This is a genomic window from Polaromonas sp. P1_F8 (genome assembly GCF_056405635.1).
The window spans coordinates 170,270-280,352 of record NZ_JBFUBS010000004.1; the positions used below are offsets into that span (position 1 = coordinate 170,270).

Genomic DNA, 110,083 nt, shown 5'->3' on the forward strand with positions numbered 1-110,083 from the left:
CCATTTCCCTGGTCATGGCAGGCGGCCTGCTGGGCGCCGTCGCCGGGCCCAACCTGGCGGCCTCTACGCGGGGGCTGACCGACGTGCCCTTTGCAGGCGCCTACCTGGCGCTGGCCGGCGTGGCGCTGCTGTCGATGGCGCTGCTGGCATTCATCCGGTTTCCGCCGCCGCCCGAGGCGCATGCCAGCCGCGGTGGCCGGCCACTTCGCGAAATCATGCGGCAGCCGATCTTCATCGTGGCCGCCGCAGCCGGTGCCCTGGGCTTTGGCGTGATGAACCTGCTGATGGCGGCCACGCCAATTGCCATGCAGGTTTGCGGCCTGCCGTTTTCCAGCGTCGCGCTGGTGCTGGAGTGGCACGTGATCGGCATGTTCGCACCCGGTTTTTTCACCGGTCACCTGATCCGGCGCTTCGGCACTTTGCCCATCATGGCGGTGGGTCTGGCGCTCAACGTGGTGTGCGTGCTGATCGCGCTCTCGGGCGTGGAGCTCAAGGAATTTCTGGCGGCGCTCTTTTTGCTGGGTCTGGGCTGGAATTTTCTTTTCACCGGCAGCACCACCCTGGCGCTTGAGACCTATCGGCCGGAAGAAAAAGACAAGGCGCAGGGCGCGCTCAATTTCTGTATTTTTGCCGTGCTGGCGGTTTCCTCGCTGGCCTCCGGCGTGCTGGTGACCACCCAAGGCTGGGCGCTGTTGAACCTGGGGTCACTGCTGCCGCTGGGGCTCACCGCCGCCGCGCTGGCCTGGCTTGCACTCGGCCAACGCAAGGGACAGAAGGCCTGAGAACCTGGTTACGCCTCGCACCGTGTCAGACATTGCGGTCAGGCTGGGCATGGAACCCGGTGATGTCGCCAGTTACTGCTATTGTTTTTATAGCTGTTTGCGCCCGTTCTTATTGGGCTGAAGCCGAATTTCTCTTGAGATTTTCTTAACCGCTAGAAGCGGGCGTCCAGCCAGGCCTTGAGCGTGTCAAACACCGGCTCCGACTCGACTTCATTGAATATCTCGTGATAGAGGCCCTCAAAGCACCGCGACGTCACCGTACCGGCGGTCACGGCCGGTGAGTGGGCCGCGTTTTCCGAGAAAGCGCGGCTGCCGGCCGGATTGACCAGCCGGTCCGCACCCGCATACATCAGCAGCGTAGGCGTGCGCCATTGGGCGGCGGCCGCCACCGTCGCGGGACCCGCTGTCGCGATGAATTTGCCCAGGCGTGGCGAGATTCTGTCGTGCACCAGCCGGTCGGTGAAGTATTTTTTGACCACCTCTTCATCGTGCGAGATGTAGCGCGCGTCCAGGCCGTTGCCCACACACAGGTCGGGTGCCAGCCTCGGCATAAAGGCCAGCAGCAGCTTTTGCAAGACGTTGAGCCCCGGCTCCAGCGCGGGAGAAGACATCACGAGGCCATCCACGGGGCGAATGCCCAGTGCGACAAACCGGCTCACCACCAGACCGCCCATGCTGTGGCCAAGCAGAACCAGGGGAAGATGCGCAGGCGGCTGCGGGCTTCGTCCGTCCGCGTTGACCTCCTCCAGAAGGCGCACGCAACGCAGGCGCGTGTCGTCGACTATTTCGGCCAGGTCGTCCAGCAGTGCAGTCTCATTGGGCAGCACACCACGGACCCCGCCCGATTCGCCATGGCCGCGCTGGTCGTAGGCACGCACGGCAAAACCCCAGTCGAGCAATTGGCTGGCGACATGGTCGTAGCGGCTGGCGTGCTCGCCCAAGCCATGGACCAGCAGCACCATGGCGCGCGGCGGCAACGCATGTTGACCCCCTTCGATGGCCAAAGCATCCAGTGGCCACTCATAGAGAGCCAGGTTCTCGCCGTCGCGGGCGGTGAAAGGCGCTAGGACGGTGGAATGCATGCGGCAGCAAAAGCCTGGCTTGAAACAAGCGCTGCCGGCAAACCGCGGCGCAAAGAAGGGTAGCTCACCCGCATCAACCGGGAACACGGGCCATCACATGCGCGACCGCGGCGGTCAGCTTCTTCGCATAGGGCACGTTCAGGAACTCGTTAGGGCCGTGCGCATTGCTCTTGGGGCCGAGCACACCGCAAACCATCATCTGCGCCTTGGGGAAGCCCTTGCTCAGCATGTTCATCAGCGGAATGGTTCCGCCCTGGCCTATGGTGCCGCAGGGCGCGCCGAAGAAGCTTTGCGACGCATCGTTGAGCGCGTTCTCAAACCAGGGTACGGTGCTGGGCGCATTCCAGCCGGTGGCGCCGCCGTTGCTTTCAAACGTGACTTTGGCCTGGTAAGGCGCATTGTCTTCCAGCAGTGTCTTGAGTTCCTGCACCGCGGCGCCGGCGTCGATCAGCGGCGGAAAACGCAGCGAGAGCTTGAAAGCGGTGTAGGGGCGCAGCACATTGCCTGCATCCTTGAGGGCCGGAAAACCTTCGGCACCCGTCACGCTCAGCGTCGGCCGCCAGGTGCGGTTGAGCAGGGCTTCCACCGGGTCGGTCGTGGTGGGCAAGGCAAATGCGCTGGAGCCTTCGCAGTCGTAGTGCGCCCAGGGAAAGCGCTTGTAGATTTCTTCGCCGAGGATTTTGGCGGTGGCCTGCGCCTGCGCCAGCCGGTCGGCCGGAACCTCACAGTGAAAGCTCTGCGGCAGCAGACGACCGGTCTTGCTGTCTTCCAGGCGGTCCAGCACCTGGCGCATGATGCGAAAGCTCGACGGCACCAAGCCGCTGGCGTCGCCGGAGTGCACGCCTTCGGTGAGGATTTCCACCTTGAGCACGCCCGCCGCGTTGCCGCGCAGGCTGGTGGTCAGCCACAGCTGGTCGTAGTTGCCCGCGCCGGAATCCAGGCACACCACCAGCGCGACGTCGCCCAGGCGCTCACGCAGCGCATTGACGTAAGGCAGCAAATCATAGGAGCCGCTTTCCTCGCAGGTTTCGATCAGGCCAACGATGCGCGGGTGCGGCACGTTCTGCGCTTTGAGCGCCTGCACCGCGGCAATGCTGGCGTAGACCGCATACCCATCGTCGGCGGCGCCACGGCCATAAAGCTTTCCATCTTCGTACTTGGCCATCCAGGGGCTCAAATCATTGCGCCAACCGGTGAACTCGGGCTGCTTGTCGAGGTGGCCGTACATCAACACGGTTTGCGTCGAATCGGCGCGCGTGGCCGGGATCTCAAAGAACAGCACCGGGGTGCGGCCTTCGAGGCGCACGATCTCCAGCTTGAGGCCTTCGACCTTCTGCGCCTCGACCCAGGCCGCCGCATTGCGCATGACGGTGTCGATGAAGCCGTGCTGCGCCCAGTCGCTGTCAAACGTGGGGGACTTGGCTGGGATGGAGATGTAGTCGGTGATCTGTTTGACGATGTCGCCGTCCCATTGGGCCGTGACCTGAGACAGGGCCTGGGCGGCGTTGAGGATGCTGGCGGGAATTTCGCGGTGCAGTGGGGCGTTCATTGGAAAGGCTCCGGGAACAGGAATATCGGCTTTTTTAGGACAGCGTTTTGCTGCCGCACCTGCTACTGTACGCTTCCGACACAGACCGTGCCACCGGCCAAGGGAAGACCCGCAATTGGAGAACTCAACCTACAGCGCCTCGCAGGCGGCGTGGGCAAAGATAACTCCTCTAATTGGACGAGAAAGCAGACAAGTACGCCACGGAGCCGCCATGACACCAGCAAGCCGCGCACACGCGCCATCTTCCGCCGCCACGCCTTCCACGGCAGCCGATTCCCGCATCCGCGCTGGCGTGGGCGGCTGGACCTTTGAGCCCTGGCGCGACAACTTTTTCCCGGCCGGCCTGGCGCACAGCCGCGAACTCGAATACGCAAGCCGCCGGCTGAGCGCCATCGAGGTCAACGGCACCTACTACGGCACACTCAAGCCGGCCAGCTTCAGGAAATGGCACGACGAGACGCCGGACAACTTCATGTTTTCCCTCAAGGCCTCGCGCTACGCGACCAACCGCCGGGTGCTTGCCGAGGCGGGCGAGTCCATCCAGCGCTTCACTGAAAGCGGCATCAGCGAGCTGGGCGACAAGCTGGGCCCCGTCGTCTGGCAATTCATGCCCGGCAAGGTGTTTGAGGCAGGGGATTTCGAGGCGTTTCTGTCGCTGCTGCCCAAACAGGTGGACGGCCGGGCGCTGCGCCATGTCGTCGACGTTCGCCACGAGAGCTTTATGTCGCCCGATTACCTGGCCTTGGCGCGCCGTTACAAGGTCGCCACTGTATTTACCGACTCTGACAAATTTCCGTCTTTCGCCGACCTCACGGGTGACTTCGCCTATGCCCGCCTCATGATGAGCGAAGCAGGGCTGGAGACCGGCTACGAGGAAAGCGCGCTGAACGCGTGGGCTGAGCGCGCGCGGCAATGGGCTGACGGCTCCGCGCCGGCCGACCTGCCGACGCTGGAAGAAGCCCCGGCACAGGGCAAGGCGCGCGACGTGTTTGTGTATTTCATCAACGGTGCCAAGGAAAGGGCGCCGGCGGCGGCCATGGCGTTTTTAAACCGCCTGGGCTTCACGCCCTCTGCTTAACCATAGACCGCCATGGCTTCGCCGAGCCGTATTTCGCGGCCGGGCGCCCACTCGGCATTGAACTGCAGCGGCCCTTTGGGAAACAGCATGACGACTGTGGAGCCCAGCAGGAAGCGGCCCATTTCCTCGCCCTGCTTGAGGCGAATGGCGGAGGCTGGCTCGTCGGGGTAATCCCATTGCCGCACCACCTTGCCGCGCGGCGGGTTCACCACGCCGTGCCACACCGTGGCCATGCTGCCAACGATGGTCGCGCCGACCAGCACCAGCACAAAGGGCCCGCGCGCCGATTCGAAAACGCAGACCACGCGCTCATTGCGCGCGAACAGCCCCGGCACGCCGCGTGCGGTAACAGGATTGACGGAAAACAGGTCGCCCGGCACATAAATCATGCGTGTCAGCCGACCGCCTGCAGGCATGTGGATGCGGTGGTAGTCCCGGGGGCTCAGATAGAGCGTAGCGAAATGGCCGTCCTGGTAATGCGCCGCCAGCGCCGCATCCCCGCCCACCAACGCAGTGGTCGAATAACTGTGACCCTTGGCCTGAAAGATCTGGTCCTTCTCGATCGCACCGAACTGGCTTATTGCACCGTCCACCGGCGAAATCAGCTCGGCATTGGCCAGCGGCCGCGCGCCGGGCTTGAGCGCACGCGTGAAGAAGTCGTTGAAGGTGAGATAGCTCGCAATGTCGGAGTTGAGCGCCTCGTCCATGTTGACCTGGTACTTGGCGACAAAGCGGCGGATGATTTCGGTGGTGACCCAGCCACGCTCGCGCGAAGCTACAAAACCGGCAAAGTTGGTCAGCGCCTGCTTGGGAAACAGGTATTGGGGGAGGACGGCGAATCGGTCGGACACTAGGCGGCTTGAATGGAGGGAGGAAGGGCCATTCTATCGACGCCGAAACGTCTTTTCCGCCGGATATCGGCGTGCTACTGTGCGGGATAACCCGCCTCGGCCAGCGCAGCCGCCACGGCTTGCCGGCCTTGCGAAGATTGCACCACAACCTTTTTGCCGGGCAAGTCCACACTGACCTGCGCCGCTGCATCCAGCGATTTGATGGCCTGGGTGACGGCGCCAACGCAGTGGCCGCAGCTCATAGCGGGGATATTAAATTCCATAAAGACTCCTTGGAAGCTGTCTGAGAGATTGGTACAGGGATTACCCAGAAGTCTGAACCTTCCCATGGGGGCAGGGTCAAGCGTAGCCCGGCAAGTCCTGCCTCGATTCAGGGCTATTACACCAAGGCGCTTGACCCTCCCATGGTGGTAAGGTTGAGACTACAGGCATGAACACCCCATCCACGTTAAAAACATCTCCCGTCATGCCGGCGCTGACCGAGTGGCAGTTTCCCGTCCAGGGCATGAGCTGCGCGTCCTGCGTGGCGCGTGTGGAACGTTCGCTGGCCAACGTCCCGGGCGTTGAGGACGTGAGCGTCAATTTCGCGACCGAACAGGCCAGCGTCAAGGTGCGCGCCGGTGTCGGCATGGACGCCCTGAAGACCGCCGTCGCCAAAGCCGGCTATAGCGTGGCCGAACAATCCTTGCGGCTCAAAATAGACGGCATGACCTGCGCCTCCTGCGTGTCGCGCGTCGAGAAGGCGCTCAAGCAGGTACCCGGGGTGCTGTCGGCCAGTGTCAACCTGGCCGCTGAAACCGCGGAAGTCAGCGTGGCCGGCGACAGCGCCTTATTGCCTGCGCTGATGGCGGCAGTGGCCAAAGCGGGCTACCACGCGCGTGAAATCCCCGCTTCCGGCACTCCCGCGGACAAACCCGCCGCCGCCTGGTGGCCCATCGTGCTGGCGGCTGTCCTGTCTGCGCCGCTGGCGCTGCCCATGGTCGGGACGCTGTTCGGCAAGGACTGGATGCTGGGCGGCTGGTGGCAATGGCTGCTGGCCACGCCGGTGCAGTTCTGGCTGGGCGCACGCTTTTACCGCGCCGGCTGGAGCGCCTTGCGCGCTCGCACTGGCAATATGGATTTACTGGTCGCGTTAGGCACCTCAGCCGCCTACGGCCTGAGCATCTATCAATTGCTGCGGCATGGCGGCCATGGCATGGCTCACCTGTATTTTGAAGCCTCGGCAGTCGTCATCACACTGGTGTTGTTGGGCAAATGGATGGAAGCGCGCGCCAAACACCAAACGACCGCCGCCATCCGCGCGTTGCAGGCGCTGCGCCCCGACACCGCGCGCCGTCGGCGCGATGGAAGGGACGAAGACGTAGCCTTGCAAGACATACAGCTCGGCGACCTGGTGGTGGTGCGCCCTGGCGAACGCATCGCGGTCGACGGCGAGATCGCCGAGGGCTCCACGCAGGTGGACGAATCGCTGATCACCGGCGAAAGCCTGCCTGTTGCCAAGCATGCGGGCGACCACGTGACTGGCGGCGCGGTCAATGCCGAAGGCCTGATCGTGGTGCGCACCACGGCCATAGGCGCGGAGTCCACGCTGGCCCGCATCGTGCGCATGGTCGAATCGGCCCAAGCCAAAAAAGCACCGATACAGCGGCTGGTGGATCAGGTCAGCGCGGTGTTTGTGCCTGTGGTAATTGCCATTGCCCTGGTGACGCTGCTGGGCTGGGGCCTGGCCACGCAGGACTGGGAGGCGGCCATCCTCAATGCGGTCGCTGTGCTGGTGATTGCCTGCCCCTGCGCACTCGGTCTGGCCACGCCTACCGCCATCATGGTGGGCACCGGCGCCGCCGCTCGCCAGGGCATCCTGATCAAGGATGCGGAGGCGCTGGAAGTGGCGCACAGCGTCAAGGTAGTGGCTTTTGACAAAACCGGCACGCTGACCGAGGGCATGCCCGAACTGGTAGCGCTGGAGCCCAGCGCCATCGCTGCTGATGAGTTGCTGGCCTGGTCGGCCGCCATCCAGTCGGGCAGCGAACACCCGCTCGCCCGCGCGGTCACACGACGCGCGGCGGAGCAGCAGCTTGAGATTCCCGCGGCGACAGAGTTGCGCGCCGTCGCCGGCCGCGGCATGGCCGCCGTGGTGGCAGGCCGCGAACTGCGGCTCGGAAGCCCGCGCTTCATGCAGGAGCTGGGTCTGGACTTGAACAACCTCGCCGCACTGAACGCTCGCGCCAAAAAGCTCGAAGCCGAAGGCCGCACGGTGTCATGGCTGGCCGAAGTCACCGGAACACCGCGGCTTCTCGGGCTGATGGCGTTTGGCGACACGCTCAAAAGCAGCGCGGCGCCGGCGATTTCCCGCCTCCACGCATTGGGCATTCAAACTGCTTTGGTGACCGGCGACAACCGCGGCAGCGCCGAAGCCGTGGCGCAGCAACTCGGAATAGACCTTGTGCACAGCCAGGTATTGCCGCAAGACAAAGCCGCCATCATCGGCCAGCTCAAAGCTGGCGTGCAGGCGCAAAGCGGGCGTGTGGCCATGGTGGGCGACGGCATCAACGATGCGCCGGCCCTGGCCGCGGCCGATGTGGGCATCGCGATGTCCACCGGCACCGACGTGGCCATGCACGCAGCCGGCATCACGCTGATGCGCGGCAACCCGGCTCTGGTGGCGGACGCCATCGATATTTCGCGCCGCACCTACGCCAAGATCCGCCAGAACCTGTTCTGGGCCTTTATTTACAACGTGGTCGGCATTCCGCTGGCTGCGCTGGGGCTGCTCAGCCCCGTCATCGCCGGCGCCGCCATGGCGCTGAGCAGCGCCAGCGTAGTGATGAACGCCCTGCTGCTGCGCCGCTGGAAAGGAAGCACCCATGACTGACACCATTGATACAGGCCCGCTCAACATCGGCCAGGCCGCTGCGCGCTCAGGCGTGTCCGCCAAGATGATTCGCCACTACGAGTCGCTGGGCCTGCTGCCCACGGTGCACCGCACCGACGCGGGCTACCGCCAATACGGCGAAAAGGAAGTGCACACGCTGCGCTTCATACGCCGCGCCCGTACCTTGGGCTTCAGCATGGCCGAGATCACTGAGCTGCTCAAGCTGTGGCAGAACAAGCGCCGCGCCAGCGCAGACGTCAAACGCATCGCACTGGCCCATGTGGCCGACCTGGAGCGCCGCATCGAGGAGATGGAGGCGATGAAGCAGACCCTGGGGCACCTGGCGCATTGTTGCCAAGGCAACAGCCGGCCCGACTGCCCTATCCTGACCGAGTTGGCGGCTTGATCGCGGCTGAATGAAATGTCCGGTTCTGGCGAGCGGCAGCGAGCCGTCGGATTTATCCTGAGCTGTTGATGGACGCTCCATCGCCCTGACGGATTGCAGCATGCCACTTGTTTCTGAAGCACCTACCCTGTTGCCCGACCCAGTTGACGCCGGCGCTGGCCCGGATGACTGGGCGCACATCACAGCCACACTGAACCGCCACGGCAGCGCTGTGCTGCCACAGCTGCTGAGCGCGCAGGAATGCGAAACCGTGGCCGGGCTGTATGCCGATGCGTACCATTTTCGCAGTCGCGTGGTGATGCAGCGACACGGCTTCGGCCAGGGCGAATATCAGTACTTCAATTACCCGCTGCCGGACATCGTGGCGCGGCTGCGCACCGCGCTTTACCCGCAGTTGGTGGGCGTGGCCAATGCCTGGAACCAGGCCATGGGGATTGGCGTGCGCTATCCGCCGGTTCATGCCGATTTCCTCGCACGCTGCCACGCGGCAGGCCAGCAGCGGCCTACACCGCTGCTCTTGCAATATGGTCCTGGAGACTACAACTGCCTGCACCAGGACCTGTATGGCGAGCACGTGTTCCCGATCCAGGTCGCCGTACTGCTGTCGCGCCCGGGCGAAGATTTCACGGGCGGCGAGTTTGTGCTGACGGAGCAGCGCCCGCGCATGCAGTCGCGGCCCGAGGTGGTGCCGCTGCGACAGGGCGACGCCGTGGTATTTGCCGTGCATCACCGGCCGGTGCAGGGCAGCCGCGGCTTTTACCGGGTAAACATGCGGCACGGCGTCAGCAGGGTGCGCAGTGGCCACCGGCACACGCTGGGCATTATTTTTCATGATGCTGAGTAAAGGAGATGGTGTGACCTTGGGGCTTTTCGATGAGGTGCCGGCGCCATACACCGCGCCCGAGGTGATTGCACCGGGCGCCATGCTGCTGCGCGGCTTTGCCCTCGAGGTGGACGAAGTGTTGCTGCAAGCCGTGCAAGACGTCACCGCGGCCGCGCCGCTGCGCCACCTGGTCACGCCGGGCGGCTACACCATGTCGGTCGCGATGAGCAATTGCGGCGCGCTGGGCTGGGTGTCCGATCGCAGCGGTTACCGCTATGACGCGAAAGACCCGCTTTCAGGCCGACGCTGGCCGGCCATGCCGGCCAGCTTTGCCGAACTGGCACTGTGCGCCGCAGCGGAAGCGGGTTTCGGCAATTTTCGGCCGGACGCCTGCCTGATCAACCGCTATGAGCCCGGCGCGCGGCTTTCGCTGCACCAGGACAAGGACGAAGGCACCATGGAGGCGCCGATTGTGTCGGTGTCGCTGGGCTTGCCGGCGGTGTTTTTGTTCGGCGGCCTGAATCGCAGCGACCGCCCCGCGCGATACCGCCTGGTGCATGGCGACGTGGCGGTGTGGGGCGGCCCGTCACGGCTGGCTTATCACGGAGTGGCGCCGCTGGCCGAGGGCGAACATACGCGCCTGGGCAGGCAGCGCATCAATTTGACGTTTCGTTGCGCGCGGTGAATATTCCGAACGCGCTCAGGCGCGTTCGCGAAATTTTTTCAGCCAGCCCAGCCCGGCCGGAGTAGCGCCGGCTTCTGCGCCGCGCAGCGGTTTGTATTCACACCCTACCCAACCACTGTAGCCGAGCTCGTCGAGCAGCGCGAACAGATAGGGGTAGTTGATCTCACCGACATCCGGCTCATTGCGGCCGGGCGCGCCCGCAATCTGCAGATGGCCGACGTGGCCCGTGGGCAGGTATTTGCGCAGTTTCATGGCCAGGTCGCCTTCAACGATCTGGCAGTGGTACAGATCCATCTGCACCTTGACATTGGGCACACCGACTTCGCGGATGATTTCATGCGCATGGTCTTGCCGGTTCAAAAAGAAGCGCGGAATGTCGCGGGTGTTGATGGGCTCGATCAACAGGTCCACACCCACCTTGGCCGCCAGTGCGGCCGCCTCGCGCAGGTTGTTCACATAGGTCGGTTGCACCGCTTCGCGCTCCACCCCGGCGGGCAGTGTGCCCGCCATCACGTGAATGCGCGGGCAGCCCAGCGCCTGCGCATACTCCAGCGCAATCGCGATACCGGCACGGAACTCCGCCTCATAGCCCGGCAGGCAGGCCGTACCTTTTTGCGAGGAAGCCCAAGCCTTCTCGATGCTGGCCACATCCACACCACCCGGCGGGGCGTTGAACAGCACCAGCTGCTGGCCGTACTGCTGCAGGATGGCTTTGAGCGCCGCTGGTTCCCATGCATACGGCGAGAGGATCTCCACAGCCGTGAAGCCGTCACGCGCAGCAGCGGCAAAGCGTTCGGCCATGGGTAGCTCGGTGTACATCCAGCTGAGGTTGGCGGCAAATTGGGGCATGGGTTTCAGGGGCTAGGTGTGTCGGGGCCAGGCGCGGACTGGCATTCCCAGAATATCCGCGCGGTGCAGTGGCGGCAAATCTCCGGATCCAGCTTGTTGAAGATGGTGGCGATGGCGGTGAACTTGTCGGGGAACTGGTGCTCTGGCCCGAGCACGCTGGTAAAGCCGGTCTTGCGCCACATGCGGATCACCTCGGGCCGCGGCCGGTGAAAGTACAGATCGCCGCCCATGGCGCGGCGTGCGGCGAGTTCAGCCTCCCAGAGCTCGGCCCCAGCCAGGTCAATGAAGTTCATGCTCTTGCCCATGACAAGCAAGTGTTTTTGCGGCTGAGGCTGGGTGCGCAGCGCGTGCAGGATGTCGGCGACGTGCTGTGTCGCGCCAAAGTAGACCTCGCCCTCCATGCGCAACAGCTTAAGTTGTGGACATTCCGGCAAGGTCTGGGGCGTTGCTTCCATTGACGCGTCTGCCTTCTGTGGAGAAACGACATCAACCCCCGCATCAACGCTGTTGTCAACCACGACAAACTGCCGGTCCAAGCCACGGCTGTCAAAGCCCATGGTGCGCATCGCAGGCTTTGACGTGCGGTAGAGGAAGGACATCAGCGACAAAATCATGCCCAGCAAGATCGCGATCTCCAGCCGTATGGTGACGGTCGCCACCATGGTGGCCATCGCCACCCCAAAGTCGCTGCGGCTCAAGGTGAACAGCTGGCGCCAGCGCGCGAAGTCCAGCAGCGCGAACGCCACCAGCACCAGCAGCGCCGCCAGCGCGGCCATGGGGATTTGCGCGAGTAGCGGCGCGCTCACCGCCACCAGCGCCAGCAGCAACAATGCCGAAAACACCGAGGCCAGCGGCGTGCGCGCACCGGCCTCCAGGTTGGGCATGGAGCGGTTCATCGAGCCGCAGGAAACGTAGCTCGAGAAAAACCCGCCAACGATGTTGGACAGGCCCTGGCCGCGGAACTCGCGGTTGGCGTCTATGCGTTGGCCCGAGCGCAGCGCCACCGTCTTGGCGATCGAGATCGCCTGGCCCAGCGCGACGATGGTTAGCGCAAACGCCAGGCCGATAAGGTCGGCGGCCTGCGCCCAGCTGATGCGCGGCACTTCGAACCTCGGCCAGGGTATGGGGATCTGGCCCACAGTACGCAACGACGCGGAGGGTGCGGCACCGGGATGAAGAAGGCCGCTCCACACCCAGGCCAGCGCAGTGGCCACCGCCAATCCAATCAACATGTACGGCCAGTTGCGGCGCAGGTGGCGCAGCAGCAGCGCGACACCCAGGGTGATGGCCGCAACACCCAGCGCCATGGGCTGGGCGGAGGTGATTTGGGTGAGAACATGTCCCAGAACCGCCGCCGCGCTGTGTTCAGGCGCGGCCGCCAGGCCCAGCAGGTCGGGCAACGCATGCACGGCGATCAGCAGCGCCGCGCCCGAAGTAAAACCAAACAGCACCGCCGGTGAAATGAAGTTGGCCAGCACACCGAGGCGCAACGCGCCAATCAGCCACTGCATGACGCCCACCATCACGGTGACGGCCAGCGCCAGCTGAATGTAGAGCGGGCTAAAGGCCATGGCCAGCGGCGAGAGCATGGCGAACAGCGCCAGCGAGTTGGCGTTGGTGGGCCCCGACATGACATGCCGGCTGGAACCGAAAAGCGCGGCGATGATGCAGGGAATCACGGCGGTGTAAAGGCCGTAGGCCGGCGGCAGGCCGGCCAGCGTTGCGAAGGCAATGCCTTGTGGCAGCACCAGCACCGCGCCCAAGAGACCCGCCATCGCGTCGGCCCGCACAGTAGCAGGCGACACCTCGCGCACCCAGTCGCCAAAAAGGCGTTCCAGGAGAGGGGTCGATGACCGGGATTCGCTGGGGGCTGAGGGTTCCATCACGAGGGCCTGAGCATACCGCGCCCAGCCCCCGGTCATCCAGAGCGGCGATCAGGTCAGGTCGGACAAACGCAACAGCAAACCGGCAAGCGCCGACAAGCGCCGACAAGCGATCAAATCTGCTCTAGACGACGTTGCACAGCCAAAACCAGTGGCTGGATTGCGGAGTCCGGGAACGGCGCTACGCTGCTGACGTTAATCTCGCAAAGCACATAGTGCTCAGAGGCATCGACGAGAGGCTCGCCGAACATGAAATCGCAGTCCCACAAGAAGGGAAGCCGCTCGTGCGAGAGGCCGACGCGTGCACGAAGCAACTCGACCCACTCGGTCTCCAGTCGTTCCTTCAGGTACCGGAATTGCGGCAGGTCCGCGGCGTAGTACAGCCTCGGGCCGGATTGCGGCGCTGGCTGGCCAGGCGCGGCGGGGTAGAGCGCATTCACCGACTGGTGTCCGAACCCCTCGACCCGGTCCTCCACCAAATAGGCCCTAACCATGCCTTCCACCAACCGTGGTTGCCATGCCTGGTCGATCATGTGCCCGCCATTCGCCGGCTCGAAGTACGGAGCCATTCTTGCCAGCAGCGCCGGAAGCTCCATCAGCTCCTCGTCGCTGCCACGCTGGGCGTGGCGCACTCGCACACGCCCAGGTGCGGCCATGGGGTCAACCAGTTCCACGCGCCAAATACCGATGCCGCTGTGGCCCCGGTATTGCTTGAGCACTCGCGGCCCCCCGCGGAGCCGCTCCGGCAATTCCTCCTCAAGTTGCTTGAGGCTTTCGATTCGGCAAACGTCACTACCGAACGGGAGATCGCGCGTGTGGAAAAGGACGTCCTTGGTTCCCAGCTTCAGGATGGTCTCCGGGTGCGCGCTGACCACCACCCCCGCTTCGGCAACCCGACGCAACATGGTATCCAGGAGGTCCCGCCTTCGTCCACCCTCGATAGGGTTGCACCAAGCGAGCACCAGGCGGCAGTCGCGCAACTGCGCTTCCACTTCCTCAGCGAAGGCATCGTTGTACACAGCCGGGACGGCGGTCACTCCGGCGGCTGCAAACGCCTCGAACAGGGCAGCAAAACGGCTTTCAGCCGGATCTGCGCGATCCCGCATGGGGCGATCACCTGGATAGAGCAATGCGACGGAGGGTCTGGTCATGATCAGCTCCTTGACGGCTCACACATGCAACAAGCGCCGCGCATTCGCGCTGGCGATCAACTCCCGGTCGACTTCGCCAAGGCCACACTGATCAAACAGGCTGGCGAGCCGGGCCGGCAGATCCGTTTCAGTCACGACCGGCCAATCTGTGCCAGTGACGACATGGTCCGCTCCGACGAGGTCGATGGCTGCGCGTAGCATCACCGGGTGCATGCCCGTCGTGTCAATGTAGACGTTGCGGCGCGGTGACGCGTGTTTTCCGATCCGCGCTCCATCTGCCAGGCACTCGCCAACCATCAAGCCGCCGAGCGCGAGCGCCGTCACGACCACATTCAGATTGGGCATTTCTTCGAACATGCCAGCGTGCACCATGGCAAGCAGGGCGGCGCTGTTGATTGCGCTGCGGGAAAGCCGCTCGCTGAACTTCCCCGTGCGTCTGAACTTCTGGCGCAGGGCAGCATCCGGCACCGGGTGCAAGAACACGGGAACGCCGAGCTCCGACGCAGCAAGAAAGGTCGGCCGGGCCTCCGGTGCGTCGGGCAACAGATCGCCCTTCGCACTCTCGATGAATACACCCTTCAGGCCCAGTTCCCTGATCGCTCGCGTCAGCTCGCGGGCCGACTCCTCGCCACGGTAGGCGTCCACGGTGGCAAGCCCATGCAACACACCGCTGTGGCGGTGCGTGACCTCTGCGATCGAGTCGTTGACTCGGCGAACGGTGTCGAGGTTGGCTTCCTCACCCGGGGCCAAGACGAACTCGAGGGACATGTTGATGACGCGGCTCGTCACGCCTGCCGTCTGCAGCGACGCAAGCAATGCCGCCTCTTGCGTCAGCCGCCTGCTGACGCCGTCCCAGAATTCCTTCTGGGCTGGTGGATTGCCTCTGGACGCATCGACCGGAATGCCCATTCCGGCGAAGTGGCAGTGAAAGTCGATCACGTCCATGGATCACGCCTCAGGTTTGCTTTGCCACGAGCGGCCGGCCCGCGGCTTTCCAGCCGTCAATGCCGCCGCTCAGGAACCTGGCATCGACGCCTGCCGCACGCAGGCGCATGGTGGTGGATCGCCCGACTTCGTGCCCGTAAACGCAATAGACCATCACGGGTTTGTCCTTGGGCAACTGCGCCGACCAGGCGTTCACCTGGGCCGGGTCTCGCCACTGCGCACCGGGGATGAGGGCGTCTGCCTGGTCGAAGACCCCCGCCCGCCGGACATCCAGAACATGGGCGCCGGCGAGATCGTCCGCAGTGGCTGCGAACGGTTCGCTTGAAGCCTCCACCGCGGCCTGGTAGCGCTCGTACACGCGCATCCAGTTGATGTTCTCCATGAAAGCGTCGACATACTGGCCGGCGGCCGCGCCGAAATCCAGGTGGTAGGCGTGCTCGTACATGTCGAGCGCCAGGATGGGGATGCCACCCGCCACCGCGTGCGTGTGGTCCGCGGCCCACTGGTTCACAAGGGTTCCCTCGCGCGGCTGGAATACCAGCAACACCCAGCCGGATCCACCGGCCAGGGCCTTGCCCATGGCGACGAACTCCTCACGCCATCGTTCAACGCTGCCGAAGTTCGATTGCAGCGCGAGGACTGCGGCCGGTGTCAGCGGCTCGCCGGTGGCACCCAGACAGTCGAAGTACAGCTCGTGCAGCAGCATCGAATTGGTGGCGATCAGTTCTTCACGCTTGAGCCCGTTCAGGTCGAAGCCGGCTGCAGTCGCGAAAGGCATCTCTCGCAACCGGCCGCGGATGGCATTCAGCCGTTTGACGGCACCGCTGTAGTTGTTCTGGTGGTGGCTGCGCAGCAATTTCTCCGAAAGGCCGTTCATGCCGGCAGGGTCGAAGGAGAGGTCGTGAATTCGAGCGTCCATAGATGCACCTTTAAATAACGTTACTGAGCCGCAGCGCCAAACCGACGATGCCGGAGACCAGCACGACGGGAATGACACCAACCTTGAAGCGGAACAGCGCCACGGCGGCAGCTACTCCGATGACGGCTGAAGCCCACTCGAAACGGCCCGACAGGCCTTGCGGCCAGAGCACGTGGTAGGCAAAGAACACAGCGAGATTCAAGATCACGCCCACCACGGCGGCTGTGATGCCGGTCAGCGGCGCGGTGAACTTCAGGTTGCCGTGCGTGGACTCGATGAATGGCCCCCCGAGCAGGATGAAGAAGAACGACGGCAGAAAGGTGAAGAAGGTGACCACCGTCGCCGCGGCAGCACCGGCCAGGAACAACGACTCGGGGCCGAAAATAGCCTTGGTCCAGCCACCGACGAACGCGACAAACGCGACGACCATGATCAGCGGCCCGGGTGTGGTCTCGCCGAGCGCCAGGCCGTCAATCATCTGAGGACCGGTGAGCCATTGGTAGTGGTCCACTGCGCCTTGGTAGACGTAGGGCAGGACCGCATAGGCGCCGCCAAAGGTCAGCAGCGCAGCCTTGGTGAAGAACCACGCCATTTGTGTGAGCACCGCGTCCCACCCATACACGGCGGCAAGTGCCGCAATGACGGCCGCCCACAGGCCCAGGAAGACGACCAGCACTTGCCTGACGCGCTTCCAGGTGAAGAGCGCATGGGCGGGTGTAGGCGTGTGGTCATCGATGAGGGCCGGACCGAACTGCTTGGCGGACGCGCCGTGACCGCCGGTCTTGAACTTGTCGGGTGCGTACTTCCCGCCGAAGTAGCCGATGGTGCCCGCCGCGAGCACGATCAACGGGAACGGGATGTTGAATGCAAAGATGGAGATAAACGCCGCGGCCGCGATGCCCCATAACCAGCCGTTTTTGAGGGCGCGGGAGCCAACCCGGTGCGCGGCATGAACGACCAGTGCGGTGACTGCGGGCTTGATGCCATAGAACAGGCCCGCGATGGCCGGGACATGGCCGAAAGCCATGTAGACCCAGGACAGTGCAACCAGGAGGAACAGCGACGGCAGGACGAACAGCCCACCGGCGACAATGCCGCCCCACGTCCGGTGCATCAACCATCCGATGTAGGTCGCGAGCTGCTGCGCCTCTGGGCCGGGCAGCAGCATGCAGTAGTTCAGGGCGTGCAGAAAGCGGTTCTCGGAAATCCAGCGCCGGCGCTCCACGAGCTCCTCGTGCATGATGGCAATCTGCCCCGCGGGCCCGCCGAAGCTGATGAAGCCAAGTTTCAGCCAGAAGGAGAACGCTTCCCCGCGGGTGATGGGTTCGGGCACTGTCTGGTCGACGATAGGAGTGGTCATTTGGCGGCCTTCAGAGCGGCGTGCAGGGTGTCAAAAAAAGCGAACGCCGCTTCAAGCAGCCGGTCATCGTCATCGTGCTGCGCTTGCAAGCCGCGAACGATCATTTCTATGCCCGGTGCTTCGTCGAGCGGAACGCCCCCGACGTCGATGTAATGCACGAGCTGCCCGAGCCGCGCCAGGGCGGGCTTCTCGTCAAGGCCGAAACTTTTGGCGACGACCTCGAAGGTCACCAGTTCACCCACGTGCGTGAAAGCCGCTCCATCGAAGTCGTAGCCGAGAGCCTGTTTAGGGCACTTCTTCGGATCCGCCAGCCAGATGAAGTTCGGGGACTTGTCGATGAAGCGACGGACCAGCCAGGCCGTGGCCAGGCGGTCTACCCAGGGGCGCTTGCGGGTGGCCCAGGTGCGCCCCTGGTAGTCCTTGATGGAAAGCGCGGGGACAACGGCCCTGGTAGGCGACGGCTCGTCCGGCGAGAGGTGCAGTTCAATCTCACGCCGCAGAGCGGAGACAGCGTCGACACACCGCGCGCTCTCTTTGCCCGGGAAGAAATCGTTCGCCTGAATCTGCTGCAATTGCTGCTCGAGGCTGCGCAGTGTCTTGTGGAGTTCCGCCTCGCCGGCCGCCACTATGCCCTTGCGGGCGTCCTTCACCGCCTGCACGAGTTCTGCATAGTGCTCGGAGCGGTCGAACAGGGCGCGGAATGCCTGTTCCTGAGCGTCATCGCGCGCGCGCAATTCGAGCAAGTAGGCATCAGCGCCAGCGTCGACAATCGTCTTGGCGAGCTCCCGGAGCGCAACGGCGGAGGGCGCGGTGGCCGGAAGAACATAGACCCCTTCTCGAAGCGTCCCCGCACCCGTGGTCTTAAGCGCGCGCCACACACGGACCCGCAGACCACTTGGCGTGGTCGGCAGCGTCGCAGTAAGAATTAGCCAATCGGTCATGTAGCAAATATCTCATAAAGAGATAAATGCTACAAGAGAATTTGTCGGATTTGTGCTGAAAATGCCCTGTTGGTAGTTTTCGAACGCGTTGCAACATGCCCAAGCACTACTTATAGGCGCCGGCACGCTATCTCAGAATTTGCGGCCGTCCCATTCGGAATAGCGGGTCACGTCTGCTTTTGGCCGAAGCCGCCGGTCGTTTAGTTACCGTGTCTCCAGTGAACCAAGAACCCATCAAATTCGCCCAATGGATGGGCGCGTGGCTATGGCGCAAGGAGGAAGACTTAATCCAGGCACTCCAGCGCCAGCGCTACTCACGCTGGAACTTGAAAACCGCCCGGCTGGCGCGGGCATTCGGCCAAAAGCGGACTTCGCGGCCATCCTGCAAGCCGAAGGAGTCCAGGATCTGCAACTGGTTTTGCAGCGCAAGCGCTTCAAAATCCTGCAGCGTGCCGACACGGATGTTGGGCGTGTCATACCACTGGTAAGGCAACACCTTCGTTACCGGCATGCGGCCGCGCGCAACAGCCAGGCGGTTGGGCCAGTGGCCGAAGTTGGGAAACACGACGATGCCGGCGCGGCCCACGCGCGCGGTTTCACGCAGCATGGTTTCGGCGTTGTGCAGGTGTTGCAGCGTGTCGATCTGCAGCACCACGTCAAACGAGCGGTCGCCAAACAGCGCCAGGCCTGCTTCCAGGTTGAGCTGGATCACGTTGACACCGCGCGCCACGCAGGCCTGCACGTTGGCGTCGTTGATCTCGACGCCGTAGCCGGAGCATCCGCGTTCGCGGATCAGGTAGTCCAGCAACTCGCCGGTGCCGCAGCCCAGGTCAAGCACGCGGGAACCGTGCGGCACCAGCCGCGCGATGGACAGCAAATCAGCCGAGGGCTGCACATTGAGTTCGACAGGCAGGTTCATACAGCGGCCACCTTGCTCTGGAAATAGGAGCGCACCACGCCCAGGTAGCGATCGTCCTCCAGCAGAAACGCATCGTGGCCGTGCGGCGCGTCGATCTCGGCATAGCTCACGTCGCGCTGGTTGTCGAGCAGGGCCTTGACGATTTCACGGCTACGCGCGGGTGAAAAGCGCCAGTCGGTGGTGAAGCTCACGAGCAGGAACTTGGCTGTCACATGGGCCAGCGCCTGGGTGAGGTTGCCGCCATACGCCCGGGCCGGGTCGAAGTAGTCGAGCGCCCGCGTGATCAGCAAATAGGTATTGGCGTCGAAGTACTCGCTGAATTTGTCGCCCTGGTAGCGCAGGTAGCTTTCGATTTCAAACTCGATGTCCTGCGTCGTGTATTTGTAGGGGGCGTCGGCATTCACCGTCTCGGCTACCGCCTGCCGTAACTGACGGCCAAACTTCTCGTTCATCACATCGTCACTCAGATAGGTGATGTGGCCGATCATGCGGGCGATGCGCAAGCCGCGTTTGGGCAGCACGCCATGGCGGTAAAAGTGGCCGCCGTGAAAGTCAGGGTCGGTCACGATGGCGCGGCGGGCGACCTCATTGAAGGCAATGTTCTCGGCCGTGAGGTTGGGCGCGCTGGCCACCACCACGGCGTGGCGCACGCGGTCGGGGTATTGCAGCGTCCAGGCCAGCGCCTGCATGCCACCCAAGCTGCCGCCCATCACGGCAGCCAGCGTCTGGATCCCCAGGCGGTCCAGCAGGCGGGCCTGTGCGCTCACCCAGTCCTGCACCGTGACGACGGGAAAGTCGGCGCCGTAAAGCTCCTGCGTGTCGGGGTTGGGCTGCATGGGGCCGGTGGAGCCGAAGCAGGAGCCTAAATTGTTGACGCCAATGACGAAGAAGCGGTCAGTGTCGACCGGCTTGCCGGGGCCGATCATGGTGTCCCACCAGCCTTCGGATTTGGCTATCGGCTGGCCTTGCGCATCGAGGTAAACACCCGCCACATGGTGCGAGGCGTTGAGCGCGTGGCAGATCAGCACGGCGTTGGATTTGTCGGCGTTGAGTTCGCCGTAGGTTTCATAGCTCAGGTCGTAGGCGCGTATTGACGCACCGCTCTGCAGCGGCAGCGCCTCGACGAAATGCATGCTGAGCGGGGTGGCAATAAGAGTCAAAAAATCACCTGCAGAAAACAAAAAACCCGGCATCGCTAAAGCGAGTCCGGGTTTCTGGATGTCGTCTTTAGCTGTACTTTTTAAGCGCCCGCAAGCTGAGCAAATCGGCGCTGTGGACAGTATAGCAAGCCGGGATCACATCAAAAGCGCAGCCAGGCCCAGGCCCGCAAAGATGATCGCCGACACAATGTGCACAGCGCGCAGCGGCACGAGGCGCGTGACGCGCTCGCCGAGCCAGACGACAGGCGCATTGGCCAGCATCATGCCCAGCGTGGTGCCCGCCACTACGCTGACGATGGCGTCGTAGCGCGCGGCCAGCATCACGGTGGCGATCTGTGTCTTGTCGCCCATTTCCGCCAGGAAGAAGACCAGCACGGTGGTGAAGAACACGCCGTAGCGTGGCGGCTTTTCGTCTTCAGCCGCATCGAGCTTGTCGGGCACCAGCATCCACGCCGCCATGACCAGAAACGAAGCACCCAGAATCCAGCGCAGCATTTGCGGGCCGATCAGCGTGGTGACCCAGGCACCGGCGGCACCGGCAAGGGCGTGGTTGACCAAGGTTGCGACCAGGATGCCGGCAACGATGGGCCAGGGCTTCTTGAAGCGGGCAGCGAGGATAAGCGCGAGGAGTTGCGTCTTGTCGCCCATTTCGGCGAGGGCGACGATGCCCGTGGAGACGAGGAAAGCTTCCATTCAAAAAAACTCCGGCCGAAAACCCATGACTGCACGGCATCCCCGGCCTGAAGCGGAGGCTGTGCAGTCAAAGGTCTCGCGTGATCCGAAGACCGCTTGCGCCATGTCCGTGATGGACAAGTCTGTTGACGCAAGCCCCTTTCAGGATTGAAAGGCTGGCTACTCCCCAATGACAGCTTTCATTATATCGGCGGGTGTCCAAGCCCTTTAAGGCTGAAATGGTGCGCACAACTATTCGTCCGCACACTTGAGGCGCATTTCTTGCTTGTATTTGGTGCGATTACGGGAATTTCTCTGAGATCGCACCAATAAATAGCAATTTCATCTGAAGAGGGACTTATGGAAGCACTAAAACAGGGCTCAGATGCCTTGTTCATCCTGCTGGGCGGCATCATGGTGCTCGCCATGCACGCCGGTTTTGCCTTTCTGGAACTGGGCACGGTTCGCAAAAAGAACCAGGTCAACGCCCTGGTCAAGATTCTGGTGGACTTCTCGGTGTCCACCGTGGTGTATTTCATGGTGGGCTATGGCGTGGCCTACAGCACCCATTTCTTTGTCGGCGCAGAGCAGTTGGCGGCCAAAAACGGTTATGAGCTGGTCAAGTTCTTCTTCTTGCTGACCTTTGCCGCAGCCATTCCGGCGATTATTTCGGGCGGCATCGCCGAGCGGGCGCGCTTTTATCCGCAGCTCATCGCGACCGCCGTCATCGTCGGTTTCGTCTATCCCTTCTTCGAGGGCATCGTCTGGAACCAGCACTTCGGCGTGCAGGCCTGGATCAAATCGCTGACCGGTGCGGAGTTTCATGATTTCGCGGGCTCCATCGTGGTTCACGCGGTGGGCGGCTGGTTGGCCTTGCCGGCGGTGATTTTGCTGGGCGCGCGCAGCAACCGCTACCGCAAGGATGGCGCAGTGTCGGCCCATCCACCCTCGAACATTCCTTTTCTGGCCCTGGGGGCCTGGATCCTCACTGTGGGCTGGTTCGGCTTTAACGTGATGAGCGCACAGACCATCGACAAAATTTCCGGCCTGGTCGCCGTCAACTCCCTGATGGCCATGGTCGGCGGCACACTTGCCGCACTGGTGTTTGGCAAGAATGACCCGGGGTTTGTGCACAACGGGCCGCTCGCCGGTTTGGTGGCGGTATGCGCAGGCTCAGACCTGATGCATCCGCTGGGCGCGCTGGTGACGGGCGGCGTCGCCGGCGGCGTGTTCGTCGTGATGTTCACGCTGACGCAGAACAAATGGAAGATTGACGACGTACTGGGCGTCTGGCCACTGCATGGCCTGTGCGGCCTGTGGGGCGGCATCGCTGCCGGCATCTTCGGCAACCGGGCCCTGGGGGGGCTGGGCGGTGTGAGCTTTGGTGCCCAGTTGCTGGGCAGCGCCATGGGCGTGGCCTGGGCGCTGCTGGCGGGCTTTGCTGTCTATGGTGTCCTCAAGTCCGCGATGGGCCTCAGGCTGAGCCAGGAAGAAGAATTTGAGGGCGCGGATTTGTCTGTCCACCGCATTGGCGCCACACCTGACCGGGAAGTCAACTGGTAGCGGCGACGCAGGCGGCGCTTCTGCTACTTATTTGATAGCTGCTTGCGCCCATCCTTATTGGGCTTGGGCCCGTTTCTTTTAAAAATCGCGCCTGGGGCCATGGGCTTCTGGCGCCTTGGGCATAAATTTCGTCGCGTTCCGGCGCACAAGCGCCGCACCTGCCGCTAGACTTTCGCCATGCCTACTTTTGAAGAGCAGCTGGTTGAACACCGCGTCTATCTCCTTCGTTTTGCGCGCCTGCAGCTGCGCAACGATGAATGGGCCGAGGACGCCGTGTCGGAAACACTGCTGGCGGCTTTGTCCAAGCCGCAGTCTTTCGGCAACCGCTCGCAGCTCAAGACGTGGCTCGTCGGCATTCTCAAGCACAAGGTCATTGACCTGATCCGCAGCAATGCGCGCATCGTGGCGGTGCCGGACGCCCACGGCGACGAAGAGGGTGACGAGCTCGACCGGCTCTCTTTCCAGGCCGACGGGCATTTCACAGAGCCGCCCAATGACTGGGGCAATCCGGACCAGACCCTGCAGCAGGTTCAGTTCTTCCAGGTACTGGACGCATGCATGGAACGCCTGCCACCGGCATTGGGGCGGCTGTTCCTGATGCGTGAGTGGCTGGAGCTTTCCTCGCAGGAAGTCTGTAAGGAACTCTCGCTGACACCGACCAACCTGTATGTCCAGTTGCATCGGGCCCGCCTGCGCCTGCAGGAGTGTCTGAATATCCACTGGTTTGGCAAACTCAGCACCTGATACGGCCGGCCCTTAACGTGAAACCCAACATGACCCTGTTAAGACGCACCTGCCGCGAGGCTGCGGCATTGCTGATCGCGCGGGAAGACCGCGCGCTTCGTTTGCCCGACCACATCGCGCTCAAGCTGCATCTTCTAGCCTGCGATGCCTGCCCGAAGTTTGAGAACCAGATTCTGACCATGCGCGCCGCGATGAAGCAGTGGCGCAACTATTCGGATCTTGCAGAGGCTGGCTCCACCGAATTGCCGCCCGATATTCGTCCCAAATAACGCGCCGCCGAACGGGCGAAGGCGGTCGCCATCTCATCGAATAAATATGGATTCGGATTGAATCATTGCAATTTTTTGTAACTATTTTCCTTCCGCGCGCGCGTCAACTGTCCTGCTTATGGCTTTTAACGGACACATCCTCGCTTCCAACACCAGGGCTGTCCGGAGAGAACTTACGACTCTGATTTCTTCGCGCCGGTAGCCTCCATTCATTGGTAAACCCATAAACAGTAGGCGCTAACTTATTAAGCAGGGCCGTAAATTCGGGCCACTAATAGCGCTTTATTGTTAAACACCCGCGTAGCTGGGGTGAAAACCTCATCCCGGGCTTTTTGTTGTGCCATCTTCAATAGAAGTGCTTTGGGTTACCCTCCGCGGCCTTCAAGTCAGCGGGCTGGTCGATACAAAAATCGTAAACAAACCCGGGAAGCCCCTGTTTATGCGGGCTTGCGAGGCCCAGGCGGTAACGCCGGCTGGTTGTCTTTTTGATAACTGACGCATAATATGCCGGTGCGAGTGTCACTATTCGCACACGTTAGGTGATCGGTCAGTTTCGCGCGCTACAGCGGTACGTATCAAGATTTGTTGTGCTTTCGGGACCCCATCGCTTTTGTTTTTGTGTTTTAGAGGAGTCCCTTCATGGGCAACAAACTTTACGTCGGCAACCTGCCGTACTCGGTCCGCGACGAAGACCTGCAACAATCTTTTGGCCAATTCGGCGCTGTCACCAGCGCTAAAGTCATGATGGAACGCGACACCGGTCGCTCCAAAGGCTTTGGCTTTGTCGAAATGGGCAGCGATGCAGAAGCCCAGGCAGCTATCAACGGCATGAACGGCCAGCCTCTGGGCGGCCGTAGCGTTGTCGTGAACGAAGCACGTCCCATGGAGGCACGTCCTCCACGTAGCGGCGGCTTCGGCGGCGGTGGTGGTGGCGGCTACGGTGGTGGTGGCGGCGGCGATCGTTCCGGCGGTGGTGGCTACGGCGGTGGCGGCGGTGGTCGTTCCGGCGGCGGCGGTAGCGACGGCGGTTTCCGCAGCCCCTACGGCGGCGGCGGTAGCGGCGGTGGCCGTTCCGGTGGTGGCGGCGGCGGTGGACGCGGCGGCTACTAAGCCCTGCAGAACCCCCTCTTCAACCACTGGTTGAAGAGCGCTTTAAAAGGCTTCAAGACTTCGGTTTTGAAGCCTTTTTGCTTTGTAGCGCCCAACTCACGGGCGCGAGCAGCTCCTGTTTTGATAGCGCAACGCGCAAAAGCATCCGGCTCTCAGCTCTCGCCCTGGCGGTGCTTGCGTGCGCGGCCAGACAAAGCCTTGTCGAACACCGCATTAGGCAGCAGGCGCAACAGTTTGGCCACCACGCCCATTTGCCAGGGGATCACCCGGTAGCTGCATCCCGCCTGGATGGTGGCAAACGCTTTTTCGGCAAATACCTCGGCCTTCATCAGAAACGGCATGGCGTAGCGGTTTTCGCGGGTCAGCGGCGTGTCGATGTAGCCTGGGCAAATCGTCACCACCTTCACTCCACTGGGGCGCAGCTCCCCGCGCAGGCTTTCACAATAGTTGATGACTGCAGCCTTGCTCGCGCAGTAGGCGCCATGGCCAGGAAGGCCCCGTATGCCGGCCACGCTGCCAATACCAACCAGTGTTCCAGTGCCTCGCGAGACCATGCCGGCGATGAACGGGTGAAAGGTGGCCGCGACACCGATATTGTTGGTCGCAAAAGTCCGGGCCATGACCTCAAGGTCTGCACGCACGGCAGAGTCCATGCCAATGCTGATGCCGGCATTGGCAATCACCACATCGGGCACGCCCTGCGCGGCGATGCAAGCCTCGCCGGCGGACACAATGCTGTCGATGTCGGATACGTCTGCGCCGTAGACCTGGTAGCGGCTCGCACTGATGGCATGGGTCTCCGCCCAGGCCTGCACCTCGGCGGTTCTGCGAGCAGCCAGCGCCAGCCGATAGCCTGCAGAATAAAAACGCAGTGCCAATGCCTGCCCGATACCGCTGGAAGCACCGGTGATGAATACGAGTCTGGACATGGTGGGCAGTCGTTGATTAGAGAGTGTCGCGCTAGCGGGTCGCCGGTGCGTTGCTTGCCGGATTGACGGGTGGTGCAGGCGTGAGAATGGGCAAGGTACCAGCACCTGCAGCGCTGGCCGCGGAACGCGGAACGAGAATGCCGCGGACACGTCCTTTGAGGTCAGCCACCTGGTCGAGGTTGTCGTAGGCAAAGGTGTCACCGGTGAACTGGTCGGTGCCGCGAATCAGCAGCACCGGCTTGTGCGACTTCACGCGCTCATCATTCAGGAAGGCATGAAGAAACTCTCCGCGAAACTCCATGCGCGGCGTTTCCTTCCCGTTCGCATCCTGGCTCGCCTCCCTGACCACCACCGCGTTGCCCGTTAGCTGCACTTCCGATCCATCACCGTTGGTGTAGGCCCGGTTGGCGGTAGCCGTCGTGATGCGCTTTTCCACATTAATGCTGCGGATGCGCACCTGGTCAATTTCCAGGATGTCGGTGTCGGCGAAATGCCGGGCCTCTGTCCCATAAATTTCGCTCTTGAGCTGGCCCCCTTCGTCAAACGTCTTGACGGTGAACTTGCGCATGAAATAGTCCACGTCGTGGCTCGCCTCCTTGGCCACTTCCGGCGTGCTGAAGATCGGGGTGTTGCGCACAAGCCAGTAGGTACCCAGCGCCAGCACCCCCATCATCACCAGCGGCATGTAAATGGCCATGCTGTCCCAGACGCGCAGAAAGCGTCGCCACACGTTTTTCAGGGGCAGCAGGGTGCCGCCGCTCTTCACCATGGTGCTCACTGGCTGTACTCCTGAAGCAGCCCGGCATAACGTCCGCTGGCAACCAGCAGCACATCACAGAACTCGCGTGCGGCGCCATGGCCGCCAGGCGCTTGCGTCACGTGGTGGACCATCGCGCGAACCTCCGCGTGCGCGTTGATCGGCGCGCAGCTCAAGGCCACACGGGACAGCACAGGCAGGTCGGGCCAGTCGTCACCCATGGCTGCGGCAGCGCTCCAGTCCAGCCCCAGGGCCTGCAGCGTGAGCTCGGCGGCAGGGCGTTTGTCCTCCGTACCGAAATGGGCATGGGTGATGCCGAGCGCCTGCAGACGTGCGCGCAGCACATGGCTATCGCGCCCGGTGATGACGGCGGGAGTGATGCCGGCCCTCTGGAGCAGCTTGAGGCCATGGCCGTCCAGCGTGTTGAACCGTTTGACGATCTCGCCCGAAGCGCGATAACCACCGGACGCCACAGCCAGTTCATGGCCGTCGGGGTATTCGGAAAAATACAGGCCACCGTCCGTGAGTACACCGTCGACGTCAAAAAATGCCACCTTGATGCCTTGCGCGCGCAGCAGCAGTTCAGGCGGAAAGCTCAGTGTTGGAGTAAGCATCTATCGTTTCACCGCAAGCCAGATAAGGGGTGCGAGTGTCATATCACTTTTGCGCGCATCAGGTCGTTGGTATTCAGCGCCCCGCATAACACCCCTGCGTCGTCCACAACCAGCACGCTGGTGATGCGGTACTGCTCCATCAATGCCACAGCCTCGACAGCCAGCGAATCCGGCTGTATCGTGCGCGGATTGGCGCGCATCACGTCGCCCGCCTTGCTGCTGCGCAGGTCCACGCCTTTTTCGACCAGCCGGCGTAAATCGCCGTCGGTGAATATACCGAGTACTCGCCGGCTGCCGTCCACCACCGCAGAAGCCCCAAGTCCCTTGGCGCTCATTTCACGCATGAGATCGGTGAAACTGGTGTCAACCAGCACTTGCGGCACCGCATCGCCGCTGCGCATCACGTCACTGACATGCGTCAGCAGCTTCCGGCCGAGCGCACCGCCCGGGTGGGAGCGCGCAAAGTCTTCTTCCTTGAAACCGCGCGCATCCAGCAGGGCGACGGCCAGCGCGTCACCCAGGGCGAGCTGCGCGGTCGTGCTGGCAGTCGGCGCCAGATTGAGCGGACAGGCTTCCTGCGCCACGCTGCTGTCGAGCGTCACCCGTGCTTGCCGGGCAAGCGTGGACTGTGCGCCCCCGGTAATTGCCACCATCGGTACGCCCTGGCGGCTCAACACCGGCAGGATCATCGTCAACTCAGCGCTCTCGCCGCTGTTGGAAATTGCGAGCACCACGTCGATGGCCTTGATCATGCCCAGGTCGCCGTGGCTGGCTTCTGCCGGATGCACAAACATGGCAGGTGTTCCGGTGGAGGCGAGTGTGGCGGCAATCTTGCGGCCTATATGGCCGCTTTTTCCCATGCCCATGACAACCACGCGGCCGCGGCACTGCAGCATCAGCTCCACGGCTTGGGCAAACTCGTCGCCCAGCCGTCCCGCCAGGCCCAGCACAGCGGCGGCTTCTATTTCAAAAGTCTTCCTGGCTAGGCTCAGCACCTGTTCGGCATCAAAATTCACGGCGTCAAGGCTCATGGCTGCATTCTATAGAGGCGGGCAGGCCCCATCCCGCCGGCCAACCCCCGCGCGAATGGGCCTTTGCCGCCTGCAAATCGTCAAGGCCATGCAATATCCTCGGCTACCATCAACGCATGAGCGCGCTTGAACTGACCCTGCTGTACCTGCTGGCTGCTGTGCTGGGTGTGGTGGCATGCCGTTCGCTCAAGCTGCCGCCCATGCTGGGTTACCTGGCGGTCGGCGTGGTCATCGGGCCCAACGCGCTGGCGCTGGCGCAAAATTCCGACGGCGTCCGGCATTTGGGCGAGTTCGGCGTGGTGTTTCTGATGTTCGTGATCGGGCTTGAGTTCAACCTGCCCAAGCTGCGCTCCATGCGGCGTCACGTCTTTGGCCTGGGCCTGCTGCAGGTCACGCTGACCATCGTGCTGGCCACGGTGGGTTCGCTGTTCCTTGCCAGCATGGCCCCCGGTCTCTGGAAGATGGGCTGGCAGACCGCGCTGGCGCTGTCCGGTGCCATCGCCATGAGCAGCACCGCCATTGTGGTCAAGCTGCTGTCGGAGCGACTTGAACTCGAATCCGAACACGGCAAGCGTGTCATGGGCGTGCTGTTGTTCCAGGACTTGGCCGTTGTACCGTTGCTGGTGCTGATTCCCGCACTGGGGGCGCCCGCCGATGCGCTCCTGGCGGCGCTGGCGATCGCGGGGCTGAAGGCGGCCGTGCTGGTGGGGCTGCTGCTCACCGGCGGGCAACGCATCATGCGCTGGTGGCTCACCATCGTGGCACGGCGCAAAAGCGAAGAACTGTTCGTGCTCAACCTGCTGCTGGTCACGCTGGCGCTGGCCTGGCTGACCGAGCGCGCCGGGCTGAGCCTGGCGCTGGGCGCCTTTATTGCCGGCATGCTGATCTCCGAGACGGAATACAAGCACCAGGTCGAAACCGACATACGGCCCTTCCATGATGTTTTGCTGGGCCTTTTCTTCATCAGCATCGGCATGCTGCTGGACTGGCGGCTGGTGCTGGAACGATGGCCGCTGGTGCTGTTGCTGACGACGTTGCCTGTTCTCTTCAAGCTGGTGCTGGTTACCGCGCTGGCGCGCTCGCTGGGTGCAACAGCCGGCGTATCGCTGCGCACCGGCCTGTACCTTGCCCAGGCGGGCGAATTCGGCTTTGTGCTGCTCACGCTGGCCCAACAGAGCAACCTGGTGCCCCCCGCACTGTTAAACCCCATTTTGGCCAGCATGGTGCTGTCCATGCTGGCAACGCCTTTCATCATCATGTACAGCAACCGCATTGTGATGAAGCTGGTTTCCAGCGAGTGGCTGCAGCAATCGCTGCAAATGACCACCATTGCACGCAAGTCCATCAATGCCAACAAACACGTGATCATCTGCGGCTATGGCCGCTGCGGCCAGAACCTGGGTCACATGCTGGAGCGCGAAGGCATCCAGTACATGGCGCTTGACCTCGACCCTGACCGGGTACGGCAGGCCGCAGCCGCAGGCGATTCGGTGGTGTTCGGCGATGCGGTGCGGCTCCAGGCCCTGATGGCAGCCGGGCTGGCCCGGGCCAGCGCCGTGGTGGTAACTTATCTCGATACAGCCAGCGCCCTCAAGGTGCTGGCCAACACGCGCGCCCACGCGCCGACAGTGCCGGTGATTGTGCGGACGGTAGACGACCACGACCTGGAAAAACTCCAGGCAGCCGGCGCTACAGAGGTCGTACCAGAGGCCATCGAAGGCAGCCTGATGCTGGCCAGCCATGCGCTGGCGCTGGTGGGCGTGCCCATGCGCCGCGTGATCCGCGTCGTGCAGGATCAACGTGACGCCCGGTACAACCTGCTGCGAGGCTACTTTCGCGGCGCCGACGACGACACCGTCAACGAGCTTGAGCAGGAGCGCCTGTCCAACGTCACATTGCCGCTGGTCACGAGGTCTGCCGGAAAGCCTCTGGGTGCGGTGGCACTGGGCGCCGGCGGCGTGCGTGTGGTCAGCCTGCGCCGCAGCAATGGCAAGGCAGTGGCCGCGCATGACGAAACATTGCTGGAGGGCGGGGACACGCTGGTGCTGTCAGGCAAGCCCGAGGCATTGGCCATGGCCGAAGAGAAGCTCCTGCGCGGCCGTATCAACTGAGCAGCGGGCCGCCCGTCGCAAAGAGGGGCTTCCGGGGAAACATCTCACCGCTTTGTTCGCGCCTGCAGCAGGTCGTTGTTCGTTGGCACTGACGGCACAATATGGGCGCCACCCACCTTGGACACGCCATGCCTGACCTGCACAGCCTCACTCACCAGACCGTCGGCCAGTACCTGAAGAACCATATCCGCACCGTGCCCGACTGGCCGGCCCCCGGCGTGCAGTTTCGCGACATCACGCCGCTGCTGCAGAACCCCAAGGTCTTTCGCGTGCTGATCGACGCTTTTGTGCACCGCTACATGGACGGCAAGCTCCGTCCCGACATCGTGGCAGGGCTGGATGCGCGCGGGTTCATCCTCGGCGCCGTCATCGCTTATGAGTTGAATGTTGGCTTTGTGCCGATACGCAAAAAAGGCAAACTGCCCTTCACGACCGTGCAAGAAACCTATGAGCTCGAGTATGGAAGCGCCACCGTGGAGCTGCATACCGACGCGGTCAAATCCGGCGACCGGGTGCTGCTGATCGACGACCTGATCGCCACGGGCGGCACCATGATGGCCGGCAAGAAACTGCTGGAGAAGTTGGGCGCCACTGTCACCGAAGGTGCGGCGATTGTTGACCTGCCCGAACTCGGTGGGTCAGAAAAATTGCGGGCAGCAGGGCTGCCGCTGTTCACCTTGATCGACTTTTCGGGGCATTGAACCGCCGGATGCAGTTCTGGAAACTACCCGGAGGGAACGAGTTCAGCTATAAAAATTATAGCTGCTTGCGCCCGCCTTCATTGGGCCTGAAGCCGATTGGTCTTAGATCTGAAGCCGAATCGGTCTAGTTCAGATCGCCGTACTGCGTGCTGCTCAGCGCTGGTGACGTGCTGAATTCCGGCGGCATTTCGGTGTCTTCAAAGCCCGTCAGCAGGGTGTATGAACGTGAGCGCGGGCCGCTTTGCACTTTGACCCCTTTTTCCGGCGTGACTGCAGGGCCTTGCGCGGACGCAGCAACCAAAGCTTGCTTGAAAGCGGCAACCTCGTCGGCCTGGATAGGCTCATAGCGCGGGGCGGCGGGTTTGACGGGCGCCCGGGTTTCTACATTGGCTTCAGCGTGTGCTACTACGGGTGCATGTACAACGGGTGCTGGTACAACAGGTGTTTGCACTGCCTGTGGAGTCGTCGGGGCCTGTTTGACCACGACCGCCATTTCCTCCAGGCGCCAGTACACAGCGGGCACCAAGATCTCGAAGCGCGCTTTGGCGTGCTGCGTGATCGATGCCTCAATTCCACTCAATTGCTCGGACGTGCCGCCAAATGCTTTTGCCAGGTCCATCATGACCAGGAATTCATTGCCGCTCTGGTCGAGCGAAAGAACTTTGAATTTGTAGCTGGCCGAAAGCACGCCGGAGCGGGTCATGGCCTCACGAATTGCTACATACAGCTGCTCGCGGCGGGCGTGACGCTTAAGTTTGCCGGAATCGGCGGGAGCAGGGTGTTCCGGGGAGAGTCGCTGGGGTGTGGACGTCGCAAATTTGTCGCGTCCGGCGGACGCGCGTTTTTGTTCGTCATTCGCAGCCGAGCCAGCTTGCTGCGGTTTGTCGGAAAACCAATTTAAGAAAGACATGGGCAATGTTCTCGTGATGAATGTTGATTTTCCGTCAATGCACGGAGTGAATCTGTAAGCAATATCGCAAACGGTTCAGCTGTTGTTTAGCAGCAAATCCTGTTGCCGACTTTATCGAAACACCCATGCAACTGTCTGGTAAAAAATCACGCCCGTCACGTTTTTGAGAACGCCTGTGACGCCCGAAAGTATTACGGCAGGGAGTCAGTTGTCTGATGATGCCGGTGCACCCGAGAGAGGGGCGACGCTCAGGTCACGGCGACGCGCTTGGGACGGTTATAGAGTCGTTTGGCCATGACCGACCCCATTGCCATGGTCAGCTCCAACGCGATGGGGCTGTGGCGGTTTGCCAGCTCAAGGAACCGCATCGGGGTGAGGCACCATAGCTTGCAGGGCGTCGACGCATGCACCGTGGCACTACGCGGCATGTGCGAGAAAAATGCGCCCTCACCAAGCACGGTACCCGCACCCACCAGTGCCATTCGCACGCGGGCCTTTTCGTCTTCGTAATGAACGCTGAGCGTGCCGCTTTCCACAAAGTACAGCGTGCGGTCCAGCGCGCCCTGTTCCATCAGCACCTGGCCACTGTTGAGGGCGAAAGGCTGCATGTAGCTGGCCAGGATGTCCCAATGCGGCTGGTTGAATTGACAGCGCAATGCGTCACTGGCGTGGCAGTGAAGAATTGCCTGGGCAAGGCCCTGAATGTCAAAACGGATGGCGGCAGGTAGTGGAGCGTTCATAGTGGGACGGAAGATACCTTCGCACTACACGGCCCGCAAGAGATGTTAACGGCCCCTTACACCTGATACAGGAAAGCCGGAGTTGTAATTTCCCCTCGACAGAACGCCATTTTTGACTGTTTTGGTGCGTTTTTCGCGGCACGGCGCCGCTTGTCCCCAGACGGGGCCCGCCTGTCGCCGGTTTACTACTTTCCAATACAGAATCTGGAAAAAATTTCGCCCAACAAGTCGTCCGGCGTGAACGCACCGGTGATCTCGCTGAGGTGAAGTTGCGCCTGGCGCAAATCTTCAGCCAGCAGGTCCAGAGCAGGGTGCCCCGCGCGAATCTGTGCGTGAGCTCTCCCGAGTTGTTCGGCGACCTGCTGCAGGGCACGCACGTGGCGTTCGCGGGCCATGAACACGCCTTCAGGGGCGGATTGCCAGCCCACGACCTGCAACAGTTGCTTGCGCAGCGCCTGCAGGCCGTCGCCGGTTTTGGCGGAGATCAGAACGCCGCCGCTGATTGTGCCCAGCACGTCCGCGTCAGCCGCGTCCGACTTGTTCCAGACGTCGACGATGGGAGTGTTGCGCGGCAGCTCACGGCTCAATACTTCTGCGATGTGTGCGTCGGCGGCCAGGTAATCGGCGGCATGCCGGGTCAGGTCATGCAGGAAGAGCACCGCGTCGGCGCTGGCGATTTCAGCCCACGCGCGTTCGACGCCGATTTTTTCCACTTCGTCGAGTGCCTCGCGCAGGCCGGCTGTGTCCACCACATGCAGTGGCACGCCTTCAATCTGGATCAGCTGCGAAACCTTGTCGCGTGTGGTGCCGGCAATCGGCGTGACGATGGCGAGTTCAGCGCCGGCCAGCGCATTGAGCAGCGAACTTTTGCCGGCGTTCGGCTGGCCCGCGATCACCACCTTGATGCCTTCGCGCAGCAAGGCGCCCTGAACCGCGCGCTGCATCACGCCGGCCAGCGTCACCTGCAGGCGCTCGAGCTGTCCCTGCGCATCTGCCTTCTGCAGGAAGTCGATGTCTTCCTCGGGGAAGTCCAGCGTTGCTTCGACCAGCATGCGCAGATGAATCAGCTGCTCCAGCAGCGTGTTGACCGCCAGCGAGAATTCACCCGACATTGAACGCGCGGCCGATCGCGCGGCGGTCTCAGTGCTCGCGTCGATCAGGTCGGCAATCGCCTCGGCCTGCGCCAGGTCAATCTTGTCGTTGAGGAAGGCACGCTCGGTGAACTCGCCCGGTTGCGCCACACGCAGCCCCGGCACGGTTGCCGAGCCGGTTACCGGGTCGGGTGTCGCACCGGCCTCGAGGCATCGCGCCAGCAACAGTTGAAGCACAACAGGGCCGCCATGCGCTTGCAGCTCCAGCACATCTTCGCCGGTGTAGGAATGGGGCGCCGGGAAGTGCAGGGCGAGCCCCTGGTCGATGGCCACTCCTTGCGCATCCCTGAAGGGTAAGTAAGTTGCCTGGCGCGGTTGCAGCTGGCGGCCGCAAATCGCTTCGACAATGGGCGCGATGTGCTGGCCGGACACCCGCACAATGCCCACCGCACCGCGCCCGGGCGCAGTGGCAATGGCAACGATGGGGTCGTGGTGTCGGGCCAGCATGGTGGTAGATGTTAAGGGGCAAACCGGATATTGGCGCTATGGCGGAGAGCGCCGCAGCCAAAGCCAGTTTCCCAAGAAAAAGGGCCGCGAAGCGGCCCAATTTTTATTCCGTGTCCGCCTTATTTGAACTTCGGCAGGTTGAACTGCGGCGGCACGCCCATGCGCGTGTTGATCACCCATTGCTGCGCGATGGACAGGATATTGTTGGTAATCCAGTACAGCACCAGGCCAGCCGGGAAGAAGAAAAACATCACGCTGAAGATCAGCGGCATGAACCACATCAGCTTGGCCTGCATCGGATCCGGCGGAGCGGGATTGAGCGCCGTTTGCAGCATGGTCGTCAGGGTCATCAGCACCGGCAGGATGAAGAACGGATCCGGCGCCGAGAGGTCATGAATCCACAAGACCCAGGGTGCATTGCGCATCTCGACGCTGGACAGCAGCACCCAGTACAGCGCAATGAACACGGGGATCTGGATCATGATCGGGAAGCAGCCGCCCATCGGGTTGACTTTTTCTTCCTTGTAGATTTTCATCATCGCCTGCTGCATTTCCTGCGGCTTGTCTTTCAGGCGCTCACGCATTTCCATGATCTTCGGATTGATCGCCTTCATCTTGGCCATGCTGGCATACGCCTTGGCATTGAGCCAGTAGAACGCGATTTTCAGCAGCAGCACCAAAGCCACGATGGACCAGCCCCAGTTATGGAGGAAGCCGTGCAGCTTGTCGAGCAGCCAATACAGTGGCTTGGCCAGGATGGTCAACCAGCCGTAGTCCTTCACCAGCTCCAGGCCTGGTGCAATGGCTTCCAGTGTTTTTTCTTCCTGCGGGCCGACGAAAAATTTCGCCTCAACCGACTTGGTCGTGCCTGCCGCGATGGTGTCCAGCGGCGTGATCATGACGACGGAATACAGGTTGTTGGCGACCTTCTGGAACAACAGGTCGCGCTTGAGGCCATCCGGAAGAATCCAGGCGGTTGCAAAGTAGTGCTGGACCATGGCGATATAGCCATTGGTGGCCTGCTTTTCGACATCAACCTTGTTGTTTTCGATGTCCTTGAATTCCACCTTTTGGTATTTCTTGGCTTCGGTATAGATCGCCGGGCCGGTAAAGGTGGAATAAAAAGAAGACTCTCCGGGCGGCTTGTTGCCGTCACGCACAAGCTGCAGGTACAGCTGCGGCGACACCGCGGCTGTGCCGGTGTTGACGATGTCGTGGCGCACTGCGATGTCGTACGCGCCGCGTTTCAGGGTATAGGTCTTGACCAGCTTGACGCCGCCGACTTCCGCCGACTCAAACTTGATCTGCAGTTCGTCCTGGCCGTCTTTCAGAGCCCGTTCGCCTGGAACCACGGCCATTGGCGTTTTGTGGGTAGGAAAGCCCCCGGTAGTGCCGGGTGCCGTAACAAGGCCCGTCTGCGCCACATAAACACGGCTTGCGCTTTCGTCCATCAAGACAAAACCTTCGGCCGTATGCGCCTGGTCCTTGTACTTGACGAATGCCGAGTGCACCAGGGTGCCGCCTTCGCTGTCAAAGGTCAGCGTGAGCACATCGGTATTCACAACGAAGCGTTCTTTGGCGGTCGACGGGGCGATCGATGGAGCGCCTGCTGGCACGGCGCCGGGCGTTGCGTTGGCAGCCTGCGGTGCGGGCACGGAAGAAGCCGTGGTGCCGGCCGCTACAGGTGCAGAGGAACCAGCGGCCGGCGCCTTGGCGCTTTGCGTTGCTGACGGGAAAAAGGTCGCCTTGTGGCCGTTATATACCTGCCACTGGTCCCACAAAAGGACCATGGAAAAACCAAAAATCACCCACAGAATGGTGCGGCGGATGTCGTTCATGACGGCGTCTTTTTAGAAGGGGTGGAGGCCACGGGGGTGGCCAGGCGGGAAAAGAGGGGAACAGGCGGCACCGGGTCGTGCCCGCCATCGCACCAGGGATGGCAGCGTACCAGCCGGCGCAAAGTGAGGTAGCTGCCGACTGTCGCGCCGTGCTGCTGCAGGGCCTGCAGTGAATAGGCGGAACAGGTCGGCTCAAACCGGCAGGCTGAGCCCAGCCATGGGCTGAGCAACAAGCGGTAGCCTTTGACCAGGCCAATCAGCAGGGTTTGCGGCAAACGGAAAAGTGGTGCCAGCGCGGCAAAAGCGGAACTCATGGCGCCTTGGCTCCTGCCTGCATCAGCGCCAGCACTTCGGTGCGTACCGCCAGCTTGAGCTGCTCGGACGTCGCGCTGATGAATTCCTTGCGCGAAAAATCACGCCGCAAGCGGACCACAAAAGCAGCCTGAGGATACTGATGCGAAAAATCAGCGCTCACGGTGTAGATCTGTCGTTTGATGGCGTTACGTGTGACGGCGCGTTTGGCCCAGCGTTTGGGAACCATGGCCCCAAGCCAGACATCCTGTACGGGAAACAGCGGCTTTGCCGCGATCACATCAGCCAGCTTGCCTGGCTCAGCTTGCACGGGCTTTGCGTCCAGCGCATTGCGGTGCAATGCGAAGTGCGTTGTCTTTGCAACAATGGCGCCGGCAAGAACTGCCTGGAACTGGGGTCGGGTTTGAAGCCGTTGCACGAGCGCCAGGCGTCAGTTTAAAAAACTGCGAATGGCCAGCAGAAAACAGGCTTATACGGCCAGGCGCTTGCGGCCTTTGGCGCGGCGTGCAGCAATCACTGCGCGGCCGCCACGCGTTTTCATGCGGGTCAGGAAGCCGTGCGTACGAGCGCGTTTGACTTTGGATGGTTGGTATGTGCGTTTCATGATTGAGTCCTACTAGCCGGTCAGCTACAAAGCTTTCCCCTTTGCCGTTACCTTGCCTTAGTTATAAGACACACTGCTTTGGGCGATTCGAATGATCTTGGTGGCCGTACAACACAACCATCTCTGCAAGTCTTCAAGGCAGGCAAAACCCGCCGCGAATCAGGGAAACCCATGATTATCGCAGATTTCCTAACGCTGGCAACAAGTTAGCCTGCCCATTTGGGGTAAAGGCTGAGATGCGGCGAACCGGGTCGCTACATACCCCAAACCAGTGCCCAAAATAGGTTGAAACCCGGATCAATTATTTTGTGGATAACTCCCCGTCCGGACTACAATTGCCGGTGCTCAAAATTAACAATATCCACAAGCAGCTCACCGCTGCCGGGCGCCTCTTGCCAGGCCAGCAACCCAGTCAAAACCAGCCATGAGTGAGGCATCCGTCCAAAACCTGAACCAGGACTTGTGGCAAAGCTGCGTCGACCACCTGGCCCAGGAATTACCTGAACAACAGTTCAATACCTGGATCCGCCCCCTACTGGTCGAGGTCGCTCCCGACCTCACCAAAGTCACCGTTTTGGTGGGTAACCGGTTCAAATTGGACTGGGTTCGCGCCCAGTATGCCGGCCGCATTTCGGCCCTGCTCGAGAAGATTTCCGGGCAGAGCATTCCCCTTGAGTTAGCACTTGCTCCGCGCGAAGCGCCCGCCAAATCTTCTTCTTTGGTTCGCAGCTTTGAGGGCTCCGGTGTTCCTGAGCCCGTCGGCCTGGGTGTTCCCGAAGAAGCCGCCGGCGCGCCGTTCAAGAATCGGCTCAACAGCGCGCTGACCTTCGACACCCTGATTGAAGGCACGGCCAACCGCATGGGCCGGGCCGCGGCGCTGCATGTTTCCAGCAGCCTGGGCCAGCTTTACAACCCGCTTTTTATCTACGGCGGCGTCGGTTTGGGCAAGACCCATTTGATGCACGCCATCGGCAATAAATTGCTGTCGGACAACCCCGCCGCCAAAGTTCTCTACATCCACGCTGAACAATTTGTTTCAGATGTGGTTAAAGCTTACCAGCGCAAGACTTTTGATGAATTCAAGGAGCGTTATCACTCGCTCGATTTGCTGCTGATTGACGACGTCCAGTTCTTCGCCAACAAGGACCGCACCCAGGAAGAGTTTTTCAACGCTTTCGAGGCCTTGCTGACCAAAAAGTCGCACATCGTGATGACCAGCGACACTTATCCCAAGGGTCTGACGGATATCCACGAACGCCTGGTCTCGCGCTTTGATTCCGGCCTCACCGTCGCCATCGAGCCGCCTGAGCTCGAAATGCGCGTTGCCATCCTGATCCGCAAGGCCGAGGCCGAAGGCGCCTCCATGCCCGAAGAGGTCGCCTTCTTCGTCGCCAAGAACGTCCGTTCCAACGTGCGTGAGCTCGAAGGTGCCCTGCGCAAGATCCTGGCGTACTCACGCTTCAATCTCAAGGAAATCTCCATCCAGCTGGCCCGTGAGGCCCTGCGTGACCTGCTTTCCATCCAGAACCGGCAGATCAGCGTCGAGAACATCCAGAAGACAGTCGCCGACTATTACAAGATCAAAGTGGCCGACATGTATTCCAAGAAGCGGCCTGCCAGCATTGCGCGGCCGCGGCAGATTGCCATGTACCTGGCCAAGGAACTCACGCAAAAGAGCCTCCCGGAGATCGGTGAGCTCTTTGGCGGGCGTGACCACACCACCGTGCTGCACGCCGTGCGCAAGATGTCTGCAGAGCGCCAGCAAATGACAGAGCTCAACCAGCAGCTGCATGTGCTTGAACAGACCCTGAAAGGCTGAGGAACAGCCTCCATGCGTCCCATGAACCCCACGAACCCTCTAGCGCCCGGTTTTCACGGTGTTTTACAGAGCCCAGCCACCCTCACAATAACTTTGGGGACAACTTTTGAACAACCCATGGCTTATCCACAGAAGCAGATGACAATCGAAAGTTGTTCATATTCAGCAGTGCAGTTCAGGGGCGTCTGAACACATGGTTAAACAAACGCCAAGTGGTTGATCAAAAAGGGGAAAATGGCACTATCCACAGATGGGCGCCACCCTTATCTACTACTACTAATTTGAATTAAAGAATTAAAGATATATACAGAGGAAGTCATGATCGTTCTGAAAGCAACCCAGGATAAAGTTTTGTCGGTACTGCAGTCGGTGGCCGGTATCGTTGAGCGCAGGCACACCTTGCCCATCCTTGCCAACGTGCTGATCCGCAAAACTGGCGCCCAGCTGCAGCTCACCACGAGCGATCTTGAAATCCAGATCCGCACCACCGCCGAGCTCGACGGCGACGCCGGCAACTTCACCACCACCGTGGGTGCCCGCAAGCTCATCGACATCCTGCGTTCCATGCCCAGCGACCAGACCGTCTCGCTCGAGTCGTCGCAGAACAAGCTGATCCTCAAGGGCGGCAAAAGCCGCTTCACCCTGCAAACCCTGCCGGCCGAAGACTTCCCCCTGGTGCAGGAAGCCGCCAATTTCGGCCCCAGCTTCTCGGTGCCGCAAAAGGTTTTGAAAGAGCTGCTCAACCAGGTCTCGTTTGCCATGGCGGTGCACGACATCCGCTACTACCTCAACGGCATCCTCTTCGTCGCCGAAGGCAAGCAGCTGAGCCTGGTCGCCACCGACGGCCACCGCCTGGCCTTCTCCTCGGCCACGCTTGACGTTGAAGTGCCCAAGCAGGAAGTGATCCTTCCGCGCAAGACGGTTCTGGAAATGCAGCGCCTGCTCAGCGACAAAGAAGGCGCCATCGAAATGCAATTTGCCGGCAACCAGGCCAAGTTCAGTTTTGAAGGCATGGAATTCGTCACCAAGCTGGTCGAAGGCAAGTTCCCCGACTACAACCGCGTGATTCCCAAGAACCACAAAAACATCATCACCCTGGGCCGCGTGCCCCTGCTGGCCAGCCTGCAGCGCACCGCGATTTTGACCAGCGAAAAATTCAAGGGCGTGCGCCTGAACATCGAGCCCGGCACCCTGCGCGTGGCTTCCAACAATGCCGAGCAGGAAGAAGCCGTCGACGAGCTCGACATCGACTACGGCGGCGACGCCATTGAAATCGGCTTCAACGTCACCTACCTGATCGACGCGCTGGCCAACATGGACCAGGACATGGTGAAGATCGAACTGGCTGATTCCAACAGCTCCGCGCTGCTGACCATCCCCGACGATGCAGCCTTTAAATACGTGGTGATGCCGATGCGCATTTAACGCGCTGACCACACGCTAACCAACAACCAGACCCGCGACTCTCCGCGGGTTTGGTCATTCAAGAGATTGAAGAAATCGAAGCAATTCGAGAAAAGATCGGAAATAAAGCTGGCTATGACTGAAGAAAACACACCGAACGAAGCCGATCAGGTAAACGTCAACGACGGCGCCGCAGGCGAGGGAAGCTCCAATTTCCAGCCCAAGATCGACACCAACCAGGCCGGCGCGTCCGAAGCCTATGGTGAAGGATCCATCCAGATCCTGGAAGGCCTGGAGGCCGTGCGCAAGCGCCCCGGCATGTACATCGGCGATACGTCCGACGGCACCGGCCTGCACCACCTGGTGTTTGAGGTGGTCGACAACTCGATTGACGAAGCCCTGGCCGGCCATTGCGACGACATCGTTGTCACCATCCACACCGACAACTCCGTCAGCGTCACCGACAACGGCCGCGGCATCCCGACCGGCATCAAGATGGACGACAAGCACGAGCCCAAGCGCTCGGCCGCTGAAATCGCCCTGACCGAGCTGCACGCCGGCGGCAAGTTCAACCAGAACAGCTACAAGGTGTCAGGCGGCCTGCACGGTGTGGGCGTGAGCTGCGTGAACGCACTCAGCAAGATGCTGCGCCTGACGATTCGCCGTGACGGCAAAGTGCACGTGATGGAGTTCTCACGCGGCTTTGTGCAAAACCGCATCATCGAACAAGTCAACGGGGTTGATGTGTCGCCGATGAAAGTCATGGACGACACCGACAAGCGCGGTACTGAAGTTCACTTCCTGCCCGACACCGACATCTTCAAAGAGAACAACGATTTCCACTACGAAATCTTAAGCAAGCGGCTGCGCGAGCTGAGCTTCCTGAACAACGGCGTGCGCATTCGCCTCAAAGACGAGCGCAGCGGCAAGGAAGACGACTTTGCCGGCGCCGGCGGCGTGAAGGGCTTTGTTGAGTTCATCAACAAAGGCAAAACGGTTCTGCACCCCAACGTGTTTGCCGCCATGGGTGACCGCGCCAGCGACCAGGGCACCAACATCGGTGTTGAAGTTGCCATGCAGTGGAACAGCGGCTACAGCGAACAAGTCCTCTGCTTCACCAACAACATTCCCCAACGCGACGGCGGTACCCACCTGACGGGCCTGCGCGCCGCCATGACCCGCGTCATCAACAAATACATCGACGACAGCGAGCTGGCCAAGAAAGCCAAAGTTGAAGTTACCGGCGACGACATGCGCGAAGGCCTGTGCTGCGTGCTGAGCGTGAAAGTGCCTGAGCCAAAATTCTCCAGCCAGACCAAAGACAAACTCGTTTCCAGCGAAGTGCGCGGCCCGGTTGAAGACATCGTGAGCCGTCTGCTGCACGACTACCTGCAAGAGCGCCCCAACGACGCAAAAATCATTGTCGGCAAGATCATCGAAGCTGCCCGCGCCCGTGAAGCTGCCCGCAAGGCGCGCGACATGACGCGCCGCAAAGGCGTGCTCGACGGCATGGGTCTCCCCGGCAAGCTGGCTGACTGCCAGGAAAAAGACCCCGCCATGTGCGAGATCTACCTGGTCGAGGGTGACTCCGCCGGCGGCTCTGCCAAGCAGGGCCGCGACCGTAAATTCCAGGCCATCCTGCCCCTGCGCGGCAAGATCCTGAACGTGGAAAAAGCCCGCTACGAAAAGTTGCTGACCAGCAATGAAATTTTGACGCTGATCACCGCACTCGGTACGGGCATCGGCAAGGCCGGCGGCATTGGCGGCACGCCAGGCACTGATGACTTCAACGTCGCCAAGCTGCGCTACCACCGCATCATCATCATGACCGATGCCGACGTTGACGGCGCCCACATCCGCACGCTGCTGCTCACCTTCTTCTATCGCCAGATGCCTGAGCTTGTTGAGCGCGGCCACATCTACATTGCGCAGCCACCGCTGTACAAGGTCAAAGCCGGCAAGGAAGAGCAGTACCTCAAAGACACCGCAGCGCTAGACGGCTTCCTGCTGCGCATTGCGCTGAAAGACGCCTCTGTGCAAACCGGCGCTGAAGGCAGCACGGTATTAACGGGCGAGACGCTGGCCGAACTGGCCCGCAAGCACCAGCTGGCTGAATCCGTGATTGCCCGCCTGCGCGGCTTCATGGACGCAGAAGCCCTGCGCGCCATTGCCGACGGTGTGAGCCTGAACCTCGACACTGTGGCCGACGCTGAAGTGTCAGCCGTCACACTGCAGGCCAAGCTGCGCGAGCTCAACACCACCGGCGCCCCCGCCGAAGTGGCCGGCGAGTTTGACACCCGCACCGACAAACCCATCTTGCGCATCAGCCGCCGCCACCACGGCAACGTCAAGAGCAGCGTGCTGACCCAAGACTTTGTGCATGGCGCCGACTATTCCACCCTGGCCGACGCAGCTGCCACCTTCCGCGGTTTGATCAGCGAAGGCGCAAAAGTCATGCGCGGTGAGGGTGAACGCCAGAAGGAAGAAAAGATCGGCGACTTCCGCCAGGCCATGGCCTGGTTGATTGGCCAGGCTGAAAACGCCACCGCACGCCAACGCTATAAAGGCCTGGGCGAGATGAACCCCGCCCAGCTGTGGGAAACCACCATGGACCCGACCGTGCGCCGCCTGCTGCGTGTACAGATCGACGACGCCATCGAAGCCGATCACGTGTTCACCATGCTGATGGGCGACGAAGTGGAGCCACGCCGCGAGTTCATTGAACAGAACGCCCTGCGCGCCGCCAACATCGACGTCTAAGCGACCACCCAGTTCTTACTTGACACCATGACCGAAGAAACCAAAACAGCAGAACGCCCAGCGCTGCCCGACCACCTCTCGACCGACGAGCGCAGCCCGCATTTCGTCAGGGCCATCTTTGAGCACGACATCGGCATCCGCTTTAACGACAAAGAGCGCAACGACGTTGCCGAGTACTGCATCAGCGAAGGCTGGATCAAGGTGCCCGTCGGCAACAAGGTAGACCGCAAAGGCAACCCGCTGATGATCAAGCTCAAAGGACGCGTTGAGTCGTTTTATAAATAACTGAACAGGTGAACGCCGCTGGTTCAGTCAGTCTTCAACCCGGCATTGATCAACACCATGAAGCTTCAACCTCCCGCAGGTGAACTTCATGGTGTTTTTCATTGGGGCCGTCACATCATATAAATCATGACCCGCATCGCCGTCATCGACTTCGAAACCACAGGCCTCTCACCGGCCATGGGCGACCGCGCCACCGAAGTCGCCATCGTCATGGTCGAACACGGTCAGGTCGTCGGCAGGTTCCAAAGTCTCATGAACGCAGGCCGCTACATCCCGTCCTTCATCGAAAGCCTGACGGGCATCAGCAATGCCATGATCGCCGTTGCACCCGCGGCGGAGAAAGTCATGGCCGAAGCAAATCGCTTTGTCGGCAACGCACCCATGGTGGCGCACAACGCCTCTTTTGACCGCAGGTTCTGGGAGGCTGAGTTAAGCCGGGCAGGGGAGGCCGCGACCCAGCCCTTTGCCTGCACCATGCTGGTCGCCAGAAGGCTGTATCCCCAGGCACCCAGCCACAAGTTAGGCGTGTTGATTGATTACCACCGCTTGCCCAAAGCCGGCCGGGCCCACAGGGCCATGGCCGATGCGGAGATGGCGGCATCGTTGCTGGGCCAGATTCAGGACGACCTACGTAGTCGCCACCGCGTGACCCAGCCCGACCACGCCTTGCTGTTGGCGCTGCAGCGTTGCGCTAAGCCTGCTGTGCCGGCGCGCTGATGTCTAAGTACGCTAACGCGTGAGGATGGGGCTTGCGACAGCTTGTAGGCGGGGGGGTCTGGGATTACTATGCTTTAGTCGAGCAGTTGAGGTTCTCCCTTTGGGCGTGGAAAAACTTATTGTTCGATATCTCCGCTCCAATTCCTGCACTCTCTCGTGTCTCTGTGAGCAACGAGAGGTTCTAAGGGCATTCTGCTGATGAGCAAACTGAGTCAGTTTGAATTAATTTTGTGAGCAGGGCGCGTAGAGGCGTAATTTCTGGATGGGTCAAAGTGGTGATATTTCCATTGGAATAGTTCACCGATAGTTATAAAAGCTCGTCTTTAGACAGCTTAAGAGGAGGACTATGAGCGCAGTGATGGTCGGAGATCTTCGATATGAAGGATTGCTCCAAGCTGCGGCAGAGCCATCTCGCGTCAATAGTCTGACTCATGGGTTCTATAGGTATCCGGCTAGATTTGGTGAACGCTTTGTAAGAGAAGCCATCAGTAGTTTTTCTCGCCGTGGGGATCTTGTCTTTGATCCCTTCTGCGGTGGTGGAACAACCGTTGTTGAAGCCCTCTCCCAAGGGCGCATGGCTGTGGGGTCGGACCTAAGTGAACTAGCTCTATTTATTGCTGCGGCCAAAACTAGTCCGTTGAGTGAGAGTCAGCTGAATCGAGTGGCTGAATGGCTGGCGGTCACAACGACCGACATAGCTCCGTTGCTTTGCTCATCAACGGAAGCAGAAGGGAGTCTGAGAGGAGTACCAGGACTCCACAGAAATCTGATTGTGAACTTATGTTCTTTGATAGCGGGCTTGCCCAGAGGCGCCGTCCAGAGATTTGCTCGAACAATGCTGTTAAGAACAGCCCAATGGGCGCTAGATGGTAAGGAAGAGGTGCCCACGCCTACTCAATTTATTCAGCGAATGCAGCTCTCTTTTGAGGTCATGCGCCGAGGAATGATTGAGTACGTGGATCAATTGCAGGCGGTGGGCTGGGATAAATCAGAGACACGGAAAAATACACATCTTTTCTTAGCCGACGCAAGAACAATCTCAAGAAGTAGCCAAGGACTGGGTGGTAGAGCCGCCTCATTGGTGGTGACGTCGCCCCCGTATCTTGGTGTCCACGTTCTATACAACCGTTGGCAAGTGAGTGGACGGCGTGAAATAACGGCGCCTTTTTTCATCGCTCAAGTAAACGATTTGGGGGGAGCATCGGCTTACACGCTCGTTGATCGGAAATCGACCAATACCAAACAATACTTCGATGCAATTGAAAAAAGCTTTGCCAGCGTCGCGGGAGTTTTATCCGCTAAGGCTCATGTCATCCAGCTGGTGTCATTTGCGAATGCGAATGACGCGTTACCTAGATATCTAACTAGCATGAAAAATGCGGGTCTGGATTTATGTGATGTTTACGTATCGGATGCGCGGGAACTGAAATGGAGATCGGTTCCTAGTCGTCGCTGGTATGCCCGTGTTGGCGCAATTAATGATTCTTCTGCAGCAAATGAGGTCCTGTTAGTGCATCGCAAACGGAGGTGATCCTATGAGCGCGCTAGATACCCGCGATCTTTTTAATCGCTTGCTTCTGTGCCAGAAAAGCCAGGAAGTGGAGCAATTGTTAAGTGAGCTAGGAGATGGTGAGGGTATCGGTCTCGAGGAACCATTCGGACCTAATCAGCTTAAATGGACGGCATTCGGCGGGACGGCTTCCAACATTTCCACGGTTGGTATCGCAACGAAGCCCGGAAAAAGCCTTACTGAACGTTTGACAAACGCTATGGATGCTTTGCTTGAAGATCGAGCGGAAGCTGCAAACATCGGTGTATTACCAATGTCTCCTCGTGAGGCCGCACAGACCTGGTTCAAGCGTCCTATAACTGGACCGGACACCGGCCTCTTTCAGGCAACCAATTTAGGCATAGATAGAAAGATCGCTCTGGTGTTGTTGGAGAGTGGCGAGGAAGAGCGCCCAACAATTGACGTACTTGATCAAGGTGTGGGACTTCGGCCTGAACAACTGCGCACGACCATACTTAGTCTTCAAGGGCAAAACAAAATTAAGAAGCGGCATCAGATCGGCGCGTTTGGGCAAGGAGGAGCATCAACACTTGGCTTTGCTGACTATGTCTTCATTGCTTCTAGATATAGAGGAGATACGAGCCGAATAGGGTTCACAGTAATTCGAGTGTTGAGACTAGACACTACTTATAAAGAAGATTGCTATGCCTATTTGGTCACCAGTGATTCGTCTTCGTTAGAGACGAAGGCCGAAGCCAATGAAGAGCAGCTGGCTATTTACTCTCCACTTGTAGCTAATGCCCCGACTTTTAGCAAGGGGACGTTAATTCGCCATTTTGGTTACAGACTGTCTGGCGTTGCTAAGGCGCTTAGCCCGAGTCCGGGGAATCTCTACCATTACTTGCATTACAGCCTACTAGATCCTTTGCTGCCATTTCGAATTTGGGACATGAGAAATCCGGCGGCTCATAAAGAGGAGTATGTAGGCGGTAGTCGCAATAGGCTGATGAGACTAGTCAACTCCAAGAACCCTGAAGGTGAAGTTGGTGGTCGAGTCCAAGTGAGACACCATCGGCCGATGGAATTTATCGTGCCGTCAGGTGGAGATGTGCCGTGCATAGGTGTGGAGTATTGGGTTGTCTTTGCTTACCGGAAGAGAGACAAGGACGGCAGTGACGAGATATTGAGAGGAAATTCTGCAGAGCTCTTTGTTCATGCCCACTTTCCTATCATCGGGACCCTAAATGGTCAGACACAAGGCGAGTTGTCTGGCAGTATTTTTCGCGAACTTGGGCTTGTATTGTTGTCTCGCCATATCGTCGTACACATTGATGCATCTGAAGCTGATAGCGGTATACGAAGGCAATTGTTTTCTACGAGCCGCGAGGGCTTTAAAGAAGGGCCCGTGTTGGATTCGATAGTTGTGAATCTCCGCAGGATGTTGGAGGAAGATGTCGCGCTCGCTCAGGCGGAGCAAGAGCTGACAGAGCGATTGGTAAAACGAGAAACGGCCTCTACGAAAGAGGAGGTTAGACAACAAGTTACTAAACTGCTTAAAGAAGTTGGACTTGACATCAGTGAAAGCGCTAAGGCAGACGTGGCTGGGGATGGTGATCGCAAAGGCGTCGTGAAGGAAAGAAAACATGGTTATGTCAAACACGATCCATTGGAAACGTTACCTTTCCCGCAGGTTACTTTTCTGAGATTTGCCTCTCCTGATCAGCACCTAGAGGTATCGCTTCAAGACAGCCAGTTGGTTTTGCTTGAAACTGATGCCGATGCGGAGTTTGATCGACGTGGCTTACTCGCGATTAGAAGCAGCGACGACATCCTAGAAATAGAGAGCAAAGCCAGACTTGCAGGCGGCCGGGTTCGGTGGCGTCTAAGGCCCTCTAGTAAAGCGATAGTCGGACAGACAGGCGAAGTCACAGCGTCGATAACAAAACCAAATGGAGAGCAAATAACAGCATTGATTTCGTTCGAGGTTTTAGCGCCGAAAGAGCGCCCAGTGAAGACTGGGAAAACCTCGGTACCTCCGTTTGAAATTAAAGCGATTAGCCCGTTGGATGAAGAGGATTGGGAGCGCTTGTGGCCAGAGGACATGGGAAACAATGAAAAGCAGATTCAACATGCGTATAAGGCCATTGAAGCAGGGGGGAAAACATGGGTCTACTACTCAACTGTTTTTCCGGCGTACAGCCATGCGATGGAAAAGCTGAAGACCAATAAATCAGAATTAGTCCACGCTTATGGGACCTCGTACGAAGTTTGGATCGCGTATCACGCTATTTTGCAGAAGCAAGCAGAGGCCAAGCCCGAGTATCACAGTGAAGATTCCGAGAAACTAATCTCGATACTTGATATGGAGAGGGCTGTGGTAGCTACGATGCAAGTTAAGCAAGCGCTTCAATTTGCAGAGACGTGGAAAAAAGGGTTAACAGCTGGTCATAGCTCTTGAATGAAGCGAAGCTACACAACTTCTGAGGTCCATATGGTGAAGAAAAACGATTTGCAAGGTTGGGTGGTTGAAGTGTTAACGGCCAAAGGCGGCAGCGCGACGCTCGTTAGTGTTGCAAGGGAAATTTGGATCAATTACGAAGGGGCGCTCCGTCTCTCAGGCGATCTTTTCTATACATGGCAATACGATATGAGATGGGCCGCGACACAGTTACGTGAAAAAGGGGTGCTTAAAGCTGCAGCCCTTTCGCCCGCTGGGGTGTGGGAGTTGCAGCGCTAGTTCCGCGACGCATCAATAGGCTTCGCAGAACTGAGGGCTTCATTGCCAGAGGCGATCTGGCTGGTTAAGCTTTTTTTTCTCAATCAACAAGGATCAAGCCCATGCCCAACACCCCCTCCCTGCCCGAAAGCATCATGTCCCACGTCTCCATCGGCACCAACGATTTCCCACGTGCCAAGGCGTTCTATGCCGCTGTGTTGGGCGCGATGGAGATCAAGGTGATCATGGAGCACCCCGGTGCCGTGGCATTCGGGCGGGCGTATCCAGAGTTCTGGGTCGGCGTGCCGCACGACGGCGGCAAGGCGCATGTGGGCAACGGCTCGCACTTTGGCTTCCTTGCCGTGTCGAAGGCGCAGGTGGATGCGTTTTATGCCAGGGCGCTGGAGATGGGTGGGCAGGGTGATGGTGCGCCGGGCCCGCGGCCTATGTATGGGCCGCAGTATTACGGTTGCTTTGTACGGGACCTGGATGGCCACAAGATTGAGGCGCAGTTTTCGGATACCTCTGCGGGTTGATGTAACGCCAGCCTTAAGCCAAATGGGCCGTTGGGACAAGCGGAACGTGCGCGAGCAGCTATTTAATTCATAGCAAGCGGGGTTGCTTTCCCTTCGCCTTGTCGCGCTTGGGTACGGGGCGCTGTCTGACATGGGCGGGCATTCGGGGTTTTCAGAATGGTTGTTACGCGGGTTGGTGTTGCCTTTGTTTGCACGCTGGCCTTTGTTCAACCCCTTTATCTGGAGACAGACCATGCCGAACAAACAGAACGCCAAAAACAACCAGGACCAGCAGAACAAACAACTGGCACCGCAGGACGCGCGTAACCAGGCCGATGGCGCGATGGAGCAAGACAGCACCCCCAAAGCATCAGGCCACGGCGGCAAGGTTGAAAACGACTTCAACCAGATGGGTGAACAAAAACCCACGCAGAAGAACGAAGGCCAGCGCACGGCCAACAGCCGCAGTGACCGGGAGTCGCATGTGGGCGGCAGCAACCAGCTGCAGTCGCGCCGCGGCAGCACGGGGCGCTGACGTGGCTGCGGACACGTTCAGCCGCGCGGCGGGGGTGAAGGCCGGCCTGTTTGATCACCACAGCGGCGACCACCTGACGCTGGACAGCGCGAAAATTTACTTTGAAGTTCACGGTGATGACGCCGACCCGCCGCTGCTGTTTCTGCACGGTGGGCTGGGCACGATGAAGGACTTCAACAGCGCCCTGCCGCTGCTGCAGAAGCGCTTCAGGGTGATCGGCATCGACAGCCGGGGCCACGGCAAGTCAACCCTGGGCACGGCGGGCGTGACCTACCAGCGGCTGGCGCTTGACGCTGCCGCTGTGCTGCAGCACCTGGGCATTGACCGCTGCAGCGTGGTGGGTTTCAGCGACGGCGGCATCACGGCGTTGCGCATGGCCGCAGTAGGCGGGTCGCCCGTCGACAGGCTGGTTGCCATTGGCACCGACAAAATGCTCAAGGCCGACGACCCGGTGCGCAAGCTGCTGGGTGGCGTTACGGCGCAAAGCTGGACCCAAAAATTCCCGGAGTCGGTTGCGCTGTACAACGCGGTCAACCCGCAGCCCGACTTTGCGGCGCTGATTGATGCCGTCGTGCCGATGTGGCTGGACGACGGCCCCAGCGGCTACCCGGGCGAGTGCGTCAGGCAGATCCGTTGCCCCATGCTGGCGATTCGCGGCGATGAAGACCACCTGGTGTCACGCGCCAGTGTGTTTGAGCTGGCGGAGCAGGTGCCCGGCGCGAAGCTGCTGAACATTCCGTTTGCCGGCCATGAGGCGCACAAGGACCAGGCCGAAGGGGTGATGGCGTGCGTGAACCGGTTTCTGGAATGAAATAACGGCCATTTTCATCACGAAAAGTGGCTGCAGCCCAGGCAGGACGTGCGCGAGCAGCTATCAATACCATAGCGCCTGGCGCTTTCGGCACTGGCGCTGTGCGCGTCTTTACCTGCCGTTGAGGCATTTCCTTACAAACCGCAACTTGGCAGACGCATGGCCCTAAGTTTGGCGGCGCAGGATGAACGCTTGTTTTTTTCTGCGGGGCAACCACCTGCAGACATCGCCAAGAAAGGCCGCCATGAAAAAGATCGCCGACTTCCTGTTTCACCCGCGCTATTTGCGGGCCATTCCTTCGCTGGTGGTGCTGACCACCGCCATGGCCTGGAGCGTGGCGCCGGACCCGGATGCGGTGGACACCGTGCAGAAGCGGGCGGGCGTGAGCTTGTCGCTCAACCACACCGCCGCGGGCAACAGCCCGAACGGCAAGCTGCTGGACAAGCCCGAACAGGCTTGAGCGCAGCCCAGGCGGTCGTAGCGCGCTAGGGCTTGGCCGCGGCTATCCAGCGGCTGATCTTGCCGACCACCTCGGCCTCTATGCCGTTATAGCCGTGGTACGCCATGGCCTCGCAGGGGTCGCCCCGGCTTTGGCCGCCGGTGAAGGTCAGCAGCTCGGCCTTGGGTGTTTTGGCGAGCTTGTTCATCAGCTGCGGCATGTCGCTGAAGGCGCAGAGTTTGCAGCCGTCTTGTTCGTGGTGCACCACCAGCACAGGAATCGTCAGTTTCTCCAGCGGCATTTTGGGCACGGCGCGGCCGGTGTTGTCGGTCAGCATGGTGGACGTGAGCACGATGCCGTCGGGGCCGCCTTGCGCCGGTGCCGCCTCGGTAGCGATGTAGGCGGCCGACTGGGTGCCGCGGCTGGTGCCCACCAGCCACACGGGCCCGGGCGCCTGCTGCCTGAGCCAGGCGATGACGGCCAGCACGTCGGCGGTGTGTTCGGGCGTTTGCCGGTTGCCCGACAGAAACGGCGGCGACTGTTTGTCTGACGGCGCATCAATCACCGCCACCGCAAAACCGGCGTCTGCAAACTGCTGGCGCGTGCGCACAAGGAAGTTGCCACCCCGGGCGAAACCACCGCTGTCGTTGATTTGCAAACCGCCATGGCCACCGGCGAACAGGATGACGGAGGCTTTGGGCGTGCTGTTCGGCTTGGTCGGACTGGGGGATGCGGCCGCTGCGATGTAAACAAAGCGCTGGGTGACACCCGGGCGGGTGGGAATGTCGACCACGCGCGGAGTGCTTTGCGCTTGCGCGTTCCCGGCCACGGCCATGCACACCAGCAGGAAAGCGGGCAGTGCGTGGCGCAGCCACAGGTACCGTGCGGGTGAATGCGACGTCATGGTGGGGTTTCTGTGAGGGCGTTCCGGGATTTATTTAAAGAAAATAGGGCTGCAACCCAATCAGAACGGGCGCGAGCAGCTATCAAAGCAATAGCGCGCGCGTTGAACGCCGCTGGCGCGCCGGTGCTTCATGGCGCTGTCGCGGCTTTGATCCACTGCACCATCGCCTCGCTGGCCACGATGGGGGTGGTGAGGTGGTTGGCCTTGACTTCGAGGTACTGGCTTTTGGGATTGGCGGGCAGCTTGTCGGCAAAGTAGGTCTTGGCGAATTTGCTGATCCAGTCTTCGTCGCCCACCACCGTGAGCACCGGCGTGCCGGGCGGGATGCGGGGCGCGGTCACGCCCATTTCGGCGTCAGAGGCGGGGTCGAAGTAGCTCAAATAGTCTTTGGCGGTGGCCGCCACGGGCAGCTGCTTGCCCTGGTTGATGTCGGTAAAGCGTTCGCGCGAATCGCCCTTGCCGTCGGCCACCAGCTTGCGGGCTTCGTCGACGCTTTCGCGCACTGTGGTGTTTTGCAGGACGCGGTAGTAGCTCACGGGCACGTGGCCGGGCGCCAGCAGCACCAGGGCCTGCACGTCGCCACCACGCGCGGCAAAGCTCATGGCGGCGGGCACGCCAATGCTGTGGCCGGCAATCACGATCTTCGTTGCGCCCTGGCTGCGCAGGGCTTTGACATGCGTGGCCATCTCGGCCATGGCCTTGTCCCAGTTGCCGTCCAGGTAGCGGGTGCGCGACCAGGGCATGTCGGGGAAAAGCACCACCATGCCTGCGCCTTCCAGCACCGGCTTGATGCGGCTCATGTTGGGGTCGTTGTTGCTGCCGGGGTTTTTGCCGTGCAGCATCAGCACGCCGATCTTGGGGTTGGCGTCTTGCGCGTGGACGGCGCCGGCCAGCAGGGCTGACGCAAAAAGAAGGCCGATGGCCATCAGGCGGTGGAACGGTCTGCGGTGCATAAAGCCTTTCGGGCGGTGGCGGCGGTGGCGGGTGGGGCGGGTTGGATCGAGGTCGGGCCCAATATAACCCCGGCAAACCGCCGCGACAGCCGGGTTTGCACGCAGGGGCCGGGCTTCCTACAATGGCACGATGAACGCCGTCATGCCGCAAACCACCTCCAACGCCCCGGCAACCCCCTTGCTGGCCAGTGAACCTGACCGTGCGGCTTACCGCGACTACGCGCAGCCCGGCCTGGACCGGGTGAGTACGTTCTACCGCAACAACCACCAGAACCAGACCTACGATTTTGTGCGGCGCAAAAAAGCCGAGTGGCTGGCGTTTTCGCAGCGCGAGATGACACCGTGGGCCGCGCTGGAGTTCCTCAACACGCTGGTGGACGAATCGGACCCGGACATCGAGTTGCCGCAGATCAGCCACCTGCTGCAAACCGCCGAGGCGATTCGCGCCGACGGCCACCCCGACTGGTTTGTGCTGACGGGTTTTATCCACGACCTGGGCAAGGTGCTGTGCCTGTTCGGCGAGCCGCAGTGGGCTGTGGTGGGCGACACCTTCCCGGTGGGCTGCAAATTTTCAGACCGCATCGTCTACCCCGAATACTTTGACCTGAACCCCGACAGCACGGACGCGCGCTACAACAGCGAGTACGGTGTGTACGCGCCGGGCTGCGGGCTGGACGCGGTGCATATGTCGTGGGGGCATGACGAATACCTGTACCAGCTGCTGAAAGCACACCTGCCGCTGCCGGCGCTGTACATGATTCGCTACCACTCGTTCTACGCCTGGCACCGTGAGGGCCAGTACCGCCACCTGACGGACGCGCAGGATGCGGCGCATATGGAATGGGTGCAGAAGTTCAACCCCTACGACCTCTATTCCAAGAACGACAGGCCGCCGGTGCTGGCCGAGCTCAAACCGTATTACGACGATTTGATGGCGAAGTACCTGCCGGCGCAGCTCAAGCTGTAGCCGTTCCGAAGGCGGTAAAACCGCTTTTTCTCAAGGAAAAAAAGGCCTGAAAGCCTTTATAGACGTGCGCAAGCAGCTCCTGAAAAGATAGCGCTGCTCAGTTCTCGTCGTCGCTGTTGCGGCCGCGACTGCTGCGCCAGATGGCCCGCACCAGCCACAGGCCGCCGGCCATGGCGCCCATAAAACCCACGAACCCGAACGCCGGCAAACCAAACAGCGTGGGGCCGCCCTTGACGGTCATGACGATGGACGAGCCGATGATGAGCGCCGAAATCACCAGGGCCATGGCCAGCCGGTTGGCGGCGCGGTCGAGCTGGTCGCCCACGCGTTTGAGGTGGGCCAGCTCAATGCCTACCTGCACGCGGCCGCGGCGCGCGTTGCGCAGCAGGCGCGTCAAGTCGTGCGGCAGCTGGCCGGCCAGCGCCATCGCGCGGCTCAGCGTTTGCCAGCCGCGGCTGGCAAGTGCCGCGGGCTCGTAACGCGCGCGCACCATTTGCTGCAGCAGCGGCGTGGCTTCGGTGGCCATGTGAAAGCCCGGGTCCAGCCCGCGGCCCATGCCTTCGAGCGAGATGAAGGCCTTGATCAGCAGCGCCAGGTCGGGCGGCAGGCCCAGGTGGTGGTCGCGCAGGATGGCGGTGACGTCGGACAGCATTTGCCCCAGGCTGAGCTGGGCCAGCGGGGTGCTGTGGTACTGGTCGACAAAGGCTTCAATCTCGCCCTCCAGCTGGGAGAGGTTGGTGCCGTGCTCGTCACTCGTCCAGTCGAGCAGCACGTCGGCCACGGCCTGCGGCTGGCGTTCGACCAGGCCCAGCAGCAGTTGCAGCAGCTCTTCGCGCCGCCGCTCGGTCAGGTGGCCGATCATGCCGAAGTCGATAAAGGCGATGCCGTTGCCGGGCAGGTAAAACACGTTGCCGGGGTGCGGGTCTGCGTGGAAAAGGCCGTCTTCCACAATCATCTTCAGCACGGCGTGGGCGCCGCGGCGGGCAAGTTCGCTGCGGTCAAAGCCGGCTTCGGGCGTGAGCTGGTCCAGCGCACTGCCGGGCACTCCGTCGACCAGGTCCTGCACATTGATGCGCAGGCCGGTGTGGGCCCAGTGCACGCGCGGGATCACGATGTAGGGCAGCGACGCCATGTTGAGGGCGATGCGCTCGGCATGGCGGCATTCGGCGGCTAAATCGAGCTCGCGGCGCAGCGACTTGGCGAGCTCGCGCACCAGCTGCCGCGGGTGGTAGGGCTTGAGCGCGGACAGCTCGGCTTCGGCCAGCGAGGCCAGCCGGTCCATCAGGCGCAGGTCGGCGTCGATGACTTCAGTGATGCCGGGGCGGCGGATCTTGACGATGACTTCAGTGCCGTCATGCAGCTGCGCACGGTGCACCTGTGCAATCGAGGCGGCGGCCAGCGGCGTGGTGTCAAAGCGGGCAAAGACAGCCTCGGGCTCACCGCCCAGGTCTTCGCGCAGCTGCGGCAGCAACAGCGCCAGCGGCACGGGCGGAACATGGCTGTGGAGTTTTTCGAACTCGGTGATCCATTCGGGGCCGAACAGGTCGGCGCGGCCGGCAAGTACCTGCCCGAGCTTGACGAAAGTGGGGCCAAGTTCTTCAAGGGCCAGGCGCACCTGCTCGGGCGGGCTGATGCGGGCAAGGTCGGCCACGTGGCCCCAGTGCAGCGCATGGCCGGCACGCTCGAGCTTGTCGGCCAGGCCGAGCCGCCGCACGCTGTCGCCAAAGCCGTGGCGAATCAGCACACCGGCGATTTCCGCCAGGCGTGCCATGTCGCGCGCGGCACCGAAGGTCTCGATCAACATCGAATGATGATAGCCCTGAGTTGTGTTGCCGGGCTTGCCTTTTGTCAATTGCGGGGCAGGCGCCGAGGCGGGTTCCTTGGCGTGCGCTATTTGCGGGCTGCTGCGGCGGAGGCGCCGGTTTTTTCCTTCTTGTCGGGCAGCTCGATCTTCACTTCCAGCACGTCCAGATTGTCCTGCCGCTCCAGGTGCAGCTTGATGTCGTGGGGGTCGATGCGGATGTATTTGGCGATCACGGCGATGAGGTCGCGCTGCAGCGCGGGCAGGTAGTCGGGCTCATGGCCGCGCCCTGTGCGCTCGTGCGCCAGGATGATCTGCAGCCGCTCCTTGGCGACGTTGGCAGTTTTTTTCTTCTCGCCGAGAAAAAAGGACAGGAAGGACGCCATCGTTTTACTTCCCCCCGAACCAGCGCTTGAAGAGGCCGGGTTTTTGCGCGTCGATGAAACGCATGGGCTTGTCTTTGTCGCCGAGGAAACGGTCGACCACGTCCTTGTAGGCTTCGGACACATCGCTGCCGTTCATGTGCACCGCCGGCACGCCCTGGTTGGAGGCCTGCAGCACGGATTCGGATTCGGGGATGACGCCGATGAGCTTGATGCGCAGGATGTCCTGGATGTCTTCCAGCGAGAGCATCTGCCCCTGGTCGACGCGGCCGGGGTTGTAGCGGGTGATGAGCAGGTGTTCCTTGATGGCGTCGCCGCCGTCGATGGCGCGTTTGGTCTTGCTTGAAAGCATGCCGAGGATGCGGTCGGAGTCGCGCACCGAGGAAACCTCGGGGTTGGTGACGATGAGGGCTTCGTCGGCAAAGTGCATGGCCATGAGCGCGCCGGTTTCAATGCCGGCGGGGGAGTCGCAGACGATGTACTCGAAGTCCATCTCGCCCAGGTCTTTGAGCACTTTCTCCACGCCGGCTTTTGTCAGCGCGTCCTTGTCGCGGGTTTGCGAAGCGGCCAGCACAAAGAGGTTGTGGCACTGCTTGTCTTTGATGAGCGCCTGGTTGAGCGTGGCTTCACCCTGTATGACGTTGATGAGGTCGTACACCACGCGGCGCTCGCAGCCCATGATGAGGTCGAGGTTGCGCAGGCCGACGTCGAAGTCGATGACCGCGGTTTTGTGCCCGCGCAAGGCGAGGCCGGTTGCAAAGCTGGCACTGGTGGTGGTTTTGCCCACGCCGCCCTTGCCGGAGGTGACCACAATGATTTTTGCCATCAGATAAAAGTCCTTTTGAAAACGGGAACGGGTATGCCGGGTTTACGCATGGGCGGCATGAAGGCGCGGGAACATAACGCGGCGTGTAGGCCTCGTGCTCAGGCTGCGAGCACGTTCATGACGAGCCGGTCGCCCTCTTGGCCCTCTTCGGCAGGCACTAGCCGCACTTGCGTGGGCTGGCCTGCCAGGCCTTCGGGTAGCGGGTGCTCGGCAGTGCGGTACACGCCGGCAATCGAAATCAGCTCGGCTTCCAGCGCCAGCGAAAAAATGCGTGCCTCGGTGTTGCCGCGCGCGCCGGCCATGGCCTTGCCGCGCAGCGGCGCATACACATGGATGTGGCCGTCGGCAATGACTTCGGCGCCGGCGTTGACCATGGCCAGCACGACCAGGTCTCGGCCACGCGCATACACCTGCTGGCCGGAGCGCAGAGGTTTGTCGACCACCAGGGCGCCCAGCGGAGCGGCGGCGGGCGCGGCCACCAGCACGGGCGGTGCTGGCTGTTGTTGCACCGGTGCTGCCGCAGCGGGGCGGTCAGGCAGCAGGTGGGCGTCGGGCACGGGCAGCAGCCCGGCCTGCAGGGCCGCCGCCATTTGCGCGGGGTTGCCGCCTTTCACGGAAAGCGGCACCAGCTGGTAGCTGCCCAGCAGGGTGATGAGGGCGGGGAAGTCGATGTCGCCCACCGCGCGGCCGCTGCGCGCGGCGGCGGACTGCAGGGGCGAGAGGTCGATCATCAGCGCGTCCTGATCGAAAAAGTCGGGAATGTCGCCAAAACGGGCCTGCAGCTCCTGCGCGAGCGCGACAAGGTCGGTGGACTTGAGCAGCAAAGCCACCAGGGGCAGGTTGGCGCTTTTGATTTCGAAGGTGGCTGGGGTGGTGGCCTGTATGGCAACAGTCATGGGTGGAAAGTCATGGGCAGAAGGACAACGGGCGACCGGTGCGAAAAATGAGGGCGAAGAAAGATGGCCGAGGGTAGCGTGCGAAGGGGCGGATTCGCGCGCACGCTTTGTCGCACTTGTGAGCGTATGAAACGCTGGCCCGTGACTTGTGGCACGCTGGTGGTGGTGTTTGCGTGGCGCGGCAGCCCCGCTTTAAAGCAGCGCCGGCATTGAATGCGCGCGGCCCGTACCCATGTGCAGGGCTCATTACCCTGGACATTTCATGAACTTTCTGCCGCTGGCGCTTGTAACCGCGCTGCTCCATGTTTACATTGGTGCACGCCTTCTCCCCGGGCTGGGGGCGTATCCCGCAGGTCAATGGCTTTTTGCCGCGGTGCTTTTGATGTCGGCCTTCGTCATGCCGCTGGGGCTGATGGCCGGCCGTGTAGCCAAACAGCCTTTGGCCGATGTGCTGACCTGGGCGGGGCTGCTTTTCATGGGCCTGTTTTCGTCGCTGCTGGTGTTGACGGTGGCGCGTGACGCGGCCCTGCTGGTGCTGTGGCTGGCCGATGTCGTGGCGCCCGGCCACCTGCCGCTGGCCTGGCTGCGCACGGTATCGGCCGAGGCAGTGCCGCTGCTGGGCGGGCTGATCACCGTGCTGGGTTTTTTGAATGCACGCCGCACGGCCGCCGTGGTGAAGGTGGATGTGCCCATCAAGGGCCTGCCCGCCGCGCTGCAGGGGTTTACCGTGGCGCAGATCAGCGACATCCATGTGGGGCCGACCATCAAGCAGGCGTATTTGCGCCGCATTGTCGACAAGGTGAATGCGCTGGATGCCGATGTGGTGGCCATCACCGGCGACCTGGTGGACGGCAAGGTGAGCGAACTGGCCTCGCACGTCGCGCCGCTGGCGGAGCTGCAGTCGCGCCACGGCACGTATTTTGTGACGGGCAACCACGAGTACTACTCGGGCGCGCATGCCTGGATCGACGAGCTGCGCCGGCTGGGCCTGACAGTGCTGCTGAACCAGCACGTGGTGATTCGTCCGCCACTTCTTGCTGCGGGCCAGGACGCCACGCCGCTGGTGCTGGCGGGGGTGACCGATTACAGCGCGGGCCACTTTGATGTGGCCCATCGCAGTGACCCCGAGGCGGCTCTGCGTGGTGCGCCGGTGGAAGCGGTGCGCGTGTTGCTGGCGCACCAGCCGCGCAGCGCGGCCGCGGCGGCGAAGGCGGGGTTTGACCTGCAGTTGTCTGGCCATACGCATGGCGGGCAGTTTTATCCGTGGAATCTGTTTGTGCGGTTTCAGCAGCCGTTTACGGCGGGCTTGCACAAGCTGCAGAACCTGTGGGTTTATACGAGCCGCGGGACGGGGTACTGGGGGCCGCCCAAACGGTTTGGGGCGCCTTCGGAGATTACTTTTTTGAGGTTGGTGGTGGGGTGAGGTCTTTGTGGTTTTGTTCGATAGGGACAGGCGCGGGATGCTGCTGAATTGATAGCGATTTCTTTTGGGGTTGTTGTTGATTTTTAGGGCGGGATCTTTGCTGAGGGCGGCTGGCCGGGGGTTGCCCGAAGCGAAGCGTAGGGTCGCAGACAGCAGGGTCGCCTTTTCTTTGGTGACTTTCTTTTGGCGAAGCAAAAGAAAGTTACTTGCATGCCGGGCAACCCCCGGCCAGCAACACTCAGCAAAGTCCGCCCCGCTTGAACAACAACAGCAACTTCGTCTACCCTCCACCCATGCCCCAAACCCTAACCCTCCGCCTGAACCCAGGCGACGACCTGCGAACAGCCCTGGACGCAGCGTTCGCCCAGCTGCAGGCCGAGCAGAACACCCGCGCGGCTTGCGTCATCTCTGCGGTGGGAAGCTTGTCCCGCGCCGTGCTGCGCTATGCGGCTGAGCCGCAGGGAACGGTGCTGGTGGAGCCGCTGGAACTGATCACGCTGTCGGGCACGTTGAGCCCGGACGGCGCGCACCTGCATGCCAGTGTGGCCAACGCGCGGGGAGAGATGTGTGGCGGCCATGTGATGCCGGGTTGCCTTGTGCGGACGACCGCTGAAATTGTGCTGGTGTCGCTGCAGGGCTGGGTGTATGCGCGTGAGCATGACGCGCGGACTGGGTTCAAGGAACTGGTGGCGAAGCCGGCAACGCCCTGGTCGTGAAAGCAAGGGCCGCGTCTGTAGGCCGGCCCTGACAGCCGCGCTGGCGTCATGGCCATGGCGGGCGTGGAGTATAGGCGTAGAGTGGTGTTAACGCATTACCACGCACGCAACCTGCCGGCACCCAGCATCAAGGAGGCATATTCATGTTGAAACAACCACCCTTTTTTTTCGTCGCTTCCGTTGCCCTGCCGGGCGCTGTGCTGGCACTCGCCCTGACGCTTTTCGCAGGGCCGCAGGCGGTAGCGCAGACATCGCAAACCACACAGCCGGCCGCCGCACCCGATGCTGCGACGCCGACGGTGCCCTTGAGGAATCCGCTGAACCGCAACCCGGCACGCCGTGCGTCTGAACCTGAAGCGCCTCCCCCGCCGCCGGATCCGCGTGACTCGACCACCCGCCCGGTGATGCCACCCGGCAACGACGGCCGTGACGCGGTATTGCCCCAGCCAGATGAGCCAACGCGGCCGCCTCTTGCCAGGCCCTGAGGTGGATTTGCTTTCTGTTTATAGCCTGTGAGCGGTACGGTGTGGCATCAAGGATGAATGCCAAATGCCGCCAAAGCCCAGCAAGGACGGGCGCGAGCAGCTATTAAATTGATAGTGACTGGCCGTTGGCGGCCTTGGGCGTGCGCGCCTTGCGGGCACCGGCCGAGCTGCGGTTCTTCCGGTAGTAACGCTGCGGCGAATCTTTCTGCATCATCCGGCGGCGCAGGCGCGCGGGGTGAAAGACCTGTTCGTACTGCGTGAGCCAGCGCTGTTCGCTGGCGTCGGGTGAGGGGGCGGTCTGCCTGTCGGCCGCGGGGCCAAAGCGCAGTGAAGCCGGGGCGTCGGCCGGCTTGTGGCCTGGCCGTGCTTCTTCCGGGGGCAACACCGGCGCAGCATGCCGGCCATGGCCGGAAGCCTGCGGGCCCAGGTAGTCGGACTCGACGCTGCATTCGGGCGTGAGGATGGCCCAGCGCATGTGGGCGAAGCGGCGGGCAAACAGCGGCGCCACGGCTTCAACGATGTGATGTTCCGGCTCGAACCAGGCCACATGCAGCGGGCCGCCTTGCGGGCGGGTTTTAAAGGTGTCGTCCTGCACCGAGTGAAAACGCAGCTGGGCTTTCATTTTCTGCATGTCATGGCGCACCTCTTCGGCCATCTGCCGGGCGAGCGCCATGTCGGCGTCGAGCTGGTTGTGCCGCAGTTCGGGCTCATGCACCAGGCGCCACAGCAGGCGATAGAGCAGGCTGAAGCGCTGCGGGTTGTTGTGCAGGATGACGGCCTGGCACAGGGTGAGAAATTCGGGTGGGACAGTGACGGTGGGTGCGTCGCTGAGCGCGGGGCTCTGCGCCGTGCCGGTGGGCGGCACGCCTTCAGCGGGCGTGGTGCTGCAATGCCAGATGACTTGCCCGGGCAGGATGTTCTGTGCCAGCAGGCCGCGTGCGGCACGGCGAAAGCCCTCGAGGTCCGTCTGCCCCTGCAGCGTGACAGGCAGCATGGCTTGTGGAAAGAGGTCGTTCGTCAGCAGGTCATTCATCACGCCCATGGACACATCCTTTCTTCACGGTTCAAGCACCCATGGTGCGGCGGCGACCACCGCGGCGGGTGTAGGCAAAAGAGCCGTCTTCCTGGGTGCGGGCGGCGCATTGCCAGGACAGAAAGCCCGAATTCACTGTATTAATATACAGTGTTTTGGTGATTCAGGTGTGAAAGCGGGGTGTAAATCCCCAGCCCTTTGTGGCTTTGTCGCCTAAATCAGGCTGAAACCAGCCCAAAAAGGCCTGCTTGACGGCAACAGCGCCAAACCTGCCAAGGTGTGGTTTTGACCCGTGCGGGTCGCCTGTCAGCGCTTTTTGTGGGCCCGCCGCAGCTTTTTGGCGTGGGTTTCCATGGCGAGATAGGCCACAACAGCCACGGTCAGCGGCACCAGGTAATAGATCACGCGGTAAGCCACCAGCGCGGCCAGCAGTTCGTACTGCGGCATCTCGTGCGACAGCAGGGCGACGAACACTGCCTCCAGCACGCCGAGGCCGGCCGGCACATGGGTGATCACGCCGGCAATGGCCGCCAGCAGCAGCACGCTGACGACGGCGGAAAACTCGATGCGGTGCTGCAGCAGGATGAAAATAATGCCCGACATGATGAGCCAGTTGCCGGCGCCCATCAGCAGCTGCAGGCCGGCCAGCCGCACGGAGGGCAACACCACCTCATGGCCGCGCAGCCGCAGCATGCGCCGGCGGGAAAACGCGCAAATGCCGAGGTAGCCCGCGACAACGGCCAGCAGCACCGCACCGATCAGGCGCAGGGCGTTGGTGGTGACAGGCCAGTCCAGGGGCAAGGTGGGCGGCTGCAAGGCAAACACCGCGCCGGCGAGCAGCAGGTAACCCATCCAGTTGGTCAGCATGCTCAGCGACATGATGCGGGTGATGGCGCCGTTGCCCAAGCCCAGGCGTGAATAGAGGCGGTAGCGAAAAGCCACGCCGCCCACGAGGGAGCCGAGGTTGAGGTTGAAGGCGTAGCTGACGAAGGTCACCGCCATCACGGTGGGGGCGCGCAACGGGTGGCGGGTGTAGTGGCGGCCCAGCAGGTCGAAGGTGCTGTAAAGCGTGAAGCTGGCCACGGCTAAAAGCACGGCGCCCCAGGCGGCGGTGAGGGGGTAGTCCTCCAGCGCGGTGAGGACCTGGGACCATTCAATCTTGCGGGCCTGCGAGAACAGCAGGCTGGCGATGAGCAGAAAGAACGCGGCGGTGGCACCGTGCCTGAGCCATGGCCACCAGGCCTTTTTCTTCGGCGCGGCGGGCTGGGCCTTGCCGTGCCGCTCGGGCGGGCGGGGAGGATGGGGCGTGGGCAAGGTGCGGCTTTCGGCCATCACGCGCTCAAATGGGTTTGGCCTGGCGCTGTTGGGGCTCGCGCGATTCGGGCATGGCCACTTCGGCGGGCGTGATGCGCGGCGCGTGCGCCGGCAGCCAGCCGGCCCAGGCGGGGTAGCGGCGCAGCAGGTGAAAGACAAAGTAGCTACGCAGCGTGCGCCACCAGGTGGGCTTCACCAGGTCCTGGCGGCCTATCTGTTTGCAGCTGTGCTGCATCAGGTGGTCCAGCCGCGAACCCAGGTCGTTGTTGAAGGTGCGGTCGCGGATCATGACGTTGGCCTCGAGGTTGAGCGCCAGGCTCAGCGGGTCCAGGTTGCTGGAGCCCACAGTGGCCCATTCGTCGTCGATCACGGCCACCTTGCCGTGCAGGGGCCGGTCGCAGTATTCGTAGATGCGCACACCCGCGTCCAGCAGGTGGTGGTAGAGCATGCTGGCGGCGGTCTTGACGATCGCCATGTCGGGCTCGCCCTGCAGAATGAGGTGCACGTCCACACCGCGCCGCGCTGCGTGGCGCATTTCCCTGAGCAGCCGGTAACCGGGAAAGAAATACGCGTTGGCGATCACGACACGCTGGCGCGCCGTGCGGATGGCGGCCCGGTAGTGGCGCTCGATGTCGTTGGTGTGTTTGCGGTTGTCGCGCGTGACAAAAAGCGCCGCGGCGTCGCCCGCCGGCGCGGGCACGTCGTCCCTGCGCCATGTGCCGGCCACGGAACGGGCGCGTTCGGAAAAACGTTCACGCAAGCCGGCAGGCGCTTCGCCGCTGGCGCCGGCATTGCGCTGGCCCGCCGCCAGGGCCCTGCGCACAAAGCTGTGGATGTCGGCCACGAGGGGACCTTCGATCTCTACGGCATAGTCCTGCTTGGCTTGCGGGCCGAAGTCGGCCAGGTGGTCCGCCGAATAGTTGATGCCGCCGACGAAAGCACGTTCGCCGTCGACGACCACAATCTTGCGGTGCATGCGGCGAAACAGGTTGGTGCGCCAGCCCCACAGCCTGGGCCCCGGGTCAAACACATGCACGCGCACGCCGGCCCGCGTCAGGGTGGAAATAAATTCAGGTGACAGGTCCGGAGAGCCGTAGCCGTCAATCGTCAGGTCGATCTGCACGCCGCGCCGCGCCGCCTGGTGCAGGGCCGCGTGCAGCTCTTCACCGACCTTGTCTTCAAACAGGATGAAGGTTTCCACCACCACCTCGCGTTTGGCCGCGGCAATGCACTCAAAGACGCGCGGGAAAAACTCCTCGCCGTTTTCAAGCAGCTGGAACTGGTTGCCGCTTACCCACCTCGACATAAATTCTCCTTGGCCGCAGAAGAAGGTGCTTTGCGGATTCCAGGCCAGCAGGGGCCGCGGAACCGGCTTTGCCGGGCCGCAGGCGCAGCGGCCCCCTCGGGGGGCAGCGAAGTACACGAAGTGACGAGCGTGGGGGCCATGTTTCTAGAGCTCGATTTCTGCCGCAAGGGGCGCGTGATCTGACAGGTGTGACCAGGGCCGCAGAGGCAGCACCACCGGTGCGTGGCCGATAGCGTTGCGCACATAGATGCGGTCCAGTCGCAGCAGGGGCAGGCGTGCGGGAAAGGTGCGCGCCGCCTTGCCGTTGGCCTGCACAAACACCTCATGCAGCTCTGCGCCTTTTTCCAGCCGGGCATGGGCGCGGTGCCGCCAGTCGTTGAAGTCCCCGGCCACCACGACGGGCGCGTGCGCCGGAATGTTGTTGCGCACCAGTTCGCACAGCATGTCCATCTGCTGCTCGCGGTGCGCTTCCATGAGGCCCAGGTGCACGCAGACGGCGTGCACGTTCACGCTGCGGCCGGGTATCTGCAGTTCGCAATGCAGCAGCCCGCGGCGTTCGGGCCCGCTGATGGAGACGTCGAGGTTTTCAAAACGCACGATGGGGAACTTGGACAGCACGGCATTGCCATGGTGCCCGTTGGTGTAGACCGCGTTGCGGCCGTAGGCGAACTGCGGCCAGATGGTGTCGGCCAGGAATTCGTAGTGCGGGGTTTCCGGGTAGTTGTCGAACTTGTCCTGGTGCTTGACGTGGTTGCCCGTCACTTCCTGCAAAAACACCACGTCCGCCCCGACGCCGCGAACGGCTTCGCGCAGCTCGGGCAGGATGAATTTGCGGTTGAAAAAGGTGAAGCCCTTGTGGATGTTGACCGTGAGCACCTTGAACGAGAACGACGAGTCGGCGCTGACTGCTGCAAGCGCCGTCTGCGTGTCGGCCTCGACGGCTTCCATATCGATCGGCGTGACGGCTTCGGGAGAGCGGGTGGGCACGGCGACAGACAGGGCGTCGGGACCGCGGCGCGAAGCTGAAGAAGGCGATGGCGAAGGGGATTCGGGTGTGGAAGTCGGCATAGGAAAGATAAGCGAGTAGGCCCAGACAGGCAGGCGGAAAGGGCGCAGGACAGGCCTTGGCACCCATTGTTATTCTGCGCCCGGGGTGTGACTGTAGGACAGTAACTTATTTGCGGCAGGGCGCTGCGCATGCAAGCCTTGGGACGCGCCTTTGGCCACAGCCCGCGGGCGCAGTGTCCTACATGGCACGGGGGGCCTCTCCGATAAGGCAGGCGGGCCCGGCCCGCTAGATTGAATTCAACGTTAGCCCGATGAAGTGGCAGGCGTGTTTTTTCAACCCAGCCTACGAGCACAACTCAAGGAACTACTCCCATGTTCAAAACCCCCTCTTCCATGAAGACTCTCTCCCTGGCCGCTGCAATGACGGCCGCAATGATGTTCGGCGCAGCCGCACACGCGCAGACTGATCCAACGGGCAAACCGAGCGACAGCTCGGGCGCGGTTTCCACCGGTGCAACCGCCAAAACGCCTGAGCAGCGCGACGCCGCCAAATCCGAAAAACAGGCGGCGAAATCCGACAAGAAGCAGGCCAAGGCCGCCAAACGCGCTGCACGCAAGAGCAAAGCCGCCACTGCAGGCGCTGCCCCCACGGATTCGGGCGGTACCAGCAAGTAAGGCCAGGCTCTGCCTTGGCGCCATGACAGTTTCGGGGTGAAGGCGCGCTGACGCGTTGCCATCTCCCTTTTTGAAGGAGTTTGATATGTCCAAATACTTTATGCGTTCCATTCCTGCGGCCGCTGCGTTGACCGCAGCCGCGTTGTTCGGCTCTGCCGGCGCCTTTGCACAGGGCCTCGGTGTGGGCGTCGGCACCGGTGTAGGGGTCGGCGTCTCGGCCGGCCAGAACACCAATATCGACGCCGGTGTTCGCGCGAATGCCGCGGCAGGCACTAGCTCGGACTCCAGCGGGCCCTCCTCGGGATCTTCCAGCGGCAGGCTCGGTGCCGGCGCCAATGTCTCCGGCTCGGCCCAGGGTGATACCTCCGCAGGCAGCAGGGCCTCCGCTGCGGTGGACAACACCGCCCGCAGCACCGGACGGGCTGTAGCCCGCACCGGCAACGCCGTGAAGAGCGGCGCCAAGCGCACCTACAACAAGCTGGATAACGCGGCGGGCAGTGCCCGTGTCCAGGGCAGTGTTCAGGGTGATGCGGCCGTTGGTGGCACTTCGAAGTAAGGCAAGTAAGGCACGGGTGTAATCGCCTGACGATTGCACCTTGCAAAGCCGGGCACAGGTTTCTACCTGCCCCGGCTTTTTTCACGCCTGCGTTATTTGGGCCGGGGTTTGCGCAATCCTTTATCGGGCTGGGACAGCCTGCCGGCCCGGAGTTCCGTGACGGCGGTGGCAACCGCGCTGGCCACGTTGCGCACTTCTTCCAACAAGGCCTTTTCCACGTCCAGCGTGTCGTGGCTGGTGGCATAGGGCTCGTAGTAGCCGATGTAGCGGTCCAGCCGGGCCTGGCTGCCGGCATCGATCAGGCCCATCCAGTCGAGCCAGTCGCACAGGCTGCGGCGCGCGCCTTCGATCCCGGCCACGTCGCCGTGCACCACGACGCCATACGCACGGCCTGCCAGGTGCTTGGGATAGTCCCAGCCTTTCATCTCCAGCGCCTTGGCTTCCTCGGGTTTTTTGCCGTGGGTGGTGGTGGGGTCGGGGTTGCCGCCGTCGGCACACACCAGGCGGTCGATCATGAGCTTGAGCGGGCTGGGTGACTGGTACCAGTAGACGGGCGTGAGGATGATGACGGCGTGCGCAGCCGTCCAGCGCTCGTAGATCTCGGCCATCCAGTCGCTGGTTTGCCCCAATGAATGGTTGGGGTAGCAGCTGCAGGGCCAGTGGCACAGCGGCATGGCGGTAGAGACGCAGCCTTTGCAGGGGTGGATATTGAGGTGGTAGCTGGAAGTGAGCAGGCTGAGGTCCAGCACATCGGGATGCATGCCTGCCTCCTGGAGCGTGGTCTTCGCGGTATTGAGCAGGCGCCAGGTCTTGGAGATTTCACCGGGGCAGGTGCCGTCGTTGCGGGCGGAGCCGCACACCAGCAACACGCGTGAGGGTGTGGCCGGGTCTTTCCAGGCCGCCTGCGCTTTGGCCAGGCGTTCGCGGGTTTCCAGCCATTCGACGGACAGGTCGTAGCCGGGGTCGGAGAACTCCTCGCCGGCCTTGCGCGTGTGGGGTGCCTTGCGGCCTTCCTGGTAGGCGTCCCAGGCCACGCTTTCGATCCGGGCCAGGGCTTCGTCTTCCTGCCGGAATGCCGGGTCGACAAAAGATTGCATGAAGCGTTCGTGGAACGCGTCGCGTGAGAGGGCGGCCGGTGCCTGGCCTTTGCGTACCGTGGTCATCTGCCGAGTCTAGTGACGCTGCATGGCCTGAACGGGCGGTTTCGACGCCGTCCTACGCAGGCTTTCGGTACCGTCCGGCGCGTGGAAATTTTGATGAGATTGGCGGTTGAGGCATAGATGACGGGCGCAAGCAGCTATTAAATTAGTAGCGTATGCGGGGTGCGGATTGGCCAAAAAAAGCCCGCACGCAGCCGTTGAGGCTGCCGTGCGGGCCTGACGCCGCTTCAGTTCAGCGTGTCGCCGTCAGGGCTCAACCCTTTTGCGGGGCGGGGCCCTGGCCGCGAGGACCGCCATGGCGCATGCCGTGCTTTTTGTGCTCGGCATCAAAGGTTTTTTGCTGCTCGGGTGTGAGCGCCGCGTAGAAGGTCTTGGTGGCTTCGCCGCGCTTGTCCATCGCCGTGTTCATCTCGGCCATGCGCTGGGTGCGCATTTCCTTCATCTTGTCGATGCGCTGGGGCGTGGTCAGCTTGTCGAACTCGGCGCGTTGCTCCGGCGTGGGGCGTGCACCGTGTGCGGGCGGTTGCATGGAAGCGGTGTAAGCGGTCCATGCGCCTTCCTGGGCGGGCGTGAGCTTGAGTTTGGCTTTGAGCTCGGCCTGGTGCTTGGCGATCATGGCCTGCATCTTGGCGGGGTCGCGGTGGCCCATGCGGCCTTCGTGGGGGCCGGCAGGCTTGCCAGCGGCAGCAGGAGCGGTCGCAGGTGCTTGCGCCATGGCGCCGGCGCCTACGGTGGCCAGCAGGCCGGCCAGCACGAGGCTGTTCAGGGAAGCAGTGCGGTTGAATGCGAATTTCATGGGGAACTTCCTTTCAGGAGAAGATGCCTGAGTTTCCATCGAGTCGTGACATACGGCTTCTGGCATCAGGTTGAAAGCAAGTGTGCGGGCCGTCTGTTTCCCTGCCGTTGCCGGGCGATGACGGTATGTAAAGTTTGGTGAAAGCCTGGTGGTGGTTACGGGGCAAGGACGTAAATATTGCCGGAGGCCGTTTTGCGGACGGCCGTGCCTCACGGCCAGGGCTTGCGGGTATGCTGTGTGCCTCAACGTCTTACCCGCCCGCCGATCAAATGAGTTTTTTGTCTGAACTGAAGAAGCACGCCACGGAACTGCAAAGCCGGCAACTCGGTGTGCAGCAAGACCTGGGCACCAACACGCAAAACTGCGAATTCGCATGCAAGATGGCGCGCAAATACCTGCAGGAATTGTGCGCGCAGCTCAATGTGATCAGACCGCCGGCTCCCGGCGACTACAGCTTGAATGGGAAACAGCTGTTCCCGCCGCTTGCGCTGGCAAACCTTCGGTGCGACGCCCGTACCAAGATGCTGAGAAACGCAGAAGCGATTGACTACATCGGCATGGGATGGGATCTGCTTCCGGCCAAGGGAAGTGTGGCCGTCCATAGCGTGACAGTGAACTTCCCGCCGGATCTTGAACGGGTGACGAGCCGCCTGTCTATCGGCAAGGTACCGCATGAGCGCAAGGAGCAGCGCCATCCGGAAACCAACAAACTGTTGGCCTATGTGTTCGAGTATGAAACGCAGACACGGGGTTTTATCACGGTCACGCCGGACCACGACCGTGGCGAAATTGCCTTCCGGATCAGCAATGTGGGCGGCTTTGGTATGGAAAACACGACCTACCCCGCGGCACAGGTTACGCCGGGCCTGATGGACGAATTGGCCAAAAAACTGGTTGGGCAGGCGAGCCGCTTTGGGTAACTGGCCCCTGGTTTTTGTCTCCCCGCCGGTTAAGGTGCTATTGACCACGGTCAATTGCCATTACCGTCCGGCCTGCCTACAATAGCGCCAGCTTGTCGGGGTGCCAAGGATGTTTCCGTAAGGAGGCTTTCGAGGCTGAGATCGCAGTATGCGAGACCCGCTGAACCTGATCGGGATTATCCCCGCGTAGGGAACAACGCAATTGGCTCCGGAACTCCGCAGCGGCACATCCCGTGCCACCGATGGACCCCCGGCTCCCCAGCAGGCACCCCACCTCTGGAATTCAGGAGAACAAAGCCATGGCCAAAACCCGTCTCACCGTTGACACCCAAGACCTCACCAGTCGCATCACGCGCGCGCCTTTTCCGGGCTCCGCAAAAATCTATATTGAAGGCTCGCGCCCCGACATTCGCGTGCCTTTTCGCGAAGTTACGCTGACAGACACACTGGTGCACGAAGGCGCCGGTGAGCCGCGCCGCGAGGCCAACCCGCCGCTGCGTTTGTATGACGCCTCAGGTGTCTACACCGACCCGGCCTCGCCGATCGACATCACGCGCGGCCTGCCGCCGCTGCGCGGCGCCTGGATCAACGAGCGCCAGGACACCGAAGCCCTGCCCGGCATCAGCAGCGCCTACGGCCGTGAGCGCCTGAACGACCCGGCCCTGGCCGCGCTGCGCATGGCACATGCGCCCGTGCCGCGCCGCGCCAAGGCGGGCGCCAATGTGTCGCAAATGCATTACGCCCGCAAAGGCATCATCACCCCCGAGATGGAATACATCGCGGTGCGCGAAAACCTGGTGCGCGCGCAGCTGGCCGAGCGGCTGGCCACTGAACGCATGCCAAAAAAAGGGCATTCCTTCAACGCCGCGATTCCGGAGCAGATCACGGCCGAATTTGTGCGTGACGAAGTGGCGCGCGGCCGTGCCGTGATTCCGAACAACATCAACCACCCCGAGAGCGAGCCGATGATCATCGGCCGCAACTTCCTGATCAAGGTCAATGCCAACATCGGCAACTCGGCCGTTACGTCGAGCATTGAGGAGGAAGTCGACAAGCTGGTCTGGTCGATCCGATGGGGCGCAGACACCGTGATGGACCTCTCGACGGGCGAGAACATCCATGAAACGCGCGAATGGATTTTGCGCAACTCACCGGTGCCCATCGGCACGGTGCCGATTTACCAGGCGCTGGAAAAAGTCAACGGCAAGGCCGAAGACCTGACCTGGGAAATCTTCCGCGACACGCTGATCGAGCAGGCGGAGCAGGGGGTTGATTACTTCACCATCCACGCCGGTGTGCGCCTGGCCTATGTGCCGCTCACGGCCAACCGCCTGACGGGTATCGTTTCGCGCGGCGGCTCCATCATGGCCAAGTGGTGCCTCTCGCATCACAAGGAAAGCTTTTTGTACGAACGCTTTGACGAGATCTGCGAGATCATGAAGGCGTATGACGTCTGCTTCTCGCTGGGCGACGGACTGCGCCCGGGTTCGATCGCCGACGCGAACGACGAAGCGCAGTTTGCCGAGCTGCACACGCTGGGCGAGCTCACGCAGATCGCCTGGAAGCATGATGTGCAGGTGATGATCGAAGGCCCCGGCCACGTGCCGCTGCAGCTGGTGAAAGAAAACGTCGACAAGCAGCTTGAAGCTTGTTTTGAAGCGCCTTTCTACACACTGGGCCCGCTGATCACCGACATCTCGCCGGGTTATGACCACATCTCTTCGGCCATGGGCGCGGCCAACATCGGCTGGTACGGCACGGCCATGCTGTGCTACGTGACGCCGAAAGAACACCTGGGCCTGCCCAACCGCGACGACGTGAAGCAGGGCCTGATCGCCTACAAGATCGCCGCGCATGCGGGCGACCTGGCCAAGGGCTACCCGGGCGCGCAGATGTGGGACAACGCGGTGTCCAAGGCGCGCTTTGAGTTCCGCTGGGAAGACCAGTTCCGCCTGGCGATCGACCCCGACACAGCCATGGCTTACCACGACGAAACGCTGCCCAAAGAGAACGCCAAGGTGGCGCATTTCTGCTCGATGTGCGGGCCGAAGTTCTGCTCGATGAAAATCTCGCAGGAGGTGCGCGAGTTTGCGCGGCTTAACCCGGCCAGCACCACGCTGGCGCCGGCAGCCACGACAATTCCCATCAAGCAGATCGCCACCGGCTTTGAGGAAAAGGCCAAGGAGTTCCGCGAAGGCGGGAGCGAGATCTATTCCTGAGTTGTTTCGGAGCCGTCCCTGAGATGAGCACTTTGCACATCGGCATTGCGGGCGCAGGCCTGGCCGGCCGCACGCTGGCCTGGCGACTGCTGCGTGCCGGCTGCCGCGTCAGCCTGTTCGATGCGCGGGCGCGTGATGACCTGGCCACAGCCTCGATGACGGCGGCGGCCATGCTGTCGCCGCTGGCGGAACTGGCGGTGTCGGACGAGGCCGTGTTTGCCCTGGGCCAGCGCTCCATGCAGCTGTGGCCGGAGTGGATTGCCGAGCTGGAGGCTGAAGGTTTGCCTGTGTATTTCCGGCGCGAAGGTACGCTGGTGGTGGCCCATGCGCCCGACCAGAGTTCGCTGGAACATTTCACCCGCCTGCTGATGCACAAGCTGCCTGATGCATCCCGTGCGCAGGTGCAGGCACTCGACGCCGCTGCGCTGGGCCGTGCCGAGCCGGCACTTGCCGGGCGCTTTGGCGGCGGCTTGCTGCTGGAGGGCGAAGGCCAGCTGGCCAATGACCAGTGGATGGCCGCGCTGGCGGTGGAGATCGACAGGCTGGGCGGCACCTGGCTCGAAGGCCAGGCAGTCAACGCTGTGGAAGAGGGCCGCATTGTCTGCGCCGGGCAAAGCCATGGCGTGGATGTTGCGGTGGACGCACGCGGTGTGGGTGCGAAGGAAGGCTGGCCACAGCTGCGCGGCGTGCGCGGCGAGGTGCTGACGGTGGAATGCGCCGGCGTGACGTTGCAGCGCCCGGTGCGCCTGATGCATCCGCGCTACCAGCTGTATGTGGCGCCGCGGCCCGGCCACCGTTTTGTCGTCGGCGCGACCGAGCTGGAATCGGAAGACAGCGGGCCGGTGACCTTGCGCTCCACACTCGAGCTCGCCAGCGCGCTGCACAGCCTGCACCCGGCTTTTGGCGAGGCCAGGGTGCTGCGCCTGGCGGCTGCACTGCGGCCTGCGCTGGACGACCACCGGCCGGCGATTGCGCTGCGCAACGGTGTCTGGCACATCAATGGCCTGTACCGTCATGGGTATCTGTGCGCGCCCGCGCTGGTGGATGGGCTTGTCCATAAACTCCTGAGTACGGAGAATGAATGACATGACGACGACAACATTGGAAATATCGTTGAATGGTGAACGCATGGAAACCGATGCGCCGACACTGCAGGCATTGCTGCAGGCGCGGGGCTACGACTTCAAGAGCGCCTTTGCCTGCGCCATCAACAATGGGTTTGTGCCGCGGCCTCAGTGGCCTGAGCGCGCGCTACAGGATGGTGATCGCATCGATGTGGTGACCCCGATTACAGGGGGCTGAGTAATGGAACACCCCCTTCGTCGGTTCACTTCGTGTAACCTCCTTCCCCCCTTGCAGGGGGCGACGCTGGCGGCCTGGCAAAGCCAGTTCCGCGGCGTCTGCTGGCACGTACCGCATCGTTGGAGCAATTGATATGACTATGCCCGAGGCCTCTTCGATTGCCCATGGCCAGCCCCTGACGGTCGGTGGCAAGACTTTGTCCAGCCGCTTCTTCCTTGGCACCTCGCATTACCCCTCGCCGCAGGTGATGAGCGATGCGGTGCGTGCCAGCGGGTGCGAAGTGCTGACGGTGGGCTTGCGCCGCCTGCAGCCCGAAAGCGGCGGCGGCAACAGTTTCTGGCAACGCATCCAGGCGCTGGGCTGCCACATCCTGCCCAATACGGCGGGCTGCCACAGCGCGGAAGAGGCCATCACGCTGGCGCAGATGGCGCGCGAGATTTTCGGCACGACCTGGATCAAGCTGGAGGTGATCGGCGATGACTACACCTTGCAACCCGACACGCATGCCACCCTGCACGCTGCGACCGTGCTGGCCAAAGACGGGTTTGCCGTGTTTGCCTACACGACGGATGACCTGGTGATTGCCCAGCGCCTGCGCGACGCGGGCTGCGCCGCCGTGATGCCCTGGGCCGCGCCCATTGGCACGGGCCGCGGGCCGTTGAACCCGTATGCGCTGGAGACCATGCGCCGCCGCCTGCCCGATGCGGTGCTGGTGGTCGATGCCGGCATCGGCCGGCCTTCGCACGCCGCTGCCGTGATGGAGCTGGGCTTTGATGCCGTGCTGCTGAACACCGCGGTGGCGCAGGCCGGCGACCCGGTGCGTATGGCGCGCGCCTTTGCCGACGGCGTGGCTGCCGGCCGCGCGGCGTATGAATCGACCCCCATGCCGGAGCGGGCTGCCGCGCAGGCCTCTACGCCGACGGTTGGCGTACCCTTCTGGCACGCACCCTGACTGGACTTCCGATGAAAACACCCGCCTTTGCCCCATTGACCGGCCCGATTGGTTTTTACCCCGTGGTGCCCAACGCAGCCTGGGTCAAACGCCTGCTGGGCTGGGGCGTGCGCACTGTCCAGCTGCGCATCAAGGCGGCGGACCATACGCCAGCGGAGATTTCCGCCGAAGTGCAGGCGGCGATTGCTGCCGGGCGCGGCGTCAAGGGCGCGCAGGTTTTTATCAACGACCACTGGAAGCTGGCGCTGGATTTCGGCGCCTACGGGGTGCACCTGGGCCAGGAAGACCTGGACACGGCCAACCTGGATGCGTTGCGCACCGGCGGCGTGCGGCTGGGCCTGAGCACCCACACGCCGGCTGAACTGGCGCGCGCGCATGCGGTGCAGCCGTCTTACCTCGCCATCGGCCCTGTCTACCCGACGACGCTCAAGGTCATGCCTTATGAGCCGGTGGGGCTGGAGCAGCTGCGCGACTGGGCCTTGCGGGCGTCGCCCTACCCGGTGGTGGCGATCGGCGGCATCTCGCTGGACCGCATCGCCGGCGTGATGGCGTGTGGCGTGGGCGGTGTGGCTGTGGTGAGCGCCGTGACGCTGGCCGCCGACCCGCAGGAAGCCGCGCTGCACGGCCTGCGCCTGGCGGCACCGAACCGGGCCTAGATCGGTTTCATGGATGAAAAGGCCCGTTCAGGCAATCTGAACGGGCGCAAGCAGCTATTAATTTGATAGCGTTGGATAGTCTGTGTAGCCCTTTTCGCGGCCACCGTAGAACGTGGCTTTGTCCGGCGTGTTGAGCGGTGCGCCAGCGCGCAGCCGCTCCACCAGGTCCGGGTTGGCGATGTAGGGTTTGCCGAAGGCGACCAGGTCGGCGCCGTTGGCGACAGCTTTTTCAGCCAGCACCTGGTCGTAGCCGTTGTTGACCATCCAGGCGCCCTTGCCACCGGCCTGACGGTAGGCGGCCTTGAGTGCCTTGTAGTCGAACGGACGGTCGTCGATTTCGCGCGGGCCGCCGGTGGCGCCTTCGATGATGTGGATGTAGGCGAGATTGAGTGTGGCAAGCTGCTTGACCACGTAGTCAAACAGCGGCTGCGGGTTGCTGTCATGCACGTCGTTGGCGGGCGTGACGGGCGACAGGCGGATGCCGGTTTTGCCGCCGCCTACCGCGTCCGTGACAGCTCGCGTGATTTCCAGCAGCAGGCGGGCGCGGTTTTCGATGCTGCCGCCGTAGTCGTCGGTGCGCTTGTTGCTGCCGTCTTTGAGGAACTGGTCGAGCAGGTAGCCGTTGGCACCGTGGATCTCGACGCCGTCAAAACCGGCCGTCTCGACAGCATTGCGCGCCGCCGCGGCAAAGGTATGCACGATGCCCGGGATTTCAGCTGCCGTGAGCGCGCGCGGTTCAGAGGTTTCAACAAAGGTCGGCACGCCGTCCTCGATCAACACCGTCTTGGTCTTGGCGGTGATGGCCGAAGGCGCGACCGGCTTGCCGCCCTCAGGCTGCAGCTTGGTATGCGAGACGCGGCCCACATGCCAGAGCTGCACAACGATCTTGCCCCCCTTGGCATGTACTGCACGGGTCACTTCCTTCCAGGCGTCAAGCTGCTCGCTGCCGTACAGCCCCGGGACGTCGGCATAGCCCTGGCCCTGATGGCTGACGGCCGTGGCCTCGGTGATCAGCAGCCCGGCGCTGGCGCGCTGGCCGTAATAAATCTGCGCGATGTCGGTCGGGATGGCGTTGGGTGATCGGTTGCGCGTGAGCGGCGCCATCACGATGCGGTTGGCAAGGGCCAGGTCACCGGCTTTGTTGGAGTCGAATAGGGTGGGCATGGTTGGTCCTGAAGGTCAAAAGCTGCGGAAATGAAAACAGGGCCAGTTTGGCCCTGTTTGTATTGGCCCGCCGAACACGGGTTGCTCGTTTCATGCTATTGACCGTCCCCACAAGGACACGCTTTAGTCCCGCCCCCGATTCCGATCGCCCCTTGTGGATGCGCCGAGGAGCGGAGGTTCAGACGGATCAGGGCAAAAACTTGTTTGAGCGAAGCGAGTTGTTTTTGACCCCGGCTGGACCGAGCACCGCAGGTTGCCCCGGAGCGAAGCGCAGGGGACGCAGGAACCAGGGTCGCCTTTTCTTTGCTTACTTTCTTTTGGCGAAGCATCCCGAAACGCAGCAATGTTCGCAAACCCCGAAATATCCACCCCAACCCGAGGCGCCCAATTGGTAACCGTAAACAGATAAGGATCAGCCACGCTGAAGGCATCGCCCATCAGGTACTGCTTGCCGGCGAGCTGGCTGTCCACCCACTTGAGGCGCGACAGCAGCTTGTCGATGACGATGGTCTTGTAGTCGGCCGGTGTGGCGGCATTGAACAGCGGGCTGAAGCCCTTGTGCAGTTCGGTGCCGACAAAAGTCAGCCAGGACTGCAGCTTGTAGCGCTCCAGCGTGCCGTTGGCCGGGGCCAGCTTTTTCGCGGGCACCAGGTCGGCGATGTACTGCACGATGGCCGGGCCTTCGGCGATGCGTGTGCCGTCGTCCAGCTCCAGCAGGGGAACATAACCCAGCGGGTTGATGGTGTAGTAGTCGGTGCCGTCTTCCAGCTGGTGGGTTTTGGTGGGCGCCAGCACATGCTCGAACTTCAGGCCCGACTCGTGCAGCGTGATGTGGGGTGACAGGGAGCAGGCGCCGGGGGAGTAGTAAAGTTTCATGGTGTCTTGTCCTTTGTGGGGTAGCGAAGTGTGGCGGGAATGTCGCACAGCCCCTCATGCTAGCCGGAACAGCGGATTATTGCTGGCCGGCGCGCCACAATAGCCGCATGGCAAAACTTTTCAAATGGCTGGTGTTCCTGGCCCTCGGCTTGATGGTGCTTCTGGCCGTGGTGGCCTACACCTTGCACCGCTGGGTCAGCACGGACGACTTCCGCCAGCGCGTTGAGCGGGAGGCGTCGGCCGCGCTGGGCGTTCCCCTGACCCTGGACCGGGTGGCGGTGGACATCTGGCCTTTGCCCGCTGTGGCGCTGAGCGGTATTTCCGTGCAAAGCAAGCCGCCGCTGACGCTGGAGCGCGTGGAAGTGCGGCCCGAATGGCGCCCGCTGTTGCAGGGGCGCCTGGAAGTGGCGACCTTGCTGGTGCGCCGGGCGGTGTTACCGCAGCAGGGCATTGATGCGCTGCTCCTGTTGCTGCAAAAGAAGAAGCAGGCGGTGCCTGTCAAAGCGGGCGCGCCGGCGGCTGCAGCCAACACGGGCCCGGAAATGAGCCGGCTTGACTGGTTGCCGCGCCGCACGGTGCTGGACGATGTCACTTGGGTGAACACCACCGGCGCACGCACCACGGTCAAGGGCGAGGCCAGCCTGGGCGCCGACGGCCTGCCGGAGAACGCGTCGCTCAAATTGACAGAAGGCAACCTTCAGGGCCTGGAAGCAACGCTGCAACGCGTGGAAGCACAAGCCGGCGAGGCCGGCGGTGCCGCCCAGTGGGACTTGCTTGTGAAGGTGGGCGGCGGCAAGCTGGAAGGCCGCCTGGGCCTGCAGCGCGGTTTTGTGGCGGCCGCAGCAGCAACGGCAGCTGCCAAGCCGGGCGCGAAGGCGCCGCCGGTGGCGCGTTCGGCGGAAGAACTGGTGCTGCAGGGCCAGTTGAAAACCAGCGGTGTCGAGGTGTCCGCGCTGACGGCGCCCGCCAAGGCCCTGACCGGCCAGCTTGACGCCACGACCACGCTCAATGCGCGCGCCGCCACCACGGCTGCGCTGGTGGATGCGCTGCAGAGCCACACCACCTTCACGGTGCGCGATGCGGTGGTGAACGGCCTGGACCTGGCCAAGGCGGTCAAAACGGTGGGGCTGAGCCGTGGTGGCCAGACCCGGCTGGATACATTGGCCGGGCAGGTCAGCACCCTGGGGCGGTCAGCGCAATTGACCAACCTGGTGGCGAGCTCCGGTGCCTTGAGCGCCACCGGCAATGTGGCGGTCTCGTCCGCCAAGGCCCTGAGCGGGCAGGTCAGTGTGACCCTGGCCGGCGACAGCAAGATCGGCAGTGCCATTGGTAGCGCTGTGGGTGTGCCGCTGGTGGTGGGCGGTACGCTGGACAACCCGGAAGTCACGCTGTCGCGTGCGGCGCTGCTGGGGGCCGCCATCGGCACCGTGCTGTTGCCTGGCGTGGGTACCGGGGCCGGTGCTGGTGTGGGCGAAAAGGTCGGTAAAAGCCTGCGCGGCATCTTTGGCAAATAAGCTGACGCCTTCCCGGTTGGTGCGTCAATGAGCGCTTACTTGCTCCTAAAGCCTTGGCTGTTCTGAAGTTGCGCTGAGCTGCGCCCTTGTCCTACAGGTCCATGCGGGCGCTGCTGATTCGGAAAATCGCCGCCTGCTTTTAGCATCGGCTTATGGGTCATGGGCTGCGTTGACTCACCTTGACTTCACACTTTGATGCCCATGACGTGCGTAACGCCGTAACGCCTCATCCTGCGCATTCGCGCAAGAGGCCACTTTCTGGAGGCCATCATGCTCAAGTACGCGATTATTTTTGCGCTGATTTCATTGGTTGCCGCTGCCCTCGGTTTCGGTGGTGTGGCAGCGGGCGCAGCAGGCATTGCCAAAATCCTGTTCGGCCTGTTCCTGATCCTCGCGGTTATCTTCATCGTGCTGGCTGCGCTGGGTGTAGGCGCTGCAAAGAAAGCGCTGAAGTAGATGGCTGCGAGTACCGACATGCCGGCCAGCACCATGGCCGCGCGGTTCCGGCAGCGGCTGTTCCACCCGTGGCGACAGCCGGGCAATGAGGCTGCGCGCTTGCCTGCGCCTTCTGCCGGTGTGGCGCCCAAACGGCCGCTGGGTTTCCAGGCCAGCATTGCCGAGTTTTTACTGATCAACCGCCTGCGTGCGCGCCGGCCGGCGGCGCCGTCTGCCGATGTGCTGGAGCGCGCGGCCCGCATTGTGTTTGTGACCTGCAAAAACTGGTTTGCACCGGCCGAGAACCGGGAAGTCAGCCACCGCACACGTCTCTGACTGCGCGGCCGCCTGACGCACATCCCTGCAGCCGTGCCGCCGCTGCGACTCAAGCATCCACAAGGTTCTTTTCACCGGTTCAGGCTTATGCACACTACCCTTATTGATCTGTTGCTGGAATACGAGGTCACTCATCCTGCCCATTTCCTGTTTCACATCGAGGCGGCTTTTCACGAAGGCCACCATGTTGTGGAAGAGCGGCTGACCATCACGCCCAGCATGAAGGTGCGGAACTTTTCGGATGAGCGCAGCGGCAACCGCTTTATCCGCCTGGATGCTCCCAAGGGCGTACTTTCGGTGAACTACCATGCGCGCGTGGAGCTGCACCCGGCCCCGGTGCCGCTGCACCTGGACGAAACCCCCGTGACGGCGGTGCCGGACGAAGTGCTGCGCTACCTGATGCCCAGCCGCTATTGCGAATCCGACGTCATGAGCCGGGCCGCGCAGCAGCTGTTTGGCCACTTGCCGCCGGGCATTGGCAGGGTGCGTGCCATCGAGGCCTGGATTCACGACTCGATTGGCTACCTGCCGGGTTTCAGCAATTCCACGACGACCGCGCAGGAGGTGTTTGTGCAGCGCGCGGGTGTCTGCCGCGACTTTGCACACCTGGGCATCACGCTGTGCCGGGCCTTGAACATTCCCGCGCGGCTGGTGGTGGGGTATGTGCACTTTGACGAGCCGCCGGAAGATTTCCATGCCGTGTTTGAAGCCTGGCTGGAAGGGCGATGGGTGATCTTCGACCCGACCCGCATGGCGCCTATCGACCGCCTGGTGCGCGTGGGCACAGGCCGCGACGCCAAGGACGTGGCTTTTGCCACCATTTTTGGCGGTGTGCAGATGCTGCGCAAGGAACTTTCGATCACCGAGGGGGACATCCTGCCCGGCGTTTCAACGGGGGTGCATTCGCCCGCGCTGACCGTGGTCACGGTTTAGCCCGCAGGCGCCGCTATGGCTGCCGCGTTGCGGCGCTTCAGCACCAGCAGCCCGAACAGCGTGGCCGTGATGTACATGCTGAAGGAGTAAATCGCCGCCGGCAGGGCCAGCTGGAAGTTGTTCAGCACGGCCAGCGCAATGAAGATGGCCAGCGTTGCGTTGTGAATGCCGATCTCATAGCTGATGGCGGTCGAGATGGGTTTGTCCAGGCCCGTGGCCCGCGAGACGTAGTAACCGGCCAGCAGGCTCACGAGGTTGAAGGCCAATACCGCCGGGCCGATCGCGGCGAAGGTGGCGGTGAGTGACTGCCACTCCTTGACGACCGCGCCTATGGCCACCACGGCCAGCACGATGATGCTGAAGACCTTGGTCGGGTTTTCGCTGCGCGCGGCCCAGGCGGGTTTGCGCGTGCGCAGCCACATGCCAATGGCCACCGGCACCAGCACGATGACGATCACCTCCACCACCTTGCCGAACTGCAGCGGCACGACCTGGCCTGTTTTGGCGAAGGTGTCGATCGCCCAGTTCGCGATCACCGGCATGGTGATGATGGACAGCAGCGTGTTGATGGCGGTCAGCGAGATGTTCATGGCCACGTTGCCGCCGAAGAGGTGGCTGAACAGGTTGGCCGAAATACCGCCGGGCGAGGCGGCCAGCAGCATCAGCCCCACCGCAAAGAGCGGCGGCACATTCAGCAGCACGATGATGGCGTAGCAGGCAACGGGCAGCACAATGACCTGCAGCACCAGTGCCACCGCCACGGCCTTGGGGTATTTGAGCAGGCGGGTGAAGTCCTCGACCTTCAGGGTCATGCCCAGGCCGAGCATGACCAGCGCGAGTGCCGCGATCAGCAGCTGCGCGACGACAGGTGAGCCGCCGCTCATGACTTGTAGCTTTCGTCAAGTTTGTCGAGCTTGCGGATCAACGAAGGCCAGACAAAAGCACCACCCAGGCCACCGGTCTGCACGCGCATGGCCTCGGCCACACCCTTGACGATCAACGGGTTGACTTCGGTGAGTTCGCCACCGGCCTGCGCGTCGAGCTGGATGCGGCAGGTGTTCTCGAAGGTGTACATGCTGAGGAAAGCGTCGGCAATCGTCTTGCCCACTACAAGCAGGCCGTGGTTGCGCAGCATCAGGAAGTTGGCGTTGCCCAGGTCGGCCTGCAGACGCGGCTTTTCATCGTCGCGGAAGGCCACGCCTTCGTACGCGTGGTACGCCAGCGACGCCAGCACGAAGGTGGACTGTTGGCTGATGGGCAGCACGCCGCACTTCTGCGCGCTCACGGCCACGCCGGCGCGCGTGTGGGTGTGCAGCACGCAACCGGCATCGGCGCGCGCTTCATGCACGGCGCTGTGAATCACAAAGCCGGCCGGGTTCACCGGGAAGGGCGTATCAATCACCTTGTTGCACTGGCCGTCGACCTTGACCAGGCTGGACGCCGTGATCTCGTCGAACATCAGGCCGTAGGGGTTGATCAGGAAGTGGTGATTGCCGGCGCCGGAAATGGTCTCAGGCAGCTTGGCGCTGATGTGGGTGAAGACGAGGTCGCTCCAGCCGTAGAGGGCGACGAGGCGGTAGCAGGCGGCGAGGTCGCAGCGCAATTGCCATTCTTCGGCGCTGACGACTTCCTTGAGGGAGGGGATGTGCATGGGGTTTGTCTCCGTGGTTGGTATGAATAAAGGTGCTCTGCGGCACGAACTGCCCACGATACGTGGGTGCTTGACGGGGAACTGTCAAAAATTTGACAATTGGTCGTATGCCTGTCGTTCCGAAGACACCTTCGCCTCTTTCACCGCTCTCACCGCCATCCTTGCTTGCCCGCATGTCGGCCAACCCGTGGTTCGGTGCGCTGCCGGCGGCGGACCGCCAGGCGCTGCTGGCGTCGTCCGAGGTGCTGCGCCTGCGGCCCGGCGAAATGCTGTTTCGCCAGGGCGATGCGCCCGGCGGCTTTTATGGCTTGCTCGGTGGCCTGCTGAAGATCTCCTCGCTGCGTGAGGACGGGCGCGAGGCGATTCTGGTGGTGCTGGAAGCGGGCAACTGGATCGGCGAGATTTCGTTGATGGATGGCGAGCCGCGCACGCACGATGCCACGGCCCTGTCGGCCGTGGAGGTGCTGGTGGTGCCGCAGGCCGCCTTTGCGGTGCTGATGCAGGGCGCGCCGTTTGCGCGGGCCATTGCCGGCTTGCTGGCGGCGCGCGTGCGTTCGCTCTACGGCATGGTGGAAGATGCCGCCTTGCGTTCGACCCGCGCCCGTGTGGCGCGCCGCCTGCTGTTGCTGGCGCGGGGCGATGCCACGATGGCATTGAAGGCGCGGCCGGTGGTGCGGGTTTCGCAGGAGGCGCTGGCCATGATGCTGGGCATCAGCCGGCAAACCTTGTCGGTGGAACTCAAGGTGATGGTGCAACGTGGCGCCATCGCGCTCGGTTACCGCTGCATTGAAATCGTTTCGCCCTCGCGGCTGGAGGCGCTCGGCAACGTATCGCCTTGATGCGAATGGCCGGTGTTCAGGCGCCGGGCCGCGTGGCGTTTTCCAGTTGCGTGAGCCACACCATGGCCGCGCCTGCGCTGGCGCCGCACATATCGGCTGAAGGCATGAGTTGCCCGCACACGGCCGGCCTGCCGGGCCGGCCAAAAATGAGGCAGCGCTGCTGATCGTCCAGCTGCACGCAGCGCACACCCGCCGGCTTGCCCTGGGGCATGCCGGGAATGGCGGAGCTGATGGAGGGTGCGGTGCAACAGGCGCCGCAGCCAGGACGGCAGTTCATGGTTGGAGATTTGCTATGAAAAATATAGCTGCAAGTGAATGACCAGTGCGGGCTAGAGCCCAATTTCTCTTAAGAAAAAGTTTGAAGAAGCCCCCGAGGCCACTTGCGATTACCTCAGACCCGCCACATCGCCACCGCCTGTTTGGCAAACTCCTTGGACCGGTCTTCGACTTGCTTGAATTTGAACTGGCCAAGATCGACAAGATCCTTGGTCAATTGGATGTTGGACTTGGTGTACTCCTTGCGCTTGGCCAGGAACGGGTTATTCGAGGCGACCACGTTTAGCTCGTCGGCCAGCAAGGTCATGTTGCCGATGCGGTGCAGCATCTTGCCGTGCTTGGCCTTCCAGCCTTCACCCAAGTAGCTTGGCCAATCACCGAAGTCCTTCTTGGTGCTGGGCTTGTCTGCGGCACTTGGGATGATGTGCTCAAGCTCCAATTCGTCCGGGTCAGCAAGGTAGTACTCGTTCTTGTGTCCGATGAGCCGGTACTCGAACATCTCTAGCGCATAGCGGGCGCGGTTGATAACGGCAGGTACAAAGGGGAACGAAGCGAAAGAAGATTCGAACTCCTCATCATCCGGCGTATGCTCCCTCAGAATCGCCAGTACGGCTTTCTCGTAGCCTTCATCGGCGATGCCCGTCAGGCCCGCAAAGATGGTCTCTAACTCGTTGGAGCGCTTCTCGCAGATGTGTCGGCGCATCATGAAGGCTTCTAAGGCCTTCAGCAATCTGACCTGAGCCTTCTCGTCCAAATCTTGCCGCCCGAACATGTCGAGCAGCCAAGTGAAGGTCTGAAACGCCTTGATACGCCACAGGTTCTCGATATGCCGATTCACTTTGGTAGATTTGGTCGAGCACCGTAGCAGTTCAGCGTACAGCTCGGCGGACTGCCGGAGCGCCTTGGCAAACGCAGTGAGCTTGACTTTCTTGATCTTGTTGGATGCTTCAGCGGCCTGGTCCTCCTCACCTGTGATGGCAACATCCTCGGCGTCTTCCTCGTCCTCATCATCCTTGATGGCGGACGACTGGAACTCGGTCATACTCTCGGCTTCTTGCACATGACGCAGGTAGTAGGCTTTGAAGTCGGCAACCAGTTTGGTCTTAGTAACCTTGCGATGCAGCTTGCCCGCCAGCCACTGACGGAAGAAATCATCACCGTCCAGCCCGTCTAGTGCCACGATCAACTTGCGCCAGTCGTCCTTCACTTTGTCCAGCGTGCCAGCGGGCAACGACGATGCATGCCCCAGCAGGAAGTTCTTGATGATGTCCGTGGGTTTCAGTCGCAAGCCCCGGTTATTGATCGTCTCGAACAGTTTGTAGGCATCCTTGGCTTCACCAACATCGAGCCGAATGATCGAAGCATTGTTCAAAAGCTTGTGAAAGAACGTAGTCAGCTCATCCACTGAAAGCCGGCCTACCCATTCTGTGAAGTTCTCATGAGCACCTGATAGGCAAGCGTTCTCAACTTCCGAGATGTCGCCGTCATCCATAATGCGGACGTAGTCGCCATGGTCCAGCTCCCCGAGCTGCAGCTTCGGCAGTACCTGCCCGTCCACACCCTCACATTGCAACAGCTCCGCGATCTTCTGAGCGTTTTTTTCTTTATTTTCCTGTTCAAACCGACGTGCCAGTACCCGCATGAGGATGGTGATAGTCGTGACACGTTGCTGGCCATCCACCAGTTCGAGTTGGTTGATGCCGGGCTTATGGGTATCGGAGAGGAACAGTACTGTGCCCAACAGGTGGGTGTCGCCTGAGGCAAGCAGCCGAAGGTCATCAAACAACTCGAGCTGCTGGCGCTGACCCCAAGCATAGCGGCGTTGGTAGGCGGGAATCAGGAACTGCTCGTTGCCAACTGAAAAGAACTGCTGAAGCTTAAGCGTGGTCGGAGTGATTTTCATGGCGGTCGAGGTTCTGTGTAAGGCCTCAATGCTGTTGGGGGCATGCCGCATATTACGCGGCAAATCGAATGAGCCGCTCCCCGCCACGCCCGGCGCGTTAATCAGGCTTGATCTTTGCCCGTGCCGCCACTTCCTTCCAGCGCACCTGCTCGGTCTTGATGAACGCGCCGTACTGGGCCGGGGTGTCGCCGATCGGCTGGGCGGTGTCGCCGCGCAGGCGTTCGGTGGCCTGCGGGTTGCGCATGGCTTTGTTGCAGGCCTCGGCGATGCGGTCGATGTTGGCCTGCGGCATGTTGGCCGGCGCATTGAGGCCGTACCACTGCGTCATTTCAAAACCGGGGTAGCCGCTTTCCGCCACAGTGGGGACGTCGGGCAGCTGGGGCAGGCGCTCCTTGGTGCCGGTGGCAATGCAGCGCAGCTTGCCCGACTTGATGTGCGCCAGGATGGCCGGCGCGCCCACGCTTGCTGCTTCGAGCCGTCCGGCCAGCAGGTCGGTCAGCTGCGGGCCGGTGCCGCGGTAGGGCACGTGCAGCACAAAAATGCCGGTGGCCATCTTCAGGTATTCAAACGCCAGGTGGCCGGCACTGCCGTTGCCGGCCGAGCCGTAGTTGAGCTGGCCGGGCTTGGCCTTGGCCAGTGCGATGAATTCCTTCAGGTTGTTGGCAGGCACGCTGGAATTGACCACATACAGGCTGGGCACTTTGGCCAGCAGCGAGATCGGCTTGAAGTCCTTGTTGGTGTCGAAGGGCAGCTTGTCAAAGATAAAGGGGTTGACCGCCATGGTGCCGATGTGGCCCAGGATGATGGTGTGGCCGTCGGTGGAGGCTGCGCATTCCTGCATCGCGATGTTGCCGCTGGCGCCGGGCTTGTTTTCCACAAACACGGTTTGGCCCAGGCTCTTGGTGAGTTCGTTGGCGGCCGAGCGTGCGACGATTTCCGAGCTGCCGCCGGGCGCGAAGGGCACCAGCAGGCGTATCGGCTTGTTGGGCCAGGTGCTTTGTGCATGCGCGCTGCCAAGAAGAAGGCCGGGGAAGGCGGATACAGCGGCTGCGGCGCCGCCGGCCTTGAGGCCGAACTGCAATGCGCCGCGGCGCGTGTTGAGGTGTTTCATCTGATGTGTCTCCATGTTGTTGCCGCCGTCGTTTTCATCGCCAGCGTGTCGGTCCAATATAGGACCGTACGTGAGGTGCGGCGCTACGTGATTCCGCTAATGAGGCTAACCCCCATGCGCTAGATGAAGGATGCGTCGAAACGTTCGCGCGCGGCCTTCAGGTTCTGGTGGTTGCGCTCGGCCCAGTTGTCCAGCGGGATCAAGGTTTCGCTGAGGGACTGGCCCAGCGCGCTGAGCTGGTATTCCACATGCGGCGGCACGGTCTGGTGGTCAAGGCGCAGCACCAGACCATTGCGCACCAGCTCCTTGAGCGTTTGCGTCAGCATCTTTTGCGAGATGCCTTCGATCTTGCGCATCAGCTCGTTGTTGCGCACCGGGCCATCGGCCAGCGCCGGGATGACCAGCAAGGCCCACTTGCTGGCCACCAGCTCCAGCGCCTGCCGCGAGGGGCAGGCCTGGCTAAACACATTTGAAGCGTCGGTGGGTGGGTCGCCGGGAATTGTCATGGTTACCAGAAGGTGCGTACTTGCCTATGGGTAATCGTAAACCTAAGCTGGAGGCGCATCAATCCTTAACCCTCTTTAACCCTGTTATTCCAAAGAAAGACTCCCGATGGCCTGGCTCTATTTACTCGCCGCAAGCATTGTCGAAATCGCAATGGCCTTGTTCCTGAAATCTTCCGAAGGCTGGACGCGCCTGTGGCCCAGCGTGCTGGGGGTGGCCGCGGCCGGCGCCAGCATTTTCTTTTTGACGCATGCCGTCAAGACCTTGCCGGTGGGCACGGCCTACGCGATCTGGACGGGCATAGGTTCGGTCGGCGTGACGCTGATCGGCATTCTCTGGATGGGCGAAAGCGCCTCGGCACTGCGCCTGACCTGCGTGGCGCTGGTCGTGGCCGGCATGGTGGGCCTGCGCTTGCTGGACGGCGCTGTTTGATCAACCCATCCCAAGGAGAAACGCATGACCCATCTGGTTTATATCGAAGCCTCGCCGATGCAGGCGGCATCCACTTCAACTTCCGTCGCCACCGCCTGGCTGGACGCCTATCGCCGGGCGCATCCAGAGAGCACCGTGGACACGATCAATGTCTGGGACATCGACCTGCCGCCTTTTGACGCCGACATGATCGCCGCAAAGTTTGCCGTGCTGCGCGCGCAGAATGCGACGGCGCAGCAGCAGGCGTTGTGGGCGCGTGCGGTCGCGGTGTCGCAGCGCTTCAATGCGGCGGATCAAGTTCTCTTCAGCCTGCCGATGTGGAATTTCGGCATTCCTTATCGGCTCAAGCATTTCATCGATGTGGTGACCCTGCCGGGGCAGAACTGGAGCTGGTCAAGAGAGGCCGGTTATAAGGCGCTGCTGCCAGGCAAGAGTGCGACGCTGGTGTATTCAAGCGCAGGCGCGTATCTGCTGCGGCCCGAGGAAGATGAATCCGATTTCCAGAAACCATACATGCGGCGCTGGCTGCGTTTCCTGGACATTGCGGTGACGGCGGAAATCAGCGCCGCACCGACGCTGGTGCCGCCCGAAGAACTGGCGGCGACCAGGGCCGGTGCGATGGAACGCGCCCGCACCTTGGCCTCAACCCGTTAAGTTATGTTGCCAGCCGGGCGCTGGCAAACAGCACCTGGTCGATCACCGCCTGCACATTTTTGAGGTGCGCATCATCGAGCAGCTTGCCGTCCGCGTCAAAAGCGGTGCCGGCGCGGCCCAGGGCAAAAGCCTTGGGCGCGACCCAGCACTGCGCGTTGAGCAGCAGCGGCACCAGATGGCTTTGCGAACGCAGGCCGCCCAGCGCACCGGGCGAGGCGCTGAGCACGCCCACCACTTTGCCGGTGAAAGACTTGAAGCCTTCGTGCCAGGCCGGGTCGCTCTTGACGGGGCTGGAGACCCAGTCGATGGTGTTCTTGAGCAGCGCGGTGTAGCTGCCGTTGTACTCGGGTGAGCAGATGATCCAGGCCGGGTGTTCAAACATCAACTGCTTGAGTTTCATCACGTCGGGCGGCGTGCCCTGCGCCTCCAGGTCGGCGTTGTACATCGGGATGTCGAAATCAGCCAGCTCGATGTGGGTGACTTCGGCGCCGCTGGCGCGCGCCAGTGCGGCGGTCACCTGGGCGAGTTTGCGGTTGAAGGAGTTTTGGCGAATGCTGCCAGCAAAGACGAGTAGTTTCATGCCCGCTATTGTGGCCGCTGGCGGCCGGCTTTTGGCGTGACTCCCGCGCACAACAGCCGTCTTGCACGGACTTTGACGCTCCAGCCTAATAAGGACGGGCGCCAGCAGCTATTGAATTGATAGCAAATCCCCGGGGCCACGCAAGGCCATGCCCCCGGACAGGCCGCACAAATAAGGCCTCGCCTGATAAAATCATGCCTTCGTCCTGTGGGGACCGATGGGCCAGGGCACCTGCACGGCGCATGTGTGTGTTGCCGCGCCGCCGTGCGGCTGCGGCAAGCCTGGCCACCATCGACACCGGACCGCTCCATGGCATGCAGGCGCCCCAGCCTGAAAGCCGCTTTACCCGAAGGAGGCGTGATGCACTCGCCTTATGTTTACCCGCAAGAATTTGACGTGATCGTGGTCGGTGGCGGCCATGCCGGCACCGAGGCCGCGCTGGCTTCCGCACGCATGGGCTGCAAGACTTTGCTGCTGACCCACAACATCGAGACCCTGGGCCAGATGAGCTGCAACCCCTCCATCGGCGGGATCGGCAAGGGCCACCTGGTCAAAGAGGTGGACGCCATGGGCGGGGCGATGGCACTGGCCACCGACGAAGGCGGAATTCAATTCCGCATCCTGAACAGCTCCAAGGGCCCGGCCGTGCGCGCCACCCGCGCGCAAGCCGACCGCATTCTGTACAAGGCGGCGATCCGCCGCAAGCTTGAAAACCAGCCCAACCTGTGGCTGTTCCAGCAGGCGGTCGACGACCTGATGGTCGAGGGCGACCGGGTTGTCGGGGCGGTGACGCAGGTCGGCATTCGCTTTCGTTCGCGCACCGTGGTGCTGACGGCCGGCACTTTCCTGGACGGCAAGATCCATGTTGGGCTCAATAACTATTCGGCAGGGCGGGCAGGCGATCCGCCGGCCGTGTCCCTTTCGGCCCGGCTCAAGGAACTCAAGCTGCCGCAGGGCCGGCTCAAAACCGGTACGCCCCCGCGCATCGACGGCCGCACCATCGACTTCAGCAAATGCACCGAACAACCCGGCGACGGCATGCCGGGCGGCACGGAAGGCCCTGTGCCGGTGTTCAGTTTTATGGGCGGCGCGATTGCCCATCCGCGGCAGATGCCGTGCTGGATCACCCACACCAACGAGCGCACCCACGAGATCATCCGCTCCGGTTTTGACCGCAGCCCCATGTTCACCGGCAAGATCGATGGCGTCGGTCCGCGCTATTGCCCGAGCGTGGAAGACAAGATCAACCGCTTCGCCGACAAGGACAGTCACCAGATTTTCCTGGAGCCGGAAGGCCTGACCACCCACGAGATATACCCCAACGGCATCTCGACCAGCCTGCCTTTTGACATCCAGTACGACTTGGTCCGCTCCATGGCGGGGATGGAAAACGCCCATATCCTGCGGCCTGGCTACGCCATCGAGTACGACTACTTTGATCCGCGGGCGCTGAAATCCAGCTTTGAAACCCGGGCGATTGGCGGCCTGTTCTTTGCCGGCCAGATCAACGGCACCACCGGCTACGAAGAGGCGGCGGCCCAGGGCATGTTCGCTGGTATCAACGCTGCGCTGCAATGCCAGGAGAAAGAAGCCTGGTTGCCGCGGCGCGACGAAGCCTATCTGGGTGTGCTGGTTGACGACCTGATCACCAAAGGCGTGACCGAGCCTTACCGCATGTTCACCAGCCGGGCCGAGTTCCGCCTGATGCTGCGCGAGGACAACGCCGACATGCGCCTGACCGAAAAGGGCCGCGAACTGGGTCTGGTAGACGACGCTCGGTGGGATGCCTTCAACCGCAAGCGCGACACTGTTTCACGTGAAACAGCCCGGCTTCGGGCGATCTGGGTCAACCCGAACAACCTGCCCGTGGCTGAAGCCGAGCGGGTTCTGGGTAAGTCCATCGAGCGGGAGTACAACCTGCTGGATTTGCTGCGCCGCCCGGATGTGAACTACGCCGGACTGATGTCGCTGGAGGAGGGCAAGTACGCCAACCCCGAACTGGCAGCCGAAGCAGCGGCCAGCGACGACATGGCCAAAGGCGTGATCGAACAGATCGAGATCACGGCCAAGTACGCCGGGTATATCGACCTGCAAAAGACTGAAGTCGAGCGGGCCGCGCACTACGAAAACCTCAAACTGCCGATGGATCTGGATTACCTGCAGGTGCCCGCCCTGAGCTTTGAGGCGCGCCAGACCCTGGCCAAACACCGGCCTGAAACCCTGGGTCTGGCCTCCCGGATTTCCGGCATCACGCCCGCCACCATTTCCCTGCTACTGGTGCACTTGAAGAAAAACCTCTGGAAAAACACGGTTCCACTTCAGGCGGCCGATGCTTCCACCGAAAAAGCCCAAGCCTGATGCGGGGCGGTGAACAGGAATTACGCGCCGGCCTCAAGGCGCTGCAGCTGGATTTGGGCGACGCGCAGATCGACCAGTTGCTGGATTACCAGGACCTGATCGGCAAATGGACCAAGGTGTACAACCTGACCGCCGTGCGCGATCCGGCAGAAATGATGACGCACCATCTGCTGGACAGTCTGGCAGCCATCCTTCCGCTGCGGCAGCATCTGGAAAAAGCCGGGCTGGGGCAGGGCGCCAAATTGCTGGATGTGGGTTCAGGCGCCGGTCTTCCCGGCGTAGTCATCGCGATCTGCTGCCCCAATGTGGCGGTGACTTGCGTGGATACGGTGGCCAAAAAAGCCGCGTTTATCAAGCAGGCGGCGCTGGCTCTGAAGCTACCCAACCTCTCCGGCCTGCACGCCCGGGTCGAAACCATCACCACCTCTTTTGACGTGATTTGCTCCCGGGCCTTTGCTTCGCTGGTCGATTTCACCAATTGGTCGGTGGGTGCGCTGGCGCCGCAAGGTGCCTGGATGGCCATGAAGGGCAAACACCCGGCCGACGAAATTGCCGCCCTGCCAGCCGGCGCTGAAGTGTTTCACGTGGAACAACTGCAGGTTCCGGGACTGGATGCCGAGCGCTGCATTGTCTGGATGCGGGCGAAAGCCGGTGCTGCTCCCGTCTGATTCCCGCTGAGCCCGTTGTTCGGGCACAAAAAGAAACCTCTGCGGACACCAAATCAGCCTTGATCTGGCTGGTTTGGCGTTTCGACTGCACACCCCTGTCGTAAACTCGGTTCCTTCCCTCTCTACTTCTGGAGAACCTCCATGTTGGGCTCATTCGTCGCTACTACTGGTGTGGCCGACTACGGCGCCTTTGTCGTCGCCATCATTGTCTTTTTGCTGATTCCCGGTCCTGGCAACCTGGCGCTGATCACCTCGACCAGCAAAGGCGGTATCGCGGGCGGCCTGGGTGCGACTTTCGGCGTGATCGCCGGCGACCAGGTTTTGCTCTGGGCGGCGGTGGCCGGGGTGTCGGCCATCATGGCGGCCTACCCGACGGCTTTTCATATCGTCCAGTGGGCGGGTGCCATTTACCTGGCCTGGCTGGGGATCAAGATGTTGATGGCGAAGCCCGGTGACGCGCCCTTGCTCAATATCAAGCCGCGCCACTACTTTCAGCAGGCCACGCTGATCACCTTGCTGAACCCCAAGGCCATCGTGTTTTATATGGCTTTCTTCCCGCTGTTTGTCGACCCGGCCCTGCACCAGGGGCTGAAGACTTTCGCCGTGATGGCGGCCACGATTGCGGGCCTGACTTTCCTGTATGGCCTGACCTCGGTCATGATCACCTACCACCTGGCTGAGCGCATACGCGCCAACCCGAAAATCACGGCGGCCCTCAACAAGCTGGCCGGCGTTTTCCTGATCGGCTTCGGCCTCAAGCTCGCTGTCTCCAAATAAGCCGCCGTCGCATTTCGCATCCTCTCTCGAACAAAAACTAAAAGTACACATGGCCAAAATATTCTGCGTAGCCAACCAAAAGGGTGGGGTAGGGAAGACGACAACGACGGTGAACCTGGCTGCAGGCCTGGCCAAAGTCGGCCAGCGTGTGCTGATGATCGACCTGGATCCACAGGGCAATGCCACCATGGGTTCAGGCGTCGACAAACGCAAGCTGGAAATGACGGTGTACGACGTGCTGCTGGAATCGGCTTCGGTGGCCGAGGCACGCGTGCACAGTGAAAAGTGCGGCTACGACGTGCTGGGCGCGAATCGCGAGCTGGCGGGCGCAGAGGTCGAGCTGGTCGATGTCGAACGCCGCGAAAAGCGCCTCAAGCTCGCGCTGGCCGAAGTCGACAGCCAGTACGACTTCGTGCTGATCGACTGCCCGCCGTCGCTCAGCATGCTGACGCTCAACGGCCTGTGCTGCGCGCACGGCGTGATCGTGCCCATGCAGTGTGAATACTTTGCGCTCGAAGGCCTGACCGACCTGGTCAACACCATCAAGCAGGTGCACGCCAACCTCAACAAGGACCTGCAGATCATCGGCCTCTTGCGCGTGATGTTCGATCCGCGCATCACGCTGCAGCAGCAGGTGAGCGATCAGCTCAAGGAACACTTTGCCGACAAGGTGTTCAACACCGTGATCCCGCGCAACGTGCGCCTGGCCGAAGCGCCCAGCTACGGCTTGCCGGGCGTGGTGTTTGACCCGGCCTCCAGGGGGGCGCAGGCTTTCGTCACCTTTGCCGAAGAAATGGTGGACCGCATCAAGGCGATGTGAACGGCGCAAGTGCTGTTCTATAAGCAAAAAATGCCTGCGAACCAATAAGAACGGGCGCAAGCCGCTATTAAAATTATAGCAAGCCGATTCTTCTTTTTCATGAAATCCGACAACGTCCTCATTCTTCCCGGCTGGAAAAACAGCGGCCCCGGTCATTGGCAAACGCTGTGGGAGGAGGCCGAAGGCTACACCCGCGTGGAGCAGCACAGCTGGATGCACCCACTGCGCGGCGACTGGACGGCGCGCCTGGAAGAGGTGCTGCTGTCCTGCGACGAACCTGCGGTGCTGGTGGCGCACAGCCTGGGCTGCATGCTGGTGGCGGCCTGGGCCAGCCACTCCAGGAACATTCACCGCGTCAAAGCCGCACTGCTGGTGGCCCCGCCCGACGTCGACCGCGAGGACGTGCGCGAGCTGCTGCCCAGCTGGTCGCCAGTGCCGCTGAACAAACTGCCGTTTGAGAGCGCGCTGTTTGCCAGCAGTGACGATCCTTTCTGCGCGATCCAGCGGGCGCGGCAATTCGCGGCCGCGTGGGGCTCCACCTTTGTGGACGCCGGACCTTGCGGGCACCTGAATGCCGAGAGCGGCCTGGGCGGCTGGCCCGAAGCGTACCTGCGGCTGCTGCAGCTCAAGGAGCTGACTTCACCGGCCATTGAACCTTCACCCGGCATCATCCCTGGCCCATGACCTTATTTTTTTACCAACGCCCGCGCGCGCGCTACGTGCAACTCGCCCTGATAGTGCTGGCGACATGGGCGAGTGCCTCTCTGCATGCCGAGCCCGATGAAGAGCTGCTCGGCAAGGCGCAGGCCTACCCGCTGGGCAACGCCAGCACCTGGTACAGCAATCCTTATCGCGTCGGTTCCTGGTCGGCCATGGACAAGGTGCCTGGTGTACGGGTCCGTGTGGTGGCGCACCCGGCCGAAGCCAGCCCGCTGCCGCGCGCGGCGAACCCGGCGGCCGTCGCCTACCGCTACAAGAACCTGGGCTACACGCTGGCCGACTACCTGGACCGCCAGCGCGCCACCGGCCTGCTGATTCTGAAAAACGGCGAGATCATCGCCGAGCACTACCGCTACGGCCGCAAGGACGACGCGCGCTTTTTGTCCTTCTCCATGGCCAAGAGCGTGACTTCGCTGCTGGTCGGCAAGGCGCTCTCGCTGGGGCTGATCGCTTCGCTCGACGACCCTGCCGACAAGTACGTCAAAGCGCTTGCCGGCACCCCTTACGGCGCCACCACGCTTCGCCAGTTGCTGCGCATGAGTTCGGGCCTGACCTTCACCGAGCGCTATGACGGCAAGGACGACATCGCGCGCCTGTCGCGCGCCGCCGCCGGCGCGCCGGGCGCAGGCATGCCGCTGGATGTGCTGAAGTCCATCACTGACCGGCATTCGCCGGCAGGTGAAAAATTCGTTTATGCCGGCTCCGAGACCGACGTGCTGGGCCGCGTGGTGGTGGCCGCCACCGGCAGGAACATGTCCGAGCTCACCACCGAGTGGCTGTGGAAGCCCATGGGCGCCGAACATGATGCCTTCTGGCGCATCTCCGCCGACGGGCAGGAGCAATCCTACGGCGCCTTCAACGCCACCCTGCGCGACTGGGCGCGGCTGGGCCAGTTGCTGGCCAATGACGGCCGCGCCATCGACAAGGCCACCGGCAAACCCGGCGCATCGCAGGTCTTGCCGCTGGACTACCTGCTGGACGCCACGGATCCGGCGCGCCAGCCGCCTGCGTTCAAGCCGCGCAAGGCCACGCCTTACTTTGGTTATGGCTACCAGTTCTGGCTCATGCCGCTGCGGGCACGCACTTTTGCCATGCAGGGCATCCATGGCCAGACGGTGTATGTGCAGCCGTCCACCGGCATTGTGATGGTGCTCACCTCGGTGTGGGAACAGGCCAGCGGCAAGCAGGATGCACAACCTTACGAAGAGCGCGACGCCCTCTGGCGCGGCGTGCTGCAATCTCTGGGCGGGGACCTCACGCCCGGCTCGCAATGACGAATTGAAAGAAAGATAAAACCCATGGTTACCAAAAAACCCAAGGGCCTCGGCCGCGGGCTCGAAGCACTGCTCGGCCCCAAGGTCAGCGAGACCGCCACCGATGCGGAGAACGCCAGCAGCACGGCCAACAGCCCGGGCCTGCCCGCGTCGCTGCGCCTCAGTGACATGGTCGCCGGCCAGTACCAGCCGCGCACCCGCATGGACGAAGGCGCGCTCTACGAGCTGGCCGAGTCCATCAAGGTGCAGGGCATCATGCAGCCCATCCTGGTCCGCCGGCTGACCAGCGGCGCCAACGACGGCAAGTACGAAATCATCGCCGGCGAGCGGCGCTTTCGCGCGGCCAGGCTGGCCGGACTGGACGAGGTGCCGGTGCTGGTGCGCGACGTGCCCGACGAGTCGGCCGCCGCGATGTCGCTGATCGAAAACATTCAGCGCGAAGACCTGAACCCGCTCGAAGAGGCCCACGGCCTGCAGCGCCTGGTCAAGGAATTCGGCCTCACGCACGAGCTCGCCGCGCAGGCCGTCGGCCGCTCGCGCAGCGCTGCGTCCAACCTGTTGCGCCTTTTGAACCTGGCCGATCCGGTGCAAACGATGCTGATGGCGGGCGACCTGGACATGGGCCACGCGCGTGCCTTGCTGGGCCTGGACCGCGCCGCGCAGATCACCGCGGCCAACCAGATCTCGGCCAAAAAAATGTCGGTGCGCGAGGCCGAAAGCCTGGTCAAAAAACTCAGCGCCGAGTTTTCACTGAAGCCGCAAAAGGCCACCAAGGAAAAGTCCCGCGACACCCGCCGTGTGGAGGAAGAACTCGCCGACCTGCTGATGGCCAATGTGGAAGTGCGCATCAAAAAGCAGGTCAAGCGCAACGGCCGGCGCGAAGACATGGGCGAGGTGGCCATCCAGTTCGCTTCGATGGACGAGCTCAACGGATTGATCGAGCGCTTGCGCGGCAACAAGTAGTCCGTTCAGGTTATTTTTCTTCGGGGAACCGGAGGATGTCGGTCGGAATGTGAACTAATTCACGCCTTTTGTGACTCTTACACGGCTTTCTCCAGAAAGCGGGTGACGGCTGGCGCTCACATGCTTATTGTTACTACATGTAATTATTTGTGTGTTTGCGTATGAATTACTTGGCGAATCGTTCTTTCCGCAGCGCTCACCTTGCCGGGGTCGGCGTCTCCACCTTCCCCGCCACAACGGACTGGATCAAGCCAGGCTGGCGAGAAGGGTTTGCCGGCCTTGGCGCCTGCGCCACCCTTGCCGTGGTGATGGCCCTGGCGTCTCAGGCCGCAAAGGCGCAGCAAACCATTGAGCGCGTCAAGCTCACGGACAACGACCTCAGCTGCCAGCAGATGTACGCCGAGGCGCAGCAGATGGACACCACCATGGCCCTGGCGGGCCCGGGCCTGCCGGTTGTCAGCGCAGCGCCCGCGGCCACTGCCACGCCCGTTGCCGTCGTGCCCGGTGGCGCGCTCACGCTGGCGCAAATGCATGCGCCGACCGCCGCGCTGGCCACGCAGCAGGGGCTTTCGGCCCAGTACCAGCAACAAATCGCCAACAACATGGCGGCGGCCCAGCAAAACGGGCGCAATTCCGCTGCACCATCGCCCGCGCAGCCCAGCGGCCTGGCCGGTGCGCTGGGCACAGGGATGTTGGGCTCCTTGCTGGCGCGCACCGGTGCCGCAGCTGCCGCACCCGCCACCGTACCGGCGCCAGTTCAGGCGGCTGGTGCTGGTCTGGGGGCCCAGGCCAGGGCGCGCAAAGACCACTTGACTGGTTTGTTCCTGTCCAGAGGCTGCAAGCTCTCGGAAATGCAGAAGTAGCCTCGAAATTTTTTTAACCCGCGTTTTTCCCTAACCTCCATCAACCTTACCCATTGCAGGACCGGTCATGAAACAACACTCCCTTGCCGCCGCGCTGGCGCTTTCCCTGGTGGCTGCCGCCGCATCTGCGCAAACCATCGAGCGCGTAAAGATGACGGACAACGACCTTACGTGCCAGCAGATTTACGGTGAGATCGGACAGATGGACAGCGTGGTCACGCGCGCCGCCCAGTACACCGCGGCGCCGGCCACCGCGGCCCCCGCAGATGCAGGTGGTCAGGTCGCCGGAGCGGTGGTGCAAACTGCGCTGGCCACCGCAGCGGCCAATGCGGCAGCGCAAAATGCCGGCGGCTTTGGCGGATTCGGCGGCGGCCTGGGCGGGATGTTTGGCGGCATCGTGCAGCAGCTGGCGGGCAATTCGGCCCAACAGGCTGCCAATAACGGCGTCGCCCAGCAGCAGGCCGCAACCGCGCAGCAACAGGCCATTGCCCTGCAGAGCCAGCAGGCGCAGGGCCGCAAGGAACATCTCACCGGCATGTTCCTCGCCAAGGGCTGCAAGATGAGCGACATCCAGAAATAATTGAGCCCCCACGGTCGCTCACTTCGTGTAGCTCCCGAGGCCTTGCAGGCCGCGGCTCGCGAGACGCTTCGCCTCTGTCGCCCGTCCAAGCCTGCGCAGGCAGGCTTGGAGCCGCGGGCTCCAGCCCCTCGGGGGCCGCCCGCCTGCGGCCCGGCAAAGCCGAAAACTGACACACCCCTATCGGGCTCACTGCGTGTAGCCCTTTTCCCCTTGCAGGGGACGGTGCCTGCGGCCCGGCAAAGCCGGTTCCGCGGCACCTGCTGGCTTGAAGAATTCGGTGGGTACGACCAGTGATGAAGGTATTTCACCAGTGGGGGCCGAGGGTCCGGCTTTGTCGGCCCAAGGCGCCGCCCCCTCGAGGGGGGAACGGGCTACACGAAGTGAGCCCGGACGGGGGTGGTTATAGATCGCACGGCTCGAACTGGTGAAGAGGGTCTTGGATCAACAGCCCGTTTTCAGCGGACTTTCACATCCACTGCAAACGCGCGGTAGAGTTCGCTTCACATCGAGAAAATCTTGCCCGGGTTCATGATGTTCTTCGGGTCGAGCGCGCGCTTGATGGTGCGCATCATGTTGACTGCGCCGTCACCGGCTTCGGTTACCAGAAAGTCCATCTTGTGCAGGCCCACGCCGTGCTCGCCGGTGCAGGTGCCTTCGAGCGCCAGCGCGCGGGTCACCAGCTTGTGGTTCAGCGCTTCGGCCACTTCGCGCTCCTTCGGAATCGTCGGGTCGATCAAATAGCCGAAGTGGAAGTTGCCGTCGCCGACATGGCCGACGAGGAAGTAGGGAATGCCGCTGGCATCGACTTCGGCCACGGACTCCAGCAGGCAGTCGGCCAGGCGGGAAATCGGCACGCAGGTATCGGTGGAAATCGCGCGGCAGCCGGGCCGCGACTGGATGGCCGCGAAGTAGGCGTTGTGACGGGCGGTCCAGAGGCGCGTGCGCTCTTCCGGCGTGCTGGCCCATTCAAACGCGTTGCCGCCGTGGCCGCTGGCGAGCTCCTGCACCAGCTCGGCCTGCTCTTTCACGCTGGCAGGTGAGCCGTGAAACTCCATCAGCAGCATGGGCTCTTCGCGCAGCGTGAGCTTGGAGTGCGCATTGACCATGCGCACCGTGTTGTGGTCGATCAGCTCGACGCGCGCAATCGGAACCCCCAGCTGGATGATCTCGATGGTGGTGCGCACGGCAGCTTCGATGCTCGGAAAGGAGCACACCGCAGCGGAGATGGCTTCAGGCAGGGGGTACAGCCTGACGGTGACTTCGGTGATCACGCCCAGCGTGCCTTCGCTGCCCACCATCAGGCGCGTGAGGTCGTAGCCCGCCGATGATTTCTTGGCGCGCGTGCCGGTGCGGATGACGCTGCCGTCTGCGGTGACGACTTCCAGTGCCAGCACGTTCTCGCGCATGGTGCCGTAGCGCACCGCATTCGTGCCGCTGGCGCGCGTGGCGCTCATGCCGCCCAGGGTCGCATCGGCGCCCGGGTCGATGGGGAAGAAGAGGCCGGTGCTCTTGACCTCTTCATTGAGCTGCTTGCGCGTGACGCCGGCCTGTACCGTGACCGTGAGATCTTCGGCATTGATGGACAGCACCTTGTTCATGCGGCTCACGTCGATGCTGATGCCGCCCTGCACGGCCAGCAGGTGGCCTTCAAGCGACGTGCCCACACCAAAGGGGATCACGGGCACATTGAACTGGGCGGCGAGCTTGACCGCATCGGCCACGTCCTGCGTGCTTTCGGCAAACACCACGGCCGACGGCGGCGGCGCCGCGAAGGAGGATTCGTCGCGGCCGTGCTGCTCGCGCACCACCAGGGCGGTGGAGCAACGCTCGGCAAAGCGGGCTTTCAGCGCGTCGATCAGTGCGGCAGGGGTTTCGCGCTGGCAGATTTCGGGAAGCAGGTGCGTGGGCAGGGGGGCGTTCATGGTGTCTCCGGGTCGGTGGCACAGTTTACGACGTGCGCGCCGTTTGCGCCAACGAGGCCGGAGGCCCAGCCATCACCGCTGGAGCGCCCGCATGAAGCGGGGGAGACAAAGCAGGCCGCCCCCTCAAGGGGCCATCAGAGACTGTCAGGAGCCGGTGGCCGCCTTGGTGAGCTCGGCCAGCGAGATAAAGGTGTCGTGGTTGGTATCGATCTGCTCGAAACGCTGTGCCACGGCCGGCAGGTGCTCTGCTTCCTGGCGATCAAGCTTGCCGTCCTTGTTGGTATCCGCACGGCCGAAAGCCGCCTCGACGTCCTTGCCGGTGGTGCGGTTTTGCGGTACGGCGCCCGGTGTGCCGGAAGGCGCCATCTGGGAAGGCGGGCTGGTGGGGCTTGCAGGTGAGGGCGGAGCGGTTTGGGCCCGCACGGCGCCAGCAGTGCCCATAGCCAGTGCCGCCACCAAAAGCACGCTGCGCAACTCGAAGCCGGGAATAGAATGTTTTGGATGCTGTGTTGCTGTCGTGTGCATGGTCATGCGAAGAGTCTTTCAAAGAGTGGACAAGCAGCCATTGCAACCCAGCCTGCCCGTTGCGGCCAGCAGTTTTGCAGGGTGTTTCCTCACTCACATGATGGTGTACGACGACACATTTTCTTGCCCGGCGTAACGCCGGGCTTCATGCACTTTCACCGCGCTTCATCGCGCCTTCACACCATGGCCAATAGACTCTCACAGATCGCAACGCGCACCGGCGATAACGGCACCACCGGCCTGGGCGACAACACGCGTGTGTCCAAGGACAGCCTGCGTGTGCATGCCATGGGCGATGTCGATGAATTGAACTCGCACATTGGTGTGTTGTTGTGCGAAGAGCTGCCCCCGGGCGTGCGCGAATTACTGGTGGAGGTGCAGCACCAGCTCTTCAACCTGGGCGGTGAACTCTCCATTCCCGGCTTTGAGCTGCTCAAGCCCGAAGCCGTAGCGCTGCTTGATGAAGCGCTGGCCGAACACAATGCAAAGCTGCCGCGCCTGGCGGAATTTATCTTGCCGGCGGGCTCGCGTGCCGCGTCGCTTGCGCATGTGTGCCGCACGGTGGCGCGCCGTGCCGAACGATCGGTGGTCGCGCTGGGTGCGGCCGAACCGGTCAAGGAATCGCCGCGCCACTACCTTAACCGCCTGAGCGATCTGCTCTTCGTTTTGTCGCGCGTACTCAACCGCATGAACGGCGGTGACGACGTGTACTGGAAGAGCGAACGCATGGCACAGGCCGCCGGTACGAAATAACAACAACGGCCTGCGCGGTGTTCTCCGCATGAACTGCAGCCATACCGGCCAGCCGTTGTCTGTAACAGGTCCCGTTCCGGTGCGGTTGGAGCCGGTGGTTTTGCTATCAATAAGATAGCGAATTGCGCGCGATCATCAAGTGTTGCGGCACTAAAACACCTTGACCTCAAGTTGCCGTCGGGTTCGGGCCAAAAAAATGGCGCTTCTAGACCCGCGTCAGCATGTGCGCCGGTAGCCAGCCGGAGAAGGCAGGCAGCAGCGCATTGATGCGCCGCGCTGCCTCCTCCTGATAGAACTGGCGGGCGACCAGCTGGAAGATCTCTCCCCGCAGCTGCCAAAGGTGCTGTGCGGTGTGCGCCTCGTCAATGCGCCAGTGCATGCGTTCGCACATGGGCCCCTCGCATCGCTGCAGCGCATCGTGGAGCTGATGGCGCAGCTGGTCCAGATCCAGCGTCGATGGCTCCAGCGCACTTTCATGCGGCCGGCTGTGCAGCGACTTCATCCATGCCATGGCAGTCTTCTCATGTGGAGGGCCTTGATGCAGCTGAACCTCAGCGCATGTCAACGCACAAAGCGGCCTTCGAGGCTCACGATGGAGAGGTCCGCGAAGTCCAGGCCCGTGTGGTCGTCGGGGCTGAAGCTCACTTCCAGCCCGCCCAGGTCGAAGCGTTTCATGCCTTCCAGGGCCGCCTGCAGCGTCTCCCGCGTGGGGTTTTTGCCCGCGCGCCGCAGGCCCTCCACCAGCACCTTGGCAGCGGCATAGCCTTCCAGCATGGCCGGCGACAGCGCTATCCCCTTGGCTTTGGCCAGGTCGTTGGCTTCCTGCACCATCGTGTAGGCATAGGAGCGTTCCGCCGGGTAGACCTGCGTGACGATGACGCCGCGTGAATACTCCCCCAGCGCCTTGATGAAGCCCGTCGATGCATTGTTGGACAAGGTGACCACGCGCACGGACGACTTGGTGGCGCGCAGGGCCCGCACCCCATCCGCCACGGCGTTGCTCGAGCCGATCCAGAGCACGGCTTGTGCATCGCTTGCCAGAATGGGTGGAACAAGCTGGTTGTAGTCGGGCTTGCTGCGGTCCGCTTTCAGGATATTGGTGGGCTTCAGCTTCGCCTGCGTAAAGCCCTTGTTGGCCCCCTCCAGCCCGTCACGGCCAAAGGAGTCGTCCGCATGCACCACAGCGATACGCTGGATGCCCAGCGTGTGCAGGTGCTCGATGGCCTTCTCGGCCTCGCGCTGGTAGGTTGCGCGCACATTGAAGACATAGCGGTTGACCGGCTGGTGCAGGATCATCGCGCCCGTGGAGGGGCCGACCAGCGGCATGTGGTTGGCTAACAGTACGGGCAACACGGCTTCGGTGGGGGGCGTGCCGCGCGTCAGGAACAAGGCGACGGCGCCGCGCTCGGCCAGCTTTTGCGCGTTCTCGCCGGCGAGCTTGGGGTCGAACTTGTCGTCCAGTGACACCAGCTCCAGTTGCCGGCCTGCAATCCCGCCCCGGGCGTTCACCGCATCCAGCCACAGGCGCGCGCCTTCGGTGTTTTCCTTGACGCCCGCGGCCACAGGACCCGTGAAACCGGCTGTCTGGCCGATCAAAATCTGTGCGTGTCCCGCGCCGCACAGGACGGCTGCCAGCAGCGCTGTGGCCCATCGACTTACAGTTTTTGTGTCCATTTGTTACCTTTCGTCTTCTTGTCGGCGAACGATACAAATGCACATCTATAAGATCAAATACGATTCAAACCATCTCTTGAGACGAAAAAAATATGGAGCTGAACCCTGTCGTTATGAGCAGATTTGGCCTCTGGCGCGGCTTTCGGAGGGAAGGCCTCATCACAGCCCCTGAAAACACCGATAACCGTGGCCGTGAATGTGCGCCTGGCCAGGCAAAGTGCAGGGTGGATATCTGGCGCGGGAAAATTGTTGCTATTTGTAAATATGCTGCTTGCGCGTAGCCATCAAGGTTGGGTGCGCCATTACACCTATCACCCTTCGAATCGCCTTACCCTGGCCGCAGCATCGCCATCGTGATGCGCGAGACACAGGTCAGTTCGCCCGCGTCATTGGTGAGCTCGATCTGCCACACCTGCGTGCTGCGTCCTATGTGCACGGGTCGCGTGGTGCCGGTGACCCAGCCGCTGGTGACGCCCTTGAGGTGATTGGCATTGATGTCCAGCCCGACAGCGCGGTGCCCTTCGGGTGCCGCATAGGCCGCGCCGCAAGAGCCCAGGGTCTCCGCCAGCACCACCGATACGCCGCCATGCAGCAAGCCATAGGGTTGCACCGTGCGGCGGTCCACCGGCACGCGGGCACGGATGAAGTCGTCACCCACCTCCAGGAATTCGATGCCCAGATGGGTGACCGCACTGTCGGCGTTGTGGTGCGTGAGCAGTTCGACGGAGATGGGCTGTTTCCAGATGCGCATGAAGGTTCTCACAGGGCTGATACCCCCTCACTATAAGGTTGCGGCCTACAGCGCTTGGGCACCTTGTCGCGTAGGCTGCAGCGGTGGCCCGGCTTAAGCTGGCCGTATGAGACACACGGACCACACGCACACGGACTGCACGGACTACATGAACCTGGATTACCGGAACCGGGGCTGCCCGGCTCCATCGGGCCGATGACACGTTCGAACAAATGGCTGGCAGGGCTGCTGGGTGTCGCACTGGCCCTCGGCTTGCTGTGGTTCGCCGCACTCCGGCTGTTGCCGAGTGACGAGGAACTCGCGCAGCGTGCTGCCACCGAGCTTGAGGCGCAATTGGGCGTCAAGGTCCGTGTCGGTGCATTGCACTGGCGTTTGCTGCCTTCGCCGGCGGTGGTGATTGAAGAGGCCAGTACGGAGCAGCCCCAGCCGATCCTGATTAAAAAACTCACCGTCTACCCGGACCTCTTCGCCCTGTGGCAACGCCGCGTGAAAATTGACCGTGCCGACCTGGAAGGCGCCGTGGTGCCCCAGCTGTCGCTGCGCGGATTGGGGAAACAGCGTGAAAAAAAAGACGAGATGGCCGGCGATGAACTGCCGCTGGCGCGCTTTGTGTTTCGCGACGTGACCTGGATCTCGCGCCGCGGCATCTCTGTGGTGTATGACGGCGAGGTTGATTTTGACCCCGGCTGGCGTCCGCGCAAGGCCGCGCTGAGGCGTCCCAATGTCGAGCCTGCCACCCAGCTGAGCCTGGCACGCCAGGGCCAGGAGGACCGCTGGGAGACACGCATACGCGTGGGCGGCGGCACGGCCAATGGGGAAGTCCGGCTCGAGTTTCGCGCCAACGGGCGCATGCATCTCGAAGGCACCCTGCAGCCCCGCGATATCGAAGTTGAAAGCGCATTGGCTGCTTTCAATCGCCGGTCTGTCGTCGCAGGCAAAGCGTCGGGTGAAACCACACTCTCGGCCAATGGCGACACGGTGGCCGAACTGGCGCAATCGCTGCACACCAAGACGCCGTTTACCGTGGGCAAGTCCACGCTGCTGCGCTTTGACCTGGAAAAGGCCGTGCGCACGGCCGGCAAGGAACACGCCGGCCAGACACCGCTGGACACCATCACGGGCCAGCTCGACACGCAGAACACGCCTGAAGGCATGGTGGTGACCTACACCGGCGTGAAGGCCAGCTCCGGTGCGCTCACCGCTTCGGGTGACGCCAAAATTGCCAACCGGCAGATTGCGGGCGAGTTTGCCGTCGACCTGGTGGACGGCATTGTGGGCATCCCGTTGAAAGTCAGCGGCCCGCTCGACGACGTCAAATTTTCCGTATCGGGCGGCGCCGTCGCGGGTGCGGTGGTGGGCACCGCCGTGCTGCCGGGCATTGGCACCGCCATTGGGGCCCGCATTGGCGCCACCCTGGGCAAGATCTTCAGCCCGGGGCCTGAGACGCCGGCACCTTCTGCGCCTGCCTCCGGCCCGCGCCGTGCGGCCAAACCGGCCCAGCCTGCTCAAACGCGCTGAACATGTAAACAGGCTGAACGCGCGGGGCCTGCCACGGCGGATATCCCGGCGTGGGGCACTGTCTTTACAGACCCCGGCACGCCACAAGCGCGTAAAATCGTCGGCGCGTCCTGTTCGCCGTTTGTAAGCCTTTGCTTCGGCATGAGGCCTCTTGCGGCAGCAATCCTGCTTCCCATCGACCAAGGCCCACCGACATGTCCCAGCAGCCATCTGCCGCTCCTGCATCCACTCCGCTCGAACGCGCGCTCGGGCAGAACGAAGCCGTGAAAGACACGGTGGAGCAATCGGCCGCCGAGCTGCTGGTGATCAACACCGTGCTCAAACAGGAGCTCCCGCCGCATGTGCAAGCCGGCGAAGTGGCCCAGGCTCTGCAGAAAACCGACGCCCTCGAAACCCGCATCCAGGAATCCGCTGAAGACCTCGCGCAGGTCAATGAAACCCTGGAACAGGAAATCGGCGAGCGCGCCGACCTGGAACGCGAACTCGCCAGAACCAAGGCGGCCCTTGCCAGGGCTACCGGCCAACCCCAGGCCAAGTAAGTAACCCCCGGCGAAACCGGCTTGGCCGGCGATAAGCCGGGCCATGCCCCGGCAATTTCACAGCTGCCTGCGCTCTGTCATCAATTGGTAAGGGTTTACCCCTAGAATCATTTAACCTTAAATGATTTGCTTTGCCATTTTGGCGCGCTGCTGTGCGCCGGTTGGCGGGCGGTTTTACCCCGCAAGGTCACTCGGCCTTGTCTTTTGGCCTTCACGGCTACCCCACCTTTTGGAGATTTGCGATGCTTCGCCGCCGCTTCCTTTCGTTTGCCCCTCAAATGGCTGCCCTTGCCGCCGCTCCCGCCTTCATTCGCAACGCCTATGCCCAGGAAGGCCTGACCGCCAAGGTCATCACCATCGGCAGCACGGGCGCGACCAGCGGCCCGCTGGCCGGTGTGGGCGCCGAGTTGAAGCAGGGCGTCGATGCCGCCATGGGCGAGATCAACGCCAAGGGCGGCGTGAATGGCCGCACGCTGCGCTTCCAGATGATGGACGATGCCTATGTGCCGCAGCGCAGCGCCGACAACGTCAGGAAGATGATCGACGACGGCAGCATTTTTGCGCTGATGTCCTGCGTCGGCACGCCCAACAACGCCGCCATCATGCCGGTGATTGAAGAGTCCAACCTGCCTTACGTCGGGCCGCGCTCGGGCGCCTCGTCACTGCGCAAGCCCGGCATGCGCAATGTGTTCCACGTGCGCGCCAGTTTCACCGACGAAACCCAGCGCCTGGTGCAGCGGCTTGTGAGCATGGGCATGAAGGACCTTACGGTCGTTTATCTGGACAACGACTACGGCAAGGAAGTGCTGGCCGACGTCAATCGCGCACTCCAGGCGCAGGGCGCGAAGGCCGCGGCGCAGGTGGCGCTCGCCATCGACGGCAAGAACCTCAACGACGTCGTCAGCCAGGTCGTCGCGGGCAAGCCCGGCGCCGTGCTGCTGGGGACCGCCGGGTCGGCCTCCGTCGGCGTGATTGCCGCGCTGAAGAAAGTTTCGCCCATGCTGCCCATCGCGGGCCTGAGTGTCACGCTGTCAGGCGAAGGCATCAAGGCGCTGGGCGCGGCCGGTTCCGGCCTGGCGCTGACCATGGTGTTCCCCGATCCGTATCGCGCCAGGCTCGAGGTGGTGCGTGAGTACCAGGCCGCCATGCGCGCCATCGGCCAGCAGGAATTCTCGCTGGGCAGCCTTGAGAGTTACATCAACACCCACGTGATGGCCGCGGGTCTGGAGCGTGCCGGGCGCGACCTGACGCGCTCCAAGCTGCGCACCGCACTGGCCGGCCTGCAGAAGTTCGACCTCGGCGGTTTCAGTGTCGACTACGCCGCGCCGCCGTTCGCCGGTTCGAAGTTTGTGGACCTCGGCGTGCTCGGCGCCGGTGGACGTTTCCTGGGCTGATGGGCCGTTGAGGGCCGGCCGGCACAGCCTGTTGCCAGCTGCCAGCAAAAAGCCCCGGTTGATTGGTCAACCGGGGCTTTTGCATTAAAAGGGCTCTCAGCCCAAGCAGGACGAGCGCAAGCAGCTATTAAATCAATAGCAAATTAATGATCAAGGCTTGCGGCTTAGCAAGGCGTACAGCAGGATGGCGCCGAAGGTCGCGGTGCCGATACCGCCCAGCGCGAACTGGCCGAACTTCAGCGTGAAGTCACCGGTGCCCAGCACCAGCGTGATGGCGGCAACAATCAAATTGCGGTTGTCTGAAAAGTCCACCTTGTTGTCCACCCAGATCTTGGCGCCGGCCACGGCAATGAGGCCGAACACCACGATGCTCACGCCGCCCATCACCGGCAGCGGAATCGCCTGGATCAGCGCGCCGAACTTGGGGCTGAAGCCCAGCACCACGGCGATCAGCGCCGCCACCACGAAGACGGCGGTGGAATAGATCTTGGTCGCCGCCATCACGCCGATGTTTTCGGCATAGGTCGTTACGCCTGTGCCACCCGCGCTGCCCGAGACGATGGTCGCCACGCCGTCGCCGATGAAGGCGCGGCCCATGTAGACGTCCAGGTTCTTGCCGGTCATGGCCGTCACCGCCTTGATGTGGCCGAGGTTTTCCGCCACCAGGATGATGGCGACGGGCGCAATCAGCAGCATGGCATTGGCGCTGAACACCGGCGCCGTGAAGCCCGGCAGGCCGACCCAGGCGGCATTGGCAATGCCCGACAGGTCCATCGGCTTGCCCAGGCCCAGGCCGTTGGCCAGCACTGCATAAATCACGCTCGCCACGATCAGGCCGACCAGGATCAGCAGCCGCTGCACCATGCCGCGCGTCATCACGGCCACCAGGGCGACGCTCACAAACGTCACCACCTGCATCCATGAATCGAAATTACCGGCCGCCATATTCTTGATGGGAATGCTGGCCAGGTTCAGGCCGATTACCGCCACCACGGCGCCGGTGACCACGGGCGGCATGAAACGTTCTATCCAGCCGGTGCCGATGGACTGCACGATGAAGCCGATCAGCGTATACAAAACGCCGCAGGCAATGATGCCGCCCAGCGCCACGCCCAGGTTGGCGTTCGGCCCCTTGCCGGCATACGCCGTGGCGGCAATCACCACGCCGATGAAGGCAAAACTCGAACCCAGGTAGCTGGGCACCTTGCCGCCGGTGATGACGAAGAAGATCAGTGTGCCGATGCCGCTCATCAGGATGGCGATGTTGGGGTCAAAGCCCATGAGGATGGGTGCGAGCACCGTAGCGCCGAACATCGCGATCACGTGCTGCACGCCCATCACCGCGGTCTGTGGCCACGGCAGGCGCTCGTCGGGGCCTATGACGCCACCCTGCTGCAGTACCGCGCTGTCTTTTTCTGTCCAGTCCAGCATTCCCATCATGTCTCCTTGTTATAAAAGTGAGGCAATGCTAGGGGGAATGCGCGCGCCGCACAAGAGCGGTGCCGTATGGAGATAAACAGGTTCTCAGGCCAGGAACGCGGCCACCTGGCGCAGCACTTCGTCATCCTTGAGGATTTTGCGATGGCCCAGTCCTTCGGTGGCCACCAGGCGCGCGCCGGCGATCGCCTCGCTGTAAGCCACGCCGTCGGCAAAGCGGTTGATGCTGTCTTGCCGGTCATGTACCACAAGCGTGGGCAGGGCGATGCGCGGGCCAACCATCGCCGGCTCGAACTGCGGCATCAAAATGCCTTCGCGCGCCTCGATGCGCCGCTGCATGGCTGCGCGCGTGGATTCGCGCAGGCCGAATACGTGGGCGAACAGCCGCGTGTATTCCAGCGGCGAGGCTGGCGGTGCGAGCAGCACCAGCCGGCCGGCGGCCAGCCCGCGGCTGGCTGCATAAGCGCCGGCGTTCGCAGACATCGAATGCGCCACCACCGCGCGCAGCGTATGGCCCTGCTGCTGCAGCCGTGCGGTCACGTACTCGAGCACGCGCGCAAACTGCGGCAAGTTGGTGACCGAGCCGCCGCTGCGCCCGTGCGCGGGCATCTCAATGATGACCGGCCGCAAGCCTTGCGCACTCAAGACCTCCGCCAGCGCCAGCATCTGCCCGGCGTGTCCGCCCCAGCCATGCACCAGCAGCACCACCGGGCCGGCGGGCGCGATGGGGCGGCTGTACATCGTCACGCTGGCATCTTCAAATGGCCATTGTTCGATGTGCCAGTCGGGGCTCCACTTTCTGCGGCGGCTCACCCACTTGGGCGGCAGCGGTGTGCCGAACAGGCGGTAAGCCGCCCGCACGGCGAGCGCCGGCCAGAGCTGCTGAGAGGCACCCAGCCCCCAGCGGAAAATGCGTGTCAGGGGGCTGGCGTTGTAGAAGGCCGCAGTGGCCTGGAGCGATGTGCGTGTCATGGTCTGCCGTCTCCGCGGTTTTCAGTACCAGATCCAGTCTTCGTTGCTGCGCGGCAGCGTGCGCAGTGAAGCCTGCACCGCTATCACGGCGCGAACGCCAAAATAAATGCCAAAGCCAATGATCAGGATCAACATGATTTCCTCATTTCTCCGCACAGTCGTGCGAAATTAAAACTTGCCAACACATCGAAAATGGCATGGCTGCCCTTTCCGTCCAGTTTGTCTCTTATTTTTTGGTGACTGCCTCGGTCTGGTAGCTCTTGATCAGGCGCTCCCAGGCTGCCTGGGCCCGTTCAGCCGCGCGTGCATCGCGTAGAAAACGGGCATCATGAAACATCCCCATGGCAATGCTGCTGATTTCCATGACCAGCTGTTCCGCATCAGTGTCGGCCTTCAGCTGACCGGCCTCCATGGCCTGCAGCACGGTGCGCCGCAACGAGGCGCGCCAGCGGGTGACCTCGCTGAACAGCAGGTCGCGCAACTCGCCTTCGCGGTCGTCCAGCTCAAAGGCGCCCGCAGTGTAAATACAGCCCGACTTGGCCTCGACATCGCGCGTGCGCACAATCCAGCGCTGCACAATCGTCTCCAGCCGCGGCAAACCCTTGGGCTGCTGCATGGCGGGCACAAACACATCGGCAATAAAGCGGCGGCCGAACTCTTCAATCACCGCTTTCTGCAAAGCCTCGCGTGAACCGATGCGTGAAAACACGCCGCTCTTGGAAATACCGATGCGGTCGGCCACAGCCTGCAAGGTGATGGCCTCCAGACCTTCCGCCGCAGCCAGGTCAATGCCTGCGCCGATGATGGCGGCGCGGGTCATTTCGCTTTTCTGGGTTTTGGCGTCCATGCGGCAAATATTAGCACGATTGTGCGAAAGTGCAATACCCTCCTGATGACCCGGATTCTGTCCTTGCTAACAGGCGGCGACGCAATCGATCTCGATGTCAAAGTGCCCCGGCCATGCCGGCACGCAGATGAAAATCCGGGCCGGTGGATCCTGGGGGAAGTAGCGGGTGTAAATGGCATTGACCGTTGCAAACTTCTCGACCGAGGTGCAATAGATGTTGCATTTCAGCACCTGGTTCAGCGACGAACCCGCTGTTTCCAGGCAGAGCTTCATTTGCTCCAGCACCAGTTCGGTCTGGCGTTCGATGGATGCGTGGATAACTTCACCCGTGGCGGGGTCGAACGGCGGCAAGCCGGCCACATAGACCGTGCCGCCGTGGCGCGTGACGACCGAGGTGGGCGCCTTCCATCGTTCCAGCCAGGTGGAAAGCGGTTCGACGCGAACAATCTCTTTAGCCATGGCGGTGTTCCTGAGAGCAGGTGGAGTGCTTTCGTCGTTGTAACCCGCAACAGCACTCCATTGCTTCGCGGCAGAACGAAGCACGCGTCACCGCCACAAGGCGCGGACGCATTAAACCACTAGCGTCGGCGTTTGCCTGTTGGCGCGGGGCTCTTGGGCATCAGCCCCACAGCCGCCCTGGCCAGGGCGTCGGCCTCGCGGTTGCGATGGCGCGGTATCCACACCAGCCGCGCGGCTGGGAAAGACCGCAGCAAGGCGCGAACCTCATCAAACAGCGAAGCCAGGCGCAAGAACGGTTCCGCGGAGGTCCCCGCCAGCTGTTCAACGACGACGCTGTTGTCGCAGTGAATGACCAGCGCGTCAGCTCCGCGCTGCTTTGCCTCCTGCAGCGCCGCCATCAACGCGCGCAGCTCTGCTTCGTTGTTGCAGCCCCTGCCGTCTGCCAGGGCGGACATCGAGTGGTAGCTCCCATTGGGCGCCGTGAGGACCGCGCCCAGGCCCATGCGGCCGGGGTTGGGTACGGCGCTGCCGTCGCAATGAATAAGCCAGGGCTCGTTGTTCAATAAATGCTTTCAGGCGGGATCGCAACACCCCATGTGCCGCTTACCCCATGACAGGGCTCAGCCAATATAAGCCATGGCCGCCCGCCGTCTCCGGCTGGCCTGCGCGACTTGGTTTATGGTTGCGTTCATGTTCCAGATACGCAAGTACCAAAACTGGCTGCAGGCTACACGCGGCCTGTCATTCGACAACTATGACGCGCTGTGGCGCTGGTCGGTCGCCGACCTCGACGCCTTCTGGCAAAGCATCTGGGACTACTTCGAACTGCAGTCGCCCACCGCGCACACGGCCGTGCTGGGCCGGCGCAGCATGCCGGGAGCCGAGTGGTTTCCCGGTGCGCAGGGCAACTACGCGCAGCAGGTGTTCCGCTACACGGCCGCGGCCGAAACGGCGGGCGTGCCAGCCATCGTCAGCCACGGCGAAGCCAGCCTGGCAAACGGCGAAGCAGCGCGTGAACTGGGTTGGGCCGAGATGCAGCGGCAGTCGGCGTCGCTGGCCTTGCACCTGAAGGCGCAGGGCGTGCAGCCCGGCGACCGCGTGGCCGCCTACTTGCCCAACACGCCCGAGACCATGGTCGCCTTCCTCGCGACGGTCAGCATAGGCGCTGTGTGGAGCGTGTGCGCGCCCGATATGGGCACGCCCGCTGTGCTGGACCGTTTTCGCCAGATTGAGCCCAAGGTGTTGATCGCCTGCAACGGCGTGCGCTACGGCGGAAAGGACATCGACCGCCGCAGCGTGGTGGCCGAGCTGGCCGCCGCGCTGCCCAGCGTCACGCACATGATTCTTCACGAGGTGCTGTCCGGGAATCCAAATGCTATTGATTTAATAGCAGGTTGCGCACGTCTGCAAAGCGCCACAGCACGAAATGATGCAGAAACTACAGCCTTTGAGCCACTCTGGCTGCCGTTTGACCACCCACTGTGGATCGTCTATTCAAGCGGCACCACCGGCCTGCCCAAACCCATCGTCCACGGCCACGG

At 62.4% G+C, this 110,083-nt stretch carries 112 protein-coding genes, 1 pseudogene and 2 riboswitches (2 of these 115 cut by a window edge); of the genes and pseudogenes, 57 read left to right on the forward strand and 56 right to left on the reverse strand.

Going from position 1 to position 110,083, the window contains the following annotated elements:
- A protein-coding gene (locus tag AC1D1J_RS15685) for an MFS transporter (protein ID WP_457281929.1) crosses the window boundary here: on the forward strand, positions 1-782 show its 3' portion. The gene continues 388 nt to the left of window position 1, outside the view; 782 of the gene's 1,170 nt are visible here — the last part of the coding sequence; its start codon lies off the left edge, out of view; it ends in the stop codon at positions 780-782.
- 152 nt (positions 783-934) lie between these two features.
- Here AC1D1J_RS15685 and AC1D1J_RS15690 read toward each other — a convergent pair whose 3' ends face one another.
- Together AC1D1J_RS15690 and AC1D1J_RS15695 are read right to left on the reverse strand one after the other, a co-directional pair.
- Complete coding sequence (locus AC1D1J_RS15690; protein ID WP_457281928.1) at positions 935-1,864, reverse strand: alpha/beta hydrolase; 930 nt, start codon at positions 1,862-1,864, stop codon at positions 935-937.
- Positions 1,865-1,937: 73 nt separating this feature from the next.
- The gene (locus AC1D1J_RS15695) at positions 1,938-3,413 is read right to left on the reverse strand and encodes a M20 family metallopeptidase (protein WP_457281927.1); all 1,476 of its coding nucleotides are present in this window, start codon (positions 3,411-3,413) and stop codon (positions 1,938-1,940) included.
- Positions 3,414-3,624: 211 nt separating this feature from the next.
- On the opposite strand from AC1D1J_RS15695, the gene AC1D1J_RS15700 reads away from it, so the two are divergent.
- Positions 3,625-4,491: a DUF72 domain-containing protein gene (locus tag AC1D1J_RS15700; protein ID WP_477695182.1), complete on the forward strand. Its 867-nt coding sequence runs from the start codon at positions 3,625-3,627 to the stop codon at positions 4,489-4,491.
- On the opposite strand, the gene asd is transcribed toward AC1D1J_RS15700, so the two are convergent.
- Together asd and AC1D1J_RS15710 are read right to left on the reverse strand one after the other, a co-directional pair.
- Positions 4,488-5,342 carry an archaetidylserine decarboxylase gene (gene asd / locus AC1D1J_RS15705; protein WP_477667059.1) on the reverse strand — a complete coding sequence of 285 codons (855 nt, stop codon included), beginning with the start codon at positions 5,340-5,342 and terminating at the stop codon, positions 4,488-4,490. The genes AC1D1J_RS15700 and asd overlap by 4 nt on opposite strands.
- 74 nt (positions 5,343-5,416) lie before the next feature.
- Positions 5,417-5,605 (reverse strand): heavy-metal-associated domain-containing protein, encoded by a 189-nt coding sequence (locus AC1D1J_RS15710; protein ID WP_457281924.1) that lies wholly within the window; start codon positions 5,603-5,605, stop codon positions 5,417-5,419.
- A gap of 167 nt (positions 5,606-5,772) precedes the next feature.
- Between AC1D1J_RS15710 and AC1D1J_RS15715 the strand changes: the two genes are divergently transcribed.
- The 4 genes from AC1D1J_RS15715 (at position 5,773) to alkB (ending at position 10,128) form a co-directional block, all read left to right on the forward strand.
- Positions 5,773-8,214, forward strand: a complete 2,442-nt coding sequence (locus AC1D1J_RS15715; protein WP_477695183.1) for a heavy metal translocating P-type ATPase — start codon at positions 5,773-5,775, stop codon at positions 8,212-8,214.
- Complete coding sequence (gene cueR, locus AC1D1J_RS15720) at positions 8,207-8,620, forward strand: Cu(I)-responsive transcriptional regulator (RefSeq protein ID WP_477695184.1); 414 nt, start codon at positions 8,207-8,209, stop codon at positions 8,618-8,620. The genes AC1D1J_RS15715 and cueR overlap by 8 nt, the downstream gene beginning before the upstream one ends.
- Positions 8,621-8,720: 100 nt before the next feature.
- The gene (locus AC1D1J_RS15725) at positions 8,721-9,464 is read left to right on the forward strand and encodes a 2OG-Fe(II) oxygenase (RefSeq protein WP_477695185.1); all 744 of its coding nucleotides are present in this window, start codon (positions 8,721-8,723) and stop codon (positions 9,462-9,464) included.
- 10 nt (positions 9,465-9,474) lie between these two features.
- Positions 9,475-10,128: a DNA oxidative demethylase AlkB gene (gene alkB / locus AC1D1J_RS15730; RefSeq protein ID WP_477695186.1), complete on the forward strand. Its 654-nt coding sequence runs from the start codon at positions 9,475-9,477 to the stop codon at positions 10,126-10,128.
- Between the two features lie 15 nt (positions 10,129-10,143).
- Here the strand turns inward: alkB and otnI are convergent, their stop codons facing one another.
- The 10 genes from otnI to AC1D1J_RS15780 all read right to left on the reverse strand — a co-directional run bounded on the left by otnI (position 10,144) and on the right by AC1D1J_RS15780 (position 20,948).
- Positions 10,144-10,977 (reverse strand): 2-oxo-tetronate isomerase, encoded by an 834-nt coding sequence (gene otnI / locus AC1D1J_RS15735; RefSeq protein ID WP_477695187.1) that lies wholly within the window; start codon positions 10,975-10,977, stop codon positions 10,144-10,146.
- 5 nt (positions 10,978-10,982) lie between these two features.
- Positions 10,983-12,860: a SulP family inorganic anion transporter gene (locus tag AC1D1J_RS15740; RefSeq protein WP_477695188.1), complete on the reverse strand. Its 1,878-nt coding sequence runs from the start codon at positions 12,858-12,860 to the stop codon at positions 10,983-10,985.
- Between the two features lie 113 nt (positions 12,861-12,973).
- Positions 12,974-14,011, reverse strand: coding sequence for a Cj0069 family protein (locus tag AC1D1J_RS15745; protein WP_477695189.1), 1,038 nt, complete (start codon positions 14,009-14,011; stop codon positions 12,974-12,976).
- A gap of 18 nt (positions 14,012-14,029) precedes the next feature.
- Positions 14,030-14,956, reverse strand: a complete 927-nt coding sequence (locus AC1D1J_RS15750; RefSeq protein WP_477695190.1) for an amidohydrolase family protein — start codon at positions 14,954-14,956, stop codon at positions 14,030-14,032.
- 10 nt (positions 14,957-14,966) lie between these two features.
- Positions 14,967-15,875, reverse strand: coding sequence for a Fe-Mn family superoxide dismutase (locus AC1D1J_RS15755; protein ID WP_477695191.1), 909 nt, complete (start codon positions 15,873-15,875; stop codon positions 14,967-14,969).
- Positions 15,876-15,885: 10 nt separating this feature from the next.
- A complete protein-coding gene (gene chrA, locus AC1D1J_RS15760) occupies positions 15,886-17,235 on the reverse strand; it encodes a chromate efflux transporter (RefSeq protein WP_477695192.1) in 1,350 nt (449 codons plus the stop codon).
- Positions 17,232-18,176, reverse strand: coding sequence for a chromate resistance protein ChrB domain-containing protein (locus AC1D1J_RS15765; protein ID WP_477695193.1), 945 nt, complete (start codon positions 18,174-18,176; stop codon positions 17,232-17,234). Before AC1D1J_RS15765 ends, chrA begins: the two co-directional genes overlap by 4 nt.
- A 310-nt stretch (positions 18,177-18,486) precedes the next feature.
- A complete protein-coding gene (gene metW / locus AC1D1J_RS15770; protein WP_477688210.1) occupies positions 18,487-19,095 on the reverse strand; it encodes a methionine biosynthesis protein MetW in 609 nt (202 codons plus the stop codon).
- A complete protein-coding gene (gene metX / locus AC1D1J_RS15775) occupies positions 19,092-20,255 on the reverse strand; it encodes a homoserine O-succinyltransferase MetX (RefSeq protein ID WP_477695194.1) in 1,164 nt (387 codons plus the stop codon). Before metX ends, metW begins: the two co-directional genes overlap by 4 nt.
- Positions 20,256-20,390: 135 nt before the next feature.
- Entirely contained in the window at positions 20,391-20,948 is a 558-nt protein-coding gene (locus AC1D1J_RS15780) for a TMEM165/GDT1 family protein (RefSeq protein WP_477695195.1), read from the reverse strand.
- A riboswitch (yybP-ykoY riboswitch) is annotated at positions 20,938-21,128 on the reverse strand. Its footprint overlaps the gene before it by 11 nt.
- A gap of 159 nt (positions 21,129-21,287) precedes the next feature.
- Here AC1D1J_RS15780 and AC1D1J_RS15785 point away from each other — a divergent pair.
- From AC1D1J_RS15785 to AC1D1J_RS15800, 4 genes are all read left to right on the forward strand, one after another.
- The gene (locus AC1D1J_RS15785) at positions 21,288-22,490 is read left to right on the forward strand and encodes an ammonium transporter (protein WP_477688212.1); all 1,203 of its coding nucleotides are present in this window, start codon (positions 21,288-21,290) and stop codon (positions 22,488-22,490) included.
- Between the two features lie 177 nt (positions 22,491-22,667).
- Entirely contained in the window at positions 22,668-23,234 is a 567-nt protein-coding gene (locus tag AC1D1J_RS15790; protein WP_477695196.1) for a sigma-70 family RNA polymerase sigma factor, read from the forward strand.
- Positions 23,235-23,263: 29 nt separating this feature from the next.
- On the forward strand, positions 23,264-23,503 hold the full coding sequence (locus AC1D1J_RS15795) for an anti-sigma factor family protein (protein WP_477688213.1): 240 nt from the start codon (positions 23,264-23,266) through the stop codon (positions 23,501-23,503).
- A gap of 639 nt (positions 23,504-24,142) precedes the next feature.
- The gene (locus tag AC1D1J_RS15800) at positions 24,143-24,613 is read left to right on the forward strand and encodes an RNA recognition motif domain-containing protein (protein ID WP_477651325.1); all 471 of its coding nucleotides are present in this window, start codon (positions 24,143-24,145) and stop codon (positions 24,611-24,613) included.
- A 152-nt stretch (positions 24,614-24,765) separates the two neighbouring features.
- Here the strand turns inward: AC1D1J_RS15800 and AC1D1J_RS15805 are convergent, their stop codons facing one another.
- From AC1D1J_RS15805 to AC1D1J_RS15820, 4 genes are read right to left on the reverse strand one after another with little or no spacing between them, the layout of a single operon-like run.
- Positions 24,766-25,542: an SDR family oxidoreductase gene (locus AC1D1J_RS15805; protein WP_477688214.1), complete on the reverse strand. Its 777-nt coding sequence runs from the start codon at positions 25,540-25,542 to the stop codon at positions 24,766-24,768.
- A gap of 31 nt (positions 25,543-25,573) precedes the next feature.
- Positions 25,574-26,311 carry an LPS export ABC transporter periplasmic protein LptC gene (lptC, locus tag AC1D1J_RS15810; RefSeq protein ID WP_477688227.1) on the reverse strand — a complete coding sequence of 246 codons (738 nt, stop codon included), beginning with the start codon at positions 26,309-26,311 and terminating at the stop codon, positions 25,574-25,576.
- Positions 26,312-26,316: 5 nt separating this feature from the next.
- On the reverse strand, positions 26,317-26,913 hold the full coding sequence (locus AC1D1J_RS15815) for a KdsC family phosphatase (RefSeq protein ID WP_457281902.1): 597 nt from the start codon (positions 26,911-26,913) through the stop codon (positions 26,317-26,319).
- 38 nt (positions 26,914-26,951) lie between these two features.
- Complete coding sequence (locus tag AC1D1J_RS15820; protein WP_477695197.1) at positions 26,952-27,944, reverse strand: KpsF/GutQ family sugar-phosphate isomerase; 993 nt, start codon at positions 27,942-27,944, stop codon at positions 26,952-26,954.
- A 116-nt stretch (positions 27,945-28,060) separates the two neighbouring features.
- Here AC1D1J_RS15820 and AC1D1J_RS15825 point away from each other — a divergent pair, with 116 nt between their 5' ends.
- Together AC1D1J_RS15825 and AC1D1J_RS15830 are read left to right on the forward strand one after the other, a co-directional pair.
- Entirely contained in the window at positions 28,061-30,055 is a 1,995-nt protein-coding gene (locus AC1D1J_RS15825) for a cation:proton antiporter domain-containing protein (RefSeq protein ID WP_477688216.1), read from the forward strand.
- Between the two features lie 128 nt (positions 30,056-30,183).
- Entirely contained in the window at positions 30,184-30,756 is a 573-nt protein-coding gene (locus tag AC1D1J_RS15830) for an adenine phosphoribosyltransferase (protein ID WP_477688217.1), read from the forward strand.
- Positions 30,757-30,880: 124 nt separating this feature from the next.
- Here AC1D1J_RS15830 and AC1D1J_RS15835 read toward each other — a convergent pair whose 3' ends face one another.
- The 7 genes from AC1D1J_RS15835 to rpmH form a co-directional block, all read right to left on the reverse strand.
- Complete coding sequence (locus tag AC1D1J_RS15835) at positions 30,881-31,666, reverse strand: hypothetical protein (RefSeq protein ID WP_477688218.1); 786 nt, start codon at positions 31,664-31,666, stop codon at positions 30,881-30,883.
- 248 nt (positions 31,667-31,914) lie between these two features.
- The gene (locus tag AC1D1J_RS15840; RefSeq protein ID WP_122954706.1) at positions 31,915-32,406 is read right to left on the reverse strand and encodes a Crp/Fnr family transcriptional regulator; all 492 of its coding nucleotides are present in this window, start codon (positions 32,404-32,406) and stop codon (positions 31,915-31,917) included.
- Between the two features lie 185 nt (positions 32,407-32,591).
- Entirely contained in the window at positions 32,592-34,004 is a 1,413-nt protein-coding gene (gene mnmE / locus AC1D1J_RS15845; RefSeq protein ID WP_477695198.1) for a tRNA uridine-5-carboxymethylaminomethyl(34) synthesis GTPase MnmE, read from the reverse strand.
- A gap of 119 nt (positions 34,005-34,123) precedes the next feature.
- Complete coding sequence (gene yidC / locus AC1D1J_RS15850) at positions 34,124-35,842, reverse strand: membrane protein insertase YidC (RefSeq protein WP_477695199.1); 1,719 nt, start codon at positions 35,840-35,842, stop codon at positions 34,124-34,126.
- Entirely contained in the window at positions 35,839-36,156 is a 318-nt protein-coding gene (yidD, locus tag AC1D1J_RS15855; RefSeq protein ID WP_457281895.1) for a membrane protein insertion efficiency factor YidD, read from the reverse strand. The genes yidC and yidD overlap by 4 nt, the downstream gene beginning before the upstream one ends.
- Positions 36,153-36,572 carry a ribonuclease P protein component gene (locus AC1D1J_RS15860; protein ID WP_477650022.1) on the reverse strand — a complete coding sequence of 140 codons (420 nt, stop codon included), beginning with the start codon at positions 36,570-36,572 and terminating at the stop codon, positions 36,153-36,155. Before AC1D1J_RS15860 ends, yidD begins: the two co-directional genes overlap by 4 nt.
- 51 nt (positions 36,573-36,623) lie before the next feature.
- On the reverse strand, positions 36,624-36,758 hold the full coding sequence (rpmH, locus tag AC1D1J_RS15865; RefSeq protein ID WP_007862708.1) for a 50S ribosomal protein L34: 135 nt from the start codon (positions 36,756-36,758) through the stop codon (positions 36,624-36,626).
- Positions 36,759-37,182: 424 nt separating this feature from the next.
- Here rpmH and dnaA point away from each other — a divergent pair, with 424 nt between their 5' ends.
- The 12 genes from dnaA (at position 37,183) to AC1D1J_RS15925 (ending at position 50,290) form a co-directional block, all read left to right on the forward strand.
- Positions 37,183-38,577 carry a chromosomal replication initiator protein DnaA gene (gene dnaA / locus AC1D1J_RS15870; protein WP_457281893.1) on the forward strand — a complete coding sequence of 465 codons (1,395 nt, stop codon included), beginning with the start codon at positions 37,183-37,185 and terminating at the stop codon, positions 38,575-38,577.
- Between the two features lie 318 nt (positions 38,578-38,895).
- Positions 38,896-40,002 carry a DNA polymerase III subunit beta gene (gene dnaN, locus AC1D1J_RS15875; protein ID WP_457281892.1) on the forward strand — a complete coding sequence of 369 codons (1,107 nt, stop codon included), beginning with the start codon at positions 38,896-38,898 and terminating at the stop codon, positions 40,000-40,002.
- Positions 40,003-40,116: 114 nt separating this feature from the next.
- Complete coding sequence (gene gyrB / locus AC1D1J_RS15880; RefSeq protein WP_477695200.1) at positions 40,117-42,741, forward strand: DNA topoisomerase (ATP-hydrolyzing) subunit B; 2,625 nt, start codon at positions 40,117-40,119, stop codon at positions 42,739-42,741.
- Positions 42,742-42,768: 27 nt separating this feature from the next.
- Positions 42,769-43,026, forward strand: a complete 258-nt coding sequence (locus AC1D1J_RS15885) for a DUF3297 family protein (protein ID WP_092129824.1) — start codon at positions 42,769-42,771, stop codon at positions 43,024-43,026.
- 126 nt (positions 43,027-43,152) lie between these two features.
- A complete protein-coding gene (locus AC1D1J_RS15890) occupies positions 43,153-43,743 on the forward strand; it encodes a 3'-5' exonuclease (protein WP_477695201.1) in 591 nt (196 codons plus the stop codon).
- Between the two features lie 346 nt (positions 43,744-44,089).
- Positions 44,090-45,274, forward strand: coding sequence for a DNA methyltransferase (locus AC1D1J_RS15895; RefSeq protein WP_477695202.1), 1,185 nt, complete (start codon positions 44,090-44,092; stop codon positions 45,272-45,274).
- Between the two features lie 4 nt (positions 45,275-45,278).
- Positions 45,279-47,711, forward strand: coding sequence for a hypothetical protein (locus AC1D1J_RS15900; protein ID WP_477695203.1), 2,433 nt, complete (start codon positions 45,279-45,281; stop codon positions 47,709-47,711).
- A 33-nt stretch (positions 47,712-47,744) separates the two neighbouring features.
- A complete protein-coding gene (locus AC1D1J_RS15905) occupies positions 47,745-47,990 on the forward strand; it encodes a hypothetical protein (protein ID WP_477695204.1) in 246 nt (81 codons plus the stop codon).
- A gap of 101 nt (positions 47,991-48,091) precedes the next feature.
- Positions 48,092-48,505 (forward strand): VOC family protein, encoded by a 414-nt coding sequence (locus AC1D1J_RS15910; protein WP_477695205.1) that lies wholly within the window; start codon positions 48,092-48,094, stop codon positions 48,503-48,505.
- A gap of 322 nt (positions 48,506-48,827) precedes the next feature.
- On the forward strand, positions 48,828-49,019 hold the full coding sequence (locus tag AC1D1J_RS15915; protein ID WP_477695367.1) for a hypothetical protein: 192 nt from the start codon (positions 48,828-48,830) through the stop codon (positions 49,017-49,019).
- A gap of 1 nt (position 49,020) precedes the next feature.
- Positions 49,021-49,830, forward strand: coding sequence for an alpha/beta fold hydrolase (locus AC1D1J_RS15920; protein ID WP_477695206.1), 810 nt, complete (start codon positions 49,021-49,023; stop codon positions 49,828-49,830).
- 244 nt (positions 49,831-50,074) lie between these two features.
- Positions 50,075-50,290, forward strand: coding sequence for a hypothetical protein (locus AC1D1J_RS15925; RefSeq protein WP_457281884.1), 216 nt, complete (start codon positions 50,075-50,077; stop codon positions 50,288-50,290).
- 25 nt (positions 50,291-50,315) lie between these two features.
- On the opposite strand, the gene AC1D1J_RS15930 is transcribed toward AC1D1J_RS15925, so the two are convergent.
- Both AC1D1J_RS15930 and AC1D1J_RS15935 read right to left on the reverse strand, forming a co-directional pair.
- Entirely contained in the window at positions 50,316-51,173 is an 858-nt protein-coding gene (locus tag AC1D1J_RS15930; protein ID WP_477695207.1) for an alpha/beta hydrolase, read from the reverse strand.
- A 128-nt stretch (positions 51,174-51,301) separates the two neighbouring features.
- Positions 51,302-52,126 carry an alpha/beta fold hydrolase gene (locus AC1D1J_RS15935; RefSeq protein WP_477695208.1) on the reverse strand — a complete coding sequence of 275 codons (825 nt, stop codon included), beginning with the start codon at positions 52,124-52,126 and terminating at the stop codon, positions 51,302-51,304.
- A 130-nt stretch (positions 52,127-52,256) separates the two neighbouring features.
- Between AC1D1J_RS15935 and AC1D1J_RS15940 the strand changes: the two genes are divergently transcribed.
- Complete coding sequence (locus tag AC1D1J_RS15940) at positions 52,257-53,093, forward strand: inositol oxygenase family protein (RefSeq protein ID WP_477695209.1); 837 nt, start codon at positions 52,257-52,259, stop codon at positions 53,091-53,093.
- 97 nt (positions 53,094-53,190) lie between these two features.
- Here the strand turns inward: AC1D1J_RS15940 and AC1D1J_RS15945 are convergent, their stop codons facing one another.
- From AC1D1J_RS15945 to minC, 4 genes are all read right to left on the reverse strand, one after another.
- Entirely contained in the window at positions 53,191-54,897 is a 1,707-nt protein-coding gene (locus AC1D1J_RS15945) for an ABC1 kinase family protein (RefSeq protein WP_457281880.1), read from the reverse strand.
- Positions 54,898-54,983: 86 nt separating this feature from the next.
- Positions 54,984-55,280: a cell division topological specificity factor MinE gene (gene minE / locus AC1D1J_RS15950; RefSeq protein ID WP_457281879.1), complete on the reverse strand. Its 297-nt coding sequence runs from the start codon at positions 55,278-55,280 to the stop codon at positions 54,984-54,986.
- A 4-nt stretch (positions 55,281-55,284) separates the two neighbouring features.
- On the reverse strand, positions 55,285-56,103 hold the full coding sequence (gene minD / locus AC1D1J_RS15955) for a septum site-determining protein MinD (protein ID WP_348046637.1): 819 nt from the start codon (positions 56,101-56,103) through the stop codon (positions 55,285-55,287).
- Positions 56,104-56,201: 98 nt separating this feature from the next.
- Positions 56,202-56,999, reverse strand: a complete 798-nt coding sequence (gene minC / locus AC1D1J_RS15960; RefSeq protein ID WP_477695210.1) for a septum site-determining protein MinC — start codon at positions 56,997-56,999, stop codon at positions 56,202-56,204.
- Between the two features lie 262 nt (positions 57,000-57,261).
- On the opposite strand from minC, the gene AC1D1J_RS15965 reads away from it, so the two are divergent.
- From AC1D1J_RS15965 to AC1D1J_RS15975, 3 genes are all read left to right on the forward strand, one after another.
- On the forward strand, positions 57,262-58,422 hold the full coding sequence (locus AC1D1J_RS15965) for a metallophosphoesterase (protein WP_477695211.1): 1,161 nt from the start codon (positions 57,262-57,264) through the stop codon (positions 58,420-58,422).
- Positions 58,423-58,715: 293 nt separating this feature from the next.
- On the forward strand, positions 58,716-59,138 hold the full coding sequence (locus AC1D1J_RS15970) for a PPC domain-containing DNA-binding protein (RefSeq protein WP_477695212.1): 423 nt from the start codon (positions 58,716-58,718) through the stop codon (positions 59,136-59,138).
- A gap of 143 nt (positions 59,139-59,281) precedes the next feature.
- Positions 59,282-59,623: a hypothetical protein gene (locus AC1D1J_RS15975; RefSeq protein WP_477695213.1), complete on the forward strand. Its 342-nt coding sequence runs from the start codon at positions 59,282-59,284 to the stop codon at positions 59,621-59,623.
- Positions 59,624-59,726: 103 nt separating this feature from the next.
- Here the strand turns inward: AC1D1J_RS15975 and AC1D1J_RS15980 are convergent, their stop codons facing one another.
- The 4 genes from AC1D1J_RS15980 to AC1D1J_RS15995 form a co-directional block, all read right to left on the reverse strand.
- A complete protein-coding gene (locus tag AC1D1J_RS15980; protein ID WP_477695214.1) occupies positions 59,727-60,665 on the reverse strand; it encodes a TIGR03915 family putative DNA repair protein in 939 nt (312 codons plus the stop codon).
- Positions 60,666-60,962: 297 nt separating this feature from the next.
- Positions 60,963-61,988 carry a lysylphosphatidylglycerol synthase domain-containing protein gene (locus AC1D1J_RS15985; protein WP_477695215.1) on the reverse strand — a complete coding sequence of 342 codons (1,026 nt, stop codon included), beginning with the start codon at positions 61,986-61,988 and terminating at the stop codon, positions 60,963-60,965.
- A gap of 7 nt (positions 61,989-61,995) precedes the next feature.
- On the reverse strand, positions 61,996-63,276 hold the full coding sequence (gene clsB / locus AC1D1J_RS15990; protein WP_477695216.1) for a cardiolipin synthase ClsB: 1,281 nt from the start codon (positions 63,274-63,276) through the stop codon (positions 61,996-61,998).
- Positions 63,277-63,420: 144 nt separating this feature from the next.
- Positions 63,421-64,224: an endonuclease/exonuclease/phosphatase family protein gene (locus tag AC1D1J_RS15995; protein WP_477695368.1), complete on the reverse strand. Its 804-nt coding sequence runs from the start codon at positions 64,222-64,224 to the stop codon at positions 63,421-63,423.
- A 432-nt stretch (positions 64,225-64,656) separates the two neighbouring features.
- On the opposite strand from AC1D1J_RS15995, the gene AC1D1J_RS16000 reads away from it, so the two are divergent.
- Both AC1D1J_RS16000 and AC1D1J_RS16005 read left to right on the forward strand, forming a co-directional pair.
- Positions 64,657-64,959, forward strand: coding sequence for a hypothetical protein (locus AC1D1J_RS16000; protein WP_477695217.1), 303 nt, complete (start codon positions 64,657-64,659; stop codon positions 64,957-64,959).
- Positions 64,960-65,044: 85 nt separating this feature from the next.
- Complete coding sequence (locus tag AC1D1J_RS16005; RefSeq protein WP_477687622.1) at positions 65,045-65,515, forward strand: hypothetical protein; 471 nt, start codon at positions 65,045-65,047, stop codon at positions 65,513-65,515.
- Positions 65,516-65,607: 92 nt separating this feature from the next.
- On the opposite strand, the gene AC1D1J_RS16010 is transcribed toward AC1D1J_RS16005, so the two are convergent.
- Complete coding sequence (locus AC1D1J_RS16010; RefSeq protein ID WP_477687623.1) at positions 65,608-66,678, reverse strand: flavodoxin family protein; 1,071 nt, start codon at positions 66,676-66,678, stop codon at positions 65,608-65,610.
- Positions 66,679-66,928: 250 nt separating this feature from the next.
- Entirely contained in the window at positions 66,929-67,471 is a 543-nt protein-coding gene (locus AC1D1J_RS16015; RefSeq protein ID WP_477687624.1) for a Spy/CpxP family protein refolding chaperone, read from the reverse strand.
- A 269-nt stretch (positions 67,472-67,740) separates the two neighbouring features.
- On the opposite strand from AC1D1J_RS16015, the gene AC1D1J_RS16020 reads away from it, so the two are divergent.
- The 6 genes from AC1D1J_RS16020 (at position 67,741) to thiE (ending at position 73,520) form a co-directional block, all read left to right on the forward strand.
- On the forward strand, positions 67,741-68,391 hold the full coding sequence (locus tag AC1D1J_RS16020; RefSeq protein ID WP_477695218.1) for a hypothetical protein: 651 nt from the start codon (positions 67,741-67,743) through the stop codon (positions 68,389-68,391).
- 86 nt (positions 68,392-68,477) lie between these two features.
- A riboswitch (TPP riboswitch) is annotated at positions 68,478-68,601 on the forward strand.
- Between the two features lie 89 nt (positions 68,602-68,690).
- Positions 68,691-70,610, forward strand: a complete 1,920-nt coding sequence (gene thiC / locus AC1D1J_RS16025) for a phosphomethylpyrimidine synthase ThiC (protein WP_477647020.1) — start codon at positions 68,691-68,693, stop codon at positions 70,608-70,610.
- A gap of 23 nt (positions 70,611-70,633) precedes the next feature.
- Entirely contained in the window at positions 70,634-71,695 is a 1,062-nt protein-coding gene (gene thiO / locus AC1D1J_RS16030) for a glycine oxidase ThiO (protein WP_477695219.1), read from the forward strand.
- 1 nt (position 71,696) lies between these two features.
- Positions 71,697-71,912 carry a sulfur carrier protein ThiS gene (gene thiS / locus AC1D1J_RS16035; protein ID WP_457281865.1) on the forward strand — a complete coding sequence of 72 codons (216 nt, stop codon included), beginning with the start codon at positions 71,697-71,699 and terminating at the stop codon, positions 71,910-71,912.
- Positions 71,913-72,045: 133 nt separating this feature from the next.
- On the forward strand, positions 72,046-72,864 hold the full coding sequence (locus AC1D1J_RS16040; RefSeq protein ID WP_477695220.1) for a thiazole synthase: 819 nt from the start codon (positions 72,046-72,048) through the stop codon (positions 72,862-72,864).
- An 11-nt stretch (positions 72,865-72,875) separates the two neighbouring features.
- Positions 72,876-73,520: a thiamine phosphate synthase gene (thiE, locus tag AC1D1J_RS16045; RefSeq protein ID WP_477695221.1), complete on the forward strand. Its 645-nt coding sequence runs from the start codon at positions 72,876-72,878 to the stop codon at positions 73,518-73,520.
- Positions 73,521-73,577: 57 nt separating this feature from the next.
- On the opposite strand, the gene AC1D1J_RS16050 is transcribed toward thiE, so the two are convergent.
- A complete protein-coding gene (locus AC1D1J_RS16050; protein WP_477687629.1) occupies positions 73,578-74,684 on the reverse strand; it encodes an alkene reductase in 1,107 nt (368 codons plus the stop codon).
- Positions 74,685-75,011: 327 nt separating this feature from the next.
- Positions 75,012-75,560 (reverse strand): annotated as a pseudogene (gstA, locus tag AC1D1J_RS16055) (glutathione transferase GstA); the annotation flags it as partial.
- A gap of 107 nt (positions 75,561-75,667) precedes the next feature.
- On the opposite strand from gstA, the gene AC1D1J_RS16060 reads away from it, so the two are divergent.
- From AC1D1J_RS16060 to AC1D1J_RS16075, 4 genes are all read left to right on the forward strand, one after another.
- Positions 75,668-77,074, forward strand: a complete 1,407-nt coding sequence (locus AC1D1J_RS16060) for an AsmA family protein (RefSeq protein ID WP_477695222.1) — start codon at positions 75,668-75,670, stop codon at positions 77,072-77,074.
- A gap of 270 nt (positions 77,075-77,344) precedes the next feature.
- Complete coding sequence (locus AC1D1J_RS16065) at positions 77,345-77,530, forward strand: DUF1328 family protein (protein WP_457281859.1); 186 nt, start codon at positions 77,345-77,347, stop codon at positions 77,528-77,530.
- A complete protein-coding gene (locus AC1D1J_RS16070) occupies positions 77,531-77,845 on the forward strand; it encodes a hypothetical protein (RefSeq protein WP_477695223.1) in 315 nt (104 codons plus the stop codon). It begins immediately after the preceding gene.
- A gap of 87 nt (positions 77,846-77,932) precedes the next feature.
- Complete coding sequence (locus AC1D1J_RS16075) at positions 77,933-78,778, forward strand: transglutaminase-like domain-containing protein (protein WP_457281857.1); 846 nt, start codon at positions 77,933-77,935, stop codon at positions 78,776-78,778.
- Here AC1D1J_RS16075 and AC1D1J_RS16080 read toward each other — a convergent pair.
- Complete coding sequence (locus tag AC1D1J_RS16080; protein WP_477695224.1) at positions 78,775-79,662, reverse strand: bile acid:sodium symporter family protein; 888 nt, start codon at positions 79,660-79,662, stop codon at positions 78,775-78,777. The two genes, AC1D1J_RS16075 and AC1D1J_RS16080, sit on opposite strands and share 4 nt — an antisense overlap.
- A complete protein-coding gene (locus AC1D1J_RS16085) occupies positions 79,659-80,429 on the reverse strand; it encodes a class II aldolase/adducin family protein (protein WP_477687633.1) in 771 nt (256 codons plus the stop codon). The genes AC1D1J_RS16080 and AC1D1J_RS16085 overlap by 4 nt, the downstream gene beginning before the upstream one ends.
- Positions 80,430-80,602: 173 nt before the next feature.
- Between AC1D1J_RS16085 and AC1D1J_RS16090 the strand changes: the two genes are divergently transcribed.
- Entirely contained in the window at positions 80,603-81,268 is a 666-nt protein-coding gene (locus tag AC1D1J_RS16090) for a Crp/Fnr family transcriptional regulator (RefSeq protein WP_477695369.1), read from the forward strand.
- A 16-nt stretch (positions 81,269-81,284) separates the two neighbouring features.
- Here the strand turns inward: AC1D1J_RS16090 and AC1D1J_RS16095 are convergent, their stop codons facing one another.
- The 4 genes from AC1D1J_RS16095 to AC1D1J_RS16110 form a co-directional block, all read right to left on the reverse strand.
- Positions 81,285-81,545, reverse strand: a complete 261-nt coding sequence (locus tag AC1D1J_RS16095) for a YkgJ family cysteine cluster protein (RefSeq protein WP_477687634.1) — start codon at positions 81,543-81,545, stop codon at positions 81,285-81,287.
- A gap of 114 nt (positions 81,546-81,659) precedes the next feature.
- Entirely contained in the window at positions 81,660-83,447 is a 1,788-nt protein-coding gene (locus tag AC1D1J_RS16100; RefSeq protein WP_477695225.1) for a DUF262 domain-containing protein, read from the reverse strand.
- A gap of 97 nt (positions 83,448-83,544) precedes the next feature.
- A complete protein-coding gene (locus AC1D1J_RS16105) occupies positions 83,545-84,558 on the reverse strand; it encodes a Bug family tripartite tricarboxylate transporter substrate binding protein (RefSeq protein ID WP_477687635.1) in 1,014 nt (337 codons plus the stop codon).
- Positions 84,559-84,677: 119 nt separating this feature from the next.
- Positions 84,678-85,064: a winged helix-turn-helix transcriptional regulator gene (locus AC1D1J_RS16110; protein WP_477687636.1), complete on the reverse strand. Its 387-nt coding sequence runs from the start codon at positions 85,062-85,064 to the stop codon at positions 84,678-84,680.
- Between the two features lie 106 nt (positions 85,065-85,170).
- Here AC1D1J_RS16110 and AC1D1J_RS16115 point away from each other — a divergent pair, with 106 nt between their 5' ends.
- Both AC1D1J_RS16115 and AC1D1J_RS16120 read left to right on the forward strand, forming a co-directional pair.
- Positions 85,171-85,494 (forward strand): DMT family transporter, encoded by a 324-nt coding sequence (locus tag AC1D1J_RS16115; protein ID WP_477687637.1) that lies wholly within the window; start codon positions 85,171-85,173, stop codon positions 85,492-85,494.
- Positions 85,495-85,518: 24 nt separating this feature from the next.
- Positions 85,519-86,148, forward strand: coding sequence for an FMN-dependent NADH-azoreductase (locus tag AC1D1J_RS16120; RefSeq protein WP_477695226.1), 630 nt, complete (start codon positions 85,519-85,521; stop codon positions 86,146-86,148).
- A 1-nt stretch (position 86,149) separates the two neighbouring features.
- On the opposite strand, the gene AC1D1J_RS16125 is transcribed toward AC1D1J_RS16120, so the two are convergent.
- Positions 86,150-86,728 carry an NADPH-dependent FMN reductase gene (locus AC1D1J_RS16125; protein WP_477695227.1) on the reverse strand — a complete coding sequence of 193 codons (579 nt, stop codon included), beginning with the start codon at positions 86,726-86,728 and terminating at the stop codon, positions 86,150-86,152.
- 360 nt (positions 86,729-87,088) lie between these two features.
- Between AC1D1J_RS16125 and mnmG the strand changes: the two genes are divergently transcribed.
- The 9 genes from mnmG to AC1D1J_RS16170 all read left to right on the forward strand — a co-directional run bounded on the left by mnmG (position 87,089) and on the right by AC1D1J_RS16170 (position 95,751).
- Positions 87,089-89,086 carry a tRNA uridine-5-carboxymethylaminomethyl(34) synthesis enzyme MnmG gene (gene mnmG, locus AC1D1J_RS16130; protein WP_477695228.1) on the forward strand — a complete coding sequence of 666 codons (1,998 nt, stop codon included), beginning with the start codon at positions 87,089-87,091 and terminating at the stop codon, positions 89,084-89,086.
- The gene (gene rsmG / locus AC1D1J_RS16135) at positions 89,086-89,754 is read left to right on the forward strand and encodes a 16S rRNA (guanine(527)-N(7))-methyltransferase RsmG (protein WP_477687641.1); all 669 of its coding nucleotides are present in this window, start codon (positions 89,086-89,088) and stop codon (positions 89,752-89,754) included. Before mnmG ends, rsmG begins: the two co-directional genes overlap by 1 nt.
- A 141-nt stretch (positions 89,755-89,895) precedes the next feature.
- Positions 89,896-90,531: a LysE family transporter gene (locus tag AC1D1J_RS16140; RefSeq protein WP_477687642.1), complete on the forward strand. Its 636-nt coding sequence runs from the start codon at positions 89,896-89,898 to the stop codon at positions 90,529-90,531.
- A 49-nt stretch (positions 90,532-90,580) separates the two neighbouring features.
- Positions 90,581-91,351, forward strand: a complete 771-nt coding sequence (locus AC1D1J_RS16145) for a ParA family protein (protein WP_477675625.1) — start codon at positions 90,581-90,583, stop codon at positions 91,349-91,351.
- A 99-nt stretch (positions 91,352-91,450) separates the two neighbouring features.
- A complete protein-coding gene (locus tag AC1D1J_RS16150; protein WP_477695229.1) occupies positions 91,451-92,035 on the forward strand; it encodes an RBBP9/YdeN family alpha/beta hydrolase in 585 nt (194 codons plus the stop codon).
- On the forward strand, positions 92,032-93,345 hold the full coding sequence (locus AC1D1J_RS16155) for a serine hydrolase domain-containing protein (RefSeq protein WP_477695230.1): 1,314 nt from the start codon (positions 92,032-92,034) through the stop codon (positions 93,343-93,345). Before AC1D1J_RS16150 ends, AC1D1J_RS16155 begins: the two co-directional genes overlap by 4 nt.
- A 24-nt stretch (positions 93,346-93,369) precedes the next feature.
- Positions 93,370-94,308, forward strand: coding sequence for a ParB/RepB/Spo0J family partition protein (locus AC1D1J_RS16160; protein WP_477687645.1), 939 nt, complete (start codon positions 93,370-93,372; stop codon positions 94,306-94,308).
- A 170-nt stretch (positions 94,309-94,478) separates the two neighbouring features.
- Positions 94,479-95,171, forward strand: coding sequence for a hypothetical protein (locus AC1D1J_RS16165; protein WP_477687646.1), 693 nt, complete (start codon positions 94,479-94,481; stop codon positions 95,169-95,171).
- Between the two features lie 67 nt (positions 95,172-95,238).
- Positions 95,239-95,751 (forward strand): hypothetical protein, encoded by a 513-nt coding sequence (locus AC1D1J_RS16170; protein ID WP_477687647.1) that lies wholly within the window; start codon positions 95,239-95,241, stop codon positions 95,749-95,751.
- Between the two features lie 500 nt (positions 95,752-96,251).
- Here AC1D1J_RS16170 and AC1D1J_RS16175 read toward each other — a convergent pair whose 3' ends face one another.
- Together AC1D1J_RS16175 and AC1D1J_RS16180 are read right to left on the reverse strand one after the other, a co-directional pair.
- Positions 96,252-97,673 (reverse strand): FAD-binding oxidoreductase, encoded by a 1,422-nt coding sequence (locus tag AC1D1J_RS16175; RefSeq protein ID WP_477695231.1) that lies wholly within the window; start codon positions 97,671-97,673, stop codon positions 96,252-96,254.
- A 144-nt stretch (positions 97,674-97,817) separates the two neighbouring features.
- Positions 97,818-98,204, reverse strand: a complete 387-nt coding sequence (locus tag AC1D1J_RS16180; protein ID WP_477687649.1) for an EF-hand domain-containing protein — start codon at positions 98,202-98,204, stop codon at positions 97,818-97,820.
- 177 nt (positions 98,205-98,381) lie between these two features.
- On the opposite strand from AC1D1J_RS16180, the gene AC1D1J_RS16185 reads away from it, so the two are divergent.
- Positions 98,382-98,951, forward strand: a complete 570-nt coding sequence (locus tag AC1D1J_RS16185; RefSeq protein ID WP_477687650.1) for a cob(I)yrinic acid a,c-diamide adenosyltransferase — start codon at positions 98,382-98,384, stop codon at positions 98,949-98,951.
- Between the two features lie 205 nt (positions 98,952-99,156).
- Here AC1D1J_RS16185 and AC1D1J_RS16190 read toward each other — a convergent pair whose 3' ends face one another.
- The 3 genes from AC1D1J_RS16190 to AC1D1J_RS16200 form a co-directional block, all read right to left on the reverse strand.
- A complete protein-coding gene (locus tag AC1D1J_RS16190; RefSeq protein WP_477695232.1) occupies positions 99,157-99,462 on the reverse strand; it encodes a hypothetical protein in 306 nt (101 codons plus the stop codon).
- Positions 99,463-99,512: 50 nt separating this feature from the next.
- Positions 99,513-100,625, reverse strand: coding sequence for an ABC transporter substrate-binding protein (locus AC1D1J_RS16195; protein WP_477687652.1), 1,113 nt, complete (start codon positions 100,623-100,625; stop codon positions 99,513-99,515).
- A gap of 328 nt (positions 100,626-100,953) precedes the next feature.
- Positions 100,954-101,376 carry a hotdog fold thioesterase gene (locus tag AC1D1J_RS16200; protein WP_477667014.1) on the reverse strand — a complete coding sequence of 141 codons (423 nt, stop codon included), beginning with the start codon at positions 101,374-101,376 and terminating at the stop codon, positions 100,954-100,956.
- A gap of 195 nt (positions 101,377-101,571) precedes the next feature.
- Here AC1D1J_RS16200 and AC1D1J_RS16205 point away from each other — a divergent pair, with 195 nt between their 5' ends.
- The 3 genes from AC1D1J_RS16205 to AC1D1J_RS16215 all read left to right on the forward strand — a co-directional run bounded on the left by AC1D1J_RS16205 (position 101,572) and on the right by AC1D1J_RS16215 (position 104,827).
- Positions 101,572-102,894, forward strand: coding sequence for an AsmA family protein (locus AC1D1J_RS16205; protein WP_477695233.1), 1,323 nt, complete (start codon positions 101,572-101,574; stop codon positions 102,892-102,894).
- A gap of 194 nt (positions 102,895-103,088) precedes the next feature.
- Positions 103,089-103,433: a hypothetical protein gene (locus AC1D1J_RS16210; protein WP_477687654.1), complete on the forward strand. Its 345-nt coding sequence runs from the start codon at positions 103,089-103,091 to the stop codon at positions 103,431-103,433.
- A 242-nt stretch (positions 103,434-103,675) separates the two neighbouring features.
- Positions 103,676-104,827, forward strand: coding sequence for an ABC transporter substrate-binding protein (locus AC1D1J_RS16215; protein WP_477695234.1), 1,152 nt, complete (start codon positions 103,676-103,678; stop codon positions 104,825-104,827).
- A 150-nt stretch (positions 104,828-104,977) separates the two neighbouring features.
- On the opposite strand, the gene AC1D1J_RS16220 is transcribed toward AC1D1J_RS16215, so the two are convergent.
- From AC1D1J_RS16220 to AC1D1J_RS16240, 5 genes are all read right to left on the reverse strand, one after another.
- The gene (locus AC1D1J_RS16220; RefSeq protein WP_477695235.1) at positions 104,978-106,264 is read right to left on the reverse strand and encodes a solute carrier family 23 protein; all 1,287 of its coding nucleotides are present in this window, start codon (positions 106,262-106,264) and stop codon (positions 104,978-104,980) included.
- An 87-nt stretch (positions 106,265-106,351) separates the two neighbouring features.
- A complete protein-coding gene (locus AC1D1J_RS16225) occupies positions 106,352-107,236 on the reverse strand; it encodes an alpha/beta hydrolase (RefSeq protein WP_477695236.1) in 885 nt (294 codons plus the stop codon).
- Between the two features lie 226 nt (positions 107,237-107,462).
- A complete protein-coding gene (locus AC1D1J_RS16230) occupies positions 107,463-108,083 on the reverse strand; it encodes a TetR/AcrR family transcriptional regulator (RefSeq protein WP_477687658.1) in 621 nt (206 codons plus the stop codon).
- A gap of 66 nt (positions 108,084-108,149) precedes the next feature.
- Entirely contained in the window at positions 108,150-108,542 is a 393-nt protein-coding gene (locus AC1D1J_RS16235) for a RidA family protein (RefSeq protein WP_477695237.1), read from the reverse strand.
- Between the two features lie 119 nt (positions 108,543-108,661).
- Positions 108,662-109,105: a ribonuclease HI family protein gene (locus AC1D1J_RS16240; RefSeq protein ID WP_477695238.1), complete on the reverse strand. Its 444-nt coding sequence runs from the start codon at positions 109,103-109,105 to the stop codon at positions 108,662-108,664.
- 73 nt (positions 109,106-109,178) lie between these two features.
- On the opposite strand from AC1D1J_RS16240, the gene AC1D1J_RS16245 reads away from it, so the two are divergent.
- Positions 109,179-110,083, forward strand: the 5' end (the start) of a protein-coding gene (locus AC1D1J_RS16245; RefSeq protein ID WP_477695239.1) for an acetoacetate--CoA ligase. It continues 1,267 nt past the right edge of the window; only the first 905 of its 2,172 coding nucleotides appear in the window; its start codon is at positions 109,179-109,181; its stop codon lies beyond the right edge, outside the window.

What these genes read in the sequence shown, in the direction of transcription:
- AC1D1J_RS15690 (WP_457281928.1), bottom strand. Translation starts at nt 1,864, where the DNA reads ATGCATTCCACCGTCCTAGCGCCTTTCACCGCCCGCGACGGCGAGAAC.
- AC1D1J_RS15695 (WP_457281927.1), bottom strand. Translation starts at nt 3,413, where the DNA reads ATGAACGCCCCACTGCACCGCGAAATTCCCGCCAGCATCCTCAACGCC.
- AC1D1J_RS15700 (WP_477695182.1), top strand. Translation starts at nt 3,625, where the DNA reads ATGACACCAGCAAGCCGCGCACACGCGCCATCTTCCGCCGCCACGCCT.
- AC1D1J_RS15710 (WP_457281924.1), bottom strand. Translation starts at nt 5,605, where the DNA reads ATGGAATTTAATATCCCCGCTATGAGCTGCGGCCACTGCGTTGGCGCC.
- AC1D1J_RS15715 (WP_477695183.1), top strand. Translation starts at nt 5,773, where the DNA reads ATGAACACCCCATCCACGTTAAAAACATCTCCCGTCATGCCGGCGCTG.
- cueR (WP_477695184.1), top strand. Translation starts at nt 8,207, where the DNA reads ATGACTGACACCATTGATACAGGCCCGCTCAACATCGGCCAGGCCGCT.
- AC1D1J_RS15725 (WP_477695185.1), top strand. Translation starts at nt 8,721, where the DNA reads ATGCCACTTGTTTCTGAAGCACCTACCCTGTTGCCCGACCCAGTTGAC.
- otnI (WP_477695187.1), bottom strand. Translation starts at nt 10,977, where the DNA reads ATGCCCCAATTTGCCGCCAACCTCAGCTGGATGTACACCGAGCTACCC.
- AC1D1J_RS15740 (WP_477695188.1), bottom strand. Translation starts at nt 12,860, where the DNA reads ATGGAACCCTCAGCCCCCAGCGAATCCCGGTCATCGACCCCTCTCCTG.
- AC1D1J_RS15745 (WP_477695189.1), bottom strand. Translation starts at nt 14,011, where the DNA reads ATGACCAGACCCTCCGTCGCATTGCTCTATCCAGGTGATCGCCCCATG.
- AC1D1J_RS15750 (WP_477695190.1), bottom strand. Translation starts at nt 14,956, where the DNA reads ATGGACGTGATCGACTTTCACTGCCACTTCGCCGGAATGGGCATTCCG.
- AC1D1J_RS15755 (WP_477695191.1), bottom strand. Translation starts at nt 15,875, where the DNA reads ATGGACGCTCGAATTCACGACCTCTCCTTCGACCCTGCCGGCATGAAC.
- chrA (WP_477695192.1), bottom strand. Translation starts at nt 17,235, where the DNA reads ATGACCACTCCTATCGTCGACCAGACAGTGCCCGAACCCATCACCCGC.
- AC1D1J_RS15765 (WP_477695193.1), bottom strand. Translation starts at nt 18,176, where the DNA reads ATGACCGATTGGCTAATTCTTACTGCGACGCTGCCGACCACGCCAAGT.
- metW (WP_477688210.1), bottom strand. Translation starts at nt 19,095, where the DNA reads ATGAACCTGCCTGTCGAACTCAATGTGCAGCCCTCGGCTGATTTGCTG.
- AC1D1J_RS15780 (WP_477695195.1), bottom strand. Translation starts at nt 20,948, where the DNA reads ATGGAAGCTTTCCTCGTCTCCACGGGCATCGTCGCCCTCGCCGAAATG.
- AC1D1J_RS15785 (WP_477688212.1), top strand. Translation starts at nt 21,288, where the DNA reads ATGGAAGCACTAAAACAGGGCTCAGATGCCTTGTTCATCCTGCTGGGC.
- AC1D1J_RS15790 (WP_477695196.1), top strand. Translation starts at nt 22,668, where the DNA reads ATGCCTACTTTTGAAGAGCAGCTGGTTGAACACCGCGTCTATCTCCTT.
- AC1D1J_RS15795 (WP_477688213.1), top strand. Translation starts at nt 23,264, where the DNA reads ATGACCCTGTTAAGACGCACCTGCCGCGAGGCTGCGGCATTGCTGATC.
- AC1D1J_RS15800 (WP_477651325.1), top strand. Translation starts at nt 24,143, where the DNA reads ATGGGCAACAAACTTTACGTCGGCAACCTGCCGTACTCGGTCCGCGAC.
- AC1D1J_RS15805 (WP_477688214.1), bottom strand. Translation starts at nt 25,542, where the DNA reads ATGTCCAGACTCGTATTCATCACCGGTGCTTCCAGCGGTATCGGGCAG.
- lptC (WP_477688227.1), bottom strand. Translation starts at nt 26,311, where the DNA reads ATGGTGAAGAGCGGCGGCACCCTGCTGCCCCTGAAAAACGTGTGGCGA.
- AC1D1J_RS15815 (WP_457281902.1), bottom strand. Translation starts at nt 26,913, where the DNA reads ATGCTTACTCCAACACTGAGCTTTCCGCCTGAACTGCTGCTGCGCGCG.
- AC1D1J_RS15820 (WP_477695197.1), bottom strand. Translation starts at nt 27,944, where the DNA reads ATGAGCCTTGACGCCGTGAATTTTGATGCCGAACAGGTGCTGAGCCTA.
- AC1D1J_RS15825 (WP_477688216.1), top strand. Translation starts at nt 28,061, where the DNA reads ATGAGCGCGCTTGAACTGACCCTGCTGTACCTGCTGGCTGCTGTGCTG.
- AC1D1J_RS15830 (WP_477688217.1), top strand. Translation starts at nt 30,184, where the DNA reads ATGCCTGACCTGCACAGCCTCACTCACCAGACCGTCGGCCAGTACCTG.
- AC1D1J_RS15835 (WP_477688218.1), bottom strand. Translation starts at nt 31,666, where the DNA reads ATGTCTTTCTTAAATTGGTTTTCCGACAAACCGCAGCAAGCTGGCTCG.
- AC1D1J_RS15840 (WP_122954706.1), bottom strand. Translation starts at nt 32,406, where the DNA reads ATGAACGCTCCACTACCTGCCGCCATCCGTTTTGACATTCAGGGCCTT.
- mnmE (WP_477695198.1), bottom strand. Translation starts at nt 34,004, where the DNA reads ATGCTGGCCCGACACCACGACCCCATCGTTGCCATTGCCACTGCGCCC.
- yidC (WP_477695199.1), bottom strand. Translation starts at nt 35,842, where the DNA reads ATGAACGACATCCGCCGCACCATTCTGTGGGTGATTTTTGGTTTTTCC.
- yidD (WP_457281895.1), bottom strand. Translation starts at nt 36,156, where the DNA reads ATGAGTTCCGCTTTTGCCGCGCTGGCACCACTTTTCCGTTTGCCGCAA.
- rpmH (WP_007862708.1), bottom strand. Translation starts at nt 36,758, where the DNA reads ATGAAACGCACATACCAACCATCCAAAGTCAAACGCGCTCGTACGCAC.
- dnaA (WP_457281893.1), top strand. Translation starts at nt 37,183, where the DNA reads ATGAGTGAGGCATCCGTCCAAAACCTGAACCAGGACTTGTGGCAAAGC.
- dnaN (WP_457281892.1), top strand. Translation starts at nt 38,896, where the DNA reads ATGATCGTTCTGAAAGCAACCCAGGATAAAGTTTTGTCGGTACTGCAG.
- gyrB (WP_477695200.1), top strand. Translation starts at nt 40,117, where the DNA reads ATGACTGAAGAAAACACACCGAACGAAGCCGATCAGGTAAACGTCAAC.
- AC1D1J_RS15885 (WP_092129824.1), top strand. Translation starts at nt 42,769, where the DNA reads ATGACCGAAGAAACCAAAACAGCAGAACGCCCAGCGCTGCCCGACCAC.
- AC1D1J_RS15890 (WP_477695201.1), top strand. Translation starts at nt 43,153, where the DNA reads ATGACCCGCATCGCCGTCATCGACTTCGAAACCACAGGCCTCTCACCG.
- AC1D1J_RS15895 (WP_477695202.1), top strand. Translation starts at nt 44,090, where the DNA reads ATGAGCGCAGTGATGGTCGGAGATCTTCGATATGAAGGATTGCTCCAA.
- AC1D1J_RS15900 (WP_477695203.1), top strand. Translation starts at nt 45,279, where the DNA reads ATGAGCGCGCTAGATACCCGCGATCTTTTTAATCGCTTGCTTCTGTGC.
- AC1D1J_RS15905 (WP_477695204.1), top strand. Translation starts at nt 47,745, where the DNA reads ATGGTGAAGAAAAACGATTTGCAAGGTTGGGTGGTTGAAGTGTTAACG.
- AC1D1J_RS15910 (WP_477695205.1), top strand. Translation starts at nt 48,092, where the DNA reads ATGCCCAACACCCCCTCCCTGCCCGAAAGCATCATGTCCCACGTCTCC.
- AC1D1J_RS15915 (WP_477695367.1), top strand. Translation starts at nt 48,828, where the DNA reads ATGGAGCAAGACAGCACCCCCAAAGCATCAGGCCACGGCGGCAAGGTT.
- AC1D1J_RS15925 (WP_457281884.1), top strand. Translation starts at nt 50,075, where the DNA reads ATGAAAAAGATCGCCGACTTCCTGTTTCACCCGCGCTATTTGCGGGCC.
- AC1D1J_RS15930 (WP_477695207.1), bottom strand. Translation starts at nt 51,173, where the DNA reads ATGACGTCGCATTCACCCGCACGGTACCTGTGGCTGCGCCACGCACTG.
- AC1D1J_RS15935 (WP_477695208.1), bottom strand. Translation starts at nt 52,126, where the DNA reads ATGCACCGCAGACCGTTCCACCGCCTGATGGCCATCGGCCTTCTTTTT.
- AC1D1J_RS15940 (WP_477695209.1), top strand. Translation starts at nt 52,257, where the DNA reads ATGAACGCCGTCATGCCGCAAACCACCTCCAACGCCCCGGCAACCCCC.
- AC1D1J_RS15945 (WP_457281880.1), bottom strand. Translation starts at nt 54,897, where the DNA reads ATGTTGATCGAGACCTTCGGTGCCGCGCGCGACATGGCACGCCTGGCG.
- minE (WP_457281879.1), bottom strand. Translation starts at nt 55,280, where the DNA reads ATGGCGTCCTTCCTGTCCTTTTTTCTCGGCGAGAAGAAAAAAACTGCC.
- minD (WP_348046637.1), bottom strand. Translation starts at nt 56,103, where the DNA reads ATGGCAAAAATCATTGTGGTCACCTCCGGCAAGGGCGGCGTGGGCAAA.
- minC (WP_477695210.1), bottom strand. Translation starts at nt 56,999, where the DNA reads ATGACTGTTGCCATACAGGCCACCACCCCAGCCACCTTCGAAATCAAA.
- AC1D1J_RS15965 (WP_477695211.1), top strand. Translation starts at nt 57,262, where the DNA reads ATGAACTTTCTGCCGCTGGCGCTTGTAACCGCGCTGCTCCATGTTTAC.
- AC1D1J_RS15970 (WP_477695212.1), top strand. Translation starts at nt 58,716, where the DNA reads ATGCCCCAAACCCTAACCCTCCGCCTGAACCCAGGCGACGACCTGCGA.
- AC1D1J_RS15975 (WP_477695213.1), top strand. Translation starts at nt 59,282, where the DNA reads ATGTTGAAACAACCACCCTTTTTTTTCGTCGCTTCCGTTGCCCTGCCG.
- AC1D1J_RS15980 (WP_477695214.1), bottom strand. Translation starts at nt 60,665, where the DNA reads ATGGGCGTGATGAATGACCTGCTGACGAACGACCTCTTTCCACAAGCC.
- AC1D1J_RS15985 (WP_477695215.1), bottom strand. Translation starts at nt 61,988, where the DNA reads ATGGCCGAAAGCCGCACCTTGCCCACGCCCCATCCTCCCCGCCCGCCC.
- clsB (WP_477695216.1), bottom strand. Translation starts at nt 63,276, where the DNA reads ATGTCGAGGTGGGTAAGCGGCAACCAGTTCCAGCTGCTTGAAAACGGC.
- AC1D1J_RS15995 (WP_477695368.1), bottom strand. Translation starts at nt 64,224, where the DNA reads ATGGAAGCCGTCGAGGCCGACACGCAGACGGCGCTTGCAGCAGTCAGC.
- AC1D1J_RS16000 (WP_477695217.1), top strand. Translation starts at nt 64,657, where the DNA reads ATGTTCAAAACCCCCTCTTCCATGAAGACTCTCTCCCTGGCCGCTGCA.
- AC1D1J_RS16005 (WP_477687622.1), top strand. Translation starts at nt 65,045, where the DNA reads ATGTCCAAATACTTTATGCGTTCCATTCCTGCGGCCGCTGCGTTGACC.
- AC1D1J_RS16010 (WP_477687623.1), bottom strand. Translation starts at nt 66,678, where the DNA reads ATGACCACGGTACGCAAAGGCCAGGCACCGGCCGCCCTCTCACGCGAC.
- AC1D1J_RS16015 (WP_477687624.1), bottom strand. Translation starts at nt 67,471, where the DNA reads ATGAAATTCGCATTCAACCGCACTGCTTCCCTGAACAGCCTCGTGCTG.
- AC1D1J_RS16020 (WP_477695218.1), top strand. Translation starts at nt 67,741, where the DNA reads ATGAGTTTTTTGTCTGAACTGAAGAAGCACGCCACGGAACTGCAAAGC.
- thiC (WP_477647020.1), top strand. Translation starts at nt 68,691, where the DNA reads ATGGCCAAAACCCGTCTCACCGTTGACACCCAAGACCTCACCAGTCGC.
- thiO (WP_477695219.1), top strand. Translation starts at nt 70,634, where the DNA reads ATGAGCACTTTGCACATCGGCATTGCGGGCGCAGGCCTGGCCGGCCGC.
- thiS (WP_457281865.1), top strand. Translation starts at nt 71,697, where the DNA reads ATGACGACGACAACATTGGAAATATCGTTGAATGGTGAACGCATGGAA.
- AC1D1J_RS16040 (WP_477695220.1), top strand. Translation starts at nt 72,046, where the DNA reads ATGACTATGCCCGAGGCCTCTTCGATTGCCCATGGCCAGCCCCTGACG.
- thiE (WP_477695221.1), top strand. Translation starts at nt 72,876, where the DNA reads ATGAAAACACCCGCCTTTGCCCCATTGACCGGCCCGATTGGTTTTTAC.
- AC1D1J_RS16050 (WP_477687629.1), bottom strand. Translation starts at nt 74,684, where the DNA reads ATGCCCACCCTATTCGACTCCAACAAAGCCGGTGACCTGGCCCTTGCC.
- AC1D1J_RS16060 (WP_477695222.1), top strand. Translation starts at nt 75,668, where the DNA reads ATGGCAAAACTTTTCAAATGGCTGGTGTTCCTGGCCCTCGGCTTGATG.
- AC1D1J_RS16065 (WP_457281859.1), top strand. Translation starts at nt 77,345, where the DNA reads ATGCTCAAGTACGCGATTATTTTTGCGCTGATTTCATTGGTTGCCGCT.
- AC1D1J_RS16070 (WP_477695223.1), top strand. Translation starts at nt 77,531, where the DNA reads ATGGCTGCGAGTACCGACATGCCGGCCAGCACCATGGCCGCGCGGTTC.
- AC1D1J_RS16075 (WP_457281857.1), top strand. Translation starts at nt 77,933, where the DNA reads ATGCACACTACCCTTATTGATCTGTTGCTGGAATACGAGGTCACTCAT.
- AC1D1J_RS16080 (WP_477695224.1), bottom strand. Translation starts at nt 79,662, where the DNA reads ATGAGCGGCGGCTCACCTGTCGTCGCGCAGCTGCTGATCGCGGCACTC.
- AC1D1J_RS16085 (WP_477687633.1), bottom strand. Translation starts at nt 80,429, where the DNA reads ATGCACATCCCCTCCCTCAAGGAAGTCGTCAGCGCCGAAGAATGGCAA.
- AC1D1J_RS16090 (WP_477695369.1), top strand. Translation starts at nt 80,603, where the DNA reads ATGTCGGCCAACCCGTGGTTCGGTGCGCTGCCGGCGGCGGACCGCCAG.
- AC1D1J_RS16095 (WP_477687634.1), bottom strand. Translation starts at nt 81,545, where the DNA reads ATGAACTGCCGTCCTGGCTGCGGCGCCTGTTGCACCGCACCCTCCATC.
- AC1D1J_RS16100 (WP_477695225.1), bottom strand. Translation starts at nt 83,447, where the DNA reads ATGAAAATCACTCCGACCACGCTTAAGCTTCAGCAGTTCTTTTCAGTT.
- AC1D1J_RS16105 (WP_477687635.1), bottom strand. Translation starts at nt 84,558, where the DNA reads ATGAAACACCTCAACACGCGCCGCGGCGCATTGCAGTTCGGCCTCAAG.
- AC1D1J_RS16110 (WP_477687636.1), bottom strand. Translation starts at nt 85,064, where the DNA reads ATGACAATTCCCGGCGACCCACCCACCGACGCTTCAAATGTGTTTAGC.
- AC1D1J_RS16115 (WP_477687637.1), top strand. Translation starts at nt 85,171, where the DNA reads ATGGCCTGGCTCTATTTACTCGCCGCAAGCATTGTCGAAATCGCAATG.
- AC1D1J_RS16120 (WP_477695226.1), top strand. Translation starts at nt 85,519, where the DNA reads ATGACCCATCTGGTTTATATCGAAGCCTCGCCGATGCAGGCGGCATCC.
- AC1D1J_RS16125 (WP_477695227.1), bottom strand. Translation starts at nt 86,728, where the DNA reads ATGAAACTACTCGTCTTTGCTGGCAGCATTCGCCAAAACTCCTTCAAC.
- mnmG (WP_477695228.1), top strand. Translation starts at nt 87,089, where the DNA reads ATGCACTCGCCTTATGTTTACCCGCAAGAATTTGACGTGATCGTGGTC.
- rsmG (WP_477687641.1), top strand. Translation starts at nt 89,086, where the DNA reads ATGCGGGGCGGTGAACAGGAATTACGCGCCGGCCTCAAGGCGCTGCAG.
- AC1D1J_RS16140 (WP_477687642.1), top strand. Translation starts at nt 89,896, where the DNA reads ATGTTGGGCTCATTCGTCGCTACTACTGGTGTGGCCGACTACGGCGCC.
- AC1D1J_RS16145 (WP_477675625.1), top strand. Translation starts at nt 90,581, where the DNA reads ATGGCCAAAATATTCTGCGTAGCCAACCAAAAGGGTGGGGTAGGGAAG.
- AC1D1J_RS16150 (WP_477695229.1), top strand. Translation starts at nt 91,451, where the DNA reads ATGAAATCCGACAACGTCCTCATTCTTCCCGGCTGGAAAAACAGCGGC.
- AC1D1J_RS16155 (WP_477695230.1), top strand. Translation starts at nt 92,032, where the DNA reads ATGACCTTATTTTTTTACCAACGCCCGCGCGCGCGCTACGTGCAACTC.
- AC1D1J_RS16160 (WP_477687645.1), top strand. Translation starts at nt 93,370, where the DNA reads ATGGTTACCAAAAAACCCAAGGGCCTCGGCCGCGGGCTCGAAGCACTG.
- AC1D1J_RS16170 (WP_477687647.1), top strand. Translation starts at nt 95,239, where the DNA reads ATGAAACAACACTCCCTTGCCGCCGCGCTGGCGCTTTCCCTGGTGGCT.
- AC1D1J_RS16175 (WP_477695231.1), bottom strand. Translation starts at nt 97,673, where the DNA reads ATGAACGCCCCCCTGCCCACGCACCTGCTTCCCGAAATCTGCCAGCGC.
- AC1D1J_RS16180 (WP_477687649.1), bottom strand. Translation starts at nt 98,204, where the DNA reads ATGACCATGCACACGACAGCAACACAGCATCCAAAACATTCTATTCCC.
- AC1D1J_RS16185 (WP_477687650.1), top strand. Translation starts at nt 98,382, where the DNA reads ATGGCCAATAGACTCTCACAGATCGCAACGCGCACCGGCGATAACGGC.
- AC1D1J_RS16190 (WP_477695232.1), bottom strand. Translation starts at nt 99,462, where the DNA reads ATGGCATGGATGAAGTCGCTGCACAGCCGGCCGCATGAAAGTGCGCTG.
- AC1D1J_RS16195 (WP_477687652.1), bottom strand. Translation starts at nt 100,625, where the DNA reads ATGGACACAAAAACTGTAAGTCGATGGGCCACAGCGCTGCTGGCAGCC.
- AC1D1J_RS16200 (WP_477667014.1), bottom strand. Translation starts at nt 101,376, where the DNA reads ATGCGCATCTGGAAACAGCCCATCTCCGTCGAACTGCTCACGCACCAC.
- AC1D1J_RS16205 (WP_477695233.1), top strand. Translation starts at nt 101,572, where the DNA reads ATGACACGTTCGAACAAATGGCTGGCAGGGCTGCTGGGTGTCGCACTG.
- AC1D1J_RS16210 (WP_477687654.1), top strand. Translation starts at nt 103,089, where the DNA reads ATGTCCCAGCAGCCATCTGCCGCTCCTGCATCCACTCCGCTCGAACGC.
- AC1D1J_RS16215 (WP_477695234.1), top strand. Translation starts at nt 103,676, where the DNA reads ATGCTTCGCCGCCGCTTCCTTTCGTTTGCCCCTCAAATGGCTGCCCTT.
- AC1D1J_RS16220 (WP_477695235.1), bottom strand. Translation starts at nt 106,264, where the DNA reads ATGGGAATGCTGGACTGGACAGAAAAAGACAGCGCGGTACTGCAGCAG.
- AC1D1J_RS16225 (WP_477695236.1), bottom strand. Translation starts at nt 107,236, where the DNA reads ATGACACGCACATCGCTCCAGGCCACTGCGGCCTTCTACAACGCCAGC.
- AC1D1J_RS16230 (WP_477687658.1), bottom strand. Translation starts at nt 108,083, where the DNA reads ATGGACGCCAAAACCCAGAAAAGCGAAATGACCCGCGCCGCCATCATC.
- AC1D1J_RS16235 (WP_477695237.1), bottom strand. Translation starts at nt 108,542, where the DNA reads ATGGCTAAAGAGATTGTTCGCGTCGAACCGCTTTCCACCTGGCTGGAA.